The organism is Nocardia sp. NPDC050717, assembly GCF_040654275.1.
Taxonomy (GTDB): domain Bacteria; phylum Actinomycetota; class Actinomycetes; order Mycobacteriales; family Mycobacteriaceae; genus Nocardia.
In genome coordinates this window covers 169,323-284,665 of the sequence record NZ_JBFAHR010000003.1, presented here as the reverse complement: position 1 = coordinate 284,665, position 115,343 = coordinate 169,323, and the positions used below count along the sequence as shown (strand labels likewise).

The 115,343-nt window shown below is 69.6% G+C and carries 103 protein-coding genes, 1 pseudogene and 1 riboswitch (2 of these 105 cut by a window edge); of the genes and pseudogenes, 59 read left to right on the top strand and 45 right to left on the bottom strand.

The window, feature by feature from the left end:
• Window positions 1-416, bottom strand: the start of a protein-coding gene (locus AB0H56_RS09730; protein ID WP_357159824.1) for a GAF domain-containing protein. Its footprint begins 571 nt before the window's first position; the window shows 416 of its 987 coding nt (coding positions 1-416); the start codon lies at window positions 414-416; its stop codon lies beyond the left edge, outside the window.
• A 104-nt stretch (window positions 417-520) separates the two neighbouring features.
• Here AB0H56_RS09730 and AB0H56_RS09725 point away from each other — a divergent pair, with 104 nt between their 5' ends.
• A complete protein-coding gene (locus AB0H56_RS09725) occupies window positions 521-1,081 on the top strand; it encodes an NAD(P)H-dependent oxidoreductase (RefSeq protein ID WP_357159821.1) in 561 nt (186 codons plus the stop codon).
• 70 nt (window positions 1,082-1,151) lie between these two features.
• Here the strand turns inward: AB0H56_RS09725 and eccE are convergent, their stop codons facing one another.
• Window positions 1,152-2,795, bottom strand: a complete 1,644-nt coding sequence (eccE, locus tag AB0H56_RS09720; RefSeq protein WP_357159818.1) for a type VII secretion protein EccE — start codon at window positions 2,793-2,795, stop codon at window positions 1,152-1,154.
• Window positions 2,796-2,878: 83 nt separating this feature from the next.
• Between eccE and eccB the strand changes: the two genes are divergently transcribed.
• On the top strand, window positions 2,879-4,372 hold the full coding sequence (eccB, locus tag AB0H56_RS09715; protein ID WP_357159815.1) for a type VII secretion protein EccB: 1,494 nt from the start codon (window positions 2,879-2,881) through the stop codon (window positions 4,370-4,372).
• On the opposite strand, the gene AB0H56_RS09710 is transcribed toward eccB, so the two are convergent.
• From AB0H56_RS09710 to eccD, 3 genes are all read right to left on the bottom strand, one after another.
• Window positions 4,369-5,121 carry a potassium channel family protein gene (locus tag AB0H56_RS09710; protein WP_357159812.1) on the bottom strand — a complete coding sequence of 251 codons (753 nt, stop codon included), beginning with the start codon at window positions 5,119-5,121 and terminating at the stop codon, window positions 4,369-4,371. The genes eccB and AB0H56_RS09710 overlap by 4 nt on opposite strands.
• 90 nt (window positions 5,122-5,211) lie before the next feature.
• A complete protein-coding gene (mycP, locus tag AB0H56_RS09705; protein WP_357159810.1) occupies window positions 5,212-6,612 on the bottom strand; it encodes a type VII secretion-associated serine protease mycosin in 1,401 nt (466 codons plus the stop codon).
• Window positions 6,609-8,075: a type VII secretion integral membrane protein EccD gene (gene eccD / locus AB0H56_RS09700; RefSeq protein WP_357159807.1), complete on the bottom strand. Its 1,467-nt coding sequence runs from the start codon at window positions 8,073-8,075 to the stop codon at window positions 6,609-6,611. Before eccD ends, mycP begins: the two co-directional genes overlap by 4 nt.
• A 180-nt stretch (window positions 8,076-8,255) precedes the next feature.
• Between eccD and eccCa the strand changes: the two genes are divergently transcribed.
• From eccCa to AB0H56_RS09680, 4 genes are all read left to right on the top strand, one after another.
• Window positions 8,256-12,290 carry a type VII secretion protein EccCa gene (gene eccCa, locus AB0H56_RS09695; RefSeq protein WP_357159804.1) on the top strand — a complete coding sequence of 1,345 codons (4,035 nt, stop codon included), beginning with the start codon at window positions 8,256-8,258 and terminating at the stop codon, window positions 12,288-12,290.
• Window positions 12,272-13,741: a type VII secretion-associated protein gene (locus AB0H56_RS09690; RefSeq protein WP_357159801.1), complete on the top strand. Its 1,470-nt coding sequence runs from the start codon at window positions 12,272-12,274 to the stop codon at window positions 13,739-13,741. Before eccCa ends, AB0H56_RS09690 begins: the two co-directional genes overlap by 19 nt.
• A 122-nt stretch (window positions 13,742-13,863) precedes the next feature.
• Entirely contained in the window at window positions 13,864-14,175 is a 312-nt protein-coding gene (locus AB0H56_RS09685) for a WXG100 family type VII secretion target (protein ID WP_357159798.1), read from the top strand.
• Between the two features lie 46 nt (window positions 14,176-14,221).
• The gene (locus tag AB0H56_RS09680) at window positions 14,222-14,524 is read left to right on the top strand and encodes a WXG100 family type VII secretion target (RefSeq protein ID WP_357159795.1); all 303 of its coding nucleotides are present in this window, start codon (window positions 14,222-14,224) and stop codon (window positions 14,522-14,524) included.
• Window positions 14,525-14,586: 62 nt separating this feature from the next.
• Here AB0H56_RS09680 and AB0H56_RS09675 read toward each other — a convergent pair whose 3' ends face one another.
• The 10 genes from AB0H56_RS09675 to AB0H56_RS09630 form a co-directional block, all read right to left on the bottom strand.
• Complete coding sequence (locus AB0H56_RS09675) at window positions 14,587-15,771, bottom strand: hypothetical protein (protein WP_357159792.1); 1,185 nt, start codon at window positions 15,769-15,771, stop codon at window positions 14,587-14,589.
• A 2-nt stretch (window positions 15,772-15,773) separates the two neighbouring features.
• A complete protein-coding gene (locus AB0H56_RS09670) occupies window positions 15,774-17,006 on the bottom strand; it encodes a hypothetical protein (RefSeq protein ID WP_357159789.1) in 1,233 nt (410 codons plus the stop codon).
• Window positions 17,007-17,028: 22 nt separating this feature from the next.
• Window positions 17,029-18,660 carry a serine/threonine-protein kinase gene (locus AB0H56_RS09665; RefSeq protein ID WP_357159786.1) on the bottom strand — a complete coding sequence of 544 codons (1,632 nt, stop codon included), beginning with the start codon at window positions 18,658-18,660 and terminating at the stop codon, window positions 17,029-17,031.
• A gap of 92 nt (window positions 18,661-18,752) precedes the next feature.
• Window positions 18,753-19,961 (bottom strand): hypothetical protein, encoded by a 1,209-nt coding sequence (locus AB0H56_RS09660; RefSeq protein ID WP_357159783.1) that lies wholly within the window; start codon window positions 19,959-19,961, stop codon window positions 18,753-18,755.
• 6 nt (window positions 19,962-19,967) lie between these two features.
• Window positions 19,968-21,197, bottom strand: coding sequence for a hypothetical protein (locus AB0H56_RS09655; protein WP_357159780.1), 1,230 nt, complete (start codon window positions 21,195-21,197; stop codon window positions 19,968-19,970).
• Between the two features lie 11 nt (window positions 21,198-21,208).
• Window positions 21,209-22,438: a hypothetical protein gene (locus AB0H56_RS09650; RefSeq protein WP_357159777.1), complete on the bottom strand. Its 1,230-nt coding sequence runs from the start codon at window positions 22,436-22,438 to the stop codon at window positions 21,209-21,211.
• A 200-nt stretch (window positions 22,439-22,638) separates the two neighbouring features.
• The gene (locus AB0H56_RS09645; RefSeq protein ID WP_357159774.1) at window positions 22,639-24,168 is read right to left on the bottom strand and encodes a serine/threonine-protein kinase; all 1,530 of its coding nucleotides are present in this window, start codon (window positions 24,166-24,168) and stop codon (window positions 22,639-22,641) included.
• 84 nt (window positions 24,169-24,252) lie between these two features.
• The gene (locus AB0H56_RS09640; protein ID WP_357159771.1) at window positions 24,253-25,485 is read right to left on the bottom strand and encodes a hypothetical protein; all 1,233 of its coding nucleotides are present in this window, start codon (window positions 25,483-25,485) and stop codon (window positions 24,253-24,255) included.
• Window positions 25,482-26,681, bottom strand: coding sequence for a hypothetical protein (locus tag AB0H56_RS09635; RefSeq protein ID WP_357159768.1), 1,200 nt, complete (start codon window positions 26,679-26,681; stop codon window positions 25,482-25,484). Before AB0H56_RS09635 ends, AB0H56_RS09640 begins: the two co-directional genes overlap by 4 nt.
• A 75-nt stretch (window positions 26,682-26,756) precedes the next feature.
• A complete protein-coding gene (locus AB0H56_RS09630) occupies window positions 26,757-27,962 on the bottom strand; it encodes a hypothetical protein (protein ID WP_357159765.1) in 1,206 nt (401 codons plus the stop codon).
• A 167-nt stretch (window positions 27,963-28,129) separates the two neighbouring features.
• Between AB0H56_RS09630 and AB0H56_RS09625 the strand changes: the two genes are divergently transcribed.
• Window positions 28,130-29,431 carry an FHA domain-containing protein gene (locus tag AB0H56_RS09625; protein ID WP_357159762.1) on the top strand — a complete coding sequence of 434 codons (1,302 nt, stop codon included), beginning with the start codon at window positions 28,130-28,132 and terminating at the stop codon, window positions 29,429-29,431.
• 109 nt (window positions 29,432-29,540) lie between these two features.
• Here the strand turns inward: AB0H56_RS09625 and AB0H56_RS09620 are convergent, their stop codons facing one another.
• Window positions 29,541-30,986 (bottom strand): metallopeptidase, encoded by a 1,446-nt coding sequence (locus AB0H56_RS09620; RefSeq protein WP_280218777.1) that lies wholly within the window; start codon window positions 30,984-30,986, stop codon window positions 29,541-29,543.
• A 107-nt stretch (window positions 30,987-31,093) separates the two neighbouring features.
• Between AB0H56_RS09620 and AB0H56_RS09615 the strand changes: the two genes are divergently transcribed.
• The 6 genes from AB0H56_RS09615 (at window position 31,094) to AB0H56_RS09590 (ending at window position 38,175) form a co-directional block, all read left to right on the top strand.
• Window positions 31,094-33,625: an FHA domain-containing protein gene (locus tag AB0H56_RS09615; RefSeq protein WP_357159759.1), complete on the top strand. Its 2,532-nt coding sequence runs from the start codon at window positions 31,094-31,096 to the stop codon at window positions 33,623-33,625.
• A gap of 73 nt (window positions 33,626-33,698) precedes the next feature.
• Complete coding sequence (locus tag AB0H56_RS09610) at window positions 33,699-35,027, top strand: hypothetical protein (protein WP_357159756.1); 1,329 nt, start codon at window positions 33,699-33,701, stop codon at window positions 35,025-35,027.
• Window positions 35,028-35,206: 179 nt separating this feature from the next.
• The gene (gene rplM, locus AB0H56_RS09605) at window positions 35,207-35,650 is read left to right on the top strand and encodes a 50S ribosomal protein L13 (RefSeq protein WP_022567307.1); all 444 of its coding nucleotides are present in this window, start codon (window positions 35,207-35,209) and stop codon (window positions 35,648-35,650) included.
• Window positions 35,647-36,168: a 30S ribosomal protein S9 gene (rpsI, locus tag AB0H56_RS09600; protein WP_357159753.1), complete on the top strand. Its 522-nt coding sequence runs from the start codon at window positions 35,647-35,649 to the stop codon at window positions 36,166-36,168. Before rplM ends, rpsI begins: the two co-directional genes overlap by 4 nt.
• Before the next feature lie 164 nt (window positions 36,169-36,332).
• Window positions 36,333-37,670, top strand: coding sequence for a phosphoglucosamine mutase (gene glmM / locus AB0H56_RS09595; RefSeq protein WP_357159750.1), 1,338 nt, complete (start codon window positions 36,333-36,335; stop codon window positions 37,668-37,670).
• Between the two features lie 133 nt (window positions 37,671-37,803).
• Window positions 37,804-38,175 carry a hypothetical protein gene (locus tag AB0H56_RS09590; RefSeq protein ID WP_357159747.1) on the top strand — a complete coding sequence of 124 codons (372 nt, stop codon included), beginning with the start codon at window positions 37,804-37,806 and terminating at the stop codon, window positions 38,173-38,175.
• Here AB0H56_RS09590 and AB0H56_RS09585 read toward each other — a convergent pair whose 3' ends face one another.
• Together AB0H56_RS09585 and AB0H56_RS09580 are read right to left on the bottom strand one after the other, a co-directional pair.
• Window positions 38,176-38,601, bottom strand: a complete 426-nt coding sequence (locus AB0H56_RS09585; RefSeq protein ID WP_357159744.1) for a hypothetical protein — start codon at window positions 38,599-38,601, stop codon at window positions 38,176-38,178. It lies immediately after the preceding gene.
• A gap of 8 nt (window positions 38,602-38,609) precedes the next feature.
• Entirely contained in the window at window positions 38,610-40,250 is a 1,641-nt protein-coding gene (locus AB0H56_RS09580; protein ID WP_357159741.1) for an ABC-F family ATP-binding cassette domain-containing protein, read from the bottom strand.
• A gap of 145 nt (window positions 40,251-40,395) precedes the next feature.
• Between AB0H56_RS09580 and AB0H56_RS09575 the strand changes: the two genes are divergently transcribed.
• The 6 genes from AB0H56_RS09575 to AB0H56_RS09550 all read left to right on the top strand — a co-directional run bounded on the left by AB0H56_RS09575 (window position 40,396) and on the right by AB0H56_RS09550 (window position 44,789).
• Complete coding sequence (locus AB0H56_RS09575) at window positions 40,396-40,587, top strand: PspC domain-containing protein (protein WP_357159738.1); 192 nt, start codon at window positions 40,396-40,398, stop codon at window positions 40,585-40,587.
• 95 nt (window positions 40,588-40,682) lie between these two features.
• Complete coding sequence (locus AB0H56_RS09570; RefSeq protein ID WP_232996725.1) at window positions 40,683-40,985, top strand: DUF6802 family protein; 303 nt, start codon at window positions 40,683-40,685, stop codon at window positions 40,983-40,985.
• A gap of 94 nt (window positions 40,986-41,079) precedes the next feature.
• The gene (locus AB0H56_RS09565; protein ID WP_357159735.1) at window positions 41,080-41,412 is read left to right on the top strand and encodes a hypothetical protein; all 333 of its coding nucleotides are present in this window, start codon (window positions 41,080-41,082) and stop codon (window positions 41,410-41,412) included.
• Between the two features lie 40 nt (window positions 41,413-41,452).
• On the top strand, window positions 41,453-43,159 hold the full coding sequence (locus AB0H56_RS09560) for a hypothetical protein (RefSeq protein WP_357159732.1): 1,707 nt from the start codon (window positions 41,453-41,455) through the stop codon (window positions 43,157-43,159).
• Window positions 43,160-43,209: 50 nt separating this feature from the next.
• Entirely contained in the window at window positions 43,210-43,656 is a 447-nt protein-coding gene (locus AB0H56_RS09555; RefSeq protein WP_357159729.1) for a hypothetical protein, read from the top strand.
• Window positions 43,657-43,718: 62 nt separating this feature from the next.
• Entirely contained in the window at window positions 43,719-44,789 is a 1,071-nt protein-coding gene (locus AB0H56_RS09550) for a serine/threonine-protein kinase (protein WP_357159726.1), read from the top strand.
• A gap of 18 nt (window positions 44,790-44,807) precedes the next feature.
• On the opposite strand, the gene AB0H56_RS09545 is transcribed toward AB0H56_RS09550, so the two are convergent.
• The 6 genes from AB0H56_RS09545 to AB0H56_RS09520 form a co-directional block, all read right to left on the bottom strand.
• Window positions 44,808-45,392 carry a hypothetical protein gene (locus AB0H56_RS09545; protein ID WP_357159723.1) on the bottom strand — a complete coding sequence of 195 codons (585 nt, stop codon included), beginning with the start codon at window positions 45,390-45,392 and terminating at the stop codon, window positions 44,808-44,810.
• Window positions 45,393-45,529: 137 nt separating this feature from the next.
• Window positions 45,530-47,206 carry a serine/threonine-protein kinase gene (locus tag AB0H56_RS09540; protein ID WP_357159720.1) on the bottom strand — a complete coding sequence of 559 codons (1,677 nt, stop codon included), beginning with the start codon at window positions 47,204-47,206 and terminating at the stop codon, window positions 45,530-45,532.
• Window positions 47,207-47,262: 56 nt separating this feature from the next.
• Window positions 47,263-47,781, bottom strand: coding sequence for a hypothetical protein (locus tag AB0H56_RS09535; RefSeq protein WP_357159717.1), 519 nt, complete (start codon window positions 47,779-47,781; stop codon window positions 47,263-47,265).
• Window positions 47,778-49,382 (bottom strand): hypothetical protein, encoded by a 1,605-nt coding sequence (locus AB0H56_RS09530; protein WP_357159715.1) that lies wholly within the window; start codon window positions 49,380-49,382, stop codon window positions 47,778-47,780. The genes AB0H56_RS09535 and AB0H56_RS09530 overlap by 4 nt, the downstream gene beginning before the upstream one ends.
• Window positions 49,382-49,696, bottom strand: a complete 315-nt coding sequence (locus tag AB0H56_RS09525; protein WP_357159712.1) for a hypothetical protein — start codon at window positions 49,694-49,696, stop codon at window positions 49,382-49,384. Before AB0H56_RS09525 ends, AB0H56_RS09530 begins: the two co-directional genes overlap by 1 nt.
• Window positions 49,697-49,866: 170 nt before the next feature.
• Window positions 49,867-50,724 (bottom strand): dienelactone hydrolase family protein, encoded by an 858-nt coding sequence (locus tag AB0H56_RS09520; RefSeq protein ID WP_357159709.1) that lies wholly within the window; start codon window positions 50,722-50,724, stop codon window positions 49,867-49,869.
• Window positions 50,725-50,808: 84 nt separating this feature from the next.
• Between AB0H56_RS09520 and glmS the strand changes: the two genes are divergently transcribed.
• Window positions 50,809-52,689, top strand: a complete 1,881-nt coding sequence (gene glmS / locus AB0H56_RS09515; RefSeq protein ID WP_357159706.1) for a glutamine--fructose-6-phosphate transaminase (isomerizing) — start codon at window positions 50,809-50,811, stop codon at window positions 52,687-52,689.
• 3 nt (window positions 52,690-52,692) lie between these two features.
• Here glmS and AB0H56_RS09510 read toward each other — a convergent pair whose 3' ends face one another.
• Window positions 52,693-53,118: a plastocyanin/azurin family copper-binding protein gene (locus AB0H56_RS09510; RefSeq protein ID WP_357159703.1), complete on the bottom strand. Its 426-nt coding sequence runs from the start codon at window positions 53,116-53,118 to the stop codon at window positions 52,693-52,695.
• 70 nt (window positions 53,119-53,188) lie between these two features.
• Here AB0H56_RS09510 and AB0H56_RS09505 point away from each other — a divergent pair, with 70 nt between their 5' ends.
• From AB0H56_RS09505 to tsaD, 7 genes are all read left to right on the top strand, one after another.
• Entirely contained in the window at window positions 53,189-54,628 is a 1,440-nt protein-coding gene (locus AB0H56_RS09505) for an NAD(P)H-hydrate dehydratase (protein WP_357159700.1), read from the top strand.
• A gap of 305 nt (window positions 54,629-54,933) precedes the next feature.
• On the top strand, window positions 54,934-56,061 hold the full coding sequence (gene alr / locus AB0H56_RS09500) for an alanine racemase (RefSeq protein WP_357159697.1): 1,128 nt from the start codon (window positions 54,934-54,936) through the stop codon (window positions 56,059-56,061).
• Entirely contained in the window at window positions 56,058-57,137 is a 1,080-nt protein-coding gene (locus tag AB0H56_RS09495; protein ID WP_357159694.1) for an alpha/beta hydrolase, read from the top strand. Before alr ends, AB0H56_RS09495 begins: the two co-directional genes overlap by 4 nt.
• Window positions 57,130-57,585, top strand: coding sequence for a tRNA (adenosine(37)-N6)-threonylcarbamoyltransferase complex ATPase subunit type 1 TsaE (gene tsaE / locus AB0H56_RS09490; protein WP_232996737.1), 456 nt, complete (start codon window positions 57,130-57,132; stop codon window positions 57,583-57,585). Before AB0H56_RS09495 ends, tsaE begins: the two co-directional genes overlap by 8 nt.
• 65 nt (window positions 57,586-57,650) lie before the next feature.
• Window positions 57,651-58,343, top strand: a complete 693-nt coding sequence (gene tsaB / locus AB0H56_RS09485) for a tRNA (adenosine(37)-N6)-threonylcarbamoyltransferase complex dimerization subunit type 1 TsaB (protein ID WP_357159690.1) — start codon at window positions 57,651-57,653, stop codon at window positions 58,341-58,343.
• A 29-nt stretch (window positions 58,344-58,372) separates the two neighbouring features.
• Window positions 58,373-58,867, top strand: a complete 495-nt coding sequence (gene rimI, locus AB0H56_RS09480; protein ID WP_357160263.1) for a ribosomal protein S18-alanine N-acetyltransferase — start codon at window positions 58,373-58,375, stop codon at window positions 58,865-58,867.
• Window positions 58,864-59,910: a tRNA (adenosine(37)-N6)-threonylcarbamoyltransferase complex transferase subunit TsaD gene (tsaD, locus tag AB0H56_RS09475; protein ID WP_357159687.1), complete on the top strand. Its 1,047-nt coding sequence runs from the start codon at window positions 58,864-58,866 to the stop codon at window positions 59,908-59,910. Before rimI ends, tsaD begins: the two co-directional genes overlap by 4 nt.
• Here tsaD and AB0H56_RS09470 read toward each other — a convergent pair.
• Together AB0H56_RS09470 and AB0H56_RS09465 are read right to left on the bottom strand one after the other, a co-directional pair.
• Window positions 59,907-60,269 carry a hypothetical protein gene (locus tag AB0H56_RS09470; RefSeq protein ID WP_357159684.1) on the bottom strand — a complete coding sequence of 121 codons (363 nt, stop codon included), beginning with the start codon at window positions 60,267-60,269 and terminating at the stop codon, window positions 59,907-59,909. The genes tsaD and AB0H56_RS09470 overlap by 4 nt on opposite strands.
• Window positions 60,270-60,293: 24 nt before the next feature.
• Window positions 60,294-61,802, bottom strand: coding sequence for an Hsp70 family protein (locus AB0H56_RS09465; protein ID WP_357159681.1), 1,509 nt, complete (start codon window positions 61,800-61,802; stop codon window positions 60,294-60,296).
• 361 nt (window positions 61,803-62,163) lie between these two features.
• On the opposite strand from AB0H56_RS09465, the gene groES reads away from it, so the two are divergent.
• Window positions 62,164-62,463, top strand: a complete 300-nt coding sequence (gene groES / locus AB0H56_RS09460) for a co-chaperone GroES (protein WP_110037083.1) — start codon at window positions 62,164-62,166, stop codon at window positions 62,461-62,463.
• Between the two features lie 83 nt (window positions 62,464-62,546).
• On the top strand, window positions 62,547-64,157 hold the full coding sequence (gene groL, locus AB0H56_RS09455) for a chaperonin GroEL (RefSeq protein ID WP_357159678.1): 1,611 nt from the start codon (window positions 62,547-62,549) through the stop codon (window positions 64,155-64,157).
• A 61-nt stretch (window positions 64,158-64,218) separates the two neighbouring features.
• On the opposite strand, the gene AB0H56_RS09450 is transcribed toward groL, so the two are convergent.
• From AB0H56_RS09450 to AB0H56_RS09440, 3 genes are all read right to left on the bottom strand, one after another.
• Window positions 64,219-64,470 (bottom strand): hypothetical protein, encoded by a 252-nt coding sequence (locus AB0H56_RS09450; protein ID WP_357159675.1) that lies wholly within the window; start codon window positions 64,468-64,470, stop codon window positions 64,219-64,221.
• Between the two features lies 1 nt (window position 64,471).
• Window positions 64,472-65,047 (bottom strand): sigma-70 family RNA polymerase sigma factor, encoded by a 576-nt coding sequence (locus AB0H56_RS09445; protein ID WP_110037080.1) that lies wholly within the window; start codon window positions 65,045-65,047, stop codon window positions 64,472-64,474.
• Window positions 65,048-65,215: 168 nt separating this feature from the next.
• The gene (locus AB0H56_RS09440; RefSeq protein ID WP_022567299.1) at window positions 65,216-65,509 is read right to left on the bottom strand and encodes a WhiB family transcriptional regulator; all 294 of its coding nucleotides are present in this window, start codon (window positions 65,507-65,509) and stop codon (window positions 65,216-65,218) included.
• A 712-nt stretch (window positions 65,510-66,221) separates the two neighbouring features.
• On the opposite strand from AB0H56_RS09440, the gene AB0H56_RS09435 reads away from it, so the two are divergent.
• The 3 genes from AB0H56_RS09435 (at window position 66,222) to AB0H56_RS09425 (ending at window position 68,778) form a co-directional block, all read left to right on the top strand.
• Complete coding sequence (locus tag AB0H56_RS09435) at window positions 66,222-66,965, top strand: hypothetical protein (protein WP_357159672.1); 744 nt, start codon at window positions 66,222-66,224, stop codon at window positions 66,963-66,965.
• A 156-nt stretch (window positions 66,966-67,121) separates the two neighbouring features.
• Window positions 67,122-67,700 (top strand): sigma-70 family RNA polymerase sigma factor, encoded by a 579-nt coding sequence (locus tag AB0H56_RS09430; protein WP_110037079.1) that lies wholly within the window; start codon window positions 67,122-67,124, stop codon window positions 67,698-67,700.
• 109 nt (window positions 67,701-67,809) lie between these two features.
• Window positions 67,810-68,778 carry an anti-sigma-D factor RsdA gene (locus AB0H56_RS09425; RefSeq protein WP_357159669.1) on the top strand — a complete coding sequence of 323 codons (969 nt, stop codon included), beginning with the start codon at window positions 67,810-67,812 and terminating at the stop codon, window positions 68,776-68,778.
• 121 nt (window positions 68,779-68,899) lie between these two features.
• Here the strand turns inward: AB0H56_RS09425 and AB0H56_RS09420 are convergent, their stop codons facing one another.
• A complete protein-coding gene (locus AB0H56_RS09420; RefSeq protein WP_022567296.1) occupies window positions 68,900-69,313 on the bottom strand; it encodes a DUF5319 domain-containing protein in 414 nt (137 codons plus the stop codon).
• A gap of 218 nt (window positions 69,314-69,531) precedes the next feature.
• On the opposite strand from AB0H56_RS09420, the gene guaB reads away from it, so the two are divergent.
• Window positions 69,532-71,076: an IMP dehydrogenase gene (guaB, locus tag AB0H56_RS09415; RefSeq protein WP_186817505.1), complete on the top strand. Its 1,545-nt coding sequence runs from the start codon at window positions 69,532-69,534 to the stop codon at window positions 71,074-71,076.
• Window positions 71,077-71,280: 204 nt separating this feature from the next.
• Window positions 71,281-72,435, top strand: a complete 1,155-nt coding sequence (locus AB0H56_RS09410; RefSeq protein ID WP_357160260.1) for a GuaB3 family IMP dehydrogenase-related protein — start codon at window positions 71,281-71,283, stop codon at window positions 72,433-72,435.
• Here the strand turns inward: AB0H56_RS09410 and AB0H56_RS09405 are convergent.
• Window positions 72,432-73,232: an alpha/beta hydrolase gene (locus AB0H56_RS09405; RefSeq protein WP_357159666.1), complete on the bottom strand. Its 801-nt coding sequence runs from the start codon at window positions 73,230-73,232 to the stop codon at window positions 72,432-72,434. The two genes, AB0H56_RS09410 and AB0H56_RS09405, sit on opposite strands and share 4 nt — an antisense overlap.
• A gap of 104 nt (window positions 73,233-73,336) precedes the next feature.
• On the opposite strand from AB0H56_RS09405, the gene guaA reads away from it, so the two are divergent.
• Window positions 73,337-74,914 (top strand): glutamine-hydrolyzing GMP synthase, encoded by a 1,578-nt coding sequence (gene guaA, locus AB0H56_RS09400; protein WP_357159663.1) that lies wholly within the window; start codon window positions 73,337-73,339, stop codon window positions 74,912-74,914.
• Window positions 74,915-75,120: 206 nt separating this feature from the next.
• Here guaA and AB0H56_RS09395 read toward each other — a convergent pair whose 3' ends face one another.
• Together AB0H56_RS09395 and AB0H56_RS09390 are read right to left on the bottom strand one after the other, a co-directional pair.
• Window positions 75,121-75,333: a hypothetical protein gene (locus tag AB0H56_RS09395; protein ID WP_357159661.1), complete on the bottom strand. Its 213-nt coding sequence runs from the start codon at window positions 75,331-75,333 to the stop codon at window positions 75,121-75,123.
• Window positions 75,326-77,062 carry a PspC domain-containing protein gene (locus tag AB0H56_RS09390; protein ID WP_357159659.1) on the bottom strand — a complete coding sequence of 579 codons (1,737 nt, stop codon included), beginning with the start codon at window positions 77,060-77,062 and terminating at the stop codon, window positions 75,326-75,328. The genes AB0H56_RS09395 and AB0H56_RS09390 overlap by 8 nt, the downstream gene beginning before the upstream one ends.
• A gap of 701 nt (window positions 77,063-77,763) precedes the next feature.
• On the opposite strand from AB0H56_RS09390, the gene AB0H56_RS09385 reads away from it, so the two are divergent.
• Window positions 77,764-79,335: a PspC domain-containing protein gene (locus tag AB0H56_RS09385; RefSeq protein WP_357160258.1), complete on the top strand. Its 1,572-nt coding sequence runs from the start codon at window positions 77,764-77,766 to the stop codon at window positions 79,333-79,335.
• A gap of 88 nt (window positions 79,336-79,423) precedes the next feature.
• Window positions 79,424-80,071, top strand: coding sequence for a response regulator transcription factor (locus tag AB0H56_RS09380; protein WP_357160255.1), 648 nt, complete (start codon window positions 79,424-79,426; stop codon window positions 80,069-80,071).
• Here AB0H56_RS09380 and AB0H56_RS09375 read toward each other — a convergent pair whose 3' ends face one another.
• A complete protein-coding gene (locus tag AB0H56_RS09375) occupies window positions 80,072-81,199 on the bottom strand; it encodes a serine/threonine-protein kinase (RefSeq protein WP_357159656.1) in 1,128 nt (375 codons plus the stop codon). It lies immediately after the preceding gene.
• Between the two features lie 209 nt (window positions 81,200-81,408).
• Between AB0H56_RS09375 and AB0H56_RS09370 the strand changes: the two genes are divergently transcribed.
• From AB0H56_RS09370 to AB0H56_RS09360, 3 genes are all read left to right on the top strand, one after another.
• Complete coding sequence (locus AB0H56_RS09370) at window positions 81,409-82,164, top strand: hypothetical protein (protein WP_357159653.1); 756 nt, start codon at window positions 81,409-81,411, stop codon at window positions 82,162-82,164.
• Complete coding sequence (locus tag AB0H56_RS09365) at window positions 82,161-83,735, top strand: DNA polymerase Y family protein (RefSeq protein WP_357159650.1); 1,575 nt, start codon at window positions 82,161-82,163, stop codon at window positions 83,733-83,735. The genes AB0H56_RS09370 and AB0H56_RS09365 overlap by 4 nt, the downstream gene beginning before the upstream one ends.
• A 238-nt stretch (window positions 83,736-83,973) precedes the next feature.
• Window positions 83,974-84,912, top strand: a complete 939-nt coding sequence (locus AB0H56_RS09360; RefSeq protein WP_357159647.1) for a sucrase ferredoxin — start codon at window positions 83,974-83,976, stop codon at window positions 84,910-84,912.
• 242 nt (window positions 84,913-85,154) lie between these two features.
• Here the strand turns inward: AB0H56_RS09360 and AB0H56_RS09355 are convergent, their stop codons facing one another.
• A complete protein-coding gene (locus tag AB0H56_RS09355; RefSeq protein ID WP_357159644.1) occupies window positions 85,155-86,111 on the bottom strand; it encodes an SDR family NAD(P)-dependent oxidoreductase in 957 nt (318 codons plus the stop codon).
• A gap of 132 nt (window positions 86,112-86,243) precedes the next feature.
• Here AB0H56_RS09355 and AB0H56_RS09350 point away from each other — a divergent pair, with 132 nt between their 5' ends.
• From AB0H56_RS09350 to AB0H56_RS09315, 8 genes and pseudogenes are all read left to right on the top strand, one after another.
• Window positions 86,244-86,699, top strand: coding sequence for a hypothetical protein (locus AB0H56_RS09350; RefSeq protein WP_357159641.1), 456 nt, complete (start codon window positions 86,244-86,246; stop codon window positions 86,697-86,699).
• 58 nt (window positions 86,700-86,757) lie between these two features.
• Entirely contained in the window at window positions 86,758-90,399 is a 3,642-nt protein-coding gene (locus AB0H56_RS09345) for an error-prone DNA polymerase (RefSeq protein WP_357159638.1), read from the top strand.
• A gap of 4 nt (window positions 90,400-90,403) precedes the next feature.
• Window positions 90,404-90,550: pseudogene (locus tag AB0H56_RS09340) on the top strand (hypothetical protein); the annotation flags it as partial.
• Window positions 90,551-90,683: 133 nt separating this feature from the next.
• Window positions 90,684-90,920 carry a M48 family metalloprotease gene (locus AB0H56_RS09335; protein WP_357159635.1) on the top strand — a complete coding sequence of 79 codons (237 nt, stop codon included), beginning with the start codon at window positions 90,684-90,686 and terminating at the stop codon, window positions 90,918-90,920.
• A 55-nt stretch (window positions 90,921-90,975) separates the two neighbouring features.
• The gene (locus AB0H56_RS09330; protein ID WP_357159632.1) at window positions 90,976-91,218 is read left to right on the top strand and encodes a CopG family transcriptional regulator; all 243 of its coding nucleotides are present in this window, start codon (window positions 90,976-90,978) and stop codon (window positions 91,216-91,218) included.
• A complete protein-coding gene (locus AB0H56_RS09325; protein ID WP_357159629.1) occupies window positions 91,215-91,649 on the top strand; it encodes a PIN domain-containing protein in 435 nt (144 codons plus the stop codon). The genes AB0H56_RS09330 and AB0H56_RS09325 overlap by 4 nt, the downstream gene beginning before the upstream one ends.
• Window positions 91,650-91,694: 45 nt before the next feature.
• Window positions 91,695-92,633 carry a DUF4349 domain-containing protein gene (locus AB0H56_RS09320; RefSeq protein ID WP_357159626.1) on the top strand — a complete coding sequence of 313 codons (939 nt, stop codon included), beginning with the start codon at window positions 91,695-91,697 and terminating at the stop codon, window positions 92,631-92,633.
• Window positions 92,593-92,820: a DUF167 domain-containing protein gene (locus tag AB0H56_RS09315; protein WP_280221420.1), complete on the top strand. Its 228-nt coding sequence runs from the start codon at window positions 92,593-92,595 to the stop codon at window positions 92,818-92,820. The genes AB0H56_RS09320 and AB0H56_RS09315 overlap by 41 nt, the downstream gene beginning before the upstream one ends.
• Window positions 92,821-92,826: 6 nt before the next feature.
• On the opposite strand, the gene AB0H56_RS09310 is transcribed toward AB0H56_RS09315, so the two are convergent.
• A complete protein-coding gene (locus AB0H56_RS09310) occupies window positions 92,827-93,309 on the bottom strand; it encodes a tRNA (cytidine(34)-2'-O)-methyltransferase (protein ID WP_357159623.1) in 483 nt (160 codons plus the stop codon).
• Window positions 93,310-93,482: 173 nt separating this feature from the next.
• Between AB0H56_RS09310 and AB0H56_RS09305 the strand changes: the two genes are divergently transcribed.
• Entirely contained in the window at window positions 93,483-93,728 is a 246-nt protein-coding gene (locus AB0H56_RS09305; RefSeq protein ID WP_233001673.1) for a DUF3017 domain-containing protein, read from the top strand.
• On the opposite strand, the gene AB0H56_RS09300 is transcribed toward AB0H56_RS09305, so the two are convergent.
• Window positions 93,721-94,362 (bottom strand): nitroreductase family protein, encoded by a 642-nt coding sequence (locus tag AB0H56_RS09300; RefSeq protein WP_357159620.1) that lies wholly within the window; start codon window positions 94,360-94,362, stop codon window positions 93,721-93,723. The genes AB0H56_RS09305 and AB0H56_RS09300 overlap by 8 nt on opposite strands.
• Window positions 94,363-94,431: 69 nt before the next feature.
• Here AB0H56_RS09300 and AB0H56_RS09295 point away from each other — a divergent pair, with 69 nt between their 5' ends.
• Window positions 94,432-94,809 (top strand): helix-turn-helix domain-containing protein, encoded by a 378-nt coding sequence (locus AB0H56_RS09295; protein WP_357159617.1) that lies wholly within the window; start codon window positions 94,432-94,434, stop codon window positions 94,807-94,809.
• A 48-nt stretch (window positions 94,810-94,857) separates the two neighbouring features.
• Here the strand turns inward: AB0H56_RS09295 and AB0H56_RS09290 are convergent, their stop codons facing one another.
• A complete protein-coding gene (locus AB0H56_RS09290) occupies window positions 94,858-95,817 on the bottom strand; it encodes an oxygenase MpaB family protein (protein WP_357159614.1) in 960 nt (319 codons plus the stop codon).
• A gap of 145 nt (window positions 95,818-95,962) precedes the next feature.
• On the opposite strand from AB0H56_RS09290, the gene AB0H56_RS09285 reads away from it, so the two are divergent.
• Complete coding sequence (locus tag AB0H56_RS09285; protein ID WP_357159611.1) at window positions 95,963-96,595, top strand: helix-turn-helix domain-containing protein; 633 nt, start codon at window positions 95,963-95,965, stop codon at window positions 96,593-96,595.
• Between the two features lie 3 nt (window positions 96,596-96,598).
• On the opposite strand, the gene AB0H56_RS09280 is transcribed toward AB0H56_RS09285, so the two are convergent.
• Complete coding sequence (locus tag AB0H56_RS09280) at window positions 96,599-97,747, bottom strand: homoserine O-acetyltransferase (protein ID WP_357159608.1); 1,149 nt, start codon at window positions 97,745-97,747, stop codon at window positions 96,599-96,601.
• Entirely contained in the window at window positions 97,744-99,060 is a 1,317-nt protein-coding gene (locus AB0H56_RS09275) for a bifunctional o-acetylhomoserine/o-acetylserine sulfhydrylase (protein ID WP_357159605.1), read from the bottom strand. The genes AB0H56_RS09280 and AB0H56_RS09275 overlap by 4 nt, the downstream gene beginning before the upstream one ends.
• Before the next feature lie 81 nt (window positions 99,061-99,141).
• Window positions 99,142-99,252, bottom strand: a riboswitch (SAM riboswitch).
• Between the two features lie 243 nt (window positions 99,253-99,495).
• Between AB0H56_RS09275 and AB0H56_RS09270 the strand changes: the two genes are divergently transcribed.
• Both AB0H56_RS09270 and AB0H56_RS09265 read left to right on the top strand, forming a co-directional pair.
• Entirely contained in the window at window positions 99,496-100,152 is a 657-nt protein-coding gene (locus tag AB0H56_RS09270) for a hypothetical protein (protein ID WP_357159602.1), read from the top strand.
• Between the two features lie 81 nt (window positions 100,153-100,233).
• Window positions 100,234-105,015 carry a BTAD domain-containing putative transcriptional regulator gene (locus AB0H56_RS09265; RefSeq protein ID WP_357159599.1) on the top strand — a complete coding sequence of 1,594 codons (4,782 nt, stop codon included), beginning with the start codon at window positions 100,234-100,236 and terminating at the stop codon, window positions 105,013-105,015.
• A 149-nt stretch (window positions 105,016-105,164) separates the two neighbouring features.
• Here AB0H56_RS09265 and AB0H56_RS09260 read toward each other — a convergent pair whose 3' ends face one another.
• Entirely contained in the window at window positions 105,165-105,800 is a 636-nt protein-coding gene (locus AB0H56_RS09260) for a hemerythrin domain-containing protein (RefSeq protein WP_357159596.1), read from the bottom strand.
• A gap of 321 nt (window positions 105,801-106,121) precedes the next feature.
• On the opposite strand from AB0H56_RS09260, the gene AB0H56_RS09255 reads away from it, so the two are divergent.
• The 5 genes from AB0H56_RS09255 to AB0H56_RS09235 all read left to right on the top strand — a co-directional run bounded on the left by AB0H56_RS09255 (window position 106,122) and on the right by AB0H56_RS09235 (window position 110,921).
• Window positions 106,122-107,342: an NADP-dependent isocitrate dehydrogenase gene (locus tag AB0H56_RS09255; protein WP_110037050.1), complete on the top strand. Its 1,221-nt coding sequence runs from the start codon at window positions 106,122-106,124 to the stop codon at window positions 107,340-107,342.
• A 141-nt stretch (window positions 107,343-107,483) separates the two neighbouring features.
• Window positions 107,484-108,314 carry a hypothetical protein gene (locus tag AB0H56_RS09250; protein ID WP_357159593.1) on the top strand — a complete coding sequence of 277 codons (831 nt, stop codon included), beginning with the start codon at window positions 107,484-107,486 and terminating at the stop codon, window positions 108,312-108,314.
• Window positions 108,315-108,449: 135 nt separating this feature from the next.
• Window positions 108,450-109,589, top strand: a complete 1,140-nt coding sequence (locus AB0H56_RS09245) for an MFS transporter (RefSeq protein WP_357160251.1) — start codon at window positions 108,450-108,452, stop codon at window positions 109,587-109,589.
• A gap of 106 nt (window positions 109,590-109,695) precedes the next feature.
• Window positions 109,696-110,637, top strand: a complete 942-nt coding sequence (locus tag AB0H56_RS09240; RefSeq protein WP_357159590.1) for a hypothetical protein — start codon at window positions 109,696-109,698, stop codon at window positions 110,635-110,637.
• 23 nt (window positions 110,638-110,660) lie between these two features.
• A complete protein-coding gene (locus tag AB0H56_RS09235; protein WP_357159587.1) occupies window positions 110,661-110,921 on the top strand; it encodes a hypothetical protein in 261 nt (86 codons plus the stop codon).
• 21 nt (window positions 110,922-110,942) lie between these two features.
• Here the strand turns inward: AB0H56_RS09235 and AB0H56_RS09230 are convergent, their stop codons facing one another.
• The 3 genes from AB0H56_RS09230 to AB0H56_RS09220 all read right to left on the bottom strand — a co-directional run bounded on the left by AB0H56_RS09230 (window position 110,943) and on the right by AB0H56_RS09220 (window position 113,836).
• Window positions 110,943-111,413: a nitroreductase family deazaflavin-dependent oxidoreductase gene (locus tag AB0H56_RS09230; protein ID WP_357159584.1), complete on the bottom strand. Its 471-nt coding sequence runs from the start codon at window positions 111,411-111,413 to the stop codon at window positions 110,943-110,945.
• Between the two features lie 59 nt (window positions 111,414-111,472).
• A complete protein-coding gene (gene glpK / locus AB0H56_RS09225) occupies window positions 111,473-112,969 on the bottom strand; it encodes a glycerol kinase GlpK (RefSeq protein WP_357159581.1) in 1,497 nt (498 codons plus the stop codon).
• A 114-nt stretch (window positions 112,970-113,083) separates the two neighbouring features.
• The gene (locus tag AB0H56_RS09220; RefSeq protein ID WP_357159578.1) at window positions 113,084-113,836 is read right to left on the bottom strand and encodes an IclR family transcriptional regulator; all 753 of its coding nucleotides are present in this window, start codon (window positions 113,834-113,836) and stop codon (window positions 113,084-113,086) included.
• Between the two features lie 118 nt (window positions 113,837-113,954).
• On the opposite strand from AB0H56_RS09220, the gene glpK (AB0H56_RS09215) reads away from it, so the two are divergent.
• On the top strand, window positions 113,955-115,343 hold the 5' portion of the coding sequence (gene glpK / locus AB0H56_RS09215; protein ID WP_357159575.1) for a glycerol kinase GlpK. Its footprint extends 129 nt past the window's final position; 1,389 of the gene's 1,518 nt are visible here — the first part of the coding sequence; the start codon lies at window positions 113,955-113,957; the stop codon falls past the right edge of the window.

The following is a 115,343-nucleotide window of genomic DNA, read 5'->3' as shown; positions in this document are numbered from 1 at the left end:
CGCTGAAAGGGTTCCGCCCCGCTGTATTCCACCGGCGCGGTGCCGAAATGTGGCCCCAGCCCGGCCGGACGGCTGTGCACGACCCTGGCCTTGGCGTCCACCAGGAACGCGCCGACGCCGAGCTCCGTGGTGGGCGCGCCTTCACCGACCCAGAGCTTCACCCCGTGCGGGCGCGCGCCGGGCCACAGCACGGGCTCGGCGCGAAAGCGGTGCTCCGACCAAGGGTTACGGGATTTCGGCAGAACCCGGTCGACGGGTTGGCCCGTGCCGTGGGCGGCCTCGATCAGCGGCCGCAGCGCGGCGGGGACGGCCCGCTCGTACGACGCCCACTCCCGCGGCGTCGTCCCGGCGGTCAGCATCGACCACGTGCCCGGGGCACCCAGCGTCTCCACCAGTTGCCACCGTCCGATGATCACCCGTGCTGCCCCTTTCACTGTCGTCCCACCTGCGGAAATCTCGTCCATCGTGCCCGATCGCCCGCGCGCGGCCTGGGCGGGGTCGCGGTGGCTAGGCTCGGGACATGGACACACCGCTGCGGTTGGAGATCATCGTCGCCAGCACCCGGCCCGAGCGGTTCGCGCCGGTGGTGGCCGACTGGTTTCGCGGAATGGTCGCGGCGCGGCCGGAATTCGAGGTCGGCGTGCTCGACCTGCGCGAACTCACTCTGCCGGTGGAACTCGTCGAGACGCCCGAGGTCGACGCGTTCCGGGCCCGCTTGGCCGCGGCCGACGCGTTCGCCGTCGTCACCTCCGAGTACAACCACGGCTATCCGGCCTCGCTGAAGACCGCGCTCGACAGCGCCAAACACGAATGGCGCGCCAAGCCGATCGGCTTCGTCTCCTACGGCGGACTCTCGGGCGGATTGCGCGCGGTCGAACAGCTGCGGCAGGTGGTCGCCGAACTGCACATGGTCTCGGTGCGGGAATCGGTGAGCTTCGCCCAGGCCAAACGCCGATTCGACGCCGAGGGCGCGACCGACGACAAGGCGGCCGTCGACGCCTGCGGCCGGATGCTCGGCCAATTGGCCTGGTGGGGAAGGACTCTGCGCGCCGCCCGCACCACCGACCCCTACCCGGGCTGACAGAACAGGCTGTGCTTTCCCGCGCCTGGCCGGGCGGCTTCCGTGGTCACCCGCTCCAGCCGCTGACCGGTCAGGCGTTGGCCATCGAACGCTGGCCGCGCGGCTGACCGATGTAGGTCGCCTCACGCGGGATGGACACCAGGGTGAGATTGACCCTGGTGGTGCCGGTGCGCAGCACCACCCGGTTGCCGATCGCGCCCGGCTGGAAGATCTCCAGGTCGGGACGGGAGGCGGGCCAGCCGTTCGGATCGCCGGTCAGATAGATGGTCGTGACACCGGCGTGCGGCGCCGGGGCCAGCACGCCGTCGACCACGGTCGCGGTGAATCCCGCGTCGGACTGGTGTGTTTCGACCGCGATGGTCAGCCGCTCCGGGTTGCCGACGGTGTTCACCAATTGCTCCCAGGCGTGCGCCCGATCGGTGCGGACGAGCACGCGTTCACCGACCGCCAGCGCGCGGAACACCAGCTGCTGGGCCAGGTACAGCTCGCCCGCCACATACACCGAGGAGATGCCCGCGCCGATGATGCGGGCCGCGACGCCGTTGCCTTCGTCGTCGGAGCCGAGCAGCTGACCGCACCCCGCCGAGGGCAGGTGCAGCGCGCCGATGACATCGATCGGGTACTCGGTGGTGGGAACGGTGTCGTCCAGGCCGGGCACCGCGATCGGCAGGTGCGCGAGCAGCGCGTCACGATGACGGCCGTTCATCGACACCATGCCCTTGGTGCTGCTCTTCTCCGGCAGCTCACGGGCGGTCAGCCGCCATGCGGCGCCCACACTCACCGATTCGGCGTCGCTGCCGGGCCGCAGCCGCACCGCGACCGTGGTGCCGCGCGACGGCGCGACCCACAGCTGCGCGAGCAGGTCGGAACCAAGCTGCTTGGGGTCGACCGCGCTGCCGATGTTGACCGAGTTGCCGATCTCGGCGAACTTCCACCGCTGGGTCAGCGTGCGCGGATCGAGCCCGGCGGTGATCTGCTGGACGGCCTTGCGGATCTCGGGGGCGGTGAGGATGCGCGCGCTGCAGTCGGCGTCCTCGAGCGTGCGCATGATGCGCTGGGTCGCGATGGTGACCGCGCGCGAGGCGCCCTCGGTGCCGCCGCCGCGGCGTTCGGTCGCATCGGGACACTGCACCGCGTCGAAGCTGATCGCCAGCCAGACCGTGCGGTGCGCGGTGGCGGGCAGCGGCCCGAGCAGCGACTCGTAGATCGCGCCCGCGGGCGTGCCAGAGCGGCTGCGGTGGCCGTGGCTGATGATGTCGATGCCGCTGAGCAGGATGTCGTGCTGATTGAGGCAGGCGGCGAGCTCGGGCAGGGGGAGCAGGTGGGAGGCGTGGACGGCGGTGCGGGCGATTCTGGTCAGCCCGCCCTTCGGCGGCAGCACCTCGACGACGGTGACCACCCGGCTGCCGTCCCAGTACAGGCCGAGTGAACGGCCGTCGGTGTCACGGAAGTCGACGGTGTCGCCGAGGGTGTATTCGCGCTTGCCCGAGTAGCGGCGGATCGTGCCGAGCCAGTCGAGGATCGTGCGCTTGCCGATCGGGATCAACGGAATCAGGGCCACCACGACGGCGACGCCGAGCGCGGGCAGCGGCCCGAGCCCGACCACCAGCACGATCAGGCCCGCGAGCAGTCCGAGCACCTGCGCGATGAGCAGCTGCGGCAACGTGACACGACCGAACAGCGGACGCGGACCGGCACCGGTGAACTCGGCCATTGGTTCCTCCCCCGAATGTGAACAAGTGCTGCGGGGAACTGTACTGTGTTGCCCGGACGAGAGCACTGTTCGGGGGAGGAACCATGCCTTCAAAACCCACTACGCGCTGGCAGGTCAGCGGTTACCGCTTCCTGGTGCGGCGGATGGAGCACGCCCTGGTGCGCCGCGACGTGCGCATGCTGCACGATCCGATGCGCGCCCAGACCCGTGCCTACGCGGTCGGTTTGGTCCTCGGCCTGGTCGTTCTCGCCGGTTGCGGCATCCTCGCGCTGCTGCGCCCGCAGGACAAGATCGGTGACAACAAGATCCTCATCGGCAAGGAATCCGGCGGCGTCTACGTCGTCATCGAGAACGTCGTCCACCCCGCCCTCAACCTCGCCTCGGCCCGGCTGGCCGCCGGCGAAGCGGCCAAGGCGGTCATCGTCAAGGAATCCGAGCTCGGCAAGAAGCCGCGCGGCCAGCTGATCGGTATTCCCGGCGCCCCCTCCTCGATCATGTACGACAAGGACGGCAAGGGCCGCCCGTGGTCGGTGTGCGACCAGCTCAAGTCCGACGGCACCGCGAACCTGACCACCTCCGTTCTGGCAGGCGACCTCGATCTCGGCGCCAAGGCGTCGGCGATGGAGGACGGCAAGGCCATGCTCGTCAAGGGCAAGGACTCGACCTACCTCGTCTACGAGAACAAGCGCGCCAGGGTGAAGACGGACGACGCCCCGGTGATCCAGGCGCTCGGCATCGGCGGCGTGACCCCGCGCCCGATCAGCGAGGGCCTGCTCAACGCCATCCCCGAGGTGCTCCCGATCGAGACGCCCCGCATCGACAACCCCGGCGGGACACCGACATACAACGTCAGCGGTCATCGGATCGGTGACGTGGTCCAGGTCTTCAACGAGCCCAACCAGAACTACGTGGTGCTCCAGGACGGACTGCAGCCGGTCTCCGCGCTGACCGCGCAGATCATCCGCAACTTCTATCCGACGGTCATGAACGGCACCACGATCCAGTCGACCGACCGCACCTACGCGCCGACCGTGCGGAATCCGCTGAAGGTGCAGGACTACCCGGCCGACCGGCCGACGCTGATCGCGGCGAAGGACAAGTCGGTCAGCTGCATCACCTGGAAGCCGATCGCCGGCGCCATGGACAACACCGACGCCACCGCCCGCGCCGAGCTGGACGTGCTTGTCGGCATCGACCTGCCGATCCCGGACAAGGCCAAGCTGGTGAACCTGGCTCAGGCCGACGCGGCGGGCCCGAACGCCGACACCGTCTACATCCCGCCCGCCACCGGCGCCTACGTACAGACCACCGGCATCGAGGTCGACAGCCGTCGCAAGGACAGCCTCTTCTACATCGCCGACACCGGCGTGCGCTTCGGCATCAAGAACGCCGACGCGGTCAAGGCGCTCGGCCTGGAGAACGTGAAGGCCGAACCGGCGCCGTGGCCGATCGTCGGCCTGCTCGCCGGCGGCCCGAGCCTGGGCCGCGAGGACGCGATGGTCGCCCACGACGGCATCTCGCCCGATCCCTCGCCCGCCAAACAGCCTGTCGCGACGGTCAACCCGGCCGCCAACTAGCCGGGCGGCTCCTGCGCGCGGGCCCGCAGCTCGGCGACCTCGGCGCGCAGGGAACGGACCTCGTCGACCAGTTCGGAGAGGGTGCGCTCGGTGCGATCGGCGGCGTCGTCGACGGTCTTGAGCTGCTCGACGACCCAGCTGGTCATGGTGCCGATGGCGAAGGAGATCAGGCCGATGCCGAGCGTCATCAGGACCAGGGAGACCAGCCTTCCCTCGGTGGTCACAGGGTAGACGTCGCCGTAGCCGACGGTCGTCACCGAGACCGCCGACCACCACAGGGCGTCGCCGAAGGTCTTGATCTTGCTCTCGGGCGCGCCGTACTCGGCGTCGAAGAACGCCAGGCTGGACAGCAACAGGATCAGCAGCGAGCTCGTCGCCACGAAGCTCACCAGGCGGGTCCGCGGTTTCGTCGCGCGGTTGAGCGAGTCGAGCAGCAACAGGGCCGCGCGTACCAGTCGCAGCGGCCGGAACGGCGGCACCAGCACCACCAGCAGGTCGAGCGGGTGTTTGCGCACGAAGCGGAGCCGATCGGTGGACAACCGCAGCCGCACGGCGAAATCGACGGCGAAGATCGCCCAGATGGCGATGTCGGCCCACACCAGCGCCGCGTCGAGGTGCGGTGAGACATCGGTGTCGAGCACCCGCCAGGCGTAGAGGACGAGAAACACCACGGCCAGCGCCATCAGCGGCAGGTTGGTCGCGCGTTCCCAGCGCTGTCTGCGCGTCAGGGGCGCTTCGCTCGAGTCCATGCTGCTACCTGTGTCGACGGGGATGCGCTCGGTGCGCAGGACGACGGTACCGCGTGGACCTGCGCGGCACCGTCGTTCACCGGTGCGGTGTCAGACGTCTTCCCGCACGCCCATCCGGCGCCGCATCGGGAACGAGGCCAGCATGCCGAGCACGAACAGCAGCCCGACCACGCCCGCGCCGATCAGCGACACGTTCCTGGCGGTGTTGTCCGGGGCGGGCGCCGGGGCTGGCACCGCCAGCTGCACCTGCGCGGCGGGCGACGGCCGCTTCGGCGGCAGCGACCCCGTCACCTCGGCGGTGAGCGCGGCCATCGGATCGACGCTGCCGTACCCGATGTACTGGTTCCAGCCCTCGGCGGGCGCGTGCGCCGTCGCCTGCACCCGCTTCATCACTTCCTTGGCGCTGAGCTCGGGGAACCTGGCGCGCACCAGCGCGACCACCCCGGAGACCAGCGGCGTCGCGAAACTGGTTCCGCTGATCGGGCTCGTCTGGCCCTGCTGGTTGACCGTGCCGATCGCCGTCCCCGCGCCGCGCGGGTTCAGCGAGACCATGTTCTCGCCCGGCGCGGCGACGCTGAGCCACGGCCCGGCGACGGTGAACTTCGACGGCGCGCCGTTGGCATCGATCGAGCCGACCGCGAGCACGTAGTCGTCCCAGCGGGCCGGGCTCACGTTCATCTCGGTCTTCGACCACGGATCGGCGGTGGGATCCAGCGGATCGATCACGGTGTTGGCGGTCTTGCAGGTATCCGAATTACCCGCCGCGACAACGGGAACCGCGTTCTTCACCTCGACGGCGTACTGCAGCGCCGCGCCCACCGCGCTGTCGTTGACACCCTTGTTGGTGCCACACCAGACCTCCGAGACGTTGATGACCGAGGCGCCCATGTCGGCGGCCCGCCGGATCGCCGAGGCCATCGTCGCCAGGTTGCCGTAGCCGTCGGGCAGATCCTCGGGCGCCTTGTTCCGGTTGGCGCCTTCCTTCTGATACATCTTGCTGGTCTGGCGGATGGTCAGGATCTGTGCCTCGGGCGCGACCCCGGAGAAGCCCTGCCCGTCGACCTTTGTCGCGGCGATCAGCCCGGCGACGAAGGTGCCGTGCGCGTCGCAATCGTCGGCGCCGTCACCGGAGTTCGCGACGAAGTCGCCGCCGGCGATCATGTCCGGCAGCCGGTCGTTCCTGGTCACGCCGGTATCGATGACGGCGACCAATTGCCCCGCGCCACGGGAGAACTCCCACGCGCGCTCCAGCCCGAGCGAGCGCTGCGCCTCCGGGATGGCGGGCCCGTCACCGCCGGTGGACACCGTGGTGCACACCGCGTTCGAGCCGACCTCGGTCTTCTCCGGCGGTGCGGCCGGGTCGCCGGCGGGCAGGTTCGCCGGATCGGCCGCGGGCGGCCGATCGGCCGAGGCGGGCGCGGCGCCCAACCCGAACGACACACCGACACCGAGCGCCACGGCCGCCGCCGCGACGCGCAGGCTCGCGTTCACAGCCCGCGGACGAGGGAGTAGAGCTCGGCGACCCAGAACACCAGCGGCAGCACCGCGGCGACGAACCCGTATTCGAGCAGCTCGACCGCACGGCGCATCGGCGGGGTGGCCGACTGGTTCGGCACGATCAGACCGATCACCAGCGCGGCGATCAGGATGGCCAGCGCGGCGCCGAAAACCACCAGCGGCTGGCGCATTTCGAGCGAGACACCGATCAGCATCAGCAGCACGATCGACGCGCCGCCCGCGATCAGCACGACGGCTTGCTCGGCCCCCGCGTAGGTCCGGCTGCGGAACATCAGGACGACGGCGCAGACCAGCGCCAGCGCGATGCCGGGCCAGTACGGGTCGTCCGCGCCCGCGTCGACCGCGAGCAGCGCGCCGACGACGGTGACCAGCGTGGTCGCGGTGACCAGGCCGGCGAGGTAGTTGCGTGCCCGTTCCGACCTGGCCCGCAGCGCGTCCAGGGTCGGCAGCGCGCGGTGATCGTCCGGGTCGTCCTCGGTCGGGTCGATCGGCGTGCCGGGGGAGGGGACCGGCGGCAACGGCAGCTTGGCCAGCAGCATCGAGACGCGCGGCGAGAGCGAGAGCCCGGCCAGCCCGAGGGCGGCGACACCGGCGCCGATGGCCTTGAGCGGCTGCTCGGTGAGCAGCCCGACCAGCGCGGCCGGGATGGCGAACACCGAGGCCGTCGCCGCGCCGATGAACAGCGCGAGCCCCACGCCGGTGACGCGCCACGCGAGAACCGCGGTGGCACCGAAGAGCGTGGCGCCGAGCAGCAGGTGCGCCCAGCTGTAATGGTCGGGCACGAGCAGCATGCCCGCGGTGAAGGCGGTCGGCAGCGCGCAGCCGCCGAGGACCAGCGCCGCCGCGGTGTCGCCGTACATCCGGCTGAGCACGGTGCCCGCGACCACGCACAGGATCGCGACCAGCAGCGCGAGCGAGCCGGTCACCCAGAACGGCAGCGCGTCCGGCGCGGCGAGCAGACCGAAGCAGCCGACCAGCATGGTGACCGCGGCGAGCACCGAACCGGTGACGCGCGCCGTCTTCGGCGTCCAGCTGCGGTAGTGCTCGGCGTCGGCGATCGCGACGTTGTACATGATGTCGTCGAACAGCGGCGTCGGCGCGGTGTGTGAGGCGCTCTCGAGCATGAGCAGTTCGCCGTCGCGCACGCCGTGCTCGCCGAGGCTGAGCGAGTTGGAGAACGGGGGATGGCCGATCCGGGCGAGCACCCACTCGGCGGGCTCGTAGCGTTCGCCGTCGTTGTCGAAATCGTTGGACCGGCTGTGCTGAGCGACCATGTCGACGACGCTGGGGATGACGAGAGCGACCGGAACATCCACCGGAATCGCCATGTCGACCTGCGTGTGCTTGGCCAGAATCGTCACCCGGGCAAGGTCCGGTGCGCGAACGATGCCGCGCGCGGAATCCTCTTCCAGATGATCGAGTCGCGCGTGCGTCAAAACTCCCCCAACTCCGTCTCTACCTCGTGTTTCCGCTCGACCCCTCGGGCGATCGACAGTTTGCGGAACTCACCGTTCGGACAGCAGAATGCCTGACGAACCATACGACATGTCGGCCGCGACCTCTACACTGAGCCCGTCGCGTGGACAGCGAGTTGTCAAGCAGGGGGAGTCTCGACCATGAGCACAGTCCGGTTCCAGCGCCGTGCCCGGCGCGAGATGCCGCGTACGCCCGGTGGCGAGGTGACGCTGCAGCCGCCGCCCGAGATCCCCAGGATCACGCCGGGCAACCTGCTCATGAAGCTGATGCCCGTCGTCATGGTGGTCGGCATGGTCGGCATGATGGCGCTGATGTTCACCCAGGGCAGCGGCATGCTGTCCAACCCCATGTCAATGATGTTCCCGATGATGATGATCATGTCGATGGTCACCATGTTCGGCCAGGGCAACGGCAAGGGCGCCAAGGCGGCCGAGGCCAACGAGGATCGCAAGGACTACCTCCGCTACCTCGACCAGGTCCGCAAGGACGTCGACGACACCGCCAAGCAGCAGCGGGCCGCCGTCGAGTGGAGCCACCCCGAGCCCGGCCTGATCTGGATGCTGGCGGGCACCAGCCGCATGTGGGAGCGCCGCTCCGGCGACAAGGACTTCTGCCACGCGCGCATCGGCCTCGGCGGTCAGCGCCTGGCCACCCGGCTGGTCGCCCCCGAGACCGGCCCGGTGGAAGAACTCGAACCCATCGCCGCGGTGTCCCTGCGCCGCTTCGTCCGCGCCCACTCCACCGTCCCCGACCTGCCCACCGCCATCGCCGTGAAGGGCTTCGGCACCATCGCACTCGACGGCGACCGCGCCCAGGCGCGCGACATGACCCGCGCGATGTTGTTGCAGCTGTGCATGTTCCAGGCACCCGACCAGGTGCTGATCGCCGTCGTCTGCGGCCCCGACACCGCGCGCGAATGGGAATGGACCAAGTGGCTGCCGCACACCCAGCATCCCGAGGTCTCCGACGGCATCGGCACCCAGCGCATGTTCTACGGCTCCATCCGCGAGGCGCTGAGCAGCCTGCACCCGCTGCTCGGCAACCGCGTGCGCTACTCGCGTAACCAGCCGAACAACCCGAACCTGGTGCACGTGGTCATCGTCGTCGACGGTGGCCTGCTCGAAGCCGAGGACGACCAGCTCCGCGAGTCCGGCTACGAGGGCGTCACCATCATCGACCTCTGCAATTACGCTCCGCGCCTTGCTGTTTCGCGCGGCATCAAGATGGTCGTCGAAGACGGCGAATGCCTCGGCCGCGGCGCCACCGGTAATCAGGAACGCTTCGCCACCATCGACCGCGTCAGCGCCGAGCAGGCCCAGCAGGCCGCCCGCCGCCTCGCGCCGTTCCGCGCGGCGACCCAGCGCAGCAGCGACGTGGAGACCGACGACAACGAGGCCATCTCCACCTGGTCGCAGCTGATGTCACTCGGCGACATCGGCAACTTCAACCCGGCCAGCGCCTGGCGCCCGCGCTACGGCCGCGAGCGCCTGCGCGTGCCCTTCGGTGTCGGCGCCGACGGCAACCCGGTCGAACTCGACATCAAGGAAGCCGCCGAGAACGGCATGGGCCCGCACGGCCTGTGCATCGGCGCCACCGGTTCCGGTAAGTCCGAGTTCCTGCGCACCCTGGTGCTCAGCCTGCTCGCCACCCACTCGCCCGACCAGCTGAACCTGGTCCTGGTCGACTTCAAGGGTGGTGCCACCTTCCTCGGCCTCGACGGCGTCCCGCACGTCGCCGCGGTCATCACCAACCTGGAAGAGGAAGCCGACCTCGTCGACCGTATGAAGGACGCGCTGGCAGGCGAGATGAACCGCCGCCAGGAAGTCCTGCGCCAGGCGGGCAACTTCGCCAACGTCTCCGAATACGAGAAGGCCCGCGCCGCGGGCGCCGACCTCGACCCGCTGCCTGCGCTGTTCGTCGTCCTCGACGAGTTCTCCGAACTCCTCACCCAGCACCCCGATTTCGCGGAACTGTTCGTGATGATCGGCCGCCTCGGCCGCTCGCTGCACGTCCACCTCCTGCTCGCCTCCCAGCGCCTGGAAGAAGGCAAGCTCAAGGGCCTCGAATCCCACCTGTCCTACCGCATCGGCCTGAAAACCTTCTCCGCCAACGAATCCCGCCAGGTCCTCGGCGTCCCCGACGCCTACAACCTCCCGAATTCCCCCGGCGGCGGCTACCTCAAGGCCGACTCCGGCGAGATCCAGCGCTTCCAGGCCTCCTACGTCTCCGGCCCCTACGTCGGCGGCGGCCCCCAGCGCGAGGTCACCAGCGCGGGCATCGTCGGCGGCGAAATCGACGTCAACGCCCGCCCCTTCCACGCCACCCACGTCGAGTTCCGCACGTCGGACCGGGTACCGGTGCCGGTGGAGTCGAGTTATGAGCCGGAGCCGACGAGCGACGACGGCGAGCAGATGTCGAACCTCAACATGCTGGTCGCTCGCATCCAGGGCCACGGCCGTCCCGCACACGAGATCTGGTTGCCGCCGCTTGACGAGGCCCCCACTCTCGATCAGCTGCTCCCACGTTCGATCATCACCGGCGACTACCCCGCGGCCGCCTCGCTCCGGGCGCCGATCGGCATCGTCGACCGTCCTTACGACCAGCGCCGGGACCCGATGATGGTCGACCTTTCCGGTGCCCGCGGCAACGTGGCCATCGTCGGTGGCCCGCAGTCCGGAAAATCGACGGCTCTGCGTTCGCTCGTGATGGCGATGTCCTTGTCGCACACCGCCGAACAGGTGCAGTTCTACTGCCTGGACTTCGGTGGCGGTACGCTCGCCAGCCTCGAAGGGCTGCCACACGTCGGTTCGGTCGCCAGCCGGCTCGACCCAGACAAGGTGCGCCGCACCGTCGCCGAGATGACCACGCTTGTCCGGCAGCGTGAGAAGCGCTTCCATCAGCTCGGCATCGAGTCCATGGTCGAGTACCGGCGCCTGCGCGCGATGGATCCGAACAGCAGCCCGGCCGCGGCTGGTGCGCACGCCGATCCGTACGGTGACGCTTTCCTCGTCATCGATGGGTTCGGCACCATTCGCCAGGATTACGAGGCGCTCGAGCAGCAGATCATGAACCTTGCGCTGCAGGGCCTTTCGTACGGTGTGCACATCGTCATCGCACTGTCGAGGTGGATGGAGGCCCGTCCGGCACTCAAGGATCAGATCGGCACACGTATCGAGCTGCGCCTCGGTGACCCGATGGACTCCGACATCGGCCGCAAGTTCGCCTCGCTCGTGCCGCAGGGGCGCCCTGGCCGCGGCATCACGCCTGACGCGCTCCACATGCTGATGGCCCTGCCGCGTGTCGACGGCAACTCCGATCCGCTCGACCTGAGCAGCGGCGTCGCTCACGCGGTGGAGCTGATCGCCCAGCGCACCCCGGGTCGCACGGCGCCTGGCACCCGGACCTTGCCGGAGCTGCTCGAGCGTCCTGCGCTGCTGCAGGCTATGAACAACTGGCCGATGGGCTTGGACCCGTCGCGGCCGAATCTTCAGGTGCCCATCGGTGTCAACGAGTCCGAGCTGGCGCCCGCCATGCTCAACCTGGCGGATACCCCGCACTTCCTGGTCTTCGGTGACAGCGAATGCGGAAAGACCGCGTTGCTCCGGGGCATCTGTCAGGGGCTGGTCGAGTCGAACACCCCGCAGCAGGCAAAGATCATTCTCGGCGACTACCGGCGAACTCTGTTGGGCACGATCGAGACCGACCACCTGGCCGGGTACGCACCGTCGTCGGAAGTGCTCACACCGTTCGTTCAGCAGGTAGTGGGGATCTTGAAGTCCCGAATGCCGGGCGCGGACATCACGCAGCAGGAGCTTCGTGCCCGCTCCTGGTGGACGGGACCGGAGCTGTATCTCATCGTCGACGATTACGACCTGGTCGTGACGTCGTCGGGTAACCCCCTCTCGCCCCTGGTCGAGTTCATTCCGCACGCCAAGGACATCGGTTTCCACCTCATCATCGCCCGTCGATCCGGTGGCGCGTCTCGTGCGCTCTACGAGCCCGTCGTGTCGCGTATGCGCGATGTCGGTTGCATCGGCCTCGTGATGAGCGGTAGCCGCGATGAAGGCCAGTTGTTCGGCACGGTGCGCGCCAGCGCGATGCCGCCGGGCCGGGGGACCCTGGTCACCAGGAACGCGATCGATCTGGTGCAGCTGGCATGGTCACCGGCCTTGTGACCGACATCGACGTGGTGGTCAGCGAGTCGCGCGTGCTCGCGCGGACCGCTGCCAGGCACGCGGATGTGGTTCCCACGGTGATGCCCGTGCGGGACGGGATCGTGGTCGGTGCGCCGGTCGGCCCGATGCAGCCCGCGATCTCCGCATTCGCGATGTCGGAATCCGCCTGGATCGGATTCGAACCGCAACCGATATCGACGGTCGCTGCCACCGATGCCGTGGTCGACCATGTCGTCGCCGACCTGTCGCCGGCGATGTCGTGCGCGAGTGTCGTTGTCGCACACCCAAGTTCGTGGACAACCGCGCAGCAAGCAAATGTCGCCCGTTCGTTCGCCCGGCATGCAGGCTCCGTCGTCTTGGAATCGATAGCCGTTCGCGTCGCGAGATCACGGCAGTCGTTCGCCACGTCTGAGCTCATCGCTGTCGTCGAGATCGAGTCGCTGGGTGTGACGGTCACCGCTGTGAATCGATCCAGAGACCAGATCGAAGTCACCGCACGCGAACTCGAGCCGACTCTGGGAGCGGGCGAGTGGAACGACGTCACGGTCGAACCGCTGACCGCGATGATCGGCAAAGTCCTCGATGGATACCGGCCGTCCTCGGTCATGCTCGTCGGCCCGCATGACGACCTGCTCCTGGACGGTGTCCGGCGGTTCGTGGCGGAGTCGTGGGCCGCCCAACCCGGGCCCCTCGTCCAGTCGGTGGCCTTCACGGGACTACTGCTCACGCCCTCCATCCGCGGTGACAGCCGTGCGCTCCAGCCTGTGCCGGAGGAGGATGTCAATTGGGTCGGTACGTTGCGTGAGCGAGCTGCTGCAACAGCACCTTCGCCCCGTGTCAGCGCGGCCAAAGTCGTTGCCGCGGCGGCAGTTGTGGTCGTCGCTCTCGCTGTCGGTGTCGTAGTGCTGGCGACGACTCGAGGCAGCGGTGCCGACGCCGCGACAACTGCCGCAGCAAGCTCCAGTTCGGCGCCGCCGGTGTCGCCCACGTCTGCAACGACAACCACGTCGACCTCGCGCACTGCCGCACCGCAGCAGCACACGATGGGCCGCGTCGCCTTCCACGTCCCCGCGGAGTGGCGTATTGCCGCCGGCAATACGTCGGAGCGAGCCGCGCTCGTTCCGCAGACAGCGACCCCGGGCCGGATTACTGTGACGTACAACACTGTTGCGGATCAGGCTGGATATGATGAAGTGCTAAGGGACATCACAGCGCGGATCGCCAACGCCGAGCCGGGAAGGTTCGGCGCCCCGGAACGTGATGTGGTGTTCGCTGGGCGCCGGGGGATCGGCTACCAAGAGTCTCCTGGCGACGGTTCCGTCGTCAGGTGGTACGTCCTGCTCGACCACGGCGTCCAGACCAACGTCGGTTGCCAATACGGTTCGGGAGGATGGGGGACTGTCAGCTCTGCGTGTGAGGAAGTGATGCGTACTATCGCGATCTCGCCGTAGGCACGGAAATTTCCTCCGAAATGATGGAACCGAACGCACCAACGGTGCGTCCAACAAAGATGAAGGGCTCAGATCGCCAGCAGGGGGGTCTGGTCCACCGTTGACCACGAAGGAGCCAGAAGATGGGTTTTAACGCAACTCCTGCGGAGATCCAGGCGTTCTCCACCAAGATGAAGGACAAGCACGACGCGATCCAGGGGATGATCACCCGCGCTGAGGGCCACGCCAACGACGTCAACAGCCCTGCCTTCCAGGGCGCCGCCGGTCAGGCCTTCCAGACCTCCATGCGGGAGTACCTGGACAACGCGTCCAAGCTGAACACCGCGCTGTTCGAGGCCTCCGACAAGGTTTCGCAGATCGCCGGCCTCATCACGGACGAGGAAGTTGACAACGCGTCGCAGATCGTCAAGGCCGGTCCGCAGCTCAACATCTAGTCCTCCCTCCGTCTTTCACTGACGCAGCAACTTCGAAAGGGTCACAATGACTGACATCGGCTCTATCAGGTACGACTTCGCCGCCATCAACGACGCGGGCTCCGGTCTGGAAGCTCAGGCGCAGAACATCACCACTGCCCTGCAGGACTACGAGAACGAGTTCCAGCGCTTCATCGAAGAGAACTGGTCCGAGGGTGAGGGCTCGACCGCCTTCGCGATCATGCAGACCAAGTGGCAGCAGCAGTCGATCGATCTGAACACCAGCCTGCAGAAGCTCGGTGCGACGACTCTGTCCGGCGCCGAGAACATGAAGGCGACCGACGCGCGGCTCGCTCAGATGCTCATGTGACAGCAGGGAGCCTGCTTAACGGGTGGGTCCGGCTGACGCCGGGCCCACCCGTTTTCGTGTGGTTACCCAGCCGTGGCGAGCAGCTTGTACTGCGCGGAAATCCGCTGCCGAAGGTCTCTCACTTCGAGTCCGGTGACAGAGGCGACGTATCTCCCCACCTGAACACGACAGACAGACTGCGAGCTCGTTTGGTTGTCAGGGTCTGCATCGGGGCTGTAGCAGCGCGCACCGGGCAAGTGGGGCGGAGGTTCGACCGCAACCCGGCCTGGGCGTTCGTCGATTTCCCGCTGGTATGCGGCGAACAGCCTTGCCGCGCTTGCGTCGTCGCGACTGCGAGCGACAATCGCCGCGTTCAAAGCGACATAGTCGACACCCGCATCGACAAGCGCCGCCGACATCGTGTCGTGCGGCGACATCATCGAGGTGGCGACATGCACGGGGTACACGGCGGCACCGCCACCCAGTGGCGTGGTCCACGGTACGGTCTTGCTGAGCAAGCCGTCGATATCCATCGGTAGCTGAGCGATTTCGCCCAAAGGAGTAGGCGAATAGGATCGAAGTTTCTCGAGCTGCTTCGCCAGGAATCGCTTGGCTATTTCTTTGTCATCGGCTGGACTGTACGGCCGACTGACCGGGTCGCGAATCGCGATGTGAAGGAGTATGTCTCCCTGGGTCATCCAGGTACGCAGGTAGCCGCCATTGGTGTCGGGAGTCGTGACCTTTGTGTAGGATTCCGGAAAATCGCCGAGGGGGAAGATGTCGCCAGGGGCGCGCTCCATCAGCGTCTGGGCCGCACGTTTAGCCAAGTCGGCGGTTTCGAAACGCAGTGTGAAGGTTTCGACTCCCCGTCCGGCATTCTCCAACGGCCGCCTGGTTGCCGCCATCCGCCAGCCGGCGACGAGCCCGGGGACCTCGGTGGTGAAAGCCTTGGCTTCTATGCCGGTGCCCCGAAAATATGGCGGCTCCGCCGTTGTCACGCGACTCCCGTGAACCTGCTGGGGAAAATAGGTGAATCGGGAATCGTATTCCAGCGGAAGTGGGGTCGCCGACCCGATTCTGATTGCCTCACGTGCAGCGCCGGAGGCCGGAGTCCGGACCGTTTCGACGTCGATCGGGACAGTTGGGTAACTACCGACATCTAGTGCTGCCAGGTCGACAGATGATTCAGAAGGTTCTTGATCGTTTCCACCGCACGCGGTGGCGAGGACGGCGAGTGTGGTGAGCGCGCCAATGAACAATTTCCGCATAGCTACCCGCACTTCTTCAGAATCGCATACTGGGCCGCCGTTCGTTCCTGCAAGCCGCCTTCGATCTCGCCGCTACTGATCGAGTTGGCCGTGACAACCGCAACGTACCTGTCGAAAACCACCGCACACAACGAATCGTATTTCCGGCTCGCATCTTCGACGTCCAGCCGCAGACATTGGGCGTCCGCGATTCCCGCCGGTGGTCTGAGAACGATGTCATTCTTACCTGGTCGTGCGAAAAACGTCTGTAGCTGGAACGCTGAGGCGAGATCACGGGTTCGGTACACCGTGCTCGCTCGTCGGCCGATCAAGTCGACGCCAGTCTCTTCGAACTTCTTTCGGGTCTCGACTGGGTTGCGCACGAAATGCAGTATTCCTGCGGGTTCGAAGGTTCCGAAGTCCTCGAAGTAGTAGTTCGCACCCGAACTGTCACGTGTGTCTCGGATCGCAGCTCGTCGCATGATATTGGTCGGATCGAGAGGTTCGTTCAAAACGTCGTCCAGGGGTCTCGGAACGAAGCGATCGATCATCTCGATCTGCTGTGCTACGGACCTTCGAGCAGTGGCTACGGCACCTTCGAGGTCGGTGGCGGAATTGTCGAACTTGACCCAGACAAGATACTTGTCGTGCGGCACCCATAGACGTACTGTGTTGTTTTCATCCTTGGAGGCGCGAATCCCGATCGCTCCTGATATTTCGATTGCCGTCCGTGGGCCGTTCGCCAAGGTGATGCGCTGGAAGTCGTCCGCAATACGCACGCTTTCGGAATCCGTCGCGAACTGGAGAACGGCGACTGCCAGCTCTTTCGGAGATCGGACGCTTCCGTTGGATTTGGAAGTCGACACCCCGCCGATGAAGTTCAAATTGAACCGAAGTGGCGTCCGGTATTCCTCTCCGAGTCCTCCGGTCGACGGCATGCTGATGTCGTCGGCAAAGATCTTCGTGACTCCGGGGATTGTCAGTTCGGGATCGATATCGAACGGGTGCAGGAGGTGACTGAGCATCCGCCTGGCCTCTATCAGTTGAATAGATTTCGACGGATCGGTGGTGGGGTTCCAGGAAAACTCGAATGGTGTCGGTTCGTTTTTGAACGGGCCTGGGCGCAGATAGTCAAGGTCGACGGAAGTTGCACCGGGCACTGCAGATCCGGCAATGGTTGCCCCGCATCCAGCAGACAACATCGTCACCGCGATTGCGACGGCGATTGCCGACAGTCTATTGCTGGTAATCCTCATTCGGCCCCCATTCCGTACTCGGCTATTTTATTTTCCCGGCCAGGATCGGCACCATCTTGTCGATGAGGATCTGTTGTGATTGGCTGCTCCAGACTTGGAAAGCCTGAACCGTGGACGGATCGTCCACGACAACGACATTGGCGTTGCCGCTCGTCAAGGAGAACGGAAGACCGCGGTATCCGCCGTTGCCTGCTTGGCTGTCAGTGCGAAGTACGAGGACCACGTCGGTGTTGTTCTTGATGTTGTAGTCTCCGACCGACAGCGCCCTCGGAGACTTCTCGTCGCCCACCGCCTTGTATTCGGAGTTGTAGTCGAAATCCAAGTCGCGCAGGAACTTCCACTGGTCACTCGGGTTGAGCACAACCGACAGCGTGGAATTGCCGAAGTTGTAGGCGGTGATCGTCTTTCCGCTGAATTCAGGGTGGGCGGTGCGGACCTGGGCCATCGGGTCGGCGCCGCCACCAGTCGAGGAGTTGTCCGACCTGGTCAGCACGAAGACACCTGTGCCGACGAGCGCCGCGACCACCAGTGCGATCAAGCCGGGGAGAAGGAACTTCTTGGCACGCTTCTCCCGGTAGGGCGAGGGATTGCGGGCGGTGATCAGGTCGGCCTCGGAGACGCCGCCCGATTGGAGCGGTTGGCCGACGATTGCGCGGCTTGGGTCGGTGCCCCATTGGGGAGTGGCTACAGCTCGGCTCGGATCGGTGCCCCACTGTGGGGAGACGACATCCGTGGCCGCGGTGTGCGGGCCGGAGATCGGCATGCGAGGTGCGGTGGAGAAACCTTGGGCTGCCGGTGCTTGCATCTGGGACCCGTACAGCGCGGAATGGGCGTCCTGGATGAACTCGCGGCAGGTGTTGTAGCGGTCGTTGGGGTCCTTGGCCATGACCTTGGCGATCACGCGGTCGATCGCGGGCGGGAGGTCGGGGCGGACAGCCGTGGGACGCGGTGGCGGTTCGTGCAGGTGGCCCATCATGACCATGGCCGGCACCGTGGCGGGGTAGGGGTTCTGCCCGGTGAGGAGCTTGTACAGGGAGCAGCCGAGGCTGTAGATGTCGGCGCGGTGGTCGAGGGTGCTGCCCATCAGCTGCTCGGGCGGGGCGTAGGCGACCGTGGCCATGAAGTTGCCTGTAGCGGTGAGGTCTTGGCCGTCGTCGGTCGATTTGGCAACGCCGAAGTCGGTCAGCAAGACGCGTTCTTCGTCGCCTTCCTCCGCTGCGGCGATCATGAAATTCGCCGGCTTGATGTCACGGTGGAGCAGGCCACGCCGATGCGCGTAGTCGAGCCCCTTGCCGACCTCGCCGATGATGCGTAGCGCACGTTGTGGCGGCATCGCGGCCGGCCCTTTCGCGACCTCGGCGGACGCATCAGTGCCGTCGACGTACTGCATAGCGATCCAGAGTTGGCCGTCCTCGTCGCCGCGGTTGTACACCGCGACGATGTTCGGATGGTCGAGGCCGGCGGCGAGATTGGCTTCGCGCTCGAATCGTCCACGGAATTCCGGATCCGTGGACAGGTCACCGCTCAGAACCTTGAGGGCGTCTCGGCGTGGAAGGCTCGGATTCTGGGCCAGGTACACGGTACCCATGCCGCCGGCTCCGAGGACCTTGATCACTCGGTAGCCGCCCACAATTGCGCCGGGCCGCAAGGCCATTCGCATCTCCTCATCCTTCGCGCGCCCCGCAGTGCACGTGCCAACCAGGGCAATCTAGCAGGTGCTGACGCACCGTTCAGTCCACGTGGATCTCACCCCAGCGCGGCCAACAGCTTGTATTGGGCGGCCGCGCGTTGGTGGACGTCTTGGAGGTTCAGCCCGCTCACCGCGAATACGTACCGGCCGATGATGCCGTGGCACGTCGGCCGTGCGGAGCTGTATTTCACCGCAGGATTCTTGTCGAAACAGCTCGTGGTCGGCAGATTGGCAGGGCTATCGACCTTAGCGTAGTCGCGATCGTCGAGCGTCCCGGTGTTCATCGCTGCCACGAACCGGCCCGCGGCTGCCTCGTCACGGGTTCGGTACACAGAACCAGTGTCGAAGGCAACATAGTCGATGCCTGCGTCGGCGAACGCCGCACTCATTGTCTGGGCGTTGTCTTCGAGGTGCAGCACAGCCTGAGCCGGATATACCGCCGCGGGACTTGTCCCGTTCTTGGGCCTGTTCTTCTCTTCGGTCGGCAAGGCGTGGGCCAGCAAGGCGTCGTGATCGAGCGGCAACGCCTTGATGTCGCTCAATGGAGTCGGCGCGTAGGAACGCAGCATCTCGATCTGCTTGTCGAAATACTTCTGTGCGACCACGGCGTCTGCGGCGGGGTCGTAGGGGAGCCCGAGCCAGTCCTCGACCTGGATGTGCAGCAGCATGTCGCCACGCACCAACATGGCGCGCAAGTTCTGCACCGGCATGGGCTCGGGGTCGTCCTCGACCTTGATCAGTGCGTCGGAGTAGTTGGGAACCTGATACGGCGATCCGGGGGTTCGATTGAACAGTTCGGTTGCCGCGAATTTCGCTTGGTCCGCGGTTTCGAACCTCATGGTGACCGTCGTGACAGTTCGCCCCGCACTGATCTCGTCGCGACGGTTGGCAGAGCTTTCCCAGCCCGCGACAAGACCGGGGATGACAGTGTTGAAATCTTTGAAGTCGATGCCGGTTCCCCCGATTGTCGGGGTCTTGGTCGGATGCAGACCACCACGACCGCCCTTCGAGTAGATGAACCGGGGGTCGTATTGAAACGGAAGCGGGGTCGCGGCACCGATCCGGATCGCCTCCTGCAGCGCTCCAGAGTTCGGGAACCGGGTGGCTTCGAGATTCGTGGGCGTGGTCGGGTAGTTGCCGGAGTCGAGTGCGGCGACGTCGATCGTCGGCGTGGATTGCGCCGCGTTGTCGCCGTCATTGCCGCAACTGCTCAAGACCAGACCCAGCACCACCACCAGCGCACTGCCTACACGGGTTTTTCGCATGATGGTCTACTCGCTCTTCTTCAGAATCGCGTATTGCGCGGCGGTACGTTCCTGCAGAACCGGATCCACTTCGAGGGCGGCCTTCGACACGGACGCCAGCGACATCACCACTGCTACGTACCTGTCGTACACGAGAACACAGAACCCGTTGTATTCGCGGTTCTTGTCCTCTTCCGCCAGCCGCACGCACTGGGCGTCGGCGATGCCGGGTGGTGGCGCGAGGACGGTGTCGTTCTTGTCTCGCTTCGCGAGCACGGTTTGCAGTTTGAACGCGGCCTCGACGTCGCGGGTGCGGTACACAGTGCTGTAGCGGCGCCCGACGAGGTCGACGCCCGCCTCCTCGAATGCCTTGCGGGTCTCGAGGGTGTTGCGCTCGTAGTGCAGGATGCCCGACGGCTCGAAGACCCCGAAGTCCTCGTTGTAGAAGCTCATTCCGAATGGGTCGCCGCTGCCCGCCGACTTGTCCATCGTTCGTCGGACGATGCCTTCTTGGTCGCGGGGCAGATCCATCAGGTCGTCAGGGGCGATCACCTTGAACTTGTCGAGGGCTGGGATCTGGGCATCCATCGACTTCTTGATCTTGTCGGCCAATCCCGTGACGTCTGGGGTCGGTTGCGACACCGAATTGACGATCACGAAGGGCCCATGCTGTTGAAAGGCGTTGACGCCGGTGTCATCCGCGCTCGAGGCGTTGGCCGTCGGATAGCCAGGGATGGTGACCGGGTGGCGGGGTCGCTCTCCTGTGTTCGTGACTTGGAACATCGCGGCCGCGGCGTTCTTGGCATCCTGCTCCGTGGCGAATTGCAGGACGCCGACATGCATTGTCTCGAGGTTGCGAACACTGCCGTTCGTACGAACTTCGGTGACGCCCACAACCAGCTTGTTCGAGGTAACTGCGTCGTTGTACTGGGGCGGGATGCCGCCGGTCTTCGACATCGCGTCGGCGTTGGCGAAGATCTTGGTGAAGCCGAGCGTATTCAGGGACGGGAAGAAGTCGGTCGGATGCACGAGAACATTGAGCAGCCGCCGGCCCTCGATCAACCTGATCCGCTCCGAGGTGTGTGAGGAGAACCCCTCCACGAACTCGGTCGGTTCGGTCACCTGGGCACCGGTCTTCAAGGCGGCCAGATCAACCGGAGTCATTCCGGGTTTGGCTTGGCCGGAAATGGGTGCGGCACAACCGGATGCGACAGTCAGCGCAGCCAGGAGCCCCGCCACCCGCAGGGAGTACTTCATCGTGGGATTCCTCATGGGCGGGCGAGCAGGATGTACTGAGCGGCCACCTGCTGATGCAGGTCTTGCAGATTCGAGTCGCGTACCTGGACGACATAGCGGTCGACCTGCATGTAGCAGATGTAGTCCGCGGTCTTTCGCACGCCTTCTGCCTCGTAGGTGTTGGCGAAACACTCGACCGGTACGGTCATGTTGGCGGGCGCCTCAGCTACCTGCTCATTCTCGTCAGGCTTCTTCCACTCCTCGTACAAGCCGTTGGCTCCCGACGCGGTCGTCGATCGGAAGACAACGCTCTGGCCGAAAGTGATCAGGTCCACCCCGTTTTTCGTGAGCGTCTGCAGAGTCTCCGCGCTTGGCTCCGCGAACAGGCTGAGGACACCGCGGCCAGTGACAAAGCCGTCCGGCTGAGCGCGTACGGGGGCCGACTGATCGGACGGAAGAGTCCGGCCGAGCAGACCGGACGGGTCGAGCGGTACATGTTCGAGCTTGTCCGACGGGGTCGGCACGAACTTGTCGAGCAGCGGGACCTGCACCTCCAGCAGCTTCTCGACCTGTGCGGTCAGGGAAGCGAGGTCCGGAGCTCGGGTGTCGTCCTCGAGCTTCATGAAGATCACGTACCGGTCGTGCACGGTCCACGAACCGATCGACGACACCGACGGGCGCCAGTGCGCGTAAGTCTTCGGGTACTTGGTGATCGGGACCTTCACGTTCTCGCTGTTGAAGGTGAAGTCGTCGTTCTCGAGTGTCGGGCCCACGGACTCGGCGGTCTTGGCGTCGGGGAACATGAGGACCGAGAGGTGCGCCTTGCGCTGTTTGCCCTCGGCGTTGGGCGCCGTCGCCCAGGAGTTCAGCCAGCCGGCGACGAGGTCTTCGGCGACCTCGTCGAAGGTGTCGTTGACGATGAGCGCGCCCAGACCTTTACGGTTCAGCACGATCTGGGTGCCTGCCACGAACGAATCGAAGCGGTTGTCCCTGACATAGGCCGGATCGGCCTCGAACGGAAGGGCCACGTAGTCGCCGAGACGCTGAGCCTCCCAGGCGCGCGCCTGCGTCATGTTCTTGGCGTTGCCCACCGTGCGCGGCTGCGTCTGGTAGTTGCCGAAGTCCAGCTTCGACGTATCCGGCCCCGGCTTCGTCGCGGTTCCCGCCACCTCGGAACCGCACCCGACAGTGGCCGAGACCATGGCCGCGACAGCCACCGATACCGCTGCGCGCCGCGCCCGTGCACCACGATTGAGCAGCACACCCTCCCCCTCTGCCTATCCATCTGATCTGATCGTGGGTGACTGTTGATCAGTCTCCGCCCCCGGTGATCTGGTTCGCGGGCATAGTAGCGCACCCGCGGTTATGACTTCCTTGTCAGACGGGACGCGTGATCTACGACGGTGTCCGCGTAACCCCCTCAGACCTCGGTTCCGGTGCGCACGGCTGTGGGGCGTGGGGACTACTTCACCCGGCTCTTCAGGATGGGGAGCAGGCGGGAGAGGAGGGTTTGTTCGGAGTTGGCGGTCCAGGTGCGGATGGAGGTGACGGTGATCGGGTCGTCGATGGGGATGACGGTGGCTCGGGAGCCGGTGATCTGGTACGGGAGGCCGAGGAGGCCGCCGCCGCCTGCTTTTTCGTCGCTGCGGACGACGAGGATGTAGCTGTCGTCGGGGACGTCGAGGCGGGCGGAGGTGCTGGCGACCGGGCGGGGCGAGGGCTCGTCGCCGGACTTGGTGTAGTTGAAGTTGTAGACGAAGCCGAGGTCCTGCAGGAACTGGGTCTGCAGGGTGCCGCCGAGGTAGGTGGCGACCTTGTTCTCGGCGTCGACGTCGACCATCAGGACTGTTTTGCCGGTGAAGGCGGGGTTGTCCTGGCGGGCCCGTTCGACGGGGCTCAGCGCGTTCTGCGCGGTCGTGGTCGCCGGTCCGCCGCCGGTTCCGCTGTCGCCGCTGGCCGCCCAGACGCCGACGCCCACCGCGACCGCGACGGCGGCGACCATGGCGCCTGCGCCGAGCGCGATTTTCTTCTTCTTCGACGACTTCGGGGCGGAGGGGACGGTCCGGTCGGACACGGTGGGCGCCTGGGCCCACTGAGCCGGCGCCTGGATCGGGTACGTCGGTGAGGTGTGGTGGCCCGTGGGGTTCGAGCCGGGGACCAGGGCGGCCGCCGCGGCGTCGGTGAACTCGCGGCAGGACAGGAAGCGCTCGTGCGGATTCTTCGCCATCGCGCGGGCGAAGACCTGGTCGAGGGCGGGCGGCAGTCCGGCGCGCACGCTGGTCGGGCGGGGCGGTGGCTCGTGCAGGTGGCCCATCATGACCAGGGCCGGTTGCGTTGCGGGATAAGGGTTCTGGCCGGTGAGCAGCTTGTAGAACGAGCACGCCAGGCTGTAGATGTCGGCGCGGTGGTCGAGCTGGCCGCCGGAGAGCTGCTCGGGCGGGGCGTAGGCGATGGTCGCGAGGAAGCTGCCGGTCTGGGTGAGCTCGGAGGCGTCGTCGGTCGACTTGGCGACGCCGAAGTCGGTGAGCAGCACCCGTTCCTCGTCGCCGTAGGTGTTCGACAGCAGGAAGTTGGCGGGCTTCACGTCGCGGTGCAGCAGGCCGCGATGGTGCGCGAAGTCCAGGCCCTTGCCGACCTCGGTGACGATGCGCAGCGCGCGCAGCGGGGTCATCGCGTGCGGGTCGCGCGCCAGCTCGGCGGCGGCGTCGGTGCCCTCGACGAACTGCATGGCGATCCACAGCTGGCCGTGCTCCTCGCCGCGGTTGTAGACCGAGACGATGTTCGGGTGGTCCAGGCACGCCGCGAGGTTGGCCTCGCGTTCGAAGCGGGCGCGGAACTCGGGATCGCGGCTGAGTTCGCCGCTCAGGATCTTGAGCGCGTCGGTCCGTGGCAGGCTCGGGTGACTGGCCAGATAGACCGAACCCATGCCGCCGGCGCCCAGCTTGCGGATGATGCGATACCCGCCGACGATGGTCCCTGGGCTCATCGCCATGTCCTACGATCTCCTGAGTCGTTACCGTGCTTCAGCTTCTCGGCGGGAGCATACTGGCCGCCGCGACAGTCCGCAGTCATCGGTTCAACGGGTGTTCGCGAAGAGCGCGTATTGCGCGGCCGCGCGCTGGTGGGCGTCGAGGAGCTGGTGGCCGCCGACGATCCCGACGTACTGGTTGTAGGCGACCATGCAGCTGAAACGGGTCTTCGTGGCCAGCGACTGATTCTCCACGCAGACGGCATCGGGCACGTTGGGCGGCGCGGCGGCCTCGGCCTTGGTCCGCCAGGGGAACAGCTTGTCGGCGACCGCCCGCTGCGCGGTGCTCGGGTCGGGCGTGCGGATGCCGATCGAGCCCCACGACAGCGCGACCTGCTCGGCCTTCATGGCGGTGAGCTGCTGGTCGACGTATTGCCGATCGCTGGGCAGGGCGTCGCCGGAGTAGTGCAGGACGCCGTGCTTACCGGTGACGAGCAGGGTCCCCGAGCCGTCCGGGTTCGACAGTTCCTCGGGATTGAGGGTGCGTGCGACCAGCCGGTCGGGGTCCCAGGGCAGCGACATGACCTCTTCGTCGGTCAGCGGCGTCGTTTTGGCGAGTGACTCGATCTGCTTGGTGTACGCCGTCTCGGCCATGGTGGTGAGGCCCGCCAGATCCGGTGTCGGGACCGAGAGCAGGAAGGCGATGACGTACGGACCGTGTGGCATGACCGTACGCAGGAAGGGTGCATCGGGACGCCAATGTGACAGTGCCGCAGGATATTTCGGCAGCGAGACCGGCTGGTTGCGACCCTCCTGGGCGGCGAGATCGACGTCGTGGAATTCCCTGGCCGCCGCGGTCGCGGCCGCGGCGTCGGGGAACTGCAGGACCATCGTGGTCGCGGTGAACTTGGTCGTGTCCTTCTTGCTGGGCCACGTGCTGGGACTGTTGATCGTGGCATCGGCGGAGGCGCCGTTGGATTCGAACCCGTAGAGCATCTTGTGCTTCTTCGCGACGGGTTCGAGCGCGATGTCGTTGCCGAGGGCCTGCGGGAGCAGCCCGGCGGACACGGTGGACGCGCGTTTGCCGTAGATCATCTGCGGATCGATGTCGTGGGAGTTGACGACGTAGTCGGCGATCCGCATCCCGGCGACCTTGTACATCTCGTAGAAGTCGGGCAGTTTCGGATCGTCGTGCGCGTCGTACGGCTCGGTCGGATACGGGCCGACGTCGAGGGTGCGGATATCGACCTCGGCCGGCGTCGCGGTGCCCGACACCGAAGCGCAGCCGGTGAGCACGGCGATCAGCGAGGCCGCGAGCAGCGCGGTGCCGCGGCGCCTCATGCGGCGTTCACCAGCAACGCGTACTGGGCGGAGATCCGCTGCTGGGCGTCGAGGAGCTGGTTCGACCAGACATAGGCGGCGTAGCGGTCGTAGGACACCGCGCAGTAGAACCGCACCGCCATCCGCTCCCGGCCGATGTACTCCTTGCACTGGGCGAAGGGCAGATTCTTCGGCGCGTCGGAACGGGTGAACTTCTTGGTCAGGCCGCCGATTTCGTCGCGAACCGCCTGGGCGCCCGCGATATCGCGCGCCCGGTAGACGTCGGAACCGTCGTTGGCGTACAGATCGACGCCGGCGCTGTCGATGATCTTCGCCATGGAGACGGGGTCGGAGGTGAAATGGCGTGCGGTCCGCCCGGCGTAGACGCCAGGGGGATTGATCCAGGAGTCCTCGCGAGGTCGCGGCGCGGTGCGTCCGAGCATGCCGTCGCGATCGCGTTGCAGCGTGGTCAGCTTGTCGCTCGGGGTGGGGACGAACTTCTGTACCGAGGGGACGATGGTGTCGAGGCTCTTGCGCGTCAGATCCAGCAGCGCCTGCTTGTCCACCTTCTCCAGCCAGATCTTGAGGTAGTCGTAGAGCCAGGTGTAGATGACGAGATGGCCGGTGGCGAACCAGGAACCGATCGACTGCTGATCGGGCTGCCAATGCGCCTTCGCCGCGGGGTAACCGGGGATCTCGATCGGCTGGTTGTTCGGCGCGTACTCGAAATCGGCGCGCTCGAGGGCGACAGCGGCCGCGGCGGCCTTCTGCGCGTCGGGGAAGATCATGACCGCGTTCACCATGTCGATGCCCTTGTTCTGGCGCTCGGTTTCGGCGGAGCTCACGAACCCGCCGATGAAATCCGGCGCGGTCTCGGCGAACCGGTCGACGGCCATGATCTTGCCGAGCGAGGCCTCGGCGTCGAGGAACACCGTCGCGATCGTGGGATTGGTGTGCACGAAGCGCGGATCGATATCGGCCGGGGTCGGCACGAAATCGCCCAGCCGTTCGGCTTCGATGAATCGCCCCTGATCGAGATTGGCGACCACACCGACCTCGCGCGGCTGGGTGGCATACCCGCCGACATCGAGCGAGGCCAGATCGACCGGCGGGTCGGTGGCCTCGGCCGCTCGGTCACCGGTGCCGCACGCGGCCACGGTCAGGAGCACGGCCGCCAGCGCGACGCACACCCTGCTCGGCATTCCCCGGGTCCGCACGACGATCACCCTCCCCGAATCGATGGTCGGCGGAATCCTACGACACCACGCCGACACACGGGCGGGCTCGACGGCTCACAGACTGTTCGCCAGCAAGGCGTACTGCGCGGAGATCTTCTGGCGGACGTCGGGCTCCTGGTCGGAGCTGACAATGCCGAGGTAGCGCTTGTACGGGACGTAGCAGCGGTACTTGTACTCCTCCTCGGAGTCGCCGTCGTCGTTGAGCTGCAGGCACTTGGCGCCGGGGATGTCGGTGGGCGCTGGCAGCGCGTCGTAGTGGCCGGAGCTGTCGATGAGGCCGGTCATCAGGGCCTGCGCCCCGGCCAGGTCGCGCACCCGGGTGACCGACCCGCCGTCGACGAGCGCGATGTGCTCGGCGCCCGCGGACTCGATGAGGCGCTGCCGCGCGGCCTGGTCGTCGGCGTTGTTCACCAGATGCGCGGGACTGTAGACCGCGAAGGAGTGCTGATCGGGGTCGAGCCCGGAGCGATCCTCGACGACGGCGCGGGCCAGCAGGCGCTCGCCGTCGACCGGGAGATCGGCGAGGTCGCCCATGGGGGTGGCGGTGAAGGTCGCGAGCTGGGCGAGCTCGGCGGCCAGGGTCTTGTCGACCCAGGCGGTGAGGTCGGCGGAGTCGGCGCGTGGGCGCTGGATGAACAGCGAGATCACGAACTCCTCGTGCGCGAGGAAGGCCCCGATGGTGGGCACGTTCGGCCGCCAATGCACGTATGCCTCAGGGTATTTGGTGGAGGCGAGCTTGCGATTCTCCGGCGAGACCGCGAGGTCCACGTCCTCGAGTTCCCGCGCGGCGAGGGTGGCCGCGCCCGCGTCGGGGAAACGGAGCAGGGCGGTGGTGACCGCGGTCGTGTCGTCGGCGGGTCGGGTCTGGCCCACCGGATCGGGCTTGTCGGAGCCGAGCGCGGCGTAGCCGGTGACGAACTTCCGGTTCTCCAGCACGGGTTTGGACACATTGGCGACGAAATCGAGCGCCCGCTCCACATCGGGGATGACGGTGCCGCCGCGCCCGTGCGACAGCGACGGGTCGATCCGCACGGCCGGAACGACGGCGGCCGACATCCGCATTCCCTCGACCAGTGCGCCCTCCTCGCCCGCGGTGTCGTCGTAGCTGTGCCGGTCGGTGGCGTAGGTGCCGGTTTCCAGGCCGCGCACATCGGGTTCGCCGGCGACCGGGGTGCCGCTCACGGCGCACCCGGTGAGGACGGCGGTCAGCGCGGCGCAACAGAGCGCGGACGCGATCCGGATCTTGGTCGAATTGCTCATCACAGGCCCCTCGCGTTCTTCGCGCTGTAGCAGTGAAGTTACCGGACGAAAGCCGCCCAGGGGGACCGATGTGGGCGGGTTTGCCATAGTCTGGAGAACATGGCGACGACCCTGCTGCGCGGTTCCGGTGGAGGCCGATACCTGTGAAGGATCGGCAGGTCGAAGTCGTGCCAGGAAGTCATGCGGTCGCGCGGGTCGCGGGCGCGGTGATCGTGGTGGCGCACCGGGGGCCCGGCCGCCCGACCGCGGAGGACACCGCGGCCGTCGCCCTGGAATCGCTGGCCGAGCTGGTGCGTGCCGCCGCCGAGGACCAGCCGGGCGGACCGGGCTCGGTGATCGCCCGCGAGGCGACGCGCTGGTTGATGAAGTACGCCGAGCAGATCTCGCCCGGCGTCCCGATCGATTTCGGGGTGCTCTCGGCCGCCGACAACGGCGGCGTGGCGATCTTCCTGCACGGCGCGGTCACCGCCGTGCTCGCCGGTGACGGCGCCAACGAGTACTACCGGGGCAGCGATGCCGCGTTCACCGTCGACCGGGTCGCGTCCGAACCGGCCAGGGCGGTCGCGCTGTTCGTCGACGACGCCAAGGGCCGCATCCCGGATCTGCCGCCCGACCGCGGCCTCGGCTGGCTGGTCGAGGGCATCGCGCAGGCGGGCGGGGCGGTGATCTGGTCCAATGGCGCGCGCTCGCGGATGCGGACCGCCGAGCCGGCGGGCGAGGTGCGCAGGCCACCACCGCCGACCGCGCGCATCGATCGGGAACCGCGTGGGCCGCAAGCGGGTTCGCGTCCCGTCGAGCAGCCTGCCACCGGGATGCAACCGGCGACCTCCATGCTCGACGCGGCGGGTAACGCGACCGGACCCGGCCATCCCGCGGTCACACCGCCCGATCCGAACAACGCCGAGACCCGCGCGGGCGGCACCAATCCGGCCCCCGAGCCCGATCCCGACCTGCAACGACGGCTGGAAGCGACCGCGCGGGCGACGGTGCTCACGGTCAAGGTGATGGGATTCAAGTGCGCACGTGCGCATCCCAGCGATCCGCGCTCGGCGTTCTGCACGGTCTGCGGCATGCCCGTCGACCAGACCCAGGCGCTGAGCGAGGTCGTGCGACCGCCGCTGGGCATGCTCGTCCTCGACGACGGCATGACCTACCTGCTCGCCGCCGACGCGGTGATCGGCCGCGACCCGGAGCACTCCGAGGCCGCCCAGCGCGGCCTGGTCCCGCTGCGGGTCGACGACACCTCGGGCGGCATGTCCCGCGCGCACGCCGAAGTGCACCTGGTGAATTGGGATGTGCAGCTGCTCGATCGCGGGTCGACCAACGGCACGCGCAGCCGGCTGCCCGGCTATCGCGACTGGATCAGGCTCACCCCGAACCAGCCACTGGTGCTGATCCCCGGCACCGAGATCATGATCGGCAACCGGGTCCTGCGCTACGAGCCCGCCGCACCACCCCCGTTCGGCTGACCCCGCAAGTCCCCCCGCCCCACCGGCACCGCACGACCCGACCTCGAGGAGGGTCCGCCGCGTCAGCGACACAAGGGGCGCGACCTCGAGCGCGCTAGCGCTCCAAAACTCAGCTGTAGCGCGACAGGCAGGTGGTCTCGCCGTTGAGGACCCCCGCGCGGAACGCGTCGACCCGGGAGAATCCGCTGGGCACCGTATTGCCCTCGGTGTCGCTGGCCGCAAGGCCGTCGGTGAGCAGGCCGGAGACCGCCTCGTCGAGGTCGCCCGCGGAGAGCTGGATGTCGCCCTGGCTGGCCGGGCGGCCCGGCTCGGCCAGCTTGCCGGTGACCACGCCGGACAGGCAGGCCGCGCGCAGGCCGGTCTTCGCGCCGGTCAGCTGCTGGCCGTGTCCCCGCTGCACCGCGAGGGTGTAGCGGGAGATGAACACGACGTAGCCGTTGTAGTCGCCGCTGACCTTCACCGGCAGCGGGCCGTCGTCGTCGTTGTCGACCGCGCCGCGCTCGGCCAGACCGGGGACGTCGGTGGCGATGACGTTCTTGGCCGGGCAGTAGGTGACGGGCTCGGTGGCGGCGCCGTCGGCGCAGTCGATCTTCGCGCCCGAGTAGTCGTAGGTCGGGCTGTCCTCGACGGGGAGGATGGCCTGCAGAGCCTTGCTCAGCTCGACCAGATTGTCCTTCGAGATCGGGTATTCGCCGCGGCCCTGGTCGCCGGAGAAGCTCTGCGGGAGGTTGCCGCGTCGCTGGTCGATCTCCTCGTCGTCGATGCCCTTGCAGCCGCGCGGGCCGTCGGTGAACCCGATCTGCACGGCGGTGACCCGCTCGAACGCCGAACCGTGCACGCTCTCCGGGTCGTCGGGGTCGGAGTCGCGGATCGAAACGGTCGCGGCCAGCACCGAATTCAGGCCGTCGGAGGTGTTGATCGTGAAGTGCTTCGACTTGCCCTCGGCGACGTGGCGCATGAACGCGCCTGCGAAGCAGTCCGCCTGCTGCTCCTTGACCAGCACCGGCGTCTTCTTGGTGACCAGCTTGGCCATGGTCTGGATGGCATGGCCGTACTCGTGGGCGAGCACCATCACCACCGACATCTTCCCGAAGGTCTCGGTCATGGTGGGCAGCAGCATCGCGCGGTCCCAGCCGATCGAGTTGTCGCTGCGGCAGTAGGCGGCGTTGACCAGGTGGTAGGTCGTCTCCTTGCAGAACTCCACCGCCTGGCCGCGGGGGGCACGGGCGTTCCAGGAGATCAGCTTCTCGACCGGTTCGAAGGTCTCGCCGCGGAACTCGGTGCCGAACACGCCCTGCCAGTAGGCCTGGATGTCGTCGATCGCGTTGAGTGCCAGCGTGTCGACCTCGCCGCCGTCGCCGTTGGTCGCGGTCAGCGTCGTGTCGGGGACGCCGGGGCGTGGCCCGTTCGGTCCGCCGGTGGTCGGCAGACCGGCCACCTTGAACGGATCGTCGTAGATCGAGACGCCGTGACCGTCGATCGCCCGCGTGCAGCCCACACTCAGCAGTGTGACCAGCGCAGCGGTGATCGCAACGAACACTTGGCCTTTCGACATCAGTCCCCCTGATCGGCCGGAAACATGGGCAGGTCGAGTGCCGGATCGGGCTTTCAGCCGTCTCGGGGGCACCGCCGATGTCCGGGCGATGGCATAGTATCCGCTCCATGTCTTCACCGGGGGCGCAGACCATCACCGTGCGCCATGATGGAACCGAACGAGTCTTCGAAGCGAGCCAGCAGATCACCATGGGCCGGGCGCCCGAGGTCACCCTGTTCGTGGACAGTCCGCTGGTCTCTCGCGTGCACGCCACTCTGCGCTTCCAGAACGGCGCCTGGGTGCTCGCCGACAACGGCAGCACCAACGGCGTGTTCGTCGACGCGCGCAGGCTGAGCCAGCCCGTCTCGATCGACCGGCCCACGCAGGTGCGTCTGGGGGACGCCATCAGCGGGCCGCTCCTGCACCTGGTCCCGGCGGCGCCCAATTCGCGCCACGCGGCCACGATGCTCGCCCAGCCGTCCCAGCCGCCCGCTCAGCACCGGCCGCCGCAACGTCCGCAGCAGCCGTTCCCGCCGCAACAGGCCAGACCGAATCCGCCGCAGCAACCGCAGTACGTGCCGACCTCGCAGCTGCCGTCGCAGCCGCAGCCGATGGCGCCGCAGGACAACATCAACATGACCCGGCGCGCCGACTCCTCGATGCTGCCGCCGGTGCGCAAGTCGGCCTCCACCGAGCCGGTGGCCCGCGGTGACCGCATCCCGCCCGGCGGCCTGAGCATCGGCCGTACCTCCGACAACCAGATCGTGGTGAACGATCCGCTGGCCTCGCGCAAGCACGCGCGCCTGGTGTCCTCGGCCGAGGGGCTGGTCATCGAGGACCTCGGGTCGGCCAACGGCACCTTCGTCAACGGCCACCGGCAGCAGCGCACGGTGCTGCGCGAGCGCGACATCGTCACGATCGGCAACATCGACTTCGTCGTCGCGCAGGGGGCGCTGGCGCATCGGCAGAAGCCGGTCGCCGAACTCGGGCTCTCGGTGCACGGCGTCGGATTCACCGTCGAGGGCAACAAGCAGCTGCTCGTCGACGTCAACATGCAGGCGGGCCGCGGCACCCTCACCGCGCTGATCGGCCCCTCCGGCGCCGGCAAGTCGACGCTGTCGAAGCTCATCGCGGGCAACACCCAGCCCTCGGGCGGTGTGGTCACCTTCGAGGGTCGCAACCTGCACGCCGAGTACGAGGCGCTGCGCTCCCGTATCGGCATGGTCCCGCAGGACGACGTGCTGCACCGTCAGCTCACCGTCCGTCAGGCCCTCGGCTTCGCCGCCGAGCTGCGACTGCCGCCCGACACCACCAAGGCCGACCGTCAGCAGGTGATCGACGGTGTGCTGCAGGAGCTCTCGCTCACCCAGCACGCCGACACCCGCGTCGACCGGCTCTCCGGTGGTCAGCGCAAGCGCGCGTCCGTCGCGATGGAGTTGCTCACCGGTCCCTCGCTGCTGATCCTGGACGAGCCGACCTCGGGCCTCGACCCGGCGCTGGACCGGCAGGTCATGCAGATGCTGCGCGAACTGGCCGACGCGGGCCGCGTGGTCATCGTGGTGACGCACTCGGTCGCCTGCCTGGACATGTGCGACCAGGTGGTGCTGCTCGCGCCCGGCGGCAAGACGGCCTTCGCGGGCCACCCCGGCGGCGTCGGCGCGGCGCTGGGCACCTCCGACTGGGCGGAGATCTTCGCCAAGGTCGCGGCCAACCCGGACCAGGCCTTCGCCGCTTACCGATCCAGGCAGGCCTACGTGCCGCCCCCACCGCCACCTCAGCCGCTGCAGCGCGGCAACGCGGGCGCGCCACCGCAGTCCAGCGGGATGCGCCAGTTCAGCACGCTGGCGCGCAGGCAGCTGCGGCTGATCTTCGCCGACCGCGGCTATCTCGCGTTCCTGGTGGTGCTGCCGTTCATCCTCGGCGCGCTGTCGCTGGTGGTTCCCGGTACCGACGGCTTCACCGAGGGCCCGCTGATCGCCCAGCCGGACGGCTCGTTCGCGCGGTCGAGTGGCGGTGAGGCCCAGCAGCTGCTCGTCGTGCTCATCCTCGGCGCCTGCTTCATGGGCGCCACGCTCACCGTGCGCGACCTGGTCGGCGAGCGGTCGATCTTCTATCGCGAACGCGCGGTGGGCCTGCTGCCCTCGGCGTATCTGATGGCCAAGATCGTCGTGTTCAGCGTGACCGCGTTCCTGCAGTCGGCGGTGCTGGTCGGCATCACCTTCCTCGGCAAGAAGGCGCCGCCGGAGGGCGCGCTGATCCCACCCGGCGGCGTCGAGCTCTACATCGACATCGCGATGACGGCGGTCTGCTGTGTGGTGTTCGGCCTGCTGATGTCGAGCCTGGCCAAGTCCAACGAGCAGGTCATGCCGATGCTCGTGGTGATGATCATGGTGCAGCTGGTGATGGCGGGCGGCCTGATCCCGGTGACCGACCGCGTCGGCCTCGAGCAGGTGTCGTACCTGTTCCCCTCGCGCTGGGGTTACGCCGCGGGCGCGGCGACGGTCGACCTGCGCGAGCTGGTCATCGGCGCGCAGGAGGACCCGCTCTGGGTGCACGAGCCGGGGATCTGGATTCTCGACATCGTGCTGCTCGTGGTGATCACCGCGATTCTGGCGGTCATCACCTGGAGCCGGCTGCGCCTGAAGAAGACGCAATCATGAGCGATCGGCAGGTCAGAGCCGTATCGGCGGGCAAGCTGCGCGCGCCGCTCGCCGACCGGGCACACTTGAGCCTGTGACCGTTCGAGTTGGCGCCCTGCATCTGGGGTGGGATGTGGTGTCCGTTGCCGCGGGCGGCGGACAGACCCCGATCCGCCCGGTTCAGGTGGAGGGCACCTACACCCCACCCGCCTATCTGCTCGCCGACGCGGCGGGCCGGCTGCACACCGCGGGCGTCGACCGGCAGCGGCCGGATCTCGGTATGGCGATCGCCGACGTGCGCGACATCCTCGGGCACCCGCAGATCGTGATCGCCGGGGCCACCTGGCCCGCCGAACTGGTGTTCCGTGCGCGGCTGTACAACCCGCTGGCCGCGGTCGGCAAGTACCTGCGCGGCAAGCCGCAGCTGGTCGCGCTGCCGTACCCGGACAGCTGGCCCGACGAGAAGGTCGACATCTACGCGGCCCTGGTCGAGCAGCTCGACGTGGTCGTCGAGCCGCTGCCGGAGAGCGTCGCGCTCTCTGGCTATGTGCGCGCTCTCGGGCTGGTCTCCCCGCCGAGTGAGCGGCATCGGCACGGCATCGGCGCCACCGGCGTGTACTCCGACGGCCGCACGCTGCTGGTCGTCGCGGTGCACGGTGACGACGAACAGCCCACCGAATCGGTCGAGGTTGCCGTCAGCGCCGAGGCGCTGCGCGATGCCCGCTCGGCCGACAACGTGGTCATCGAGGCGATGGCCGCGGCCCGCTCGATCGGCGCCGACACCTCCACGGTGCTGCTGGCGGGCAACGTCTGCTTCAACGACGCGCTGCGCCTGGCCTTCCAGAACCACCTCGGCCAGCGCCTGCAGGTGGCCGATCATCCGATGCACGCGCTGGTGCTCGGCGCCGCGCACCTGCTGGTCACCGAGCCGGGGCTGGACGAGGACGACTACCCGGACTCGCCGCATCCAGGGCAGGGCTACGCCGCGCAGGTCGGCTGGGGCGCGCCGCCGTCGGCGCCCGCGCCGGGCCAGCCGCCGAGCCCGGCCGGGATCGTCGCCGGTCCGCCCGCGCAGTCAGGGGGACGGCACGCTCTCGACGACCCGGAGGACGACGCGTCGCGCGGCAACCTGCTCGGCAAGGTGAAGAAGGGCTTCTTCGGCGCGCCCGCGGTGGTCGGCGCCGTCGCGCTGGCCGCGACCGCCTGGCACGCGGGCACCGCCGCCCCCGCTGTCGCGGCCGAGCCGGTGGCCTGCGCGTTCACGCCGTACGCGCACACGATCCCGCCCGAGGGCATCGCGAGCGCGCGCGGCGGCGGACTGGTGGACGACGACTCCTGCGCGACCCCCGGCATCGATACCCTGCGCTACCGCCTCCCCAGCCCGGCGGGGGCGACCGACCCGGGACCGCCGGTGGTGATCTAGGGGCTCGGCCCGATTGTGGCCCGGTGATGCGTGGCTGGTATCGTGGTCCGCTGGTGTGTGGAACGTTTCCCTTCTCGTGAGGGAGGCAGCACGTCGAAGTCCCGGGTCTCCACCGGCCGCCGGGACGATTCGATCCGCACCCCGTGGCCGGCAACACCGACGACAGACAGGGAACGACTGTGCCTACGTACAGCCCCAAGGCAGGTGACGTCACCCGCAAGTGGTACGTCATCGATGCCACTGACGTAGTCCTCGGCCGTCTCGCCGTGCAGGCCGCTGGCCTGCTGCGCGGCAAGGGCAAGCCGACCTACGCACCGCACGTCGATGGTGGCGACTTCGTCATCATCATCAACGCGGACAAGGTTGCCATCTCCGGCAACAAGAAGCAGGACAAGCTGATCCACCACCACAGCGGACACCCGGGCGGCCTCAAGTCGCGCACTGTCGGCGAGGTGTTGGCGACCCGTCCCGATCGTCTCGTGGAGAAGGCCGTCAAGGGCATGATCCCGAAGAACAAGCTGGGCAACGCGATCGCGGGCAAGCTGAAGGTCTACGCAGGCCCGAACCACCCCCACGCCGCGCAGCAGCCGGTTCCGTTCGAGATCAAGCAGGTGGCCCAGTGACCGCTCCTGAAGAGTTCACCCCCGAAGAGTTCGACGCGGTCGACGAGACCGTGGTCGAGGTCGTCGAAGACGGCGAAGGCTACGAAGACGGCGAGACCGTCTACGAGGCCTCCTACGAGCCGATCGTGATCGATCGTCCCGTGCAGACCGTCGGCCGCCGTAAGGAAGCCGTCGTTCGCGTGCGCCTGGTTCCCGGCTCGGGCAACTTCGTGCTCAACGGCCGCACCATCGAGGACTACTTCCCGAACAAGGTGCACCAGCAGCTCGTGAAGTCCCCGCTGGTCACCGTCGAGCGTGTCGAGAGCTTCGACATCTACGCTCGCCTGGTCGGTGGCGGCCCCTCGGGTCAGGCGGGCGCGCTGCGTCTGGCCATCGCCCGTGCGCTGATCGAGGTCACCCCCGAGGATCGCCCCGCGCTCAAGCGTGCCGGCTTCCTGACCCGTGACCCGCGTGCCACCGAGCGCAAGAAGTACGGCCTCAAGAAGGCCCGTAAGGCGCCTCAGTACTCGAAGCGCTGATTTACGCACTGCCGGCCACCATCGTTCGCATCCGCTAGGTATGCTCCCCGCGAGAGCGGGGACGAGCCCGGTCGGCGGAGCACGTGTGCGAGAGCAGGCTTCCAGCACGGCTGGTCGCCTGCTCTCGTGCTGTATTCGGGGACCTACTACCAGTAGAGGGTTTTATGGGACGGCTGTTCGGCACCGACGGTGTTCGTGGACTCGCGAACGACACGCTGAGTCCGGAACTGGCGATGCGCGTCGCCGCCGCGGCGGCACAGGTGCTCTCGCGCGGCAAGAAGCGCGCGGTCGCGGTGGTCGGCCGTGATCCGAGGGCCAGCGGCGAGATGCTCGAGGCCGCGGTGACCGCGGGCCTGACCTCGGTGGGTGTCGACGTCCTCTCCGTCGGCGTGCTGCCCACCCCCGCCGTTGCGTACCTGACCGGCCTCTACGACGCCTGCTTCGGCGTGATGATCTCCGCCTCGCACAATCCCATGCCCGACAACGGCATCAAGATCTTCGCGGCAGGCGGGCACAAGCTCGACGACGCCGTGGAGCAGCGGATCGAGGCCCTGATCGCCGACGGCGTCACCGTGCGCCCGACCGGCGCGGGGATCGGCCGCGTGCGCGGCGACTACACCGTCGAGGGCACCCACGAACGCTATGTCGAGCACCTGCTCGAATCGACCGGCCAGAACCTGTCCGGGCTGACCGTTGTCGTCGACTGCGCGCACGGCGCGGCCGCCGAGGTGGCACCGCAGGTGTACCGGGAGGCGGGCGCGACGGTCATCGCGATCAACGCCGAGCCCGACGGCCTCAACATCAACGATGGTTGCGGCTCCACCCATCTCGACGCCGTGCGTGCCGCGGTGCTCGAGCACGGCGCCGATCTCGGCATCGCCCTCGACGGCGACGCCGACCGCTGCCTCGCGGTGGACGCCGCGGGCGAGACCGTCGACGGCGACGCGATCATGGCGGTGCTGGCGCTGGCCATGCGCGAGGCGGGCGAACTCGTCGACGACACCCTGGTCGCGACGGTGATGAGCAACCTCGGCCTGCACATCGCCATGCGCGCCGCCGGGATCACCGTGCTCACCGCCGCCGTCGGCGACCGGTACGTGCTCGAGGAGCTGCGCCGCGGTGGGTACAGCCTCGGCGGCGAGCAGTCCGGCCACGTGGTGTTCCCGCGCTTCGGCACCACCGGCGACGGTGTGCTCACCGGCCTGCGGGTGATGGCACGGATGGCGCAGACCGGCCGGTCGCTGGGCGAGCTGGCCGCGGTCATGAGCACGGTGCCGCAGGTGCTGGTGAACGTGCCCGTCAGCGACAAGGCCGCCGTGGCCGCCGCCCCCGAGGTGCGCGACGCGGTCGCCGAGGCCGAGCGCGTGCTCGGCGAATCGGGCCGGGTGCTGTTGCGGCCCAGCGGAACCGAGCAGCTGGTGCGGGTGATGGTCGAGGCGACCGACCCGGCGCAGGCGCGACAGCTGGCCGATGATCTGGCCAAGCGGGTCGCCGCCGTCTAGCTGTACGTCTGGCGGGCCGCGCCGGTCCGCTCTACTATCGGGCTACGCCGTAGGACCTGTGTGCCGGTGGCGCGTGTGCTGCTCGGCGCACCGGATAGTTTGGCGCGCAGCACGATTCGAAGGGGGCCGATTCATGGCGTCGCTGCCTGCCCGCAACTATCACGACCAGGACCGGTACCCGCTCGACTACGGCACCCCCGACCCCTATCACCGCTGCGGTGGCGCGTGCGGCAGGCCGGGGTGCCGGGATGTGCCGCAGGGTTATTCGCACACCGTCCCCATCCGGGACGAGGGCTACGGCCAGCCGGTCGAGCACTACGAACCGGTTCCCGAGCCGACGCGCGGACTGTCCCTGCCCGTGCCGAGGGTGCCGCGGTCGCGCTCGCTCATCGCCGTGGTCGCGATCCTGTTCGTCACCGGTCTCGCGGGGCTGCTGGGCGCGAAGTTCGGCTCCGACATCGACCTGTTCGGCGCCGCGGAAACGGCTGTGGTGCGGTCGTTCTGATCAGAACTGGCCGGCGACGAAGCCGCTGAACAGCACCAGGAACCCGCCGACCTCACCGGCGATCAGCCCGTACATCGACAGCCGCAGCCCGGCGGGAATCGCGCCGGCGAACTGGTTGGTGGTGTCGCGCTTGGCGCCGTGCAGCGCGTAACTGGCGATCGCGCCGGCGAAGAATCCGAGGATCACCAGGTCGGCGCTCAGGTTGACGACCGTCGGCCACGCGCTGAGCTCGGTGAACACCGCGAGCAGCACCCCGGCGAAGGAGTACATCAGCGCCGCGCGATGCGCGATGTCGACGTAGACGTGCGCCGCGCCCTCGGCGGAGGTCCGGATGCCGTGGTACTTCCACGCCCCGAGCAGCAGGGCGCTCAGGAAGATCAGGCCGGTGGCGAGCAGCGTGAGGCGGGTGTCGATGCCGAGGTCCATACCGGGTCCTATTTCTCGGTGAGCGTGCCGTCGGCCATGTGCCAACGCCGGGTCGCCCGCACAGAATCCAGCATCCGGCGGTCGTGTGTCACCAGAATCAAGGTGCCGGTGAAGGATTCGACAGCCTGCTCGAGCTGTTCGATGGCGGGCAGGTCGAGGTGGTTGGTCGGTTCGTCCAGCACGAGCAGGTTCACTCCGCGTGCCTGCAACAGCGCCAGCGCCGCCCGCGTGCGTTCGCCGGGGGAGAGCGTGTCGCACGCGCGGGTGACATGCGGGCCGCGCAGCCCGAACTTGGCCAGCAGGGTGCGGACATCGGCATCGGGCCAGTCCGGCATGGCCGCGCCGAAGGTGTGCGCGAGGCTGTCGGTGCCACGGAACAGGCCGCGCGCCTGGTCGACCTCGCCGATCTCGACACCGGAACCCAGTGCGGCGGAACCGGAATCGGGGCTGATCTTGCCGAGCAGCAGCCCGAGCAGGGTGGACTTGCCGGAGCCGTTGGCGCCGGTGAGGACGATGCGATCGGCCCAGTCGATCTGGGTGGTGATCGGGCCGAGCGTGAACTCGCCCCTGCGCACGACGGCCTGCACGGCGGTGGCGACGACCGCGCCGCTGCGTGGCGCGGTGGCGATCTCCATCCGCAGCTCCCACTCCTTGCGCGGCTCCTCCACCACGTCGAGCCGTTCGATGCGCCGCTGCGTCTGCCTGGCCTTGGCCGCCTGCTTCTCGGTCGACTCGGCGCGGGTCTTGCGGCCCATCTTGTCCGAGTCGTTCTTGCCCTTGCGGCGGGCATTGCGCACGCCGTGTTCGAGCCAGTTGCGCTGCATCTGCGCCCGCGCTTCCAAACCGGCCTTGGTGTCGGCGAATTCGTCGTAGGCCTCGCGGGCGTGCCTGCGCGCGATCTCGCGTTCGGCCAGATACGCCTCGTAGCCACCGTCGTAGAGGCCGACCTGCTGCTGCGCCAGATCCAGCTCCAGCACCCGATTCACGGTGCGCGCCAGGAACTCCCGGTCGTGACTGATCACCATCAGCGGCACCCGCACGCCGGTCACGAAGCGTTCCAGCCGGTCCAGACCGTCGAGGTCGAGGTCGTTGGTCGGCTCGTCGAGCAGCAGAATGTCGAAGCGCGACAACAACACCGAGGCCAGGCCCGCCCGCGCGGCCTGCCCGCCGGAGAGCCCCGTCATCGGCGTGGCCAGCCCGCCCGCGAGGCCGTCGGTGAGCCCGAGATCGGCGGCGACCTCCTCGGCACGCTGGTCCAGATCGGCGCCGCCGAGGGCGAGCCAGTGTTCGAGGGCGGGGGAGTAGTCGTCGTCACCGCCCTCGCCGAGCCGTTCGGCCGCGTCGTCCATCACCCGCTGCGCGTGCGCGACACCGGTTCGGCGGGCCAGGAATTCGAGCACCGTCTCGCCCTCGATCCGTTCCGGCTCCTGCGCCAGGTACCCGACCGTCGCGTCCGGCGGGCTCACCGTGATGCTGCCCGCGGCGGGCGACCGCTCGGCGAGCATGCGCAGCAGCGTCGACTTGCCCGCTCCGTTCACCCCGACCAACCCGATCACATCACCGGGCGCGAGGGTGAAGTCGAGGTCGGCGAACAGGGTCCGCTCGGCGTGCCCGGCGGACAGACCGGTGGCTTGCAATGTCGTGCTCACCCCCTAGAGTCTGCCCGCCTCGGGGTAGGACCCTGAGATCGGGCCCGGCGGAAATCAGGGTGCGAATGGGTCTGCCGACCGATGCGACCGGGGCTCCCGATCGGCACAGTGGAATCATCACCGCTCGACAGGAAGGCAACACACAATGACTGCCCCCGCCCGCCGCTTCACCCGTTCGACCAGCGACAAATGGATCGCCGGCGTCTGCGGAGGGATCGCGGAGTACTTCGGCTGGAACGCCAACATCGTCCGCCTGGTCTTCGTCGTCTCCTGCCTTCTGCCCGGCCCCCAGTTCCTGCTCTACCTGATCCTGTGGCTGATGATGCCCAAGAAGTAAGGGCCCGCCCCGTCCCACACCCGCTCGCGGATGACAAGATGGTGGTAATTCCGCCGCGCCGTCATCCGCGAGTCCTGTGTTCGAGGAGGAGTCCCATGGTCACCTCAGGCGACAGCCTCGGCCTACCCGACATCGACGCCCACACCCCACTGGGCAACCTCGGCCCCGTCGAACTCCATCAGCCGTCCCAGGACCTCGACGGCGACGGCGTCGTCGACTCCATCACCAACGCCACCCCCCACGACACCAGCATCTGGTCCGACTACGACCACGACGGCATCGCCGACCACGTGACGGTGGTCGAGTCCGACGGGGACTACGCGGCCTGGGAGTACCACCGGAATCCCGACGGGACGTCAGAGTGGCGGCGGACCGATCAGGGAAATCTGGGGGAGTGATTTTTCGGTCGGCGGGTGGTGGAACCGCCGGGCTGGTTCGTGCGTCGAAGTAGGTAGGGCGCTATCCGGGCGCCGTCACTTGTGGAGGTGGGGGATGGGTACGCAGGTTTCCGGCGGCGTCGTCGTCAATCAGGCCGCGATGACCACCTCGGTCAACAGCCTGAAGACCACCGTGTCCGAGGTGCGCACCGCGGCGAAGAATGTGGCGAGCAACGGCTGGGCTGGGGGCAACGGCAGCGAGGCGGGCCGGTCCTATGCGGCCCAGGGCGTCCGCATCTCCCAGGGGATCGACAGGGTGGTCACCTGGCTGAAGGTCTGGACCACCGCCACCGAGGCGACCGCCGATGCGATCGGCAAGGCCACGGTCGAGTTCACTGATGTGGACAAGAACACGGCGCGGGCCCTCGACCAGACCGCCGCGAAGTGAATCCCTGACGAGGGCGGGAGCTGCTGCGATGACCAAGTCCGTGGACCAGATCCTCGATGACGGGGCGAAAGGGCTGCTCTACTTCGAGCAGTTGTTGCCGCTGTACCAGGAGGCGTTCGGCACCGACCTCGGATGGCCGTTGCTGAAGATCCAGGCGGCGTACGACCAGGAGCGGGGCATGAACCTCGCGAAATTGCAGGCTTCCGCCGACGCCTTGAAGGCGATGATCACCACCGCTGACACGCGGCGAGGTGAGCAACAGGCCGCGGCCGACGGTCTGGGCGCAAGCTGGCAGGGCGAGGCGGCCGAGGCGGGTATCGGTAGGTTGCGCGAGATCGTCGGGCTGGCGGAACAGGACCGCAATCTGACACAGACGCTCGCGACCGCGATGTCCGATGCGGTGCCCGCGCTGCAGAAGATCGTCGAGGACAAGGCGACGACCGTCGAAAGGATCGCGGCCGGTCACCTGGTCGCCGTGGGCGGCCAGCAGACGCTGATCACCGTCGAGGGAATGTCGGTGATCGATATCCAGCAGATCATCCGCAGCAGCAAGTCCGGCGAGATCCTGGATTCGCTGCTGAACAGGCTGACCGAGGTCCACGGGATCGAGAATCGAACCGACGACGTCGAGCGGCGATCCGAGGACTGGAAACAGGCTGTCAGGGCCACCTGCCAGGAGTGGCTGGATGAGGTCTTCAAGCAGGGGTACAGCGACAAACTCGGCATCTTCACCGAACAGTGCACCGTCACGCAGACCTCGATCGAGGCGAAGTACACCGTCATCCAGGCCGCCGCCGACGCGATCGAAGAACGAACCTATCCGTCCGTCGCCGGAGTGGCCGGGGCGCCGGCGGATCAGCCGGCGAAGGGCGACCAGTCCGGTGACAACGGAAACCAGAATTCCAACGGCAATCAGAATTCGAACGGAAACCAGAACTCGAACGGTGGTCAGAACACCTCTGGCGGCGGTCAGACCACGTCAGCCGGTACCCAGAACGGGGACACCACGTCGCCGGTCAAGACGACGACCCAGGACACCGACGACGACACCGATGATGACGACACCGACGATGATTCGGATACCAGCACGGCGTTGAGCAACCTCGCCACCACCCTCAGCGAGCTGGGCACCACTGTGTCGAGCGCGCTCACCGGCGATCTGGGGGATTCGCTGACCTCGGCGGCGGAATCGGTGGGCACCGCGATCACCGATGGCGTCGAGCAGCTGACCGAGCAGGCAAGCAGTCTGCTCACCGGTGAGCACGAGGCATCGTTCCAGATCGGCGACGTCGAGGTCAGCGTGCAGGCCGGCGAGAACGGACTGTCGTTGACCACCACCGACGCCGCCGGCGCGACCACCGAGTATCGGTTGAGGTTGGACGAGAACGGAATCCCGGTGATCGAGCAGGAGTCGAGCGCACCCGACGCGGTCACGCCGACCGAGGACGACGGTGCCGGCGTACTCGGCTCGGGCACACCGCAATCCGGTACCGGCCAGGGCTCGGGTGGTCCCGCTGACACGGACGACGGTGCGGCGCCAGAGACTCCCGATCCAGTCGCTCCGCCCGCCGCCGCCGAGAACGGCAGTGGCGAACCAGATTCCGGCTCGGAAACGGGTGGTGTACCGGTGACGCCGCGGGCGAACCGTCAGGAAACTGATGGTGAACACACTTCGACTGTCGAGGATCATCAGGCGAACGACGCAGGTGACAGCGGTGCGGTGCTGGCCGAGGCAGGTCCGCTGTGATGCCGGGCAGCGTTGGCGCATCGCGCCGGACGCCGGGAGAATGATCGACCGTGGACTACGCGGCGGAGATCGAGCAGATCGCGGCCGAAGCGCACCGCCGCTCGGTCATGCTGAGAGAAGAGCTCGACGACATCGATCGCCAGAGCGCCCTTCGCGCACAGCAGGTCGCTGCCAATGCGAGCAGACGCTTCGACGCTGTCGTCGAGCTGCTCGCGCGGGATCGGGATGACGGGCCCGGAGCCTCTGAGCCGCAGCCGGTGCAGGAGGAAGTGGCCGCGCCGATCACGCGGACCGCGTCTCCGACACCGCGGACGTCCCTCGTCGCGGCACCCGAGCCGGACCCGAACCTGACGCCCGAACAGCAGCATCAGGCCGAGATCCGCGCCGCCGTGGCGCGTGCCCGAGCGGCCAGAGAGGCCCACTCGACGGTGACGCCCTCCGATGGGGACTACGACTCGGAATCCGAGTACTACCGTCGTTCGACCTGGCTGGACTGACCGATACACCGTCGAGGAGATCGGTTGGTCACGTGGCCGCCGGGAGCGAAAGGCAAAAGCTGGTGAATGACTTGGTGACGGGCGGGTCTATCGCGGGCTACCGCCTCGAGCGGATACTCGGACGCGGCGGAATGGGCACCGTGTACCTCGCGCAGCACCCGAGGTTGCCACGTTCGGTGGCCTTGAAGCTGTTGGACGAGAACATGTTCGGCGACGCCGAGGCGAGGGCTCGGTTCCAACGCGAGGCCGACCTCGCCGCGCGCCTCGATCACCCGAATGTCGTCACCATTTTCGACAGGGGCGTGGAGGGCAGGCGGCCGTGGATCGCCATGCAGTACGTGCACGGCACCGACGCAGGCGCCGAGGGGCGGGTCGAGCCGCAACGGGCGATTCGGATCATCTCCGGGGTGGCCGCAGCGCTGGATTTCGCCCACGGACATGGGGTGCTGCATCGAGACATCAAGCCAGCGAACATTCTACTCGGGCGCACCGAGACTGCTCAGCCGGAGCGTGTCCTGGTCGCCGACTTCGGTATCGCGCGGCTGCAGTTCGATCAGAATCCGGTGACGCAGACCGGAACCTTCACCGCCACTCTGGCTTACGCGTCGCCAGAGCAATTGGCAGGTCTGCCACTGGATCCGCGGTGCGATCAGTATTCCCTCGCTTGTACCTTGTTCGTCCTGCTGACGGGAGCTCCGCCGTACGCCGCGACGAACCCGGTCGCCGTGATCCAGGCGCATATGTCGGCCGATCCACCGGCGATCTCGGCGCACAGCCGCAATTTGCCGGCGGCACTGGATTCGGTGCTGCGGCGAGCTCTGGCCAAGCGTCCGGGGGATCGGTTCGGGACCTGCGCGGAGTTCGCCGACGCCGTGACGATGGCATTCCAGTCCTCGCTGGTCGACCTGGGGCCATGGTCTGGCAGCAGGACATCCCCGACGGCGGTCGCCGCCACGCCACCGGTCGCGGCGGTGAGATCGGGAAGTGCGATGGCGGCACATCGTCCGGCCACGCCCGCGCCCTCCGGTCGAGGGCGGCGGCAGGGTGTATGGCGTCAGCGCTTGGAGACGATGGGCGTCATCCTCGCTCTGGGGTGGGTCATCGCGATAGTCTTGCTCGCTGTGCTGTCCTGAATCACGGTGGCTGCGGGATCAAGCCGGTCGAGGTTCGATGGACTGGAGCAGACCCCAGTCGAAATGCGCCCAGTAGAGGCAGTCGTCGCCGGTCTCGGGGTCCAGTGTCTTCAACGAGGCCACATCTCCGATGGAACCGAAGCCGTCAACGAAATCGGTGGTCCCCAAAGTGATTTCGTGAAACTCTGCCCAGGTGCATGACCAAGGCGCGAGGTCGGCTACCGATGCCACCGCAGGTTGTGGTGAGCCGGGCGTACGCAGGAGGTTTCTCAGCAATGCGTTGTGGCCTGATATCTCCATCCATTCCAAGCGTAGACCCGGCCAGAAAGGCAAATCCCAACCTGCATAACGTATTTCTCGGCCACCGTGGTACTTCGACCGTTCGGAGTCCGGTGTGCCCCAGGCATCCAGGTACTCAGCGATCCTGGTGAACTTGTTCGTTGCGTCGGTGAACCACCACCGTTTCTCCGCGGCGGCGGCGTCATCTCGTGTCGCCCCGACCTCGGCCAAGAGCGCCCTGCTCTGTTCCGGAGCGCTGGTACACATCGCGTGCAACATCGAAAGCTGGAAGTCGTACAGTGACGTCACGGGCCTGCTCTTCATCGTCCCTCCTCGATCGGCGTAGGCCGACTATGACGGTCCGCGTGCGAAAACGGAAGACTTCTTCGACCTGGATCATCGCTTCCCCGAGGATGTTTCAAGGACCTCCGCTCCCTCGGCGAGGTTACAGCTGTCGCGCTCTAGGTTCGCCGGCTGAGCGTCATTCGGCTGACGACAGCCGTGGTGAGGATGATCGCGAGGGAGATCGACACCCACACGATCAGTGCGCTTTCGGTTTGGGCGTGCATGATCGGGACGGCGAGGGCGATCGCCGCGAGTCCGGTGCCGATGAGCCAGGCGCTCGGGGTGTCGGTCTTCGCGGGTATCGGGGTTCGGGCGAGGGCCAGGATCAGGGCCAGCAGTGTCAGGGGTGGCACCGTGAATTCGAGGGGGTGAGTTCCCGACCAGAGGTCCCACCAGCCTCCGCCGTGCAGCCGGTGGATGAGCGCGATCGCCGCGATCATCAGGATGGGGGCTGCGGCGAGGGTAGCCGCCAGCTGCGGATCAGGCCGTCTCGGAGAAGAATTGGAGATGATGGTCAGTAGCTGCCCGATGGCGATCGCGCCGGCCGTGACGGTCACGGTGGCGATCGCCGACTTCATTAACGTGGGTCCCATGGCCAGTGTCAGCGGGCTGCCGATCAGAGAGATCGCCAGTGCGGTCACGCAGACGGTCCGCGGGTCCAACACGCGGCCTACCTGCGGTGCGAGGCATATCGAGCCGAGGATCAAGGTCACCAACGCGCCGCCGGAGATCTGCTCGGAGACGAACATCGACCAGTAGTCCATGCCACGCGTGCTGAGTACGAGGGAGAAGAACGCGCACCACAGTGCGATCAACAGGGGTACTCGACCGCTCGACGGCGCAGGAGGTCGTGGTCGCATCGGCGTGGCGGGCACCTGATGGTGGCCCGGCGGGGCGACGGCGGCCGGAGCGTTCACCGGCGCCCACCCGGGAGCCGGAGCACCCATCGGCGCGACGAGATTCGCACGCAGTGCTTGCTGCGCTGCCTGCGCGAATTCGGTGCAGGAACGGAATCGCTGATCCGGATTCTTGGCCATTGCCCGCTGGACCACCAGGTCGAGTCCGCGTGGCAAGCCGGGCCGTCGTTCCGAGAGGAGCGGCGCGGGTGCGGACATGTGCGCGCCGATGACCGCGACCGGGTTGGTCGCGGTGAACGGAGCCGTACCGGTGAGGAGCGTGAAAAGCGTGCAAGCCAAGGAGTATTGATCACTGCGATGGTCGAGAGTGCCGCCGGAGAGTTGTTCCGGCGAGGCGTAGGCGAGCGTCGCGGTGAACGTGCCGGTCTGGGTGAGGCCGTTGACCTCGTCGCGCAGCCGTGCGATGCCGAAGTCCGCGAGGAGCACACGTTCGGGTTGCTGGGGTTCCGGGCTGGACAGCAGGATGTTGGCCGGTTTCACATCCCGGTGCAGGATGCCGCGACCGTGGGCGAAATCCAAGGCGGCCGCGACATCGCCGATGATGCGTACCGCCCTGGCCGGATCCATCACGCCCTGCGTTCCCGCGTCGGCACCCGCGACATACTGCATGGCGATCCAGAGGTTGTTCCCCTCGAGGCCTCGGTCCTGCACGGCGACGATGTTGGGATGATCGAGCCGGGCCACGAGATCGGCCTCGCGTTCGAATCGCTGACGAATCTCGTTGTCGCCCAGTAGTTCCGAGTTGAGAATCTTCAGAGCGACGTGGCGTGGCAGCCGCGGATGCCTGGCCAGGTACACCGTCCCCATCCCGCCCCGGCCGAGGACCCGCTCGATCCCGTAGCCGGCGAAGGTCGCCGACGTCCCCCAGGTGTCCACTGTGATCCTTGTCTGTGTCGATCTCGGTCTGTCTCGATGGTCGGGCGCCTGGGTGTTCAGCCGAACCAGTTTCGGCCGCGGAAGTATTCGCTCTCTTGGTCGTAACCGTCGTAGTCGATGGGCTCGACGCGTTCGGCTGCTCGGCGCGCGGCGGCCGAACGAGCGATCGCCTCGCGCGCCTCGCGCAGTTGGTCTTCGTGGAGGGTGGTCGCGTTGTCGGCGGGTGGCCACTGCTGCTGCGTGGTGAGGGCGGGGCGTTGCCCAGTCGCTTGCTCCTCGGCGATTGCCCTGGCGCGCTCGGCGGCCGCGTGTGCCATCGCTTCGCGTTGTTGTTCCTCGCGGCGCACAGCATCCAGATCGATGGCCGGGTGTGGCTCGGTCGGCGGCTCTTCCCTGCCGTTGTCCTGCTGCGGGGCCTCCTGCTCGGCGGCCCGCTGCTCGGCATCCCGCGCCGCTGCCAGGAAGGCATCGCCCTTGGCTTGCAAGCGGGCTCGTTCGTCCTCGAACTCGACCCGCAGCATGCGGACCCGGCGCAGATGCTCGGCGACCAGATCTTCGATGGGGGAGTAGCTCACAGCGGACCTGCCTCGGCCAGTTGGGCGCCGGTGTCGACGGGCGGCTCCGGTTCGGGGACAGATGCCAAATGCTCTGTGTCGGTGTTCTGACCGGGGTTGGCTGCGGGTATACCCGCCCCTGGCTGAACGGGCGCAGTTTCGGGAACTGCCGCGGCAGGCTCCTCGGTGGCGGGCTCGGTCGGTGCGGCGGGTGCGCTGGGCGCCGGTTCCGCCGTCGCCGCCGAGTCGGTGATCACCGGGATGCCGTTCTCGTTGAGCGTGAGGCCGTATTCGTGCGCCGTGCCCGCCGAGTCGGTCGTGGTGAGGGTGAGGCCGTTGTCTCCAGTCGCCAAGCTGACCGTTGTACCCGCGATGGTGAACTCGGCGTTCCCGGTTCCGTTGAACAGGCTGCTCAGCTGCTCGACTCCGCTGGTGATGGAGGTGCCGAGCGAGCTCAGTCCGGTGCCGATCGACTCGGCGATCGATTCGGCCGACGTGCCCGATCCTGAAGTGAGGCTCGACAATTCGCTGACCACCGAGCTCAGGGTCGACAGGCCACTCGAGACGGTCGACAGCAAGCTGCTCAGATCGGTGGACGAGCTGTCGTCGGTGTCGTCGTCATCGTCGGTGTCGTCCGTTGTGGTCGGTGTCTTCGTGCCGGCCGTATCGGTTTTCGTGTCATCGTCGGTTGTCGTGGCGGGGGTGCCGCCGTTCGCGCCGGTGTCACCGTTGTTCGTGGTGTCGCCGTTGGAGGGGTTGCCTTTGCTGGGGTTCCCGTCCTGCGTGGTGTCCGGTGCGGGTGTGTCCGACGGCATCGGATACGGTGCGGCATTCAGTGCCGCCAAGGCGATTGTAGCTTGCTGGAAAACGTCGCGGACCACTGCAGAAGTATCCTTGCAGACCTGTTCGAAATGCAGCACGGTCGCCTCGAACTCTGGGACGAACGACTCCCGAAGAAACCTCATGTGGAGAGGGGAATCTTCCTTGTTGCCGTATACAGCCTCTTTAATCTTGGCGAGGCCGAAGAGATTTTCGGACGCGAAGTCGACTTTGAAGTCTGCGGTACCTCGTGGCCGCCAATATCCCCTGACGTCCGAGGCCTTTTCTGCGACAATGGTTCGTAGAGCGGTGGCAAGTTCGAACAGTTCCGTGGATGCGATGTTCGCGTGATCGTAGTCCTCCTCTGCGCGGCGAACCTGCTCGTTGAGCATTGTCAGCGCTGCCTCCCCGGCATCGCCTTGCCAAACACGGTTGAGGTTGTCGCGTTGGGACTGTTGCACCCGAAGCTCAGTGTTGAGCTGAGGAATTGCTCCCTTCAGTGTTGTTGCCATGCGCTCGATGGCTTCGATATCAAGCCCTCGTTCGGAGTCGTACAAGGCGCATAGCTGATAATAGTCTCGGCTGGCGATGTCGCTGTTCCCGATTCCATGGATTTTCAGGCAGTCTTTGTACAGCGGGAGATAATGCTCGAAGTACTCGAGTCCGTCGTCGCCTTCATCGAGAATCTTGTCGGCATTTCCGGCGGACCCGGATACTGTGTGGTCCTTCTTCCAGTCCGTATTTCTCTCATCGTCGGCACGGCTGTTCGGATCGTCAGGAACCAGCGTGGACCAACCTGCCATCAGAGACTCACCCCAGCAGCGGTGATCTTGGTGACGTTCGCGTCATCCACCGACGCGTACGTGTTCGCGCTGGTCGTGTACGCGCTCCCCGTCTTCGTCACGGCCGTCTCCCAATGCGTCAGCCACGCACCGATGTTCACGATCTCGGCACCGAATTTCGTGCCTTCGTCCCCGTAGGCCTTCCCTCCCTGCGCGGCGGTGAACGACCATCCCTTGATGTCCTTGTTCAGAGTCTTGATCTTGTCCCCTGAACTGGTCAGATTCCCCCCGAGCTTGCGCAGCTGCGTCGGATCGACCGTCACGTGACCGCCCACCGGACCCTCCCCTTCGTCTTCCCTCACCGCCTAGCGTGGGCTACATACTAGGCAGCCATGCGATCGGTCGCACCTACGGCCGCAAGTGCTTCGGTGGCTGAGGGCAGCGGAAGAAGTGATGCGCCACGGCGTGTGGACAGGTCATGTCCACGCGTGCGCGGGCCGTGTGACTATCCCCGGATCAGCTTGGCGACCGTGCCGAGGGAGAGTTTCGGGGCTGCTTGTTCTACCGGGGCCGTGGGATCGACCAGGGTGGTGTGGGGGATGGCCGATTCGGGGTCGGTGAAGGGGGCGTAGGTCTTGTCGGCGGTGAGGGTATGGAGGAGGTAGCCGGTGAGGACGGCTCGGGTGGTCTTCTCGGTTTTGTGTTCGTAGCGGCCCGCGCCGAGGGCGGCGAAGAGGCGGCGGCCCTCGATGATGCCGGTGTTGGTGGCGCCGTCGATGGTGCGCAGGGTCGAGGGGCCGGACCAGGCGGTGGCGAGGGCGCGGGCGTTGGAGTTGGTGGAGTCGAGGTCGAGCTCGCCGGCCAGGATGAGGCCCGGCGTGTCGAGGTCGGCGGCGATGTTCTCCGCGGCGGGGGAGGTGGGGGCCGGGAACAGGGCGGTGACGGCGGCGACGCGGCGCTGGGCGGCCGCGATGACGGCGGCGCCTGCGCCCATGCCGTGGCCGGCCAGGGCGAGGCGATCGGGGTGCACGCTGATGGTGCCGTCGCCGAGGCGCACCTTACTGACGAGGTCGAGCGTGGTGAGCAGATCACTGGCGAGGTCGAGGTGCGAGGGGATCGGGCCGCGTTCGGTGTCGGGCGCGGCGACGACGAAACCCCAGGACGCGACATGCTCGAGCAGGCTCTTGTAGTTCTCCGAGCTGGTCAGCCAGCCGTGCGCGAACGCGACGGCGGGCAGATTCGACCCGGATTCGGGTGTGTACACCACGCCCGGCTGGCCAGCGATCCCCAGATTTCCGCGCAGCACCCGGTGGGGACCACGCACGGACAGGGTGCTGAGGAGCGACTTCACCGACACCGACACGGAGAGAAGGGTATCGGATCGGTTCGCCGCGGACACCTACACCGCCCCGGCGAGATCCAGCCCATATCGCTAGGCTGGACCACCATGTGCGGAATCGTGGGCTACGTCGGGTACCGGGACGCGCTCGGCGTTGTCGTCGACGCGTTGCGACGCATGGAGTATCGCGGATACGACTCGGCGGGGGTCGCGATCCTCGACGGGAACGGGTCGATCGCGATCGAGCGCAAGGCGGGCAAGCTCGCCAATCTGGAGGCTGAGCTGGACGCGGCCGGGGCCGACCGGTTCGCGGGCACCAGCGGTATGGGGCACACGCGGTGGGCCACGCACGGCGCGCCGACCGATCGCAACGCGCACCCGCACCGGGACGCGAGCGGCAAACTGGCCGTCGTCCACAACGGCATCATCGAGAACTTCGCGCCGCTGCGCCGCGAGCTCGAGGACGCCGGGGTCGAGCTGCTCAGCGACACCGACACCGAGGTCGCGGTGCATCTGGTCGCGCGCGCCTACGCCGAAGGGCCCACCGCGGGCGACTTCACGGCGAGCGCGCTGGCCGTGCTGCAGCGGCTGGAGGGCGCGTTCACGCTGGTCTTCACCCACGCCGATCATCCGGGCACGATCGTCGCGGCGCGGCAGTCGACGCCGCTGGTCGTGGGGGTCGGGCAGGGCGAGATGTTCATCGCCTCCGATGTCACCGCGTTCATCGAGCACACGCGTGAGGCGGTCGAGCTCGGGCAGAACCAGGCCGTGGTGATCACCGCCGACGGGTACACCGTCACCGATTTCGCGGGCAACACCGAGGGCGTGGTCACCCGGCCGTTCACTATCGACTGGGACCTCGCCGCCGCCGAGAAGGGCGGTCACGACTACTTCATGCTCAAGGAGATCGAGGAGCAGCCGTCCGCGGTCGCCGACACGCTGATCGGGCATTTCGTCGTCGACGAGAACGGCGGCCGGATCGTGCTCGACGAGCAGCGCCTCGCCGATCAGGAACTGCGCGAGTTCGACAAGGTCTTCGTCGTGGCCTGCGGCAGCTCCTACCACGCGGGTCTGCTCGCCAAGTACGCGATCGAGCACTGGACCAGGGTGCCGGTGGAGGTCGAGCTCGCCAGCGAGTTCCGCTACCGCGACCCGGTGCTGGACCGGTCGACGCTGGTCGTGGCCATCTCGCAGTCCGGCGAGACCGCCGACACGCTCGAAGCCGTGCGCCACGCCAAGGAGCAGAAGGCGCGCGTGCTCGCGATCTGCAACACCAACGGCGCGCAGATCCCGCGCGAGTCCGACGCGGTGATCTACACCAGGACCGGCCCGGAGATCGGGGTCGCCTCGACCAAGGCGTTCCTCGCGCAGGTGGCGGCGAACTTCCTGGTGGGTCTGGCGCTGGCGCAGGCGCGCGGAGTGAAGTACCCGGACGAGGTGGCCCGCGAGTTCGCCGAGCTCGAGGCCATGCCGAAGCTGATCGGGCGGGTGCTCGAGACCGGTTCGCAGGTGCGGGCCATCGCGCGCGAGCTGGCGCACGTGCCGACGGTGCTGTTCCTCGGTCGCCACGTCGGCTACCCGGTGGCGCTCGAGGGCGCGCTCAAGCTCAAGGAACTGGCGTACATGCACGCCGAGGGCTTCGCTGCCGGTGAGCTCAAGCACGGTCCGATCGCGCTGATCGAGGAGGGCCTGCCGGTCATCGTGGTGATGCCCTCGCCGAAGGGCAGGCCGGTGCTGCACTCGAAGCTGCTCAGCAACATCCGCGAGATCCAGGCGCGCGGCGCGCGGACCATCGTGATCGCCGAGGAGGGCGACGAGACGGTGCGCCCGTTCGCCGACGACCTCATCGAGATCCCGGCGGCCCCGACCCTCTACCAGCCGCTGCTGTCGACGGTGCCGCTGCAGATCTTCGCCGCCGAGGTGGCGCAGGCCCGCGGCTACGACGTCGACAAGCCGCGCAACCTGGCCAAGTCGGTCACCGTCGAGTGAGCCTCACTCGACGGTGATGGTGCCGCGCATGTCCGGGTGCAGGCTGCACAGGTAGCGGTAGGTGCCCGGCTGAGTGAAGGTGTAGGACCATTCGCCCTTGTCGATGATGGGGCTGTTGATGCCCATCGCCTTGTCGCCGATGCCCTGCACGTTGTGCGGGGCCTTGTCGGAGAACTTCCAGGTGACGGTCTGCCCGACCTTGATGGTGGCGTCGGCGGGGGAGTACTTCATGTCCGACACCTCGACCGTGAGGTTGGTCGGCTTGTGCTCGGTCTGCGTGGTCGTGGTGCTGACCGGGCGCGGCTTGCGGGTGGTGGTGGACGCGGCGTTGTCCGCGTCGCCGGAGCAGCCGGCGGCGAACAGGGTGGCGGCCACGACGAATCCGGTGAGAACCCGGGCGGATGCGGCGCGGTGACGAACCATCGACATGGGTGTGGAGCGTAGTCTGCCAACGATCGCGGGCCGGTCGTGGCCCGCGCCGGGGACCCGGGAGGCGACGATGTCGGATCGGCGCGGCTACTACACCGCCGACGAGGTACGGGCGGCCGAGGCGGAACTGTTCACCCGCGTGCCCGCGGGACTGCCGATGCGGCGGGCCGCGTACGGGCTGGCCACGGTGGTGGCCGACGAATTGCGTTCGGCGACCGGTGGAGTGGTCGGCCGGGCGGTGGGCCTGCTGGTGGGCTCCGGCGACAACGGCGGCGACGCGCTGTGGGCCGGGTCGATGCTGGCGCGGCGCGGGGTGGCGGTGTCCGCGGTGCTGCTGAATCCCGAACGCGCGCATCGGGACGGGCTGGCGGCGCTGCGCAAGTGCGGCGGACGGGTCGTCGAGCGGTTGGGCGAGGTGGACCTGGTGATCGACGGGATCGTGGGGATCTCCGGCCACGGGCCGCTGCGGCTCGAAGCCGCGGACCACGTTACGGCGGTGGATGTTCCGATCATCGCGGCGGATCTGCCCAGTGGCGTCGATCCGGACACCGGTGCGGTGACCGGACCCGCCGTGCGGGCCGAGGTGACGGTGGCGTTCGGCGCGTACAAGCCGGTGCACGCGCTGGCGACGCCGCACTGCGGGCGAATCGTGCTGGTGCCGATCGGTTTACAGCTGCCGGAGCCCGAGCTGGCCCAGCTCGAGCCCGCGGCGATCGGCGCGCAGTGGCCGGTTCCGGGGGCCTCGGACGACAAGTACTCCCAGGGCGTGGTCGGGGTGTGCGCCGGCAGCGCGAAGTATCCCGGAGCCGGCGTGTTGAGCACCGGCGCGGCGGTCGCGGCGACCTCGGGACTGGTGCGGTACGTGGGCGATGACGCCGAGGTGCTCGCGAAACTCCCGGAAGTGGTTGCCAGCCGGACGGTCTCGGACGCCGGTCGCGTGCAGGCCTGGGTGTTCGGGCCGGGCGCAGGCACCGACTCGGCGGCCCGCGATCGGCTCGCCGAGGTGCTCGGCACCGAGCTGCCGGTGGTGGTCGACGCGGACGGGCTCACACTGCTCGCGGCCGAACCGGCGCTGGTCCGTGGCCGCACCGCCGCCACGGTGCTGACCCCGCATGCCGGGGAGTTCGCGCGGCTCACCGGCGCCTATCCCGGGCCGGACCGGGTCGCCGCCGTCCGTGCGCTCGCCGAGGACTGGCAGGTGAGCGTGCTGCTCAAGGGGCGCGCGACGATCATCGCCGCGCCGGGGGAGCCGACGCTGGTCAACGACGCGCGTGGATCGTGGGCTGCCACCGCGGGTTCGGGGGACGTGCTGTCCGGCATCATCGGGGCGCTGCTGGCGGCGGGTCATACGCCTGCGTGGTCGGCCGCGGCGGCCGCCCGGGTCCACGCCCTGGCCGCCAACCTCGCCGCCTACGACGGCGAGCCCGCTGCCGCCCCGATCTCGGCGTCACCGCTGCTCGACCACATCCGCCCCGCGATCCGGGTACTGCGCGAACTCGCCGGGGACTGATGGGCGGCGACTCGCGCCATCGCGGGAGTCACCGCAGCGAATGTTCGGCCGCCGCGAAGCCCGGCGGCATCGCGTCCCTGGCCAACACGCCGTCCGGACGGCGGCCATGCCCCAGTACAGGACCGCTCGCGCGGCTTCCGCGCGCACCGATATCCGACGCCGGCGTATCCGCGCGGCGAGGCGCCCTCTCGATGCCGCTGGGCGGCGCGCCGGATCCACTGGCCCCAGGTCGACGGCAGGAGCGCGCGGCGACCCGCGCCGACCCAGGTACCGGGAAGGGCGCGGGTCCTGGCAGGATCTAAGCCGTGAACGCGCAAGTGGAAACCGTCATCGACCTGGATGCCATTGCCCACAACGTGCGCGTGCTGCGGGAGTTCGCGCAGGGCGCCGGGGTGATGGCGGTGGTCAAGGCCGACGGCTACAACCACGGCGCGGTCGAGGTGGCGCGGGCCGCGCTGGGGGCAGGGGCCGCCGAGCTCGGCGTGACCACCGTCGCCGAGGCGCTGACCCTGCGCGCCGCCGGGATCACCGCGCCGATCCTGTGCTGGCTCAACACCCTCGACGCCGACTATGCCGCCGCGATCGCCGCGGACATCGAGATCGGGGTGTCCTCGCTCGCGCAGCTGAAGGCGGTCGAGCGCGGCGCCAGGACGAGCGGCAGCACCGCGACCGTCTCGCTCAAGGTCGACACCGGCCTGAACCGCAACGGGGTCTCGGTCGAGGAGTATCCGCAGGTCCTGCGGGCGCTGCGCGCGCTGGTCGACGAGCAGGTCGTGCGCTTCCGGGCGATCTTCTCCCATCTCGCGCACGCCGACGAGCCGGAACATCCCATGCTGGACCGGCAGCGCGAGCGGTTCGTCGAGGCGATCGCGCAGGCCAAGGAACACGGCCTGGAACCCGAGCAGGTCCACCTGGCCAACTCCGCGGCCACGCTGACCCGGCCCGACCTGCACTTCGACCTGGTTCGCCCCGGCATCGCCGTCTACGGGCTGTCCCCGATCCCCGAGCTGGGCGAGTTCGGGCTGCGACCCGCGATGACGCTGCAGGCCGAGGTCACCCTGGTGAAGTCGGTCGCCGCCGGGCAGGGCGTGTCGTACGGGCACCGCTGGATCGCGCCGCGCGACACCACCGTGGCACTGGTCCCCGCGGGCTACGCCGACGGTGTGTTCCGTTCGCTCAGTGGGCGTTTCGAGGTGTGGCTGGGCGGCACCAGGCACCGTAACGTCGGCCGGGTGTGTATGGACCAGTTCATGGTCGACCTCGGCGACAATGTCGGTGGCGTGCGCCCCGGTGACAAGGCGGTGCTCTTCGGCGGCGGCGCCGGACATCCCCGCGCGCTCGACTGGGCCCGGCTGCTCGACACCATCGACTACGAGATCGTGTGCTCGCCACGGGGTCGCGCGGTCCGCCGGTATGTGGGGACCGGCCGATGAAGCGCGCGAAGGTGCTCCGGCGCGGCGGCATGGCCACCGCGGGCGTGCTCGGCGCGCTGGCGGTGACCCACACGCTGCGCCGGATGGGCGCGCGTGTGCTGTGGCCCGCCGAGCGGGACGAGTACCGCGACGAGAACTTCGCGCTGATCGACGAGGACCAGCCCGGCGTCGTGTTCGCCGACGACGGTGTGTCGCTGGCCACCCGCACCTATGGCACCGACGCTGCGGAGCTGACGATCGTGTTCGTGCACGGCTTCTGCAACAGCATGGAGTCGTTCCACTTCCAGCGCCGCGACCTCGCCGCGCGCTACGGCGACCGGATCCGGATGGTCCTGTTCGACCAGCGCGGGCACGGCCGCTCCGGCACCCCGACCACCGAGAGCTGCACGGTGCAGCAACTCGGCCACGACGTCGCCGCCGTGCTGCGCGAGTGCGCGCCGAGCGGGCCGGTGGTGCTGATCGGGCACTCGCTCGGCGGGATGGCCGTGCTGGCCGCCGCCGCCCAGTTCCCGGAACTGTTCGCCGCCCGCGTGGTCGGTGTCGGGCTGTTCTGCACCACGGCGGCCGAGGTGACCTCGGCCGGGCTCCCGCAGCTGCTGCGCAACCCCGCGATCGGCGGCTTCCGGCTCGCGGCGCGCACCGCGCCCGCCGTCGTGCAGGTGAGCCGCAGCGCGAGCAAGCAGATCGTGACGCCGTTCCTGCACGTGAGCTCGTTCCACGGGCCGGTGAGCCCGACGCTGTCGCGGTTCACCACGATGATGATCGATCGCACCCCGGTCGCGACCATCGAGAAGTTCCTCAAAGCGATTGAGCTGCACGACGAGTCGGCCGCCCTCGCGGTGCTCGCCCCGCTGCCGGTGCTGATCCTCGGCGGCACCAACGACATGGTGATCCCGTTCCGCAACTCCCGCGCGCTGGCCGCCGCGCTGCCGGGCAGCGAACTGGTGCGGATGTCGAAGGCCGCGCACATGCCACACCTGCAGTACCCGGAAAGCACCCTCGACGCGGTGGAGCGGCTGCTCGCCCGCGCCGGCTTCGGCGACCTGCGCGCCGCGGAGGAGGTCATCGGTGGTTGAGCCACAACAGCGTGTCCTGGCCACGGTCGAGGACACCGAGGCCTTCGGCCGGGAACTGGCACGCAACCTGCGCGCGGGCGACCTGGTGGTGCTCGACGGCCCGCTCGGCGCCGGGAAGACCGCGCTGACCAGGGGAATCGCCGCCGGTCTCGGAGTCGAGGGGCGGGTCAGCTCGCCGACCTTCATCATCGCAAGGGCGCACCGGGCGGGGCAGCGGCCCGACGGTTCGCCGGGCGTGCCGCTGGTGCACGTCGACGCGTATCGGCTCGCGGGCGACCTGGACGAACTCGACGCCCTCGACCTCGACACCGACCTGCATCACGCGGTCGTCGTCGTGGAGTGGGGCAAGGGTGTCGTGGAGCACCTCGCCGAGCGGCACCTGCGGGTGCGACTCGCCCGGGAGCCGGAATCCGATGTGCGCACGGCCATCTGGGAGTGGATCGGATAACCCGCCGTGCCCGTGGCACAGTGGCGCGCCGGGCGCGGATACCACCCGGTATTGTTGAGACAATCATGCTCGTACTAGCAGTCGACACCGCGACGCCCGCCGTTACAGCGGGATTGGTGCACCTGTCACCTGCCGCCGATGCGGACGCCCGGCCCGCCGTGGCGACGCTCGCTGCCCGCGTGAAGGTCGACGCCCGCGCCCACGCCGAAGTGCTCACCCCGCAGATCCTGGAATGTCTCGCCGAAGCCGAGGTACGCCGCGACGAACTCGACGCGCTGGTCGTCGGGATCGGGCCGGGCCCGTTCACCGGCCTCCGGGTGGGCATGGCCACCGCCGCCGCCTTCGGTGACGCGCTCGGCCTGCCGGTGCACGGCGTCTGCAGTCTCGACGCCATCGCCGCCGCGGCCGCGGGGGAACAGCGCGACCAGGGCGAACTGCTCGTGGTCACCGACGCGCGCAGGCGCGAGGTCTACTGGGCCCGCTACCTGCACGGTGCCAGGGTCGCCGGTCCCGAGGTGTGCAAACCCGCCGAGGTGCCGCTCGGCGACGCGGTGGCGATCGCCGGATCGGCCGCGCACGTGGACTACTTCGATCTGCCGGTGCTGCCCGCCGAGACGCCGTCGCCCGCCGGTCTGGTGACCGTCGCCGCGCCGGCGCTGCTCGCGGGCACCGCGCCCGAGCCGCTGGTCCCGCTGTACCTGCGCAGGCCGGACGCGGTGGAGAACAGCTTCCGCACCCTCGACCGGACCGGAGCGTGAGCGCCGTGTCCGGATACCGGATCGCACCGATGACGGTGCTCGACATCGACCGCTGCGTCGAGCTCGAGCAGCTGCTGTTCCCCGAGGACGACCCGTGGCAGGCGGTGTCGTTCCGGTCCGAGCTGGCCGGCGCGCACAACCGCTACATCACCGCCCGCGACGCCGACGGCCGGATGGTCGGCTACGCGGGCATCGCCCTGCTCGGTGACGCCGCCCACCCCGAGGCCGAGGTGCACACCATCGGCGTCGATCCGGAATGCCATCGCGGCGGTGTCGGCACGCTGCTGCTGGAGGCGCTGCTCGCCACGGCGGCCGAACGCGGCGGCCCGGTGTTCCTCGAGGTGCGCACCGACAACGCGCCCGCCATCGCGCTCTACGCCAAGCACGGCTTCCACATCATCGGGCTGCGCAAGAACTACTACCACCCCAGCGGCGCCGACGCCTACACCATGCGGCGCCCGGAACTCACCGCTGCGGCCGACGAATGGGCCGCGCGCGACAGGCAGGACGAGGTGCTGTCGTGATCGTCATGGGCATCGAAAGCTCCTGCGACGAAACCGGAGTCGGCATCGTCGCGCGGCACGAGGACGGCACGCTCGAACTCCTCGCCGACGAGGTGGCCTCCAGCGTCGACCAGCACGCCCGCTTCGGCGGCGTGGTCCCCGAGATCGCCTCGCGCGCGCATCTCGAGGCGATCGTGCCCGCCATGCGCCGGGCGCTGGCCGCGGCCGGGATCAGCAAGCCCGACGCGCTCGCCGTCACCATCGGGCCCGGCCTCGCCGGTGCCCTGCTGGTCGGCGTCGCCGCCGCCAAGGCCTACGCGGCGGCCTGGGACGTGCCGTTCTACGCGCTCAACCACCTCGGCGGCCACGTCGCGGTGGACACGCTCGAACACGGACCGCTGCCGCCCGCGGTGGCGCTGCTGGTCTCCGGCGGGCACACCCACCTGCTGCGGGTCACCGACCTCGGGCAGCCGATCACCGAACTCGGCAGCACCGTCGACGACGCCGCGGGCGAGGCCTTCGACAAGGTCGCCCGGCTGCTCGGCCTCGGCTACCCCGGTGGACCGTTCCTCGACGCGGCCGCCGCCGACGGCGATCCGAACGCGATCGCGTTCCCGCGCGGCATGACCGGCCCACGCGACGCCCGCTACGACTTCTCCTTCTCCGGTCTCAAGACCGCGGTCGCCCGCTATGTGGAGGCCGCGCAGCGCCAGGGCATCGGCCCCGACCAGCTGCCGATTCCGGATATCGCCGCGTCCTTCCAGGAGGCGGTGGCCGATGTGCTCACCATGAAGGCCGTGCGCGCGGCGACCGACGAGGGCGTCGACACGATCGTGCTCGGTGGTGGCGCGACCGCGAACTCCCGCATCCGTTCGCTCGCCGAAGAGCGCTGCGCCGCCGCCGGATTGACGCTGCGCGTGCCCAAGCCGCGGCTGTGCACGGACAACGGGGTGATGATCGCGGCACTGGGCGCGCACGTGATCGCCGCGGGCGCGCAGCCCGCCGAGCTGACAGTGGCCACCGATCCGGGCTTGCCGGTGTCGGTCAGCGCCCTGCGCGGCTAGCGCGACGGCGGAAGGAACTGCGGCGGCGCCCCGGCTCCGGCGGCGCCCTGCGACCACTGATAGCGCCGCTTGCCCGCGACGACGCCCGCACCGAGCAGCACCGCGCCGGACACCATGAACCCGGTGCCGATGAGCACCCTGCTGCCGTATGCCTGCGTGCTGAGGTCGTCCTTCGGCCCGGTGGTGCACTCCAGTCCACCGATCGCCAGGTTCTGACGTTCGAGGCAGGTGGTGGCGGTCGTCGAGCGCGCCTCGAGCTCGGACTGGTTGACCAACGCGTAGATGATGCCCCCGACGAAGAGGACGAGGCCGAGGAGAGCGGCGGCCACCGCGCCGCGTGATGTCGCACTTGTCCACATGGTCGTGACGCTACCGGAGCGTGGTCAGTCGGCCAGTTGGAGTTGGGGTCCCGTGGGTACGCTCGCCGCCGGCGGCACCGGCAGCTGGCCGCGTGCCGGGGTCTGGGTGGGGTAGGTGTTGGGCGTCGAGGGGCGCCTTTGCTGCTGCCCACCGGCGGAACCGCTGTTCAGGGGGCCGAGGGGCGATTCCGGGTAGGGGATCTCCGGCAGATTCGGATCGGGACGCAGGGTGGGTGCCGTCGTCGGGGTCGGCCCGCCCTGGCTCGGTGTGGTCGACGAGGGCGAAGGCGTGGTGGACGGCTGTGTCGCCGGGGGAGTGGTCGCGGCCTCCGTGGTCGGCGGGGCGACGGTGACGCCGGTGCGGTCACTGCTCTGCTGGTCGGGCTGGGCCGAGGGCGGCAGCTGCGGGACGGCGGGTAACGAGGGCTGCCGCACGGTGCTGCTGGTGCCGGCCGGGGTGACATCGGGGGTGTCGGGCGAAATGGCCTGCACGCCATAGCCGATCACCAGACCGACGACCACGACGGCACCGGCCAGCGTCCCGGCCACCTTGGTGAACGTGCCGTTCGGCGAGTCACCGAGGGCGGCGGCCTGTAACGCGGACGGCGCCGCGGCGTCGGCGACGAGTGCGGCGCCCTTGGCGATCACGGCCTCCGGATCGGGCACGGTGACCACGGGCACGTCGAGCCGGGCCTGCAGCGTGTCGACGACAGCGGGGATGTTGGCGCACCCGCCGATCACGGCGACGGCCTCCGGATACTTCGGGGCGCGGGTGAACACCGAGCCGGCGAACAGCGCGATGTTGCGCAGCAGCCCGCCGATGAGCTCCTCGAAGTCGGAGCGGGTGAGCTTGAGCGGCTGCCCGGCCACATGGTCGATGGTGACCGCGGGCGCGATTGAGAGGTGTTCCTTGGCGGCCCTGCCCCGGTTGGTGAGGGTGCCACGGTTGGGCCTGGTGCCGCGCCGGGCGTAGTGCAGGTCGACGAGGTGGTGATAGATCAGTTCGTCGATGGCGTTGCCGCTCAGCGTCGGTGTGCGCTCGGTGTGCAGGATCGCGGTGTCGGCGAAATCGACGACGGTGACGGTGAGGCCGGTCGCGCCGAGGTCGATGACGGCGACGGTGGAATACCGGTCGAGCAGGCCGGTGTCGCGCAGATAGGTCATGGCGGCGGTGCCCTCGGGCACCAGCCGCAGATCACGGTGCCTGGTGGTGGCCGCGCGGATGGCCTGCGCCTGCTCCCGGTTCCGGTAGGCGACGGCGACGCTGGTCGGTGGCCGCGAACGGCTCGCCTCGGCCCTGCGGTGCGCGCCCGAGTAGCGGCCGAGCGGTTCGCCGAGGCCCGCGCTCTGGGAGACGGGTAACTGGGTCGTCATCAGTTCGATCGAGGACGACACGAGATCGCCGAGATCGGAGTGTGCCGCGTCGGCGGACACGACCCGGTAGTCGAAGTGCTGTTCACCGGCCGGACCGGTGGCGACCAGTGCTGAGCACACCACCTCGTTCCCGGCGGAGATGCCGAGGGATGTTCGCATGTTCACCTCCCTTCGAGCGGATGGTTCTGTGATGCCGACCATCTCGAATGGAACGTTGTACATATCCTTTCACAGCCTGTTATGCGAACGTTACAGAATGTGGCAGGCGATGTGAAGATCACTGTCCAGTGTGGGCGTGTCGAAATCGCGACATTGGCAGAACCCGGCCTTGAGCGCTGGCACTCTCACGTATAGAGTGCTAGTCGGCACTGTGTAGCTGTGCTTGTGCCAGTCGACTACTGGGCTTCGGGTCCCGGCACCCGCGACGACGGGGCTGACGCGCAGTGTCGCAAGCTGACCGAAACCCGGTCCGGAACAACAGTTCCGGACGACCGAATTCCCTGAAAGTGGAGGGCTCAACGTGGCGAGCGTGAACATCAAGCCGCTCGAGGACAAGATCCTCGTCCAGGCCAACGAGGCCGAGACGACGACGGCCTCCGGCCTGGTCATCCCGGACACGGCCAAGGAGAAGCCGCAGGAGGGCACCGTCATCGCCGTCGGCGAGGGCCGGATCACCGACAAGGGTGACCGCATCCCCGTCGACGTCAAGGAAGGCGACGTCGTCATCTACAGCAAGTACGGCGGCACCGAGATCAAGTACCAGGGTGGGGAATACCTCATCCTGTCGGCGCGCGACATCCTGGCCGTCGTCACCAAGTAGGCCAACGCCGCATTCGCAGTCCGCCCCGGCGTCGTCAACCGACCCGGGGCGGAACGCGTTCATACACAGGAGCTGAATCCCTTATGGCAAAGCAGATCGAGTTCGACGAGAAGGCTCGCCGGGCTCTGGAACGCGGTGTCGACAAGCTCGCCGACGCCGTCAAGGTGACCCTCGGTCCCCGTGGCCGCCACGTCGTGCTGGCCAAGGCCTTCGGTGGCCCGACCGTGACCAACGACGGTGTCACCATCGCGCGTGACATCGACCTCGAGGACCCCTTCGAGAACCTCGGCGCCCAGCTCGTCAAGAGCGTCGCCACCAAGACCAACGACGTCGCGGGCGACGGCACCACCACCGCCACCGTGCTGGCCCAGGCGTTCGTGCGCGCCGGCCTGAAGAACGTCGCCGCGGGCGCCAACCCGATCTCGCTCGGCCAGGGCATCGCACTGGCCTCGGAGAAGGTCTCGGAGGTGCTGCTCGCCGCGGCCACCCCGGTCTCCGGTGAGCAGGCCATCGCCCAGGTCGCCACCGTCTCCTCGCGCGACGAGGAGATCGGCGAGATGGTCGGCAAGGCCCTGACCACCGTCGGCAAGGACGGCGTCGTCACCGTCGAGGAGTCGTCGAGCACGCACACCGAGCTCGTCGTCACCGAGGGCGTGCAGTTCGACAAGGGCTACCTCTCGCCCTACTTCCAGACCGACCCCGAGACCCAGCAGGCCGTGCTGGAGGACACCTACGTCCTGCTGCACCGCGACAAGATCAGCTCGCTGCCCGACCTGCTGCCGCTGCTCGAGAAGATCGCCGAGTCCGGCAAGGCCGTGCTGATCATCGCCGAGGACGTCGAGGGCGAGGCGCTGTCCACCCTGGTGGTCAACTCCATCCGCAAGACGATCAAGGCCGTCGCGGTCAAGGCGCCGTTCTTCGGCGACCGCCGCAAGGCGTTCCTCGACGATCTGGCCGTCGTCACCGGTGGCACCGTGATCAACCCCGATCTCGGTATCACCCTGCGCGAGGCAGGCATCGAGCAGCTGGGCCAGGCCCGGCGCGTGGTGGTCACCAAGGACGAGACCGTCATCATCGACGGTGCGGGCAGCGCCGAGGACGTGGCCGCCCGTGGCGCCCAGCTGCGCCGCGAGATCGAGGCCACCGACTCCGACTGGGACCGCGAGAAGCTCGAGGAGCGCCTCGCCAAGCTGGCCGGTGGCGTCGCGGTGATCCGCGTCGGCGCGGCCACCGAGACCGCGCTCAAGGAGCGCAAGTACCGCGTCGACGACGCGGTCGCCGCCGCCAAGGCCGCGGTCGAGGAGGGCATCGTCCCCGGTGGCGGCACCGCCCTGGTGCAGGCCGCGACCGCGCTGACCGAGCTGCGCGACTCGCTGACCGGTGATCAGCGCATCGGCGTCGAGGTGGTCCGCAAGGGTCTCGAGGCGCCGCTGTTCTGGATCGCCACCAACGCGGGCGTCGACGGCGCCGTCGTCGTCAGCAAGGTCGCCGAGGGCAAGGACGGCTTCAACGCCGCCACCCTCGCCTACGGTGACCTGCTCACCGACGGTGTCGTCGATCCGGTCAAGGTGACCCGCTCCGCCGTGGTGAACGCCGCCTCGGTCGCGCGGATGATCCTGACCACCGAGAGCGCCGTCGTGGACAAGCCCGAGGAAGAGGCCGACGACCACGGCCACCACGGGCACGCGCACTGACGTACCGCACGACGAAGGCCCCTGGACCGCAACGCGGTTCGGGGGCCTTTGTGGTGGTGGGCTAGCTCGCTACCGGGGGTTCCTCGGCCTCGATCGCGGCCAGCAGGCGCGCGCGCAGGGAGGGGGGCGGCGGGGTCGGGGTACTCGCTCCGATCACGGCGAGAACCTCGCGGGTGCCGCGGAGCTCTCGCCGGAAATCGGTACAGAGGGTGGGGTCTTCGTTGTCGATGATGGTCTGAATGGCGTGATGGTCTTCGTCGTCGATCAATCCGAGCGCGACGGTGTGCGCGAGATCGATCTGGGCTTCGTTCATCTCACGTCACCCCCAAACTTTTCTTCAGTCGTGTCAATCCATCCCGTATACGGGACTTAACGGTCGGTAACCCAATGCCGAGGTGCTGAGCTACCTCCGCGTAGGTGCGCCCGCCGTAGTAGGCGAGCGAGATCGCCTCGCGTTGGGTCTCGGTCAGTGTCGAGAGCCCGCGCTGGACGGCCTGTTGTTCGAGTCTGCGTTCCACCTCCTCCGTGACCTCGTCGAATTCGTTGCCGAGCACCCGAACCCCGTACGCGACCTCGCGCTGGGTGTGGGCTTGCTCGGCGCGAACCCGGTCGACCGCCCGTCGGTGTGCCAGCGTCATCAGCCAGGTCACCGCGGACCCCTTGGTGGGGTCGAAACTCGTTGCGGTGCGCCAGATCTGGAGATAGACCTCTTGCGTGGTCTCCTCCGCGTATCCGGGGTCGTGGAGGACCCGGAGGATCAGGCCGAAGACGCGTGCGGACGTCCGGTCGTACAGTTCGGCAAAGGCTTGCTGGTCGGACATGCCGCATCGTTCCAACAGTGCAGCTAGCTCGACTCCTTCGGCCGCGCGTGCGGTAACCGCAGAATCCACGCTCGGTGGGAAGGCTTCGCTTCGGAACCCATTCTGTGTCATCGGTCACGAATGTAGCCCGCGGCTATGACCTCCCTTCGCCCGGGGTGCCTTTGGATCGCGTGCCAGCTGTTTGCTAGAGATTCGGCACGCCACGCCGGGCGGATGGGATTTGATTTGCCGAGCTATCTACACGGCCATGCGGCGCCGGTTGCGGCGCGCGTGCATCTCCCGCTCGGTCTCCGACATGCCGCCCCAGATGCCGTACGGCTCGCTGACCTTGAGGGCGTGCGTACGGCACTGCATCAGCACGGGGCAGGCCCGGCAGATCTCCTTGGCGCGCATCTCGCGCGCGGTGCGGGCACGGCCACGCTCGCCGTCGGGATGGAAGAAGACGGCGGAGTCCTGACCGCGGCACGAGCCACGCATCTGCCAATCCCAGACGTCGGCGTTCGGACCGGGGAGGTGGGTGGGCATGGGCATGTGAACTCCTTGTGGTGCGAGCTCGTCAGCGTTGTCGAGCGACGTGGTGCGGCAGGTCTTCGCGCCACCTGGTGCGGTGGCCGGCTCGACGGTGCCTGACGGTGAGCCTTGAGGTGGTCGCTGCAATTTCGCGCGGCGCCGACCCCGGCGATGAGCTACGTTAGGGGCAGGCGGGAAATTCCGTCAATAGTTCGGCGCACTGATTCCGCAAATCCACAACGCTGAAATTTAACCTGCGAACTGTTTACATTTCACTTCCGATTCGTCCATACTGTTCGGTTGGCTATGGAGCGGTCCTCGCGGGGTGTCCCCCGGTTCGGCGGTTTTCCCAGGTCGGGCGCATCTGTGTGGTGTAGGGCCTGGTGAGCGGGCCGCGAGGCGGGTGGTGCGGGTCACAACCCCGCCCGGCTCCCAGGACGGCGCAGATGGCGGAAACGGGGCGCCGAGGTTAATTGCGCGAAACGCATGTGAATTCGAAACATTGCGGTAGCGGCGCCTACGGTCGGAGATTTACCTGATGGCAACATCGGGCCAACGGAGAAAAGCTGACCGGTTGCTGATCCCGCGCGACTGGGACATATCACGAGAACGGCCACGGTGCGGTGGCGGCTACAGTCTCGGCGTGCAGACAACGGCTTCACCCGCGGATATCGCTTCCGAAATACTCGTTTCGACGGCTTTCGGCCCCACCCCCGGCCGGTCCGCTGCGGAGTTGCCGGAACCCGCGACCCCGGGACAACGCTGGCAGCGCGCCGTCGCGCTCGGTGCCCAGGGGCACTACGCCGCCGCCAGGGCCGACCTGTCGATCCTCGCCAGGACCAGGATCGACCCCGCCCTGCGCTCGCTCGCGGCGAGTACCCACGGCTCCCTCGTGCGCCAGCTCGGTGGACACGCCGCCGCCGCGACCCTCGACGGGCGCGCGGCCGTGGCGGCCACGGCCGCCACCGGCCCCGCCGGGGCCGAGGCCATGGCCGACGCGCTCACCGGTCTCGCCGCCGACGCGCTCGGCACCGGCAGGCTCGCCCTCGCCCAGCGCCTGCTCGGCCGGGTGGAAGCGCTGCTGGCCGACGCGCCGGATCGCTGCGCGGTGCGGTGGCACTGGGTACGCGCGGAGACCGCGCTCGCCGGGGGCGCCGCCGCGCCTGCGCTGGCCGACGCCGAGCGGGCCGCGGACCTGGCCGCCGCGCTGACATCGGTACGGCACCGGGTGAAGTCGGCGCTGCTGGTCGCCGCGGCCACCGCGGCGACCGGTGATCTCGCGCGCTCGGCCGAGCTCGCCGACGCGGTCGATCTCGACTGTCGCGAACACGGCCTGCTGCCCCTGCGCTGGGCCGCCGCGATGCTGCGCGCCGGGGTGGCCGAACCGGCCGCCGCGCGGGTCGCCGCGCGCGAAGCCGCAGATCACGCCGCCCGCCTCCGCGCCATGGGCGGGGATTTCGCCGCGCCGCCGCGCTGACCCACCCAAGTGATCTTCCTGAGAGCTCCCCTAGAAGGGGCCAGGCCCGCTCGCGGGTGATCTCGGGGTCGCTATTGTTAGTTCCGTTCCGCCACTTCGGTGGAAGCTCGGTCACATCGGACCGCGCCACTCGTAACGCCAGGAAAATCTCTGACGATGACGCATATGGGCGAAGAGTTGGACCTCGCCGTCGCTGCGGCTGCGCAGGGCGACAGGACCGCTTTAGCTCAGGTACTGGAACTGATCCGGCCGCTGGTAGTCCGCTACTGCCGAGCCAGGATCGGAGCCGCGGAGCGCGGGCAGCTCTCCGCGGATGATGTTGCGCAAGAGGTCTGTCTGGCTGTGATGACCGCCCTGCCCCGCTATCAGGATCAGGGGCGGCCCTTCATGGCCTTCGTGTACGGAATCGCTTCGCACAAGGTCGCCGACGCCCATCGCAACGCCGCCCGTAACAAGGCGGAGGCGATGGCCGAAGTACCAGATGTCATATCCACCGACCAGGGACCGGAGCAGCGAGCTCTCGACTCGGAGACGAGCAGGCAGATGAACACTCTGCTGGCCACGCTCCCCGAGAAACATCGGGAAATCCTGATCCTGCGTCTGGTCATGGGTCTGTCAGCAGAGGAAACCGCAGTCGCCGTGGGCAGCACGGCGGGGGCGATACGGGTAGCCCAGCACAGGGCACTCGCGAAACTGAAGTCACAAGTGGCGAGGGCAGGTGAAATGTATGGCTAGGGATGGCGAGCGCGGTCGAGGCGACCGGAAGGTTTGGCGTGGGTCGCACGACAGCGGTCCCTACGCCGCCGAGGATGCCGGTGATTCCGGTCCGGTCGACATTGCGGCGGTGCGCAGCGACGATGCGCTGATCGACGCGATCGCGAGCGACGGACCGGTCCGTACCGACAGCCCCGAGGAGTTCCAGCTGGCGTCGTTGCTTGCCGATTGGCGAGCCGACCTGCTGGCCGAGCCGATGCCGGCAGGTCCTGATCTGGATACCGTCTTCGCGGCGGTCAATCAGGAGATCGGCGCGCGGCAGGTTCGAGTCGGAGCATCCTCGCGCGGACGTCTACGGCTGGTCAGGCCCCTGCTCGGGGCCGCCGCGGCACTGGCCGTGGTCTTCGGTGGTCTCACAGCGTTCTCCTACAGCGCGGCACCCGGCGATCCGCTGTGGCGGGTCAAGGAGGTCGTGTTCAGCGAGCAGGCCCAGTCGACCGTCGTGCAGCGTGCCGACGACGATCTGGTCGCGGCGCAGAACCTGCTCGACTCCGGCAATCCGGAGCAGGCGCGGGCCCGGCTGGAGCAGGCGTCCGCCACCGCCAGCCAGGTCGACGACAAGGGCAAGCGCGAGGATCTGGTCGCCCGCTGGAACCTGCTGCGTGATCAGCTCGCCGTGAAGGCGCCCGAGATCGCCGCGCAGCTCCCGACCCCGGCGCCGACGACCCCGGGCCAGACCAAGCCGAGTTCGCCGTCCCCGGCGAGCCCGTCGCCCGCCAACCCCGGCTCCACCGCGCCGGTGGCCCCGACCAACCCCGGTTCGGGCACCGCCGATCCGTCCGAGCCGCCGGTGATCATGCAGACGCCGGGTCCGGAGACCAAGCCGATCGCGCCGGAGCCGACCGAGCCGACGCAGCCGCCGGTGACCACGGTCCCGACGACTCCGCCGGTCACCGTCCCGACCGCGCCGACGACCATCGCCGAACCACCGCCGGTCACCGTGCCGACGGTGGCTCCGACGTCGCAGACGTTGCCACCGACGATGCCGTTGCCGCCGGTCACCATCCTGCCGGTACCCCCGGGCGTGCCCTCGCCCTAGCAGTCGACGCGAAAGGCCCCGAACCGTTCAGGTTCGGGGCCTTTCGCGTTGTCCGGATGCTCGTCGCGTCGTGACCCGCGCACGCGTGACCGGGGCGGGAGAGCGGCGCCGTGCGGGCGGCTCAGTTGTCGAAGCCGTCGAATCCGTCGCCGTGGAACGCCTCGTTCATCGACGCGTCCGCGTAGCCGCGGCAGTAGTCCCACGTGACGTAGGCCTCGGGCGTGGGGTCGTAGGCGGGCTCGTGCGGACGGACGGTGCCGTCGACGAGTAGCTGGAGCAGGTTCGCCCGCAGCATGTCCCAGTCGTGGTAGTGATCTTGCCGACAATCCTCACAGCTGACGACGAGCCCGCGGATCCCGCGATGGGCCAGCAGGGCTTCGTAGACGGCGAGGTCGGCGAGATCTTCCTCGACCGCGAGGCGCTCATGAGGATCCAGCGGCTCACCGGGCTCGATGGCATCGAGCGCGGCGGACGGGTCGGAGGGGTCTCCGGCGAAGGGATCCGGCGGCAGGCCAGGTGGTAGATGGTCACGCACATCCCCACGGTACGCAGTACTTGGCGGTCTGCGCCAGCGATGCACCGGGCAAGTTTTGCCACGGGCCTCACTTCGCAGGCGTGTTCGCCCGCCGGATACCATGGAATGCGGGCGTCGGCGAGCTTGTTCTCACCGACCATCAATCTTTTCCGCTCAGCACCGTCGCATCGCAGCTTTCGGCGTACGTTGCTACCGACGACCAGGAGGGGTCGATCCGAATGAGTAATCCCGTGTCGGGCGAACGAATCGCGGTGCGCCCTCCTACGGGTGGCGACGATCCGAACAAGATCGCCATGCTCGGCCTCACGTTCGACGACGTGCTGTTGCTGCCTGCCGCCTCGGATCTCATCCCCAGTTCCGTCGAGACCTCGAGCAGGCTCACCAGGGAGATCACCCTGCGCACGCCGCTGGTGAGCTCGGCCATGGACACCGTCACCGAGGCGCGCATGGCCATCGCCATGGCGCGTGCGGGCGGCATGGGCGTGCTGCACCGCAACCTCTCGGCCGCCGATCAGGCCGCCCAGGTGGAGACGGTGAAGCGCTCGGAGGCGGGCATGGTGACCGACCCGGTCACCTGTCGTCCCACCGACACCCTCGCCGAGGTCGACGCCATGTGCGCCCGCTTCCGCATCTCGGGCCTGCCCGTGGTGGACGAGACCGGCGCGCTGGTCGGCATCATCACCAACCGTGACATGCGCTTCGAGGTCGACCAGGATCGTCGCGTCGACGAGGTGATGACCAAGGCGCCGCTGATCACCGCCCAGGAGGGCGTCACCGCCGAGGCCGCGCTGGGGCTGCTGCGCCGCCACAAGATCGAGAAGCTGCCGATCGTCGACGGCAACGGCCGCCTGCGCGGGCTGATCACGGTCAAGGACTTCGTCAAGACCGATCAGTACCCCAACGCCACCAAGGACCGCGACGGCCGCCTGCTCGTCGGTGCCGCGATCGGTGTCGGCCAGGATTCCTGGTCGCGCGCGATGACGCTGGCCGACGCCGGTGTCGACGTGCTGATCGTCGACACCGCGCACGGCCACCAGTCGCAGGTGCTGCAGATGGTCTCCAAGGTCAAGGCCGAGGTGGGCGATCGCATCCAGATCGTCGGCGGCAACGTCGCCACCCGCGCGGGCGCAGCGGCGCTCGTCGAGGCCGGCGTCGACGCTGTCAAGGTGGGTGTCGGTCCCGGCTCCATCTGCACCACCCGGGTCGTCGCCGGTGTCGGCGCGCCGCAGATCACCGCGATCCTCGAGGCCGTTGCCGCGTGCAAGCCCGCCGGTGTGCCGGTGATCGCCGACGGCGGCGTGCAGTACTCCGGTGACGTCGCCAAGGCCATCGCCGCGGGCGCCTCGACCGTGATGCTCGGCTCGCTGCTCGCGGGCACCGCCGAGTCGCCCGGCGATCTGGTGCTGGTCAACGGCAAGCAGTTCAAGGCCTACCGCGGCATGGGCTCGCTCGGCGCGATGCAGGGGCGCGGCCAGGCCAAGTCGTACTCCAAGGACCGCTACTTCCAGGACGACGTGCTCGCCGAGGACAAGCTGGTCCCCGAGGGCATCGAGGGCCGCGTCCCGTTCCGCGGCCCGGTCAACCAGGTGATCCACCAGCTCGTCGGCGGCCTGCGCGCGGCCATGGGCTACACCGGCTCGCAGAACATCGAGCACCTGCAGAACGCGCAGTTCGTGCAGATCACGGCGGCGGGCCTCAAGGAGAGCCACCCGCACGACATCACCATGACCGTCGAGGCCCCGAACTACACCGGGCGCGGCTGAGTACAATAGACGCGTTTGTGCGCCGGAGGGTCGACCTCCGGCGCACAGCCACGTGGACGACTCGCACCGGGCAGGGGCTTGCGGTCCACTGCCCGACAGCGAAGGCTGACACCAGGATGGTCACCTTCGGATGCCAACGTGCATCGGTGGCCCTTCCGGGCCGCGAACACGCGCGCGCCAGCGCGCAGAAAGCAGAGCGTGACTGTGCGTGACATGGTGGAAATCGGGATGGGCCGGGTCGCTCGGCGCACCTACGAGCTCGACGATGTCGACATCGTCCCCTCGCGGCGGACGCGGTCGTCGAAGCAGGTCTCGGTGGCCTGGCAGCTCGACGCCTACCGTTTCGAGATCCCGGTGCTCTCGCACCCCACCGACGCGCTGGTCTCGCCGGAGTTCGCGATCGAGCTGGGCCGCCTCGGCGGTCTCGGCGTGATCAACGGCGAGGGTCTGTGGGCGCGGCACGCCGACGTGCAGGACAAGGTCGATCAGCTGATCGATCTCGTCGACAAGGGCGGCTACGAACGCGCCATCTCCCTGCTGCAGGAATTACACGCGGCGCCCATGCAGCCCGACCTGCTGGCGGCCGCGGTCGCGCAGGTGCGCGCGGCGGGCGTGACGGTCGCGGTGCGGGTGAGCCCGCAGAACGCGCGCGCGCTCACGCCGGCGCTGGTGCAGGCCGGTGTCGACCTGCTGGTCGTGCAGGGCACCATCATCTCCGCCGAGCACGTCGGCGACGGTGAGCCGCTGAACCTGAAGACCTTCATCGCCGAGCTGGACGTGCCGGTCGTTGCCGGTGGCGTGAGCGATCACCGGACCGCGCTGCACCTGATGCGCACCGGCGCCGCGGGCGTCATCGTCGGCTACGGCTCCTACCCGGGCGCCACCACCACCGGCGAGGTGCTCGGCATCGGCGTGCCAATGGCGACCGCGATCGCCGACGCCGCCGCGGCCCGCCGCGACTACCTCGACGAGACCGGCGGCCGGTACGTGCACGTCATCGCCGACGGTGACGTGGCCACCTCCGGCCAGCTCGCCAAGGCCATCGCCTGCGGCGCCGACGCCGTGATGCTCGGTGTGCCGCTGTCGGTCTCGGCCGACGCGCCCGGTCGCGGCTGGTACTGGCCCTCGGCCACCGCGCACCCCTCGGTGCCGCGCGGCTCGTTCCTGCCGGTCGACGAGTCCTGGCTCGACGGCGCCGACGGCACCGTCACCCGGCCGAGCCTCGAGCGCGTGCTCTACGGCCCGTCCGACGATCCGTTCGGTTCGCTGAACCTGGTCGGCGGTCTGCGCCGGTCGATGGCCAAGGCAGGCTACTCCGACCTCAAGGAATTCCAGAAGGTCGGGCTCAGCGTCCGCTAGCGCACGTGGGCGAGTGAGACCCGCTCTCGCAGGAAGCGCGCGATCGCCGCGTTCACCGGTTCCGGGTGGGTCATCGTGACGGCGAGCCGGGCGCCATCGATCTCCACGAACGTGGAGGCGGTGAGCCCGTCGGCCAGCGTGCGGGCGCGGGTGCCCGCGATGCCGCTGTGGGTGGCGTGGATGATCAGCGCGGGGCAGGTGATCTCGCGCAGCCGGTCGAGCACCGAGTCGCGCCCGAGCAGGCAGCCGACGGCGGCGTCGAGGCCGTTGTGCGCGTCGCCGACCCAGCGCTTGGTCCAGATGTCGCGGTACCAGGCGTCGTCGCCGATGAGCCAGTCGGCGAGGCGGTTGGCGGCCTCCTCGCGCGAGCCCCTGTCGTGCCACTCGTCGAGGAAGCGCTGGGTCGCGGTGGACTGTTCCCGCGTCGGCCCGTGCGCCTCGGTGCTGATGAGGATGAGCGCGGCCACCCGTTCCGGCGCGACCAGCGCGGTGCGCAGCGCGGTGAACCCGCCCTGGGCGGTCCCGCCGACGATGGCGCGTTCGGCGCCGATGTCGTCGAGGATCGTCAGCGCGTCGCGCGCGGCGGTCCAGTACGTGAACGGCAGCCGCTGATCCCTGGTGCGGCCGTGTCCGCGCGCGTCCCAGGCGACGATCCGGAATTCGGGGGAGAGCGCGGCCTGCTGCGAGGCGAACATCGTGCGGTCCATGAAGAATTCGTGGGCGAGCAACACCACCGGCCCCGTGCCACCGCTGTCCTCGTAGTAGATGTCGGCATCGATCGCGCGGGCGAATGGCACGAGGACGAGGATAGCCAGGTCGGCGCCGTCATGCGCAATGTTCGCCCGACGCGTGTAGCGACCACCGATCCCGCTGCTCGCCCGTCGTGTGCCGTCACTAAACTGTGGCGGTGGCAGAAACTCAGAGACCGGTCCTCGTCGTCGACTTCGGCGCGCAATACGCCCAGCTGATCGCTCGGCGGGTGCGCGAGTCACGGGTGTTCTCCGAGGTGATTCCACACACCATGACGGTGGAGGAGATCGCCGAGAAGCGGCCGCTGGCCGTGATCCTGTCCGGCGGCCCGTCCAGCGTGTACGCCGAGGGCGCACCGCAACTCGACCCGCGGCTGTTCGACATCGACGTGCCCGTCTTCGGCATCTGCTACGGCTTCCAGGCGATGGCGCAGGCACTGGGCGGCACGGTCGCCCACACCGGCACCCGCGAGTACGGCCGCACCGAACTCAGCATCGACGGTGGTGTGCTGCACGGTGGTCTGCCGACCCTGCAGCCGGTGTGGATGAGCCACGGTGACGCGGTGACCGACGCCCCCGCCGGGTTCGAAGTCACCGGAACCACCGCGGGCGCCCCGGTCGCCGCGTTCGAGGATCGCGCGCGCCGCCTCGCCGGTGTCCAGTACCACCCCGAGGTGCTGCATTCGCCGCACGGCCAGCAGGTGCTCAGCCGCTTCCTGCACGAGCTGGCCGGCATCCCGCCGCAGTGGACGCCCGCCAACATCGCCGAATCGCTGATCGAGAGCGTGCGCGCGCAGATCGGCGACGGGCACGCGATCTGCGGTCTGTCCGGCGGTGTCGACTCCGCCGTCGCCGCCGCGCTGGTGCAGCGCGCGATCGGGGACAGGCTCACCTGTGTGTTCGTCGATCACGGTCTGCTGCGGGCCGGTGAGCGCGAGCAGGTGCAGCACGATTTCGTCGCCGCGACCGGCGCCAAGCTGGTCACCGTCGACGCCGTCGACAAGTTCCTCGGCGAGTTGAAGGGCGTCTCCGATCCGGAGGAGAAGCGCAAGATCATCGGCCGCGAGTTCATCCGCTCCTTCGAGGACGCGGTCGCGGGCATCGTCGCCGAACACGGTGGCGACGGGTCGGCGCCGAAGGTCGAGTTCCTGGTGCAGGGCACCCTGTACCCGGATGTGGTCGAGTCCGGCGGCGGCACCGGCACCGCGAACATCAAGAGCCACCACAATGTCGGCGGCCTGCCCGACGATCTCGAGTTCGAGCTGGTCGAGCCGCTGCGCCTGCTGTTCAAGGACGAGGTCCGCGCGGTCGGCCGCGAGCTGGGCCTGCCCGAGGAGATCGTCGGCCGCCAGCCGTTCCCCGGCCCCGGCCTGGCCATCCGCATCGTCGGCGAGGTGACCGCCGACCGGCTCGAGCTGCTCCGTCAGGCCGACGCCATCGCCCGCGAGGAACTCACCGCCGCCGATCTGGACAAGCAGATCTGGCAGTGCCCGGTGGTGTTGCTCGCCGACGTGCGCTCGGTGGGCGTGCAGGGCGACGGCCGCACCTACGGTCACCCGATCGTGCTGCGCCCGGTGTCGAGCGAAGACGCGATGACCGCGGACTGGACCCGCCTGCCCTACGACGTGCTCGAGCGGATCTCCACCCGCATCACCAACGAGGTGGCCGAGGTCAACCGCGTGGTCCTCGATGTGACGAGCAAGCCGCCGGGCACTATCGAGTGGGAGTGACGGGCGGTTTCGGCTCGCCCGGAGTCGCGGGCGGTTTGTGCCGGTAGGCCAACAGGATTCGGCCCAGCGGTAGCCCGTTCATCGGGCGAGCGGGGGGCCTGGCGTCTCCGGAACCGTTGCCTTCGTTCATCGTTCTCGTCCTCCGACGACAATGGCCCGTCTTCGCGGACGGGCCATTGTCGTGTCTCAGGGTGTTCGGTTGTCGCTCAACGTCGTTTGCTGCTCGGGGCGAAGGTGAGCAGCAGGCCGACGACGATGGCCGCGAGGACCACGCCCCAGCCGATCGGCAGGATGCCGCCGTCGCCGGGCGTCGGCGCGCCGAGCAGGGCCCAGACGCTCACCGCGAGGGCGAGCAGGCCGGTCACCAGCAGGGAGAAGGCCGGGCGGCGGCGGGTTTCGGTGCTCGTCTGGTCAGCCACGGGTCACCGCCACGTCGCCGAGGTGCATCGTGATGCGCAGGTCGAGGACCGGGGCGCCCGGGGTGTTCGGGCCGGTGATCCCGTCGACACAGCCCGAGTCCGAGACCCGGACATCGCAGGTCGTCTTCACTGTCATTCCTTCCGGCAGAAGTACTTTCGCGTCACCGATGTTCACCGCGACCTCCACGGTGCGGGATTCGGTGAGCTCGAGTCCACGCAGATCCAGGGTGCCCGAACCGATGTCGAGCGCGTAGCGCGGTTGCAGTTCGGTCACCGAGGTCGGTGCCCAGAGCCGCTCGCCGATGGACCTGCCCTCGAAGTCGATCGGCCCGATCAGCGAGGCGAGCAGGACGAACCCGGCCAGCGGCGCGGTGAGGACGAGCAGTCCGTAGCCCCGGCGCAGGAAGGCGCCCGCGATGAGGCCGAGGCCGACGACGGCGAGTGCGAACGCCGCGATGCGCGCCGGCGTCATCCATTCGACGCCGGAGGCGGCGGCCGCACCGGCGAGGGCGGCGGCCAGGATCGCCAGCCCGATGGTCACCGGCGTGAGCCGCGAGCGCGGCCGCTTCGGCGGTGGCGGCGCGGCGACGGCGTAGCGCGGGGCGGCCTCGGGGAGTTCCCAGGCCAGCGGGGCGATGCTGAGCGGGTCGATGCCGGGGGGAACCTGGGCGCCCGCGCGCGGGAAGCCAGGAGTGGACTGCGGGAATTCCCTCGCCAGGACCGTCGTCGGGTGCTCCGGCTCCGCGGTGCGCTTGCCGAGGTCGAGACCCGAATCATCCTGGACGGCGGCGAGTTCGGCCGAGCTTTCGGTCCCGGTGGCGGACTCGTCGGCCGCGGTTGGTGAACTCTCGGCGACGGGCTTGGTCAGCTGGACGGAATCCGAGGAAGGCTCGCCCGATTCCGCGAGCGAACGTGTGGTGTCCGCCGTGGCGTCGGTGGACGCATCGGTCGAGGGAGTGGTGTCCACCGTCGCGGTGGCGGATGCCACGACCTCGGCGGGGACCTCGATCGTGGGCTCGGAATCCGCCGTGTCCCTGTGCAGGACGACCGTGTCGGTGGCGTCGACGCGCAGCAGCGGCGTGGATTCGGCTGTCGCCGTGCGGGTTTCCTCGCGGGGCAGCACGGTCGTGGCCGGGTCGGGGACGTAGGCGTCGGGCAGCTTCGTGTAGGGCGTGTACATGCCGGTCGGCGGCACGTCGGGGGTGTACGGGTAGCCGCGCACCGGCACGCCGGTCGGATAGCCGACGGGCGGGTAGTCGCCGGTGCCGTACGCCGCGGCGCGGTAGGTGTCGAAGCCCGTCGGCAGTTCGGGATGCCGGATGTAGAGCATCCACCAGCCCGCGAGCATCAGGCCCATGCTGACCACGCCCGAGCCGCCGAGGCCGAGCCCGATCGGGCCCATGGTCGACACCGCGATGGCCAGCGCGACGATCAGCACGATCGTCTTGGTCTGCGAATGCCCGCCGCGCGCGTGATCGGTCAGCGCCTCGGCGGCCGAGGCCTCGTTCCCCGCGGAACTCAGCACCAGCCAGGCCAGCAGGTACAACACGATGCCCGCGCCGCCGAAAATGGTCGACACCACGAACGCCACCCGCAACAGCACCGGATCGATCCCGTACCGCAGCCCGAACCCGGCCGCGACACCCGCGATCGGCCCCTGCCGCGGCAGCCGGACGGGCCGCGTATGCCACATCTGCTGGATCTGGTCACCGAAGCTCGTTCTGCTCATGCCCTCCATGGTGTGCTCGACCAGCCCTTTCCCGCATCGGGGGGAACCCTGAGGTTTGCCCGGGTTCAGGTGCAGGGTGGGGTGTAGGGGACATTCGCCACACTTCGATGGAATCGGCCCCCGCGACGATCTCGGTGCGGTCGATCGGCTGGTGCGGGTCGACGATGTTCCACATCTGGGTCAGAAACGGCTTCTCGGTGACTTGCCGGTCGTAGACGATCACCTCGAGGCGTGTGCCGGCGACCGGCGCGGCGCGGAAGGCGGCAAGATCAGGGAGATTCCCGATGCCGGGGGTCGGTGGAGCGTGCCACTATCGAAGGATGGATCCGTCTGTTCCCGCCGGTGCCGCCCAGGGGCCGATCGCCTCGTCCGGGCTCGGTGCCGTCCCGGGGAACACCGCTCCGCGCTCGCCCGCCGAACCGGGCGCCCGCCCTGCGCACCGTGAACCGGCACCGCGCGCGCCGGGTGTTCCCGTGCCGAACGGTGCTGCCACGCGCGGAGCGGGTCCGGCGTACGACAGCGCCCGGAATCCGGGCTACCCGCCGCGGGGCGTCGCGGCTTCCGGCCCCGGCGCCGCGGCGAATCCGCGTGGCGGGCACTGGCCGCGGGGTCCGCAGCGATTCGTGACGCGGACCTTCGGCGGTGGGCACGCCGTCTATGGCGCCCCGCAGCCCTATCTGCCAGCGCAGTCCTACCGCTCCATGCAGCCGTATCAGGCAGCGCCCGCGGGATACGGCGTCCCGCGCGGTTACCGGCCGGGTGTGCTGCCCGCGCCGGGGCCGGAGCCGGTCGGCGCGCCGCTGTCGGAGACCCGGCGGCTGGTCCGGCGGACCGGCGGACGGGTCGTCGGCGGGGTCGCGGGCGGACTGGCCGATCATCTCGACGTCGACGTGTTCAAGGTGCGGATGGCGTTCGTGCTGCTGTCCGCGCTGATGGGCGCCGGTCTGGTGGCCTACGGGCTGCTGTGGATCTTCACCCCCGCCGGTGGTGACGCGACGAAGCCGACCGGCGACGAGCGCAGGCAGGCCATCGGCCTCGCCCTGCTCGGCCTCGGTCTCACCGCGACGGTGGGCTGGCTGTTCCAGGGCACCGCGGCGCGGGTCATCGCGCCGATCGTGGTGATCGCGGTCGGCGCCGCGCTGGTGTGGCGGGAGTACGACGTCGCCGCGCCGGGCCCGCGCGCCCTGTTCGGCTTGCCCGCGCGACCCTCCGTGATCACCTGGTCGCGGATCGTGGCCGGGGCGACGCTGATCGTGCTCGGCCTCGGGGTGGTGGTGCTGGCCAGGATCGACCTGAGTTCGCTCGGGTCGGCGCTGATCGCGGTGGCGGTCACCCTGATCGGCGCCGGGCTGCTGACGGTGCCGCTGTGGCTGCGCATGGTCCGCGCGCTCAACGCCGAACGCGGCGCCCGCATCCGCAACGAGGAACGCGAGGAGATCGCCTCGCACCTGCACGATTCGGTCCTGCAGACGCTGGCCCTGATCCAGCGCCAGGCCGAGGACCCGCAGGAGGTGCTGCGCCTGGCCCGCAGCCAGGAACGCGAACTGCGCAAGTGGCTCTTCGACGACACCGCGCCCGCCCACTCCAGCCTGGCCACCGCGCTGCGCACGATCGCGGGTGAGGTGGAGGACCAGCACGGGGTGAAGGTCACCCCGGTGACCGTCGGCGATGTCGCGATGGACCCCGGCGACACCGGCGCAGGCCTGCCGAAGGAGCATTTCACCGCGCTGCTCGGCGCCACTCGCGAGGCATTGGTCAACGCGGCCAAGCACGCCGACGTCCCCGAGATCGACCTGTTCGCCGAGGCCGAACCGCATCAGGTGAGCATCTTCGTGCGCGACCGCGGCGCCGGATTCGACATCGCCACCGTCGCCGACGACCGGCGCGGCATCGCGAAATCCATCTGCGCCAGGATTGAACGCCGGGGCGGCACCGCCGAGATCGACTCCACCGTCGGCCGCGGCACCGAGGTGCGGATCGTCATGCCGCGCACCGATTCCGGCACCGCCGAGCCTGCCCCGGACACCGACTCCGGCACCGCCCAGCCCGCTCCGGACACCGACTCCGGCACCGCCGAGGCCACCCCGGCTCGCGATTCCGGGACCGCCGTGACGAATCGGGGCGCGGACGGCGGGTCCGACGCCGCTGTGCCGGACCGCGACCCGGGAGCGGGTGCTGTCGGCGCCCTGTCCAGCCGGTCCGAAGCCGACCGCGCGGCGGCGAACCGCTCGGCCACGGCCCGGTCCGCGGCCGAGGAGCGCACCAGCGACTGAGCACCCGGATCCGCGCCGGGATCGGCGGCGGGGTGACGCGCTGTGGTACCGATGAACCGAGCCGATCGCACGGTGGGATGAGGGAGAGCTGTCAGTGAGTGTTCGGGTGTTCCTGGTCGACGACCACGCCGTGTTCCGCTCGGGTGTGCGCGCCGAGCTGAGCCGAGAGGCCGACATGGAGGTCGTCGGCGAGGCGGGCGGGGTGGCCGAGGCGGTGGCCGGGATCGATGCCGCGCGCCCCGACGTGGTGCTGCTCGATGTGCACATGCCCGACGGCGGCGGGGTCGCGGTGCTGACCGGGATCGCGGAGGGCCCGGTGTGCCTGGCGCTGAGCGTCTCCGATGCCGCCGAGGACGTGATCGCGGTGATCAGGGCGGGCGCGCGCGGGTACGTCACCAAGACGATCTCGGGCGCCGAACTGGCCGACGGCATCCGCCGGGTGGCGGGCGGCGACGCCGTCTTCAGCCCGCGTCTGGCCGGTTTCGTGCTCGACTCGTTCACCGGCCGCTCGCCGGTCCCCGAGCCGCCGCTGGACCCCGAACTCGATTCGCTCACGCCTCGCGAACTCGAGGTGCTGCGCCTGCTCGCGCGCGGCTACACCTATCGCGAGATCGCCGAGACCCTGTTCATCTCGGTGAAGACGGTGGAGACCCATGCCTCCAATGTGCTGCGCAAGACCCAGCAGTCGAACCGGAACGCGTTGACGCGCTGGGCCCATCGCCGCCGCATCGAGTAGCTACATCACCGCGATGATGATCGCGATGAGGATGACCAGCCCGATCAGCACGCCGGCGCCGATGGCCAGCGGCGCGCCGTTGGGCAGGTTGTCCAGGAAGCTGCCGGTGCGCGGCGCCGCGGCCGGTGCGGCGACGGGCGTGCGCTGGGGCCGCGGCAGCGGCGCGGAGTGCGGGCTGCGCAGGCCGCTGGCCCCGTTGCGGGCGGCCCAGGACGGGATGGTGCCGTCCTCGGTGCGCAGCGGCACGCCGAGGATGTAGGCGGCGGTGCCGGGACCGAAGGCGGCGGTGAGGATCTCGTCGCGTGCCTGGGCCATGCTCGGGCGGCGCTGCGGCGCGGGCTCGAGCATGTGCAGCAGCGGCTGGGTGAGGATGCCGGTGCGGCTTGGCGGGATGATCTGACCCATCGCGGCCTTGGTGACGACGTCGTTCTCGTCGCTGTCGAAACCGAACGGCGGCTGGCCCTCCAGCATCGTGTAGAGCGTGGCGCCGAGGGAGAACACGTCGCTGGCCTCGGTGGGCCTGGCGCCGCGGGCGACCTCGGGCGGCAGGTAGGCGGGGGTGCCGGTGATGGTGCCCTCGGGGTCCTCGCCGTGGGTGTCGCCCGCGCCGCGGGAGATGCCGAAGTCGCTGAGCTTGGCCTTGCCGAGGTCGGGGCCGCGGTCGGCGACGAGGATGTTGCCCGGCTTGATGTCGCGGTGCACGATGCCGGCGGCGTGCGCGGCGGCGAGCGCGTCGGCCACCTGCGCGCCGATCTGGGCGACCTCCACCGCGGGCAGCGTGTCGACCATCGAGAGCGCCTTGGCCACGCTGCGGGAGGGTAAGTGCTCCATGACGAGCCAGGGCTCGCCCGCCTCGAGCACCACGTCGTAGACGGCGATGGCGTGCTCGTGGGACAGCTTGGCCGCCACCCGGCCCTCGTGCACGATGCTGCTGCGGATCGCCTCGGCCTCGGCCTCGCTCAGACCGGCCGTGGAGAGCACCTGCTTGATGGCGACGTCGCGGTTCAGCAGCCGGTCGGTCGCGAGCCAGACCGCGCCCATGCCACCGCCGCCCAATTTCGACTGCAGGCGGTAGCGACCCGCGACGAGATAGTCGGGGCCGATATGGGGACGAGCACGTTCGGTCACGGGTGCGAGGGTAGCCGAATATGCCGATGACTGGCCGGTATCACGGCGCGCGGGTATAAGGCCCCCGCGGTGGACACGGGGGAGGGGTGGGTGTCACGCTGGTCGCTATCGAACGTATATTCGAATACGATCGATAGCTGGAACGGTGCTGCGGTCAGCGGTGCTGAGCGGTCTCCGCACGCGGGTCCATCGGGAAGTAGGTGGTGTTGATGGGTTCGGATGCGTCCTCACCCGAGGTCGCCGCGCGTGCCGACACGCTCGACGACCTGCGTCGCCGCATGGCCGCGGTGCAGGGCCGCCGCGAGACCGCCACCCGGCACATGCCCGGTGAACAGCCACTACGCCGCGATCTGTTGCCGGTGCCGGCCCCGCTCGCCGAGCTGTTGCCCGACGGCGGACTGCCCAAGGGCGCGGTGGTCGCCTACTCCGGCGCGCATTCGCTGCTCTCCGGGCTGCTGGCCTCGGTGACCGGTGACGGCGGGTACGCCGCGGTGGTCGGCCTGCCCCGGCTCGGTTTGCTGGCCGCCGCCGAGATGGGCGCGCAGTTGTCCCGGCTGGCGGTGATCGCCGATCCCGGCCCCGATCCGGGCGAAGTGGCCGCCGTCCTGCTCGACGGCCTCGATCTGGTGGTCCTCGGCCTCGACGGGCGCGCGGTGCCGCCCGCCCGCTGCCGTGTCCTGGCCGCCAGGGCCCGCAACCGCGGTGCCACCCTGGTCGTCGCCGGCGGCGCCTGGACCGATCCGGCCCTGCGGCTGGACACCCGCGTCACCGGCTACGACGGTCTCGGCCCCGGCCGCGGCCGCCTGCGCTCGGTCTGCCTCGACGTGCGTGTCAGCGCCAAGGCTGGCCCGCCGCGACACGGCCGGATAGACCTGTGCGCCGCGGCGGGCCGCACCGAATGGCTCGCGCGCGAACCGGTGTCGCGCCCGGCCGAGGTGCGCGAGCTCAGGGAGGCCGTGTCGTGACGACGCGCGCGGATCGGGTCCTCGCGCTGCTGTGCCCGGACTGGCCCGCGGTGGCGGCGGCCGCGGCGGCCGGAGCAGCGGCGGATCGGCCGGTGGCGGTGTTGCGCGGGAACCGGGTGGTGTCGTGTTCGGCGCTCGCCCGGGTCGAGGGTGTACGGGCGGGGCTGACGCGGCGGGAATCGCAATCACGCTGCCCAGATCTCGTTGTCGCCCAGGATGATCCGGATCGTGACGCCAGGTTGTTCGAACCGGTGGCGGCGGCCGTCGACGCGACCGTCCCCGGCGTCGAGGTCCTGCGCCCCGGCCTGCTCGTCCTCGGCGCGCGCGGTGCCACCCGCTTCTTCGGTTCCGAGGAAGCGGCGGCGGTGCGGCTCATCGACGCCGTCGCGGTGGCGGGCGCCGAGGCGCAGATCGGCATCGCCGACGCCATGTCCACGGCGGTGCTGGCGGCCAGGCGGGCCGCGATCGTGCGGGCGGGCGAGGGCGCGTCCTATCTGGCGCCGCTGCCGGTGGCCGAGCTGGCCGCCGAACCGGCACTGGCCCCGCCGGAGCGCGCCGACCTGGTGGACCTGTTGCACCGCTTGGGTTTACGCCGCGTCGGCGACTTCGCCCGGCTCACCCCCGCCGAGGTCGCCTCCCGTTTCGGCGCCGACGCGGTGCTGGCCCATCGCCTCGCCCGCGCCCTGCCGGAACGTCCGCCCTCGGCCCGGCAGGTGGCGCCGGAACTGGCCGTCGACTTCGACTGCGATCCGCCGATCGACCGGGTCGACGCCGCCGCCTTCGCCGGCCGCGCCCTGGCGACCCGGCTGCACACCGCGCTCACCGCCGCGGGCGTCGCCTGCACCCGGCTGGCCGTCACCGCGCGCACCGAGGCGGGCGAGGAGCTCTCACGCATCTGGCGCTGCGCCCGTCCGCTCACCCCGCCCGACACCGCCGACCGCATCCGCTGGCAGCTCGACGGCTGGCTCACCCACCGCGACCGCCCCACCGCGCCGATCGTCGCGCTGCGCCTGGAACCGGTGGAGGTGGTCGCCGCTGGCGCGCTCCAGCTCGGCCTGTGGGGCGGGGAAGGGGAGGAGACCGAGCGGGCCCGCCGCGCCCTGGTCCGGGTGCAGGGTCTGCTCGGCGGCGAGGCGGTGCGGGTGGGGGTGCTCAGCGGTGGGCGCGGTCCCGCCGAACGCATCACCATGATCGCCCTCGGCGACGAGCTCACCCCCGCCGCCGACCCGGCCCAGCCCTGGCCGGGCCGCCTGCCCGAACCCGCGCCGACGCTGCTGCTCCTGCACCGCCCCACCGTCGCGCTGACCGCCGCCGACGGCGCCCCCGTCGAGGTCACGGCGCGCGGTATGTTCACCGCCGACCCCGTCCGTCTGCGGTGGGGCCGACGGGAGTGGGCGCTGCTCGGCTGGGCGGGGCCGTGGCCGGTCGACGAACGCTGGTGGACCGGCGCCGAGCACGCCGCCCCCGCCGCCCGCGCCCAGGTGCAGCTCGACGCCGCGCCCACCGAGATCCGGGTGGTCCTGCTCGTCTACGACGCCGAGACCTGGCATGCCGAAGGTGTCTACGAGTAGTCAGGCACGGAGCGGCGCGCCATACCGGTTCGATGGCCGCTCGTGGCTCGCCTGGTGAGCTCGAGCCGCCGCACCCCGGGTCGAACCTGGGTAGACCGCTGGCGTGGGTCGGGTGTGCCCCGACTCGCGCACTCCGGCAACAGAGGGTGCCCTTACTGCCGGGCGCGCATGGCTCTACAGTGAAACGACACCTGTTCCGGATCGGCCGGACGGTCGGTCGGTCGCGGAAGGAGCTGTCATGAACCCGTTCGAGGGCATGGGCTGCTCGGCGGCCGCCGTCGACCTGCCGATGCTCGGCAGCGCGGCGCACGTCCCCGGCTGGCTGTGTATCGAACACCCCGGGGCCTGGGGTCGCGACGTGATCGCCGACGAGGTGCTCGGCCCGGAGATCACCGCCGAACTGGCCGCGCGCACGACGGCGGCCCAGGTGCGGCCCACGCTGATCCGCCGCCCCGGCCGCAACGAGTTCACCGGGAAGCGCACCGTCCTGCTGGCCTCCTCCCGCCCGGAGGGCTCGTGGTGCGAGCGCTTCGAGATCACCGACCTGCGTGAACTGTTCGACATCGACCTGCGCCTCGTCGCCGGGCCCGCACCGGGAATCGGTGCGCGCGTGGACGATCCGGTCGTCCTGGTCTGCGCGCACGGCAAGCGCGACCAGTGCTGCGCCCTGCTCGGCCGCCCCATCGCCGCCGCCCTGGCCGCAGACAACCCCGGCCGGGTCTGGGAGGCCACCCACACCGGCGGCCACCGCTTCGCGCCCGCCGTGGTCCTGCTCCCGTCGGGCCTGACCTACGGCCGGGTCGACGTGCCCGCCGCCCGCACCCTGCTCGCCGCCGCGGACCGGGGCGAGGTGTCCATGACCGGCCTGCGCGGCCGCGGCTGCTACGACCCGATCCGTCAGGTGGCCGAAATCGCCGTGCGCGAACAACTCCCGCCCGTCGCGCTCGACGATCTCACCGTCACCCCGGCGCCCGCCGAGGACGCGACCCTGGCCGGCGCCGCCGTCGTCACCCACCGCGACGGCCGCCGCTGGCACGTCACCGTCCGCACCGTCGCCGCCGCACCGCGCCAAGCCAGCTGCGGCGGCCCGGCCAAGCCGGTCACCTACCTGGAACCCGCTGCGGTGGAACAACTCTCCGAAGTGGCTACCGCTCAGGCGGGCTGCCCGGCGACCTGATCCGCGACTGCGACATCGCTCTCGCCTCGCCGTCCCGCGCCGCTGACAGCTCCCCGCGGAGCACCGATTACGTGGCGGTCAGCACCTACCGGTCGACCCCGGCGCGTCCGATGCGTGCAAGCCCAACGGCGTGCCGGCGCGGACCCTCGGCCCGCCGCCGCGCGTTCCGGCAGCGCCCCCAGTCGGCGCCCGCCCCCGGGACGACTCGACGCGAGCGCCGTCGGGAGCGCCTCAGCGGCTGTTCACCAATGCGTGCCCGGCACCCAGCGGGCGGCGCGGCGCAGGGCGCTGCCGGTGGCCTTGCGCGCCGCCGACTTCGGCTTCGGCGCGGGTGCGGTGGTCGATTCCACGGCGACCGGCTCGACCGATTCCCCCTTGGCCGCAGGGGAATCCGGCAGCGCGCGGTAGTAGCGGTGCAGCACGCGGTCGCGCAGCTTCGGGGTGAGGATGCCGCCGTACTCGGCGAGCGTGCCGAGCGGGACATCGATGCGCTTGGGTCGTTCGCTGAGCGCGCGGACGATGGTGGCCGCGGCCCACTCCGGTGATTCGGACGGCCCCTGATCGCCGCTCGGGGTGATCATCGGGGTGCGCACCAGCGGCATGTGGATGGTGGTGAAAGTGACGCCGTCGGCGAGGGTTTCGACGGCGGCGACCTCGGTGAACTTGTCCAGCGCGGCCTTGGAGGCGAGGTAGGCGGCGAAGCGCGGGGTGGCGACCTGCACGCCGGCGCTGGAGATGTTGACGATGTGCCCGAAGCCGCGCTCGCGCATCTGCGGCAGCAGCGCCAGCGTCATCCGCACGGCGCCGAAGTAGTTGACCGCCATGGTGCGTTCGAAGTCGTGCATGCGGTCGGTGGAGCGGTGGATGGCGCGCCGGATCGAGCGGCCCGCGTTGTTCACCAGCATGTCCACGTGGCCGTGCTGATCGAGGATCGTCTTGACGGTCGACTCGACGGATTCGGCGTCGGTGACATCGCACTGGTAGCCGTGCGCCCGCCCGCCCGCGGCGCCGATCTCGGCGACCACCTCGGCCAGTTCGTCACCGCGGCGGGCGAGCAGGAAGACGACGGCGCCCTTGTCGGCGGCCGCCAGCGCGGCGGCCCGTCCGATCCCGGACGACGCGCCGGTGATCACGACATGCCGGTCGGTGAGATCGCGCCGCCGCCTGCGGTTCGATGTGCCGGGAGAAACCTGAGACATCACTGCTCCTTTGCAGCTCGTTCCCTCGAACTTACTCCAAAGTAAGTTCCGGGACCAGGGTTCGCGAGAAACTCGAAAATATGTTCGAACACCTCTCGCCAACATTCGAACGTATGTGCGATACTTGTGCCCATGGCGGACGATCGGATGGCGGACATCTATGCCGCGGTGCGGCTCGGCGGTATCGACCCTGACGCTGCGCGCGCGGCGCTGACCAGGCTCTGGGACGAGATAGGCGAAGGCGGCGACGCGTTGCATCGCTGCGTGATCGCGCATCACCTCGCTGATGTGCAGGAGTTGCCCGAGGGCGCGTTGCTCTGGGATCAACGGGCGCTGGCCGCGGTGTTCGGGCCGGGCATCCCGCTGGACGAGGGGCTGCGCGGATTCCTGCCCTCGCTGTATCTGAACCTGGCCGACAGTCACCGGCGGGTCGGTGACTTCGACATGGCGCGGATGCAGCTGGCCATCGCGCGCGGGCACCTGGATGTGCTTGCCAACGATGCCTATGGCGCGGTGATCAGGTCGGGGCTCGGGCATGTGGAGGCCGCGCTGGAATCCCGGTCGATGGAGCGTTTGCCCGCGAGTTGAGGGGTCGGGCAACCGTGATCGAACGGGAGGTGGCAAGGGAGTAGGGAGGAGTGGGCGCGTGGGCTGGAGCAACGGTCCGCCGACCTGGTCGGAGCTGGAGCGGGTGCTCTCGGGCAAGCCGAGCCGTCGCCCCGCCGAGGAGATGCATCCCGGCGACGGCGGCGACAGCCCGGCATGGTCGCGCAAACGCGGTGCGTACGAGGCGGATTCGATCGAACGTCCCGCCGCGACCGTGCCCTTCGCCGAACTGCACGCCCACTCCGCCTACAGCTTCCTCGACGGCGCGAGTCAGCCGGAGGAGCTGGTGGAGGAGGCGGTGCGGCTGGGTCTGGAGGCGCTCGCGCTCACCGACCACAACGGGTTCTACGGGACCGTTCGGTTCGCCGAGGCGGCCAGGGAATGGGGAATACCAACGGTTTTCGGTGCCGAACTGTCACTGGGAACCGATGCGGAGGCGGCGCCGGGCCGAGGGGATGCGGTCCGGCGCCGTTCTGTTCCCCGGGGCGGCAGGCGTCCCATCGGCGATCCGCGGGGTGGGCGCACGACCTCGGCCGAACTGCGTGCAGGCGACGATCCGGCCGGGTCTTGCAGCGGGCACGTGCGAGCGCCGGATTCGCTGCCGCGCACCGGATCCGCCGACCCGCGCGGTCCGCACCTGCTGATCCTCGCCCGTGGTCAGGAGGGGTATCGCAGGCTGTCGCGGGAGATGGCGGCCGCGCACATGGCGGCGGGGGAGAAGGGCATCCTGCGCTACGACCTCGACACGCTCACCGCTGCCGCGGGCGGGCACTGGCATGTCCTCACCGGCTGCCGGAAGGGGCACCTGCGCTCCGCGCTGGAACTCGACCTGCGCGCGGGCGAGACGACGCTGCCGAAAGCCGAAGCCGCCCTGCGTGAGCTGGTCGAACGCTTCGGCGCCGACCGGGTGAGCGTCGAGCTCACCCACCACGGCATCGCCACCGACGACGAACGCAATGCCCACCTCGTCGCGCTGGCCGACCGGCTCGGGCTGCCCGTGCTCGCCACCACCGGCGCGCATTTCGCCTCGCCCGCCCAGCGGCGCAGGGCCATGGCGCTGGCCGCGATCCGGGCCAGGAGCAGTCTCGACGAGATGGCGGGCTGGCTGCCCGCCACCGGTGGCGCGCACCTGCGCTCGGGCGCGGAGATGGCGCGGCTGTTCGCCGCGCATCCGCGGGCCGTGGCGAACGCGGTGGAGCTGGCCCGCGCCTGCGCCTTCGACCTGCGGTTGATCGCGCCGAAACTGCCACCGTTCGACGTGCCGTCCGGTCACGACGAGGACTCCTGGCTCCGCCACCTCAGCTACGCGGGCGCCGCCAGGCGCTACGGCCCGCGCGAGACGAATCCGCGGGCGTACGCGCAGATCGAGCACGAGCTCGCGGTGATCGAGCGGATGGAGTTTCCCGGCTACTTCCTGGTCGTGCACGACATCGTCGAGTTCTGCAAGCGCAACGGCATCCTGTGCCAGGGTCGCGGCTCGGCCGCCAATTCCGCGGTCTGCTACGCCATCGGGATCACCAATGTCGACCCGGTGGGCAACAACCTGCTGTTCGAACGCTTCCTGTCCACCGAGCGCGACGGGCCGCCCGACATCGATATCGATATCGAATCCGATCGCCGCGAGGAGGCCATCCAGCACGTCTACGGCAAGTACGGCCGCGACTACGCGGCCCAGGTGGCGAACGTGATCACCTATCGCGGCAAGTCCTCGGTGCGCGATGCCGCACGGGCGCTGGGCTTTTCACCCGGCCAGCAGGACGCGTGGAGCAAACAGGTGAGCCGCTGGTCGGGCGTTGCCGCCGAGACCGGCACCGACATTCCCGCGCCGGTGCTCGAACTCGCGGGCGAACTCGACGGACTGCCACGGCATCTGGGCATCCACTCCGGCGGCATGGTGATCTGTGATCGGCCGATCGCGGACGTGTGCCCGGTGGAGTGGGCGCGGATGGCGGGCCGCAGCGTGCTGCAGTGGGACAAGGACGACTGCGCCGCGGTCGGTCTGGTGAAGTTCGATCTGCTCGGCCTCGGCATGCTCTCGGCGCTGCGCTACATGATCGACCTGGTCCACGAGCACAAGGGCGAGAAGGTCGAACTGCACGCGCTCGATCTCGCCGAGCCGGCCGTCTACGAGATGCTGCAGCGGGCCGACTCGATCGGGGTCTTCCAGGTGGAGTCGCGCGCGCAGATGGCGACCCTGCCCCGGTTGAAGCCGAGGACGTTCTACGACCTGGTGGTGGAGGTGGCGCTGATCCGGCCCGGCCCCATCCAGGGCGGCTCGGTGCATCCGTACATCCGCAGGCGCAACGGTCAGGAAGCGCCGGTCTGTGACCATCCGGCGCTGGAGAATTCGCTCGCCCGCACCCTCGGCATCCCGCTGTTTCAGGAGCAGCTGATGCAGATGGCCATCGACGTCGCCGGTTTCAGCGCCGCCGAGGCCGACCAGCTGCGCCGCGCCATGGGGTCCAAACGGTCACCGGAGAAGATGGAACGGCTCAAGGACCGCCTCTACCAGGGCATGCGGGACCTGCACGGGATCACCGGCGCGCTGGCCGACCGCATCTACGAGAAGCTCTACGCCTTCGCCAATTTCGGTTTCCCCGAGAGTCATTCGCAGAGTTTCGCCTCGATCGTGTTCTACTCCTCGTGGTTCAAGCTGCACCACCCCGCCGCGTTCTGCGCCGGGCTCCTGCGCGCTCAGCCGATGGGCTTCTACTCGCCGCAGTCGCTGGTCGCCGACGCGCGCAGGCACGGCGTGCGGGTGCACGGTCCCGACATCAATGCCAGCCGGGCCGAACCCACCCTGGAGAACGCCGGGACCGAGGTCCGGCTCGGCCTCGCCGCCGTCCGGCACATCGGCGACGACCTCGCCGAACGCCTCGTCACCGAGCGCGCCGAACACGGCCCCTACACCTCGATGCTCGACCTCACCGGCCGCGTGGGATTGTCTGTCGCGCAAGCGGAATCGCTGGCGACGGCGGGCGCTCTCGACGGCCTGGTCGATGCCGAACACGACGAGACGGCAGCGGCCGAGCGCACACAGTCGGGTGACGCGGCCGGGGACTCGCGCGCGAAGGGCGGCGCGCGAACCGCGGCCGGAGCAGCCGAGGCCACGGTCGACGACGGAGTGCGGAGGCGTGCCGGCGACAGCGCGGACCGGGGGAGCAGCGTGCGCAGGGCCGCGCTGTGGGCGGCGGGCGCGGCGGCGGGCGAGCGGCCCGACCTGCTGCCCGGCACCGGTCCGGCGACGCTGGCCCCGTCCCTGCCCGGCATGAGCGCGCTCGAGCTCGCCGCCGCCGACGTGTGGGCCACCGGCGTCTCGCCCGGCAGCTATCCCACCGAATTCCTGCGCGCGCACCTGAATTCGCTCGGCGTGGTGCCCGCCGCCGACCTGCTGCTCGTCGAGGACGGCACCCGCATCCTGGTCGCGGGCGCCGTCACCCACCGGCAGCGTCCCGCCACCGCCGCCGGCGTCACCTTCCTCAACCTGGAGGACGAGACCGGCATGGTCAACGTCGTCTGCTCGGTGGGCCTGTGGACCCGCTATCGCCGCCTCGCCCAGACCGCCACCGCCCTGCTCGTGCGCGGCCGCCTGCAGAACGCCGAAGGCGCCGCCAGCCTGCTCGCCGACCACCTCGCACCCCTCGACCTCACCATCGTCGCCCGTTCCCGCGACTTCCGGTGAGCCTGTGGCGCGCACCGCCGATGTGCCGTTGTCGGCGTGCACGATCCGCGTCGTCCACGACCAGGATTTCCGCGCGTCGGTCGTCCACGATCGGCACATCGCTGTCAGCCTGCGCGCGGTGGAGGTGCTCACCGATCGTCAGCTCGAGGCGGTGATCGCCCACGAGTTCGGCCACGCCATCGAACGCGACCACCGGGTGCTGCTGCTCACCGTGCGCGCTCCCCGCCGCCCTGTGGCTTCTGCTCGGTCCGCGGGCCGCGCTGCTCGCCCTGGTCGGCTACCCCGTGCGCGACGTGCTGTCGACGCACCGCTCGCGCTGGGCCGAAACCCACGCCGACCGGGTCGCGGTGGCCCTCGGCTACGGCCACGACCTGCGCGAATCGCTGACGATCGCCGAAATCGACTGCGCGACCGGCCCCACCATCACCGACCTCGTCCCCGGCTGGATGAACACGCACCCGAGCCACGAACGCCGTCTCGCCGCCATCGACGACGAACTGCGCCGCCGGCAGCAACGCTGACAGCGCCCTCCGCCGAGGCGGAGGTGCCACGGCGACGGGTGGTACCATATATGGCATGATCAAGACGACCGTGTACCTCCCCGAGGAGTTGGAGGTCCGGCTCGATGCCGAAGCTGCCGCGACCGGCGTCAGCAAGGCAGAACTCATCCGCCGGGGAATCGCGATGCTGCTCGACGCTTCCGAGGTGCCGAAGAACGACGCGCCGCTGCCGGTGTTCCGTAGCGGCCGGGCCCGCACCGTCGAGGAGATGGATCAGTCCATCTACGACCACATCAGGTCCCGGTCCGAGCGTCGATGATCATCGTCGCCGACACCTCGGCCCTGTTCGCCGCGTTCGATGCCGATCAGCCCGAACACGAGCGGGCCGCAGCGGTCATGGCTACCGAGACCCTGGTGATCTCGCCGCTGGTCCTGACCGAGCTGGATCACCTCGTCCATCGTGACCTCGGTTTCGACGCGGCGATGCAGGTCACCGAGGCCTTGATGACGCGCATGCTGGACGGCCGGTATCGGCTCGCCGAACTCAAGCACGTCGATCTCGCTGCGGCACAGACCATTCGGGCCAAGTACGAGGGTTTGCGGCTCGACCTCGCCGACGCGGTCGGCGTCGCCTTGGCCGACAAGTACCGCACCGACTGCATCTTCACGCTGGACCAGCGGGACTTCCGGGCGATCGAACCGCTCACCCCCGGTGTGGCGGCGTTCCGGATCCTGCCCGCCGATCTGTAGCGGCGGCTGCGCCCGCCATCGGCCTCGGCGCATTACGCTGCGACCATGCGCAAGCTTGCGGTGGTGCTGATCGGGATACTCGGGCTGGTGTTGCTGGCCGGGTGTGGGGACGACGCGGGGGAGACGAGCGCGGACCAGGCGTCCTCGCCGACGGTCTCCGGGCCCGCGGCGGCCGTGGCGCCCGGATTCCGGGAGGGCGCGCCGGCGAAAGAGAGTCCGGCGCCGCAGGATTCGGCGAACCGGAAAGAGGTGATCACCGGGTCGGTCGACATCACCGCCGACGATCCGATCGGCGCCGCGGCCACCGTCGCCGAGCAGGTGCGCGCCATGGACGGCCGCATCGACAGCCGGACCGAGCAGCCGGGCACCGACAAGCGCACGCCGCGCGCGGTGCTCAGCGTGCGGGTGCCCGCCGACAAGACCGATGCCTTCATCACCGGGCTCGGCGGCGTCGGCAGCGTCACGAAGGTGAGCACCAACCGTGACGACGTCACCATGCAGTGGGAGGATCTCGACGCCCGCATCCGCGCCCTGCAGGCCTCCGTCGACCGGCTGCGCGCGCTCATGGCCAACGCGGCCAACACCGCCGACCTCATCGACGCCGAGGAAGCGCTGTCGAGCAGGCAGGGCGAACTCGACAGCCTGACCGCGCAGAAGCGTTCCCTCGACGATCAGGTCGCGCTGTCCACGCTCACCATCACCCTCACCGCCGACGACAAGAACGCCCCCGGCGACCCGGACAACTTCTGGGACGGGATCGTCGCGGGCTGGAATTCGCTCGTCGACTGGCTCCAGGACGCGATCGTCTTCGCGGGCAAGGCGATTCCGTGGCTCGGCTTCCTCGCCGTCCTCGGCGGGGTGGGCTGGCTGGTCCTGCGCGCGGTGCTGCGCCGCCGCCGTCCTGTCACCGCGCCGCCGACCTCGACGAAGAAGGAGCCCAGCGGTGCCGACGGTACGGGCGACGATCAAACCGAACAGCCGTAAAGGCCCGCTGGTCGAGACCGCCGACGACGGCACCCTCACCCTCTACGTGCGCGCCCCCGCCGTCGAGGGCAAGGCCAACAAGGCCGCCGTCGAACTCCTCGCCGCCCACTTCGGCGTCCCCAAGTCCGCCGTCCGCCTGACCGCGGGCGCCACCTCCCGCTTCAAACGCTTCGACATCGACGCCTGAGCTCCGCTACTCCCCGCCGGGGAAGCCAAGTTGGCGCCAGGCCTCGTAGACCGCGACCGCGGCGGCGTTGGACAGGTTCATCGAGCGGCGGCCGGGCAGCATCGGGATGCGGATCTGGTCGGTGATCCGCGGGTCGGTGAGTACCTCGGCGGGCAGGCCGGTGGGTTCGGTGCCGAACAGCAAGGCGTCGTTGTCGCGGTAGGCGATGTCGGTGTAGCGGGTGCTCGCCTGGGTGGTGAACGCGAACACCCGGCCCGGGTCGATGGCCTCGAACGCTGTCGCCAGATCGGGGTGCACGGTCACCACCGCGAGGTCGTGGTAGTCCAGGCCGGCGCGGCGCAGCTTCGATTCCGAGAGGTCGAAACCCAGCGGCTCGATCAGATGCAACGCGCACCCGGTCCCCGCCGCCAACCGGATCGCGTTCCCGGTGTTGGGCGGGATCACGGGATTGTGAAAGATCAGGTGCAGCACAGCGCACCACTCTGTCATGCCGTGGCGGCGCGGCCCGCTCGCCCCACCGCCGGCGCCGAGATCGGGCTCGGGCCGCCCGCTCGCCGGTGGCGTCTGGAACAATCGGGGCCGTGAACAAGGCGGAGACGACCGGGAAGCATCGGGTCGTGCGGTTGACGGCGGGTGAGCAGTACCTGCGCAGTCACCTGCCGATGACCGTGGTGAGCGCGCTGATCCTGGTCGCGATCGTGTTCGTCGCCTGGGATCGGTGGCGGCGTGGTGCGATCATCTTCGGCAGCGCGGCCCTGGTGGCGGCCGCTTTCCGGCTGTGTCTGCCGACGGTCCAGGTGGGCTTGCTCGCCGTGCGCAGCAAGCCCTTCGACGTGGCGACCCTGACCGCCCTCGGCAGTGCCATCGTCTTCCTGGCCGTCACCATCAACACCCTCGGCGTCAGTTGAGATAGCGCTCGGCGAACACTGTCAGCTCGCGCGGCCTGCGGCCCGGGTGCGGCGGCACCGCGACACCGTGGCCGACGGTGACCATGACCGCGATGGCCAGCTCCGCGTCGGCCTCGATGCCGATCGCCCGCTTCACCAGCTCGGCGTCCCACCCGTTCATCGGCGCCGAGGCCAGCCCGAGGCCGGTCGCGGCGAGCATCACGTAGGTGGCGGCGATCATGGCGTTCTTCACGGCGTTCTCGCGCAGCAGCCCGCGCTCGCGCAGCGCGTGATACTCGGCGCGGGAGTCGAACATGGCCTGGAACTCGGCGTTCCATGCCCCGCTGGCCGAGGCCTGCGCGGCGATGTCGGTGTTGGCCGCCGCCCAGGCCGCCGGATCGGCGACGAACACCAGGACGGCGGGCGCCTCCAGCGGTTGGGGTTGGCCGAAGGCCGCCTCCGAGAGCGCTTTCCGGCCTTCGTCGCTGGTCACCACGACGATGGAGCGGTCCTGCATGTTCCAGGCGCTGGGCGCTTGCACGGCGAGGTCGAGCAGTTCGTCGAGCAGTGCCGGGTCGATCGGCTCGGGGCGGTAGTGGCGGACGGTGCGGCGGGTGCGGATGGCTTCGGCGACCGAAAGTGTCTGTGTGCTCATGATTCCTACTATCGGAGAGTCGCTCTCCATTGGGAAGTAGGCACCTAAAAGTGCGTTAGACTCGGCGGGGTGCCCACGATTCACGAAGCCAGTGGTCTGCCCGCCGACGTCTACTCGGCGAAATGCCCCACCCGCGAGGTCCTCGACCACATCGCGGGCAAGTGGACGGTCCTGATCGTCGACGCGCTCGCCGACGGCACCCTGCGCTACACCGACCTGCGCCGCCGCATCGAAGGCATCTCGCAGAAGATGCTCACGCAGACGTTGCGGCAACTCGAGACCGACGGATTCGTGGCGCGCACGGTGTATCCCACCGTGCCGCCGCGCGTCGAGTACACCCTCACCGAACTCGGGCACAGTCTGCGCGAACCGATCGCCGCGCTGCGGGAGTGGATCGAGACGAACATCAACCACATCGAGGCGGCGCGGCGCGCGACGGCACGGTGACCGCCGGGCCGCAGCGTCGTCGATCCGGCCCGGCAGGCACCTTGTCGTTCAGGCGGTTTCGGAGACGGGCGTGCCCTTGGCCCACAGGCTGCGACCACCCTGACTGCCGTACAGCGCTCGCGCGCGCTCGGGGGTGATGGTGATCGGGCTCGCCGGCGGCGGCGCGGCGACGTGGGCGGCGAAGATCGAGGCGGTGAGCGGGGCCACCAGCGGAGCGGCCTTGATCATCGCCCAGTTCTCCCGGCGCGAGGCGATCCACACGACCGTCCGCACCGGAATGCGCACGAGCAGATCGAGGACCCGGGGGAACGGCAGGCGCCCGAGCTTGCGCATCCAGATCGGCAGGGTCGGAATGCTGGCCAGAGACAGCAACCGGCTGCCGAGCGCGAATCGCCAGCCCTTGCTCATCGGCACCCACATCAGATAGCGCATCGCCCGCACGGCCCGTTCGGTGACGCACAGGCGCGGCCGCACCTGCTCGAAGTAGGCGCGCACCCCCTCGCGGGTGCGTGGCACGTCGGCCGCCTTGCAGGTCTGCAGTTCGGCGGCGATCGCGCACTCGGCCCAGAACTGCCGCTCCTCCTCTTCGGTCAAGCCTGGCCCGTACATCTCGTAGGCGATGAGCACCGAATGCCAGCCGGTGAGGTGGATCCACAGCTGGGTCTCGGGGCTGTTGGCGGCGTAGCGCTTGCCGGTGACGGGTTCGATGCCGGTCATCGGCGCGTGTACCCGCATCAGGTGCTCGGCGGCCTGGATGGCCGTGCGCCCGTCGCCGATCGCGACCAGCACGAAGTAGGCCAGCGTGTGGTCGAGGCGCGAGGCCGGATTGTCGTAGATGCCCTGGGAGTCGGCGACGGCGGCGGTCAGGAACGGGTCGAAGTGTTCGAGGGTGACCGCGCGCTGGAAGCCGATCAGCGCGGTGGGCGAGGCCCACACCTTCCAGGTGACCGAGTCGGGTCCGAAGAAGCCGTAGTCGTCGCGGCGCAGGGTGGACGGGTCGAAGGCCATTGCACGTGCTCCTTTGCAGTGCCGAGGGCGAACCTCGCAGGTGAATACAACGCCACCGTAGCAATTGCGCGCAGCGAATACAACGGCTGCGTAGGATTGGTGCCCGCGGTCCGGGTATCGTCTGGTGGACGAAGGAGGTGTCCGCGTGACCGCGACGCGAGAGCAACGACCGCGGCGCCGCTATGCCCCGCGCCTGCCGCCCGAGCAGCGCCGCGCGCAACTGCTCGACGCCGCGTTCACCGTCCTGGGCCGAATGGAGCTGCACGAGCTGAGCATGGAAGCCGTCGCGCAGGAAGCCGGCGTGGGAAAACCGGTGCTGTACACCGTGTTCAAGACCCGCGCCGAACTCGTCGAAGCCCTGCTCGAACGCGAACGGGAGCGGGGCCTGGAGCAGATCGCCGAGACCCTGCCGGAGAACCTGCTCGACACCGATCCGGTGGCCGCGGCCTCGGCGACCGTGGAGGCGTTCGTCGGTGTGGCACTGGCGAATCCGACGCGCTGGCGGCTGATCCTGGCGACCCCGGCCAGCGCGCCAGACGAATACCGGGCCGCCCTGCGCGCGGGCCGCGCCGAGATCCTGGCCCGTGCGGAATCCCTTGTCCGCGTGGGCATCGCGATGTCACCGCGCTGGTCGGCGATGGACGCGGGACTGCTCGCGAACTCGACCCTCACCGTCGCCGAGATGCTCGGCAGGCTCGCGGTGAGCGAGCCGCAGGAGTACCCGAAGGAACGGCTCCAGGACTACGTGCGCTCGATCGTCACCCTGCTGACGCGCTGACGGTCAGCGGTTCTCGCGCGCGAGCCGCATGGTCTCGGTGAGCAGCTTGGCCACCGCGGCCGCCTCGGTGAGGAAGCCGTCGTGGCCGTCGCGCGAATGCACGATCTCGAGACCTGCGCAGCCGGGCAACCCCTCGGCCAGCTCGGCCTGGGTGTGCAGCGGGTACAGCCGATCGGAGTCGACGCCACCGACCACACACGGGACGGGGGTCGAGGCCAGCGCGGCGGCGACACCGCCGCGCCCGCGGCCGACGTCGTGCCGGTTCATGGCCTCGCTGAGCAGCACATAGGTGGCCGGATCGAAGCGCTGGCACAGCTTCTCGGCCTGGTGCTCGAGATAGCTCTGCACCGCGTAGCGGCCGCCGGTCCACGGATCCTCGTCGCCCTGGGCCTGATTGGTGAAGCGGTGGTCGAGCTCGCCCTCGGTGCGGTAGGTCAGGTGCGCGATCCGGCGGGCCAGGCCCATGCCGGTCATCGGCGCGCGACCGGTGCCGTGATAGTCGCCGCCGAGCCAGTCGGGGTCGGCGGTGATGATCGCCATCTGGGTGGTCTGGGTGCCGATCTGATCGGCGGTGGCCCTGGCGCCGACGGCCAGCACCAGCGCGGCCGCGACCCGCTCGGGCTGCCCGATCATCCACTCCAGCACCCGCATGCCGCCCATCGACCCGCCGACCACCGCGGCCAGCCGCTCGATCCCGAGCAGATCGAGCAGCTGCGCCTCGGCGACGACCTGGTCGCGGATGGTGAGGTCGGGAAAGCGGGAACCCCACGGCGCGCCGTCGGGCGCGAGCGAGGACGGTCCGGTGCTGCCGCGACAGCCGCCGAGCACGTTCGTCGCGATCACACACCACTCGTCGGTGTCGACCGGGGCGCCGGGACCGACCATCCCCTCCCACCAGCCGGGGGCGGTGTTGTCGGCGCTCGCGATGACCTGCGAGTCACCGGTGAGCGCGTGCTCGACCAGCACCACGTTGTCGAGCGTGGGCGAGGGCTCGCCCCAGCGTTGCACCGCCAGCCGCACATCGGGGACCACGGCGCCGTTCTCCAGCGCCACATCCCCGATGGCGACCACGCCGAGTCGCCCGTCCGGCGGCGGCAGCAGGGCCACCCCGGTCGCGGGACGGGCGATCGGCGATTCGGTGCTCACAGTCACGTGTTCGCCGCCGCGAATCCGGCCCGCAGATCGGCCAGGATGTCGTCGATTCCCTCGATGCCCACGGCGAGCCGGACCAGCCCCGGGGTGACGCCGGAGGCCAGCTGCTCCTCGGGCGTCAACTGCGAGTGCGTGGTCGACGCCGGGTGAATCACGAGAGAACGCACATCACCGATGTTAGCGACATGGCTGTGGAGGCTGAGAGCGTCCACGAACTTCTTGCCCGCGTCGACGCCGCCCGCCAGTTCGAACGAGACGATCGCGCCAGCGCCCTTGGGGGCGAGCTGCTTGGCCCGCGCGTGCCAGGGCGAGGTCTCGAGGCCCGCGTAGTACACGGCGTCGACACCCGGCTGCTCGGCGACGAACTTCGCGACCGCCTCGGCGTTGGCCACGTGCCGCTCGATCCGCAGGCTCAGCGTCTCGATGCCCTGGGCGATGAGGAACGCGTTGAACGGCGACACCGCCGCGCCCAGGTCGCGCAGCAGCTGCACGCGGGCCTTCAGCGCGAAGGCGGGCGCGCCCAGGTCGGCGAAGACCGCGCCGTGGTAGCTGGGGTCGGGCTCGGTGAAGCCGGGGAAGCGCGCGTTGCCCTCGGCGTCGCGCACGGTCCAGTCGAAGGTGCCGCCGTCGACGATCGCGCCCGCCACCGCCGCGCCGTGGCCGCCGAGGTACTTCGTCGCCGAGTGCACGACGATGTCGGCGCCGTGGGCCAGCGGCTGGATCAGGTACGGGGTCGCGACGGTGTTGTCCACGAGCAGCGGCAGGCCTGCGGCGTGGGCCACCTCGGCGATGCCGGGGATGTCGAACACGGCGCTGCTCGGGTTGGCGATGGTCTCGCCGAAGAAGGCCTTGGTGTTGGGCCGGACGGCGGCGCGCCACTGCTCGAGGTCGTCGGGGTCCTCGACGAAGGACACCTCGATGCCGAGCTTGGGCAGCGAGTAGTGGAACAGGTTGTAGGTGCCGCCGTAGAGGTGCGGGCTGGACACGATGTGGTCACCGGCGCCGGCGAGGTTCAGGATCGCGTAGGTCTCGGCGGCCTGGCCGGAGGCCAGCAGCAGCGCCGCGACGCCGCCCTCGAGCGCGGCGATGCGCTGCTCGACCGCGTCCTGGGTGGGGTTCATGATCCGGGTGTAGATGTTGCCCGGCTCGGCCAGACCGAACAGCGCGGCGGCGTGATCGGTGTCGCGGAAGGTGTAGGAGGTGGTCTGGTAGATCGGCAGCGCCCGCGCGTTGGTGCTCGCGTCGGGGGCCTGGCCCGCGTGGATCTGCTTGGTCTCGAACGACCAGTTCTCGGGCAGGGCGGAATCGGACATGGCTACATGCTCCAGGGGTTGTGCGTCGGTGGGTTCAGCTGGGGCGGATCGACGGACAACAACACATGGGGGCCTCCTGCGAATGCGCGCTTGCTCCCGACCTTCGAGAGCCCGGTCATCACCCGGAGCACCCCACCGCAGCTGGAGGGTTGCCGACCAGCGAGCCGGGGCTTGACGCTGGTACTCATGACCTTGCCGTCATGGTAACCGGACAGCCCGCCCACACGGAAACTTCCCGCCGAAACGTCGCCTGGATCACTTTTCCGCCGGTGCGCCGGGCCCGGTGTGTCGGGCCCGGCGCGTGCGCGAGCCGTCACCGCGGATCGCTCGGTCGTCGCGGGCTCGCGACCGCTCGATGCCGGACCGAGTCGCCGGCCGATCCGGTCGCAAATCGTTCGCAAGTGGGCGCCAATCGGCCGCGCGCAGGCTCGGCGCATGACGATCGAATACGCCTCCGAAACCCGCCAGGCCCCGGATGCTCCCGTGCCGCACCGCCCGGACCGCGCACGCGCGGTGACCCTCGCCGTCGGCGCCCTGCTGTGGGCCGTGGGCAACCTGCTGCACCCGCTCGAACACTCCGAGGACGCCGTGCACGCCCCCACCTGGACGGCCGCGCATCTCACCTTCGCGGTGGGTGCCGTGCTGATGGCCGTCGGCCTGCCCGCACTGGTCCGCGTCATCCGCAGGGCGGACGGCGGCTGGGCGAGCCGGATGCTCACCCTCGCGCACGGGCTGCTGTTCGCCGGGCTGGCCGTGGTGATCCCGATCGGCGCCTATCACGAGACGTTCGTGAGCACCGGGGTCGACCATCACACCGCGAGCGAGATCGCCGACGCGTCGGCCGCCGTGCTGGCGCCGCTGTCGCTGGCGCTGCTGCTCGGTTTCGTGCTGCTCGCGGTGTACGCGCTGATCCGGCCCGCCGCGGTCTTCGGCCGGTGGTCGGGGGCGCTGATCATCGCGGGCACGCTGTCGATGACGATCGCGGCGATGATGCCCGGCCTGCTGCCCGGCGCAGAGGGCTGGTGGATCATTCCCGGCACGGTCGCCCAGGGTCTCGCGATCGGCGTCGCGGGGGTGCGTATCGCCCGGTAAATTGACCGTATCGAACAGGAAGGACCGTACGGCGGCGCGACCGCCGTACGCATCGATGTACTCGGCCCGCTGCGGGTCGAGGTGGGCGAGCGGCCCGCCGATCTGGGTGGGCCGCGTCAGCGCGCGCTGCTGGCCAGGCTGGTGCTGGCCGGCGGCGAGGTGGTGTCCACCGATCGGCTGATCGAGGACCTGTGGGCGGGCGATCCGCCGCCCAAGGCACTTGGCGCGCTCCAGGCACACATCTCCTACCTGCGCCGCGCGATCGAACCGGCGCGTCCGCCGCGCGCGCCCGCCACCGTGCTGGTCTCCGAGGCGCCCGGCTACGCCCTGCGCCTCGATCCCGCCGCCGTCGATGTCTGGCGATTCGAGCGGCTGCTCACCGCGGGCGATCCGGACGACCCCGCGCACCGCTACCAACGGCTCGGGACGGCGCTGGCCTGCTGGCACGGCGAGCCGTACGCGCCCTTCGCCACCGCGCACTGGGTGCTCGCGGAAGCCGCCCGCCTGCACGAACTGCGCCGCGTCGCCGTCGAAGGGCGCGCCGAAGCGGCGCTGGCCCTCGACCGCCCCGACGAGGCCTTCGCGCTCCTGCACCGCCACGTCACCGACCACCCCGACCGGGAGAACGCCGCCCGCCTCCTGGCCCTTACCCAGTACCGCCTCGGCCGCCAGCTCGACGCCCTCGCCACCCTCCGCGCCCTGCGCACCTACCTCGACACCGAATTCGGCGTCCACCCGAGCCCGGCCGTGAACGCCCTCGAAACGGCCATCCTCACCCACGCCCCGGAACTCGACCAGCGAGCGGGATCGCACCTCGCTGACCCTGCTCCCGGTCGCTTCGCGGGCGGCAGTGGGTCCGTCCGAGCTCTCCCCCGGGCCGGCGGCGGGCCTATATCGGATGACCGGATGGACGCCGGTGTGCCGGGCGGTGATCGGCCGATGGACGGCGATGGGCGCTTCGCTGGTCCGCGTGTGGGCGGCACAGGGTCCGCCCAAACTCTCCCCGGGGAGGGCGGCGGGTCCGCATCGTATGACTCGGCGGAGGCCGCCGGGCCGGGCGCCGATCGGCTGGCGGGCGGCACCGGGCACGGCGCTGATCGGCGTACGAGCGGCGCCGGGTCCGTACGAGCTCTCTCCGGGGCCGGCGGCGGGTCTACATCGGATGACCGGATGGATGCCGGTGTGCCGGGTGGCGATCGGCCGATGGACGGCGATGGGCGCTTCGCTGGTCGGCGTGTGGGCGGTAACGGGCGTTTTCCTGGTGGTGCGGAAGCCGAACCCCCAGTGCGGGTTCCGGGGTCGGCCGAGGTCACTCCGGTATCGGAAGGTTCCGACTCCGGCACCGAGGTCGATCTCGGCGGCGGGCAGGGGTGGCCGGGCGCACGGATCGGGTCGGCTGGTCCGGCGGTCGGCATCTCGTTGGAACGTACGTGGACATCCGAGCCCGCGGTGGTCGGCTATGCCGCCGAGCGCACGGCACTGCTCGCCGAGTCCGCCGCGGTGATCTCGCACGGTCGCGCTCGGGTCGTATGGCTGGAAGGCGAAGCGGGCGCGGGCAAATCGACGCAGGTCGAGGTGCTGGCCGCGACGTTGGCGGCCGACGGATGGTCGGTGGCGAGCGCATCGTGCCCCGAGGTCGACGGCGCCCCCGCCGCGTGGGCCTGGGTGCATCTGCTCGACGGACTCGATCCGACCTGGGTATCGGCGGTGGGGGAGGATCAGGCCCCTGCGACGGCGGAAGGTGTCGGGGCACAGGCGGGGCCGTTCGCCATCGCGCGGGCGGTGGCGGAGGTGTGTGGTCGGTGTTCGGCCGGTGGGCCGTTGCTGGTCGTGCTCGAGGACGTCCACCGGGCCGACAGCGCCACCCTGCAGATTCTGCGGCAGGTGGTGGCATGGCTGACGCGGCGGCCGTTGCTGGTGCTGGTCACCATGCGGGGCTCGGAGGCCGACGCGGGCGTGCGGGCAACCGCCGCGGCCTTGGCGGGGTCGACCGGTCTGCGGCTGGAGCTGGGCGGGCTCGACGGCGCGGCCGTGCGCGCGGTCGCGGAGCGCGCCGGGCTGACCCCGATCGACGACGACACCGTCGAGTGGCTGCGCGCGCGGACCGCGGGCAATCCGCTGTTCGTCCGCGAGGTCGCCACGCTCGCTGCGGCGGTGGGCGATCTGCGCGCGGTGCCCGAAGGAGTGCGAGCCGTGCTGCATCGCCGCATCGCCCGGCTCCCCGCCGGCGCCGCCCGCGCCCTGCGGCTGGCCGCGGTCTGGGGCGACGACATCGACTTCGACACCCTGCTCGCCCTGACCGCCGAACCGGAGGACACCCTCGTCGACCTGGTCGACACCGTCACGGTCGCCGGCCTCGTGCGCGTCGACACCGACCGGATCACCTTCGCCCACGCCCTGATCCGCGACGCGGTCTACGGCGACATCCCCACCCTGCGCCGCGCCCGCCTGCACTGGTCCGCCCTGGAACTACTCGAACGCCGGGTCCTCGGCCCCGGCGCGCCCCTCGTCCCCGCCGCCACGGGCCCCGGTCCCGATCCCGTCGCCGCACGGGCCCACAACGTGGACAGCACCGCGACCGGCAGCACCAGATCCGCCGCCGCGGCCCCCGATTCCGATCCCCTCGCCGCCGCGCGGACTGACCGTGCGGACGGTGCCGCGTCCGGGACCGGCGGCGCTGGTGGTCCGGCGTGGGCTGCGGGTGAGTCGGCGGGAGCCGGCCGGGTTTCTGGTTCCGCGTGGGCTGACCGTGCGGACGGTGCCGCCTCCGGGACCGGCGGCGCTGGTGGTCCGGCGTGGGCTGCGGGTGAGTCGGCGGGAGCCGGCCGCGTTTCCGGCTCCGCGTGGGCTGACCGTGCGGACGGTGCCGCCTCCGGGACCGGCGGCGCTGGTGGTCCGGCGTGGGCTGCGGGTGAGTCGGCGGGGACCGGCCGCGTTTCCGGCTCCACGTGGGCTCACCGTGATGCCGGGACCGGCAGCGCTTCCGATCCCACCTCGGTCGCCCCCGCCGACGCACTCGCCACACTCGACACGGTCATCCTCGACGCCATGGCGCACCATGCCATCGCCGGCGCCGGCTCCGCGACGGCCACCCGCGCGCTGCGCTATGTTCTCGCCGCCGCTCGCAGGCGCACCGCCCGACGCGCCCACCAGGATGCCGAGCCACTGTGGCGCGCGGCGCTCGAGCTGCACGCGCGGGCGGGTCATGACAGCGCCTCGGCAGTCCGCGCGGACCGCTTGGCCGCCCTGGCGACCCGCTGCGCCTTGATCAACGCCCTCGCCTACGGCGGCAGCGACGAACAAGCCCGCCGCCTGCGCGCCGAAACCCTGACCATGGCCCGCGCGCTGATGCCCACCGACCGCACAGCAGGACCGAGCGACCGGGGCGATACGCGAGCAAGCCATGGCAACGCCGCCGGGGCCGACGCCGCGCGGTCCGGCCATCGCGAAGGGGCTGCCTCCGATGGCGCGCGAACCGGCGATGACCGAGCGGCCGGTGACGCCGATGCCTTCACAACCCATCGCGAAGGGGCTGCCTCCGATGGCGCGCGAACCGGCGATGACCGAGCGGCCGGTCGCGCCGATGCCCCCACAACCCATCGCGAAGGGGCCGCCGCCTCCGACGGTGATCGGACAGGCCATGACCACGCGGCCGGCGACCACGATGCACTCACAACCCACCCCGCCGCCGAAGAAGCGGCGCCCGGCCGCCTCCGGTCCGCCGTGCCGGACCCGGGACAGGCGTTCGACCCCCGGATCGACGAAGACCCCGTCGTCGCCGTCCTCACCTGCTGGCGCGCCCCCACGTTCTGGACCAGCCGGGACCGTGGTCTGCCCGACGCCGACATGGCGGCCGATCTCGCGTCGGCGCTGGAACGCACGACCGCGCCGGATCTCCGCGTCCGGCTCCTCGTCACCACCGTGTTCGCCGTCGAGGGGTTCGACAATCCGCGTGCCTTCGCCAGCTCGGTCGAGGCCGTGCGCACCGCGCGCGAGCTCGGCGACGCCGAGCTGCTGTGCGCCGCGCTCAACGCCAGGGCCTTCGTCGCCCTCGGCCCCGATCTGTGGCAAGAGCGCGCCGGCCTGACCGAGGAGCTGCTGCGCGTGGCGACCGCGGCGGGCCTGCCGGAGTACCAGGCCGTCGGGCACTTCCTGCGCTTCCTGGTCGCCTCGGGCGCCGGCAGGCTCGTCGACGCGCGGTCGGCGATCGCGGAGGCGCTCGACTGCGCCGAGGGCGGTCAGCTCGGCCCGCTGCTGGTCGTCTCCACCGCGCACCTGGCCGTCCTCGCGGTCCTGCGCGGTGACCTGGCCACCGCCGAGGCGATCGACACCGACCTCAGCGCGAAGATGATCGCCGCGGGCAACGCCAACGGCGCCCAGCTCGTTCTGCTGGCCCAGATGATGACCGGATGGGCGCGCGGCGACCTGGCCCCTGGCCTGGACGGCTACGCCCAGCTGTACGCGGTCGCGCCGCACGCGATCAGCTACGTGTACGCCCTGGCCCTGCTCGACGCGGGCGACACCGAGCGGGCGGCCACGGTCCTCGATGCGGGCACCGAGGTCCTGCGCGACTACTACTGGGGCGCGATGTCGGCGTTCGAGGCCAGGGTGGTCGCCCGGATCGGCACCGCCGAAGCGGCCGAGCGGCTCTATCGCGACCTGCTGCCCAGGGCGGGCACCATCGCGGGCATGGATTCCGGGTCGGTCGCCTTCGGCCCGGTCGACACCGTCCTCGCCGAACTCGCCGACCGGCTGGGCGACCACGCCGCCGCGACCCGGCACCGCGCCGCGGCCGAGCGGGTCCTCGCCGACCTGGCCACCGAGCTGGCGGCCCTCGACGAGACCGGCGCACCACTCACCTGACCACCCAGCCACCGCCGCACGAGCCGGCAGCGTCGCCGCGATGCGCGCGAGGTCCACCTCGCGCAAGCGGCCACCCACGGTCCGTGGCAGAGGTCAGGCGACCGGCGGCGGCGCCTGCCCGGCGTCGCAGGTGCCGCCCGGCGTAACCCTCAACCCCCAGCCAGCACCCGCTCCCGCCGCCGATACCGCGCCCCGAACACCGTCAGCATCGCCCGCACCGGCAGCCCACCCTCGCGCAGCACCTCGGCGCGTTCGCCGGGTGTGCAGACCGCCAGCATCCGTGGCAGTTCGAAACTCAGCACGGCCCCACCGCGGGCGGCCGCCTCGACCTCGTCCCAGCGCGCCGGGCTCAGGTACTCGGTGACGATCGGGAACACGGTCCGCTCCTCGTCGGCGATGTGCTCGGCGAGCACGGTGTGCAGGCAGGTCAACCGTTCGGCGAGGTGCGCGGCCGCCGAGGACCGGCCGTCGACCAGGTCGGCGCAGGCGGCCCTGATCCCGGCCAGCATCGGGTCGAGCTGGGCATGGTCGTCGGTGAGTTCTCGCAGATCGACCGCATCGCCCGCAGCGGCGGCGAGCAGCGGCCAGAGCACCTCGTCCTCGACGCGATGGTGATGGTGGATGGAGTCGCACAGCAGCCCGAGATAGCCGGCGACCGCGCGTGCCCGGCGGGGCGGGCACGACGCACCGGCGAGCTCGCGGGCGAGGGTGGCGAAGCGGGCGGTGTCGGCGAGCATGGCGCGGTGGGCCAGCCGGATGCCGAGCAGGTTCGGAGTCGCAGACATGTCGGTCACCTCCCGAGGGTGGGCCCGCTCACTTGCGACCCGTTTGCCATCCGCTGCCTGCGCGGTTCCGTTCTTACTCGCGAGTACGCGGAGCGGGTGTGGCGGCGGTGTCCCGGCGGGGTAACTTCGTGGAGTCCCGCACAGCGGGCCCTCCCGTCGCGGTGAGGGCGGGGGCAGCAGTACGCTCGTCTTGTTTGCACCACACGTCCCGCAGACAACGCGGGGCATATACGTTGTCTGTTGGAACAGCTGGGGTCCGCTCACAAGCGTGTTCGCCTGGCCGTGCAATGAGGGCACCATCCTAGGAGGACACGAAGATCCATGTCCAAGATCAAGGTTGAAGGTACCGTCGTAGAACTCGACGGCGACGAGATGACCCGGATCATCTGGCAGTTCATCAAGGACAAGCTGATCCACCCGTATCTCGACGTGAACCTCGAGTACTACGACCTCGGCATCGAGTACCGCGACAAGACGGACGACCAGGTCACCGTCGACGCCGCGAACGCCATCAAGAAGCACGGCGTGGGCGTGAAGTGCGCCACCATCACCCCCGACGAAGCGCGGGTGAAGGAGTTCAGCCTCAAGAAGATGTGGCGCTCGCCCAACGGCACCATCCGAAACATCCTGGGTGGCACCATCTTCCGTGCGCCGATCATCATCTCCAACGTGCCGCGCCTGGTGCCCGGCTGGACCAAGCCGATCATCATCGGCCGTCACGCGTTCGGCGACCAGTACCGCGCCACCGACTTCAAGGTCTACGAGGCGGGCACCGTCACGCTGACCTTCACGCCGGAGGACGGCAGCGAGCCGATCGTGCACGAGGTCGTGAAGATGCCCGAGGACGGCGGCGTCGTCATGGGCATGTACAACTTCAAGAAGTCCATCGAGGACTTCGCGCGTGCCTCGTTCAACTACGGCCTGCAGCAGAACTACCCGGTGTACCTCTCCACGAAGAACACCATCCTCAAGGCCTACGACGGCATGTTCAAGGACACCTTCCAGGAAGTCTTCGACGCCGAGTTCAAGGCCGAGTTCGACGCGGCGGGCCTCACCTACGAGCACCGTCTCATCGACGACATGGTCGCCTCCTCCATGAAGTGGGAGGGCGGCTACGTCTGGGCCTGCAAGAACTACGACGGCGACGTGCAGTCCGACACCGTGGCGCAGGGCTTCGGCTCGCTGGGCCTGATGACCTCGGTGCTGCTCACCCCGGACGGCCGCACCTGTGAGGCCGAGGCCGCGCACGGCACCGTCACCCGGCACTACCGCCAGCACCAGCAGGGCAAGCCGACCTCGACCAACCCGATCGCGTCGATCTTCGCCTGGACCCGTGGTCTCGAGCACCGCGGCAAGCTGGACAACACCCCCGAGGTGATCGGCTTCGCGCAGGCGCTCGAAGACGTCGTCATCAAGACCGTCGAGGGCGGCCAGATGACCAAGGACCTGGCGCTGCTCGTCGGTGGCGACCAGGGCTACCTGAGCACCGAGGAGTTCCTCGGCGCCCTGGACGTCAACCTGGCCCGCGCCCTGAAGCGCTAGCACCACCCTCCCGCGCACTCGGCCGCCCGGCGCGCGATCCGTGCCCCGGCCGACGGTGAGGTCGATTTCCCGACCCGGTGAGTCACCCGAGTTCTCCCAGAACCCGGGCCACTCGCCGGGTCGCACGTTTTCGGGGGATTCATGCATCGAGACCTGCTGCCCTGGCCTGCCGGGTTCGGCTCGGACCGGCCGAGCTACCTGATCGCCGGGGCGATCGTGGCGACGTTCGTCCCGGGAACAGTGCTGTTCCTGGTGGGCCTGCGCACCGCCGTCGACGACGCCGACGCGCCACTCGCGGTGTTCTGTGGTGCGGGTTCCGCGATGTGCGGGTCCGGTCTGTTTCTCCTCCCGGTCTTCGTACGGGTGCGCCGACGACGACTGCCCCGGTTGACCCGCACCCGCGAGCCCGCGGTGTTCCTCCCGGCCCACCGGAGCACCGTGATCGCCACACTGGGCTTCGTGCTCGGTGCGAGCCTGTGGACCGGTTGCCTGCTCGTGGTCACCCTGACGATCCGGCAGCCCGGCCGGGAACTCGACCACCTGTGGAACTACGCCGTGCTGCTCGCCGGCTCGGCTGTGAGCGTGATCGGGGTGTACGGCGGGTGGGGGATCGCCCGATCGCTGCGCCGGCGACTCGGTGTGCGTCTCGGTCCCGAGGGGCTGGTCGTCGAGTCCGGATCCCTGCGTCAGGCCACCGGCTGGGACGACATCGCGGCGATCGTGCCCGCTGCGGAGAACCATCGCCGGGTGGTGGTCATCCACGCTCGGGAGGTGGCCGCGACCGGCCGAACCCGGCTTACGCGGCGCAAGAGTGCCGTGCCGGAGATCCGGATCGACGCGACGGTGCACCGCATCGACCCGGCCCTGCTCTACCACCTGATCCGGTTCTATCGCGTCGAGGCGAATCGTCGCCCCGAGCTCGGCACCGACGCCGCGCTGGACCGGATTCGGGACGGGGAGTTCGCGGTCTGAGGGTGGTGGTGGGATAACTCACGCTCGGGTCGGGTAGCGATCGGGGAGTGGGGGTCGTTGCATGGAGGCGTGACTTCTTCCCTCACCACCGCTGACCGGGTCGACGCGCCACGCACGAGCTGGCATGTCCCCGCGATGCTCGCGTTGGCGCTGGGTGGGTTCGGTATCGGTACCACCGAGTTCGTGACCATGGGCCTGCTGCCCGACATCGCCGCCGACTTCGGTATCTCCGAGCCGACCGCGGGGCACGCGGTGTCGGCGTACGCGCTGGGCGTCGTCGTGGGTGCCCCGCTGATCGCGGCGCTGGCCGCGCGGGTGCCACGCAAGAAGCTGCTCATCGCGCTGATGGTGGCGTTCACCCTCGGCAACGCGGCGACCGTGCTCGCGCCCACCTTCGCGACCCTCACCCTGGCCCGGTTCGTCTCCGGCCTGCCGCACGGCGCCTACTTCGGCGTGGCCTCGCTCGCCGCCGCGACGCTGGCGCCCGTCGGGCAGCGGGCGAAGGCGGTGGCCGCGGTGATGCTCGGGCTGAGTGTGGCCAATGTGATCGGGGTGCCCGGCGCGACCTGGCTCGGCCAGCATCTGGGCTGGCGCGACGCCTACGTGGTGGTCGCCGTGATCGGCGTGGCGACCGTGGCCGCGCTGTGGCGGTTCGTGCCCGACCTGTCCGGGATGAAGGTCACCAACCCGATCACCGAGCTCGGCGCGCTGCGCAGGCCGCAGGTACTGCTCACGCTGGCCGTCGGCGCGATCGGCTTCGGCGGCATGTTCGCCGTGTACACCTACATCGCCACGACCATGACCGATGTGGCCGGAATGCCGATCGGCGCGGTCCCGATCGTGCTGGCCCTGTTCGGCCTCGGCATGATCGCGGGCAACATCCTCGGCGGCATCATGGCCGACCGCGGCGTCGACCGGTCGATCTTCGCCGCCCTGCTCGCGATGGTGGTGATCCTCGCCGGCTTCGTCCTGGCCGCCCACAACCCGATCACGGCCGCCATCGGCGCGTTCCTGGTCGGCGCGTCGGGCGCCGCCCTGGCCCCCGGCCTGCAGACCCGCCTGATGGACGTGGCCGCCGACGCCCAAACCCTCGCCGCCGCCCTCAACCACGCCGCCCTCAACATGGCCAACGCCGCGGGCGCCTGGCTGGGCGGCCTCGTCATCGCCGCCGGCCTCGGCTACACCGCCCCGGCCGCCGTCGGCGCCCTGCTGGCTGTCCTCGGCGTCGCGCTGTTCACCGTCACCGTGTGGGTGGGCCGCAACGCGTCGCGCTGACCGACCCCGGGTCATCACCGTCGCCGGAAAGGTCGCCGAAAAGCCGTGTCGCGCAACACGCCGCGACAATTTCGGCACCATGTCCATCGGCTATAGGTTTCCCCGCATGCCGAGCTACCTGCACGAAGCTTTGCTGGACCTTTTCCGCAACGAATTGTCTTTGGCGTTCTCGCTTCTGGTCGACGAGTTCGGGATGCCCTGCCCCGAATTGGCCCACCTGCGGGCCGAACCCTGCGACTTCACCGATATCGGACCCAAGGAGTTCCGTGGCGATCTCGCGTTGAGTACGCACGACGCCCGGGACCGGCCGGTGCTCGGCGTCTGCGTGGAGGTACAGCTGGACTGCAAGGACGTCCGGCGATGGAAATGGCCCGTGTACCTGACCACCCTGCGGTCGAGGCTCTGTTGCCCGGTCGTGCTGCTGGTTGTCACCCCGAGCCGGAAGGTCGCCGAATGGGCCGAGCAGCCGATCGAACTCGATACTCTCGGATCGGTCATCCAGCCCCAGGTTCTCGGCCCGGACCGCTTTCCGTTGGTCACGGACCCCGTCGAAGCGGCGGACTGCCCTGAGCGCGCGGTGCTCTCGGCCATCGCGCACGGCGCTGGACCGAATGGGGACGAAGTCCTGTCCGCGTTCCTGTCCGGCCTGATGAAAACCGATGACGAACATGCGAAAATGTATATCGACCTGGTCGACGAGACATTGACCACCGCGGCAAGCCGACGTCTGGAGGACCTGATGGCACGCTCTCCCGAGTACCACGGCCGCATCGCCACCAAGTACGTGGAGCAGGGCCTTGCCGAGGGCCGAGCGAAGGGCCGTGCGGAAGGTCGTGCGGAAGGTCGTGCGGAAGGCCGCGTAGAAGGCCGCGTAGAAGGCCGTGCGGAAGGCATCGCCGGCTCTGTGCTGACAGTGCTGACGGGTCGTGGCATCGAGCTGTCGGCTGCCCAGCGCGCTCAACTCGCGGAGTGCACCGACATCGCCCGGCTCGAAGGCTGGCTCCAGCAGGCCCTCACCGCGACGTCAGCGGACGACCTCTTCTCCTGAGGCCGAGCGGTCTGGAGGGCCTTGTGCAGAGCACTCCCGAATACCGTGGTCGCATCGCCACCAAGTACGTGGCCAAGGGCAGGGAAGAAGGACGCGAAGTTGGGCGGGAAGAAGGGCGCGCCGAAGGGGCCGCGCATGCCCTTTTCACCGTGCTGACCGCGCGTGGCCTCGAGCTGTCGGCCGCCCAACGCGCCGTCCTCGCCGAGTGCGGCGATCTCGAGCAGCTCAACACGTGGCTGGTGCAGGCCGTCACCGCGACGCGGACCGACGAACCGTTCGGGTGACCGCTGGTCCCAGTACGCCGGCTAGTCGAGCCCCGAACACAGTCGCAGCCGGACCATCGGCAAGGTGCGCACTGGTGCGCCGGTGGCCTGTTCGATGGTGGCGCGCAGCTTGTCCCAGGCGCGGGGGTGCGCCTCGGCGTACCGCGCGAGGGCCCGCGCCGATTCGTCCGATGTCATCGGGGTCGCGAGCGCGGGCATCAGCCGTTGGACCCACCACGAGACCCGGACGTGCGGATCGGCGACGACATTGCGGTACCACTGCGCACCGGTGCCGAAGCCGGACACGATGACGAACTGATCGGGCGCCGGCCGCTCGACGACCTCGAGGACGACGTACCGCCGCGCACCGCTGCGCCTGCCGAGGTGCTCGAGCATCAGCAGCCGCCGCCCGCACAGAAAACCCAGACCGGCGCGATAGAGGCCGATGGGCGCGCGGACGAGCCAGCGGGTACGCAACGCGCGGGCGCTCAGTCCGGTCAGCAGGTCGGCCATCGTTCGTCCTCCTCACGAATCGGAACTCTCGCAGCCTAGCCTCGCCGGATGCGGGGGGATCAGCGTTCACCGGCCGGGCGTGCCCAGCCGACACTGAGCTGCACCGCCCGCTGCCACCGCTCGTACTCCTCGTCGCGGACCGCTCGATCCGCGCGCGGTACCCACTGGGCCGCCACCCGCCAATTACCGCGCAGCCCTTGCAGGTCCGGCCAGTACCCGACGGCGAGACCGGCGGCGTAGGCGGCGCCGAGCGACACCGTCTCGGTCACCAGTGGGCGCATCACCGGTACACCCAGCACGTCGGCGATGATCTGCATGAGCAGATTGTTGGCCGCCATCCCGCCCGCGACCCGCAGCGACCCGGCCCGCAGCCCGGCGTCGGCGTTCATCGCCTCGACGACATCGCGGGTCTGCCAGGCGGTGGCCTCGAGCACCGCGCGCGCCAGGTGCCCTTTGGTGACATACGAGGTCAATCCGATCAGCAGGCCCCTGGCGTCGCTGCGCCAGTGCGGCGCGTAGAGACCGGAGAAGGCGGGCACCAGGTAGCAGCCGCCGTTGTCGTCGACAGTGCTTGCGAGCGTTTCGATTTCGGGCGCGGTGGCGATGAGGCCGACGATGTCGCGCATCCATTGCACCAGCGATCCGGTGACCGCGATCGGCCCCTCCAGCGCGTACACCGGCTCGGGTCCCACCTGGTAGCCGATGGTGGTGAGCAGTCCGTGCCGGGAGCGGATCAGCTCGGTGCCGGTGTTCATCATCAGGAATCCGCCGGTGCCGTAGGTGCATTCGGTCTCCCCGGGCGCGAAGCAGGTCTGGCCGAACAGCGCCGCGTGCTGATCCCCGAGGGCCGCGCCGATGCGCACTCCGGGCGCCACCGTGCGTGCGGTCCCGAAGTCACCGGTCGACGGCGCGATGCGGGGAAGCATGGCGCGCGGAATGCCGAAGAACCGCAACAGTTCCTCGTCCCACTGGCGGGTGGCCAGGTTCATGAGCAGGGTGCGGCCCGCGTTGGTGACGTCGGTGACGTGCGCGCCGGTGAGGTTCCAGATCAGCCAGGACTCCATGGTCCCGAACAGCACCTCGCCGCGCTCCGCCCGCGCGCGCAGCCCGTCGACGTGGTCGAGCAGCCAGCGCAGCCGGGGTGCGGCGAAATAGGTGGCCAGCGGCAGCCCACTCAACTCGGTGATCCGGTGTGCGCCGGGCGCTTTCCGGTACTCCTCGACGAGCTCCTCGGTGCGGATGTCCTGCCAGACGATGGCCGGACGCACCGGCACCCCGCTCGCGCGGTCCCACACCACGGTGGTCTCGCGCTGATTGGCGATCCCGATCGCCGCGACCTGCTCGACGGTGATCCCGGCGTCCCGCAGTGCGGCGGGCACGAGCCGCTCGACCGTCCGCCAGATCTCCATCGCGTCCTGCTCGACCCACCCCGAACGCGGATACCGCTGACGATGCGCCCGCTGCGCCAGCCCCACCAGCCGCGCGTGCCGGTCGAACACGATGCACCGGGTCGAGGTGGTGCCCTGATCGAGGGCGAGCACATAGCGCGGCGTCACCGGATTCTCCTGTTCATCGTGTCGCCCCGGGGTCGCGGTGGCCCACCCGTGCCGTCACCGGCTCGACCGCAACGGTCCCGATCGGCGCCCGCTGAGGGCAGGGGCCGGTCCGGCTCATCGCGCGGCCCCGAGATCGCGGTGGACGGCCTGAGCGGCGGCGCGCACCAATTCGACCGCGCCCGGCCGAACCTGTAAACGGCTGTCGCACAGGCGATCGGTTCGCCCGGAGATGCCGATGGCGGCCACCACCAGACCTCCTCGCGCCCGGATCGGGGCGGCGATGCCTGCCTCCCCGCTGCGATATTCCTCGACCTCACTCGCCCATCCGCTGCGCCTGACCTCGCCGACAGCGCGCCGCAACGTCGCCGGGTCGACGATAGTTCGCCGCGTGAAAGGCTGCAGCACAGGCGGATTCGATGCCGCGTCGTAGGCGAGCAGCACCTTGCCCAGCGCGGTGGCGTGGGTCGGCAGTACCTCGCCGACGGCGAGCACCTGCTCGGTGTTGTCGGGCCGGAACACGTGGTGTACCACCGTCACCCCGGCCGGCCGCGACACCGCCATCCGGACCGCCTCGCCCGTGCGTGCGGCGAGCGCGTCGGCGCGGTGGATCGCGCGCGAACGCAGCTCGTTGACATCGAGGTGATCGCTGCCGAGCTCGCTCAGCGCGGGGCCGAGCAGGTAGCGCCCCGTCGCCGGATCCTGGTCGACGAAGCCGACCCCGAGCAGGGTTCGCAGAATGCCGTGTGCGGTGGGTTTGGCCAGGTCGAGGGCGGCCGCGACCTCGCCGACGGCCATCGGTCCCGACCCGCGCGCGAGCAGCCGCAGCACGGCGGCGGCTCGCTCGATCGACTGGATCGGACCCGGCACCGCCCGAACCTATCAGCTCGACCGTTCAGCATTGTCGAACGGCGGCCGTGGCGGCGGGGTTCGGCCGTTCCTAGCGTGGGTTCCGGACTCGAGGGTGAGTCCGCTCGAAAGGACCACGATGACTCGGTATGTGGGCGCGATCGATCAGGGCACGACCTCGACGCGTTTCATGGTTTTCGACCGCGGCGGCGCCGTCGTCGCCCGGCACCAGCTCGAGCACGAGCAGATCATGCCGAGAGCGGGGTGGGTCGAACACAACCCGGACGAGATCTGGGAGCGCACCCGTACCGTCGTCAAGACCGCGCTGGCCACCGCCGATCTCACCGCCGCCGATCTGGCCGCGATCGGGGTCACCAACCAGCGCGAGACCACCGTCGTCTGGAACCGCCACACCGGCCGCCCGTACTACAACGCGATCGTCTGGCAGGACACCCGCACCGACCGCCTCATCGCCGCGCTCGACGCGGCCGGGCACACCGATCTCATCCGCGAGCGGACCGGACTGCCGCCGGCGCCGTACTTCTCGGGCGGCAAGCTGCGCTGGATCCTCGACAACGTGGAGGGGGTGCGGGCCGACGCCGAACGCGGTGACGCCCTGTTCGGCACCCTCGACACCTGGCTGATCTGGAACCTCACCGGCGGCATCCGCGGCGGCGCGCACGTCACCGATCCGACCAACGCCTCGCGCACCATGCTGATGGACCTCGAGACGCTGCGCTGGGACGACGAACTCCTGTCGATCTTCGACATCCCGCGCGCCATGCTGCCCGCCATCGCGCCGTCGTCGAACCCGGCCGGTTTCGGCACGACCAACCCCGACGGGCCGTTCAAGGGCGCGGTCCCGATCGCGGGGGTCCTCGGCGACCAGCAGGCCGCGAGCGTCGGCCAGGTGTGTTTCCAGCCGGGCGAGGCCAAGAACACCTACGGCACCGGCAATTTCCTGATGCTCAACACCGGCACCGAGATCGTCCGCTCGAACCACGGCCTGATCACCACCGTCGCCTATCGGTTCGGCGACGACAAGCCGGTCTACGCGCTCGAGGGCTCGATCGCGGTGACAGGGTCGGCCGTGCAGTGGCTGCGCGATCAGCTCGGCGTCATCGCCGGCGCCGCGCAGATCGAGGACCTGGCCGAGCAGGTCGCCGACTCCGGCGGCGTGTACTTCGTGCCCGCGTTCTCCGGCCTGTTCGCGCCGTACTGGCGTCCCGACGCGCGCGGCGCGGTCGTCGGCCTGTCGCGCTACAGCAACAACGCCCACTTGGCCAGGGCGACACTGGAATCCATCGCCTATCAGACCCGCGACGTGGTCGAGGCGATGCAGCGCGATTCCGGTGTGCGGCTGGCGACGCTGCGGGTCGACGGCGGCGTCACCATGAACAAACTCGCCATGCAGATCCAGGCCGACCTGCTCGGCGTCCCGGTCTCGCGGCCCGTCGTCGCCGAGACCACCGCGCTCGGCGCCGCCTACGCGGCGGGCCTGGCGATCGGGGTCTGGGACTCCACCGAC

Coding starts and splice junctions, on each gene's coding strand:
- AB0H56_RS09290 (WP_357159614.1), bottom strand. CDS start 95,817: ATGGCCTTCGACCCGTCCACCCTGCGCCGCGACGACTACGGCTTCTTC.
- AB0H56_RS09585 (WP_357159744.1), bottom strand. CDS start 38,601: ATGGACCTCGGCATCGACACCCGCCTCACGCTGCTCGCCACCGGCCTG.
- guaB (WP_186817505.1), top strand. CDS start 69,532: ATGAGTAATCCCGTGTCGGGCGAACGAATCGCGGTGCGCCCTCCTACG.
- AB0H56_RS09270 (WP_357159602.1), top strand. CDS start 99,496: ATGACGATCGAATACGCCTCCGAAACCCGCCAGGCCCCGGATGCTCCC.
- AB0H56_RS09685 (WP_357159798.1), top strand. CDS start 13,864: ATGGGTTTTAACGCAACTCCTGCGGAGATCCAGGCGTTCTCCACCAAG.
- AB0H56_RS09385 (WP_357160258.1), top strand. CDS start 77,764: ATGCAGCCGTATCAGGCAGCGCCCGCGGGATACGGCGTCCCGCGCGGT.
- AB0H56_RS09590 (WP_357159747.1), top strand. CDS start 37,804: ATGGCGTCGCTGCCTGCCCGCAACTATCACGACCAGGACCGGTACCCG.
- AB0H56_RS09665 (WP_357159786.1), bottom strand. CDS start 18,660: ATGGCCTTGCGGCCCGGCGCAATTGTGGGCGGCTACCGAGTGATCAAG.
- AB0H56_RS09680 (WP_357159795.1), top strand. CDS start 14,222: ATGACTGACATCGGCTCTATCAGGTACGACTTCGCCGCCATCAACGAC.
- AB0H56_RS09390 (WP_357159659.1), bottom strand. CDS start 77,062: ATGAGCAGAACGAGCTTCGGTGACCAGATCCAGCAGATGTGGCATACG.
- AB0H56_RS09350 (WP_357159641.1), top strand. CDS start 86,244: ATGGCGGACGATCGGATGGCGGACATCTATGCCGCGGTGCGGCTCGGC.
- AB0H56_RS09275 (WP_357159605.1), bottom strand. CDS start 99,060: ATGTCCGATTCCGCCCTGCCCGAGAACTGGTCGTTCGAGACCAAGCAG.
- AB0H56_RS09710 (WP_357159812.1), bottom strand. CDS start 5,121: ATGGACTCGAGCGAAGCGCCCCTGACGCGCAGACAGCGCTGGGAACGC.
- tsaB (WP_357159690.1), top strand. CDS start 57,651: ATGCTCGTACTAGCAGTCGACACCGCGACGCCCGCCGTTACAGCGGGA.
- AB0H56_RS09300 (WP_357159620.1), bottom strand. CDS start 94,362: ATGAGCACACAGACACTTTCGGTCGCCGAAGCCATCCGCACCCGCCGC.
- eccE (WP_357159818.1), bottom strand. CDS start 2,795: ATGGCCGAGTTCACCGGTGCCGGTCCGCGTCCGCTGTTCGGTCGTGTC.
- eccCa (WP_357159804.1), top strand. CDS start 8,256: ATGAGCACAGTCCGGTTCCAGCGCCGTGCCCGGCGCGAGATGCCGCGT.
- AB0H56_RS09250 (WP_357159593.1), top strand. CDS start 107,484: ATGCATCGAGACCTGCTGCCCTGGCCTGCCGGGTTCGGCTCGGACCGG.
- AB0H56_RS09725 (WP_357159821.1), top strand. CDS start 521: ATGGACACACCGCTGCGGTTGGAGATCATCGTCGCCAGCACCCGGCCC.
- AB0H56_RS09355 (WP_357159644.1), bottom strand. CDS start 86,111: ATGTCTCAGGTTTCTCCCGGCACATCGAACCGCAGGCGGCGGCGCGAT.
- AB0H56_RS09645 (WP_357159774.1), bottom strand. CDS start 24,168: ATGGCGATGAGCCCAGGGACCATCGTCGGCGGGTATCGCATCATCCGC.
- AB0H56_RS09545 (WP_357159723.1), bottom strand. CDS start 45,392: ATGAAGAGCAGGCCCGTGACGTCACTGTACGACTTCCAGCTTTCGATG.
- AB0H56_RS09640 (WP_357159771.1), bottom strand. CDS start 25,485: ATGAGGCGCCGCGGCACCGCGCTGCTCGCGGCCTCGCTGATCGCCGTG.
- AB0H56_RS09325 (WP_357159629.1), top strand. CDS start 91,215: ATGATCATCGTCGCCGACACCTCGGCCCTGTTCGCCGCGTTCGATGCC.
- AB0H56_RS09495 (WP_357159694.1), top strand. CDS start 56,058: ATGAAGCGCGCGAAGGTGCTCCGGCGCGGCGGCATGGCCACCGCGGGC.
- AB0H56_RS09320 (WP_357159626.1), top strand. CDS start 91,695: ATGCGCAAGCTTGCGGTGGTGCTGATCGGGATACTCGGGCTGGTGTTG.
- AB0H56_RS09465 (WP_357159681.1), bottom strand. CDS start 61,802: ATGCGAACATCCCTCGGCATCTCCGCCGGGAACGAGGTGGTGTGCTCA.
- AB0H56_RS09655 (WP_357159780.1), bottom strand. CDS start 21,197: ATGAAGTACTCCCTGCGGGTGGCGGGGCTCCTGGCTGCGCTGACTGTC.
- AB0H56_RS09565 (WP_357159735.1), top strand. CDS start 41,080: ATGGGTACGCAGGTTTCCGGCGGCGTCGTCGTCAATCAGGCCGCGATG.
- AB0H56_RS09360 (WP_357159647.1), top strand. CDS start 83,974: ATGAACCCGTTCGAGGGCATGGGCTGCTCGGCGGCCGCCGTCGACCTG.
- AB0H56_RS09505 (WP_357159700.1), top strand. CDS start 53,189: ATGTCGGATCGGCGCGGCTACTACACCGCCGACGAGGTACGGGCGGCC.
- AB0H56_RS09670 (WP_357159789.1), bottom strand. CDS start 17,006: ATGAGGATTACCAGCAATAGACTGTCGGCAATCGCCGTCGCAATCGCG.
- AB0H56_RS09310 (WP_357159623.1), bottom strand. CDS start 93,309: ATGACAGAGTGGTGCGCTGTGCTGCACCTGATCTTTCACAATCCCGTG.
- AB0H56_RS09675 (WP_357159792.1), bottom strand. CDS start 15,771: ATGCGGAAATTGTTCATTGGCGCGCTCACCACACTCGCCGTCCTCGCC.
- AB0H56_RS09690 (WP_357159801.1), top strand. CDS start 12,272: ATGGTCACCGGCCTTGTGACCGACATCGACGTGGTGGTCAGCGAGTCG.
- AB0H56_RS09330 (WP_357159632.1), top strand. CDS start 90,976: ATGATCAAGACGACCGTGTACCTCCCCGAGGAGTTGGAGGTCCGGCTC.
- AB0H56_RS09370 (WP_357159653.1), top strand. CDS start 81,409: ATGGGTTCGGATGCGTCCTCACCCGAGGTCGCCGCGCGTGCCGACACG.
- eccB (WP_357159815.1), top strand. CDS start 2,879: ATGCCTTCAAAACCCACTACGCGCTGGCAGGTCAGCGGTTACCGCTTC.
- AB0H56_RS09440 (WP_022567299.1), bottom strand. CDS start 65,509: ATGCCCATGCCCACCCACCTCCCCGGTCCGAACGCCGACGTCTGGGAT.
- AB0H56_RS09615 (WP_357159759.1), top strand. CDS start 31,094: ATGTCTTCACCGGGGGCGCAGACCATCACCGTGCGCCATGATGGAACC.
- groL (WP_357159678.1), top strand. CDS start 62,547: ATGGCAAAGCAGATCGAGTTCGACGAGAAGGCTCGCCGGGCTCTGGAA.
- glmM (WP_357159750.1), top strand. CDS start 36,333: ATGGGACGGCTGTTCGGCACCGACGGTGTTCGTGGACTCGCGAACGAC.
- AB0H56_RS09630 (WP_357159765.1), bottom strand. CDS start 27,962: ATGAGCAATTCGACCAAGATCCGGATCGCGTCCGCGCTCTGTTGCGCC.
- AB0H56_RS09575 (WP_357159738.1), top strand. CDS start 40,396: ATGACTGCCCCCGCCCGCCGCTTCACCCGTTCGACCAGCGACAAATGG.
- AB0H56_RS09530 (WP_357159715.1), bottom strand. CDS start 49,382: ATGGCAGGTTGGTCCACGCTGGTTCCTGACGATCCGAACAGCCGTGCC.
- AB0H56_RS09470 (WP_357159684.1), bottom strand. CDS start 60,269: ATGTGGACAAGTGCGACATCACGCGGCGCGGTGGCCGCCGCTCTCCTC.
- AB0H56_RS09430 (WP_110037079.1), top strand. CDS start 67,122: ATGACGCATATGGGCGAAGAGTTGGACCTCGCCGTCGCTGCGGCTGCG.
- AB0H56_RS09245 (WP_357160251.1), top strand. CDS start 108,450: ATGCTCGCGTTGGCGCTGGGTGGGTTCGGTATCGGTACCACCGAGTTC.
- AB0H56_RS09510 (WP_357159703.1), bottom strand. CDS start 53,118: ATGTCGATGGTTCGTCACCGCGCCGCATCCGCCCGGGTTCTCACCGGA.
- AB0H56_RS09660 (WP_357159783.1), bottom strand. CDS start 19,961: ATGCGAAAAACCCGTGTAGGCAGTGCGCTGGTGGTGGTGCTGGGTCTG.
- AB0H56_RS09255 (WP_110037050.1), top strand. CDS start 106,122: ATGTCCAAGATCAAGGTTGAAGGTACCGTCGTAGAACTCGACGGCGAC.
- AB0H56_RS09240 (WP_357159590.1), top strand. CDS start 109,696: ATGCCGAGCTACCTGCACGAAGCTTTGCTGGACCTTTTCCGCAACGAA.
- AB0H56_RS09260 (WP_357159596.1), bottom strand. CDS start 105,800: ATGTCTGCGACTCCGAACCTGCTCGGCATCCGGCTGGCCCACCGCGCC.
- AB0H56_RS09230 (WP_357159584.1), bottom strand. CDS start 111,413: ATGGCCGACCTGCTGACCGGACTGAGCGCCCGCGCGTTGCGTACCCGC.
- rimI (WP_357160263.1), top strand. CDS start 58,373: ATGACGGTGCTCGACATCGACCGCTGCGTCGAGCTCGAGCAGCTGCTG.
- AB0H56_RS09450 (WP_357159675.1), bottom strand. CDS start 64,470: ATGAACGAAGCCCAGATCGATCTCGCGCACACCGTCGCGCTCGGATTG.
- AB0H56_RS09305 (WP_233001673.1), top strand. CDS start 93,483: ATGACCGTGGTGAGCGCGCTGATCCTGGTCGCGATCGTGTTCGTCGCC.
- glmS (WP_357159706.1), top strand. CDS start 50,809: ATGTGCGGAATCGTGGGCTACGTCGGGTACCGGGACGCGCTCGGCGTT.
- AB0H56_RS09570 (WP_232996725.1), top strand. CDS start 40,683: ATGGTCACCTCAGGCGACAGCCTCGGCCTACCCGACATCGACGCCCAC.
- AB0H56_RS09620 (WP_280218777.1), bottom strand. CDS start 30,986: ATGTCGAAAGGCCAAGTGTTCGTTGCGATCACCGCTGCGCTGGTCACA.